The sequence below is a fragment of the Pseudomonas sp. NFPP02 genome, assembly GCF_900119355.1.
In the GTDB taxonomy this organism is placed as follows: Bacteria; Pseudomonadota; Gammaproteobacteria; order Pseudomonadales; family Pseudomonadaceae; genus Aquipseudomonas; species Aquipseudomonas paracarnis.
On sequence record NZ_FPJI01000002.1, the window covers coordinates 534369 to 623986 of the forward strand.

The window sequence follows — 89618 nt, forward strand, 5'->3', positions numbered from 1 at the left end:
ATCGGCGCGAAGGTCAGTTCACCCTTGGCCGGTACGGCGACGCTGGGCACTTGTTGCATCTTCATCAAATCGCCTTGCATCACGTGCTCATGCAGCTCGGCTTTTTCGGCAACGCTGGTTTCAACGCTGAGCAGGCGATCCGGGGCCGCCCCGGTGTTATGAATTACAAAGTAGGCGGCGACGGTAGGCGCATTCGGTGGCAACTCCTGAGACCAGGGGTCGCTCACCAGCAAATCGCCGGCCTTGTAGTCTTCGGCATTGGCAGCACTGAACACCGGCAGCAGCAACGCAGCCAGAAGCAGGGAAGATTTAAGCATGGCAGTTCTCCAGAACGGTTCTAAACGCAGTTCACTTGCGAAGAAGATCAGACCGTTGGAGAAGCGCGGGGGTTAAGGCTCGGCCATTGCTGGCGCGGGGTTGGATTGCGCAATAAGCGCGGCGGCAAGTTCTGCACCGCCTCGAAGCGCGTCACATACAACTGCGGCACATGCCCCGGCAACGCCACCAACGGCGCAGAACCCGAGCAACACCAGCAATGCTGCATGGCGGAGTGATCGTCCGGCGGTGCGGGAATTTCCAGCTTGCCCAGGGCAATCGCCTTGAGGCTCGCGCCATTGGACGAACAGAACCCGCCCCACATCAGACGCTTGACCGGGTCATCGGTCTGCTGCATTGCACTGGCCAACGGCATGGCAAACGCATTGAACAGCACTGCAAGGCAGGCGATCCAGGCAATTGCAAAGCGTTGACGGGCCATGGCGGATAATCCGTAGGGTTAAACGATCAGGCGGGTATTTAGCCTGATCGGGGGGGATAAGTAAAAAGGGCGGGTGTGGTTTGGTGTCGCAGTGTTGGGTTTGAGGATAGACGAGAACGGCCGCTTGCCAATTTTGCAGAAAGGACGCGGCGCACCAGGCGGGCTGATCGTTCCCACGCTCTGCGTGGGAATGCCGCGTTGGACGCTCTGCGTCCGCTTTTAAAGCCGTGACGCGGAGCGTCACAGGATGCATTCCCACGCGGAGCGTGGGAACGATCAAGTCAGGTATAGGGCTTTTTCCAGCCAATGGTTGCGCAGTTGATTGAGCTAGCGCCTTGGCTGGCTGATCTACTACCGTCATTTGATAACGCAATTCCAAAGTGTGGGAGCGAGCAAGCACGCTCCCACATTGGATAGGTGGTGTTTAGAAAAGAGTGATTGCTTGTAGCAACGCCGGCACTGCTGTGAACTCTCGATCTACGGCAGCCAACACCGGCCGCTTCAACACCAACACCGGCACCCCACGCTCACGCGCCACTTCCAGCTTCGGCTCGGTGGCGGTGCTGCCGCTGTTCTTGCTGATCAGCACATCAATCCGCCGTTCTTCGAATAACGTCCGTTCATCCTCGATCAAAAACGGCCCGCGTGCGCCGATCACCTCACAGCGCTCGTTGCCGGGATACACATCCAGCGCGCGCAAGGTCCAGAACTGATCGGCGGGGATTTCGTCGAGGTGCTGCAAGGGTTCGCGACCCAAGGTGAACAGCGGGCGTTTGAAGGGTTTGAGCGCTTCGACCAGTTCGGCCCAGTCGGCGACCTCTCGCCAATCATCCCCCGGCTGCGGCTGCCAGGCTGGGCGTCGCAATGCCCAGCAAGGCACATCGCTCAATTGCGCCGCTTGGGCCGCGTTTTGGCTGATCTGCGCTGCATACGGATGGGTGGCGTCAATGATCAGGCTGATACGTTCGTCACGAATAAACTGCGCTAACCCTTCAGCGCCTCCGTAACCCCCGACACGAACCTTGCAGTTCAGGTCGGTTGGTACGCGGCCCACGCCGGCCAGGCTGTAGATATGCTGCGGCCCCAGGGTACGGGCGATGGCCAGCGCTTCCGTGACCCCGCCCAGTAATAGCATCCTTTTCATAGCGGCTTGATCACTTCCAGCAACGTGATCGGCAGCGCCTGGCGCCAGGTATCGAACTCGCCCAGGGGCTGCGCCTGGGCCACGTGGATGCGGGTCAGTTCACCGCCATGCTCGGCGCGCCAGTTCATCAAGGTCATTTCGCTTTGCAGGGTCACGGCATTGGCAACCAGGCGGCCACCGGGGCGCAGGTGTTGCCAGCAGGTGTCGAGCACGCCGTCGCGGGTGACGCCGCCGCCGATAAAGATGGCGTCCGGCGTTTCCAGGCCGCTTAACGCCTCCGGCGCCTTGCCGCGAATCAGTTGCAGGCCGGGCACGCCGAGGGCGTCGCGGTTGTGTTCGAACAGGCTTTGTCGGCCTGCGTCGGCTTCGATCGCGAAGGCGCGACAGCTGGGATGGGTGCGCATCCATTCAATACCGATGGAGCCACTGCCCGCGCCTACGTCCCATAACAGTTCGCCCGGCATGGGCGCGAGGCGGGCGAGGGTCATGGCGCGCACATCGCGTTTGGTCAGTTGGCCGTCGTGCTTGAAAGCTGCGTCGGGCAAGCCTGCAAGGCGCGACAGACGCGGTGCGTTCGCATCCGCCAGGCAGTCGATGGCGATCAGGTTCAAATCGGCAACCGCCGTGGGCTCCCACGCTTGCGCATGCCCGTCGATACGCCGCTCAGCCGGGCCGCCCAAGTGTTCAAACACAGTTACCCGACTGGGGCCAAAGCCGCGCTCGGCCAACAACGCCGCAATCAACGCGGGGCTGTTGCCGTCATTGCTCAACACCAACAAGCGCACGCCACTGGCCAGATGCGCATTAAGTGCCGCCACCGGACGGGCCACCACGGATAACGTCACCACCTCCTGCAACGGCCAGCCCAGGCGCGCCGCCGCCAGGGATACCGACGATGGCGCGGGCAAAATCAACAACTCTTCAGCTGGCACTTGCCGCGCCAGGCTGGCGCCGACGCCATAGAACATCGGATCGCCACTGGCCAGAACGCACACGGGCTCCCCGCGCCGCGACAACACTGGCTCCAGGGAAAACGGGCTCGGCCACACTTGGCGTTCGCCACGAATACACACCGGCAACAGGTCCAACTGGCGTTGGCCGCCTATAATCCGCGTGGCGCGCAACAGGGCATGCCGGGCATTTCTGCCCAGGCCTTTGAAGCCGTCTTCACCGATGCCTACAACCGTCAGCCAGGGCGACATATCAATTCCTTGAACGACATCCGACGGGCAGGCTTTTCATGCCGCCGGACAAAGCAGGCATAATACCGCGCCTTTACCCGTCAACCGGTAGCCCCGTGAACCCAACGCCCGCTGTGAATACCTTGCGCCCCTCGGCTTGTCCGGGGTTGCTGCGTATTGTCCAGGCGTTGGACGGTGGCATTTGCCGAGTCAAATTGGCGGGCGGCGCGATCACTGCCGCCCAGGCCCACGCCTTGGCGGACGCGGCCCAGGCGTATGCGGGCGGGGTGATTGAGGCGACCAACCGCGCCAACCTGCAGATCCGCGGCATCGGCGCCGAGCAGGAGGCGTTGATCGCCCGACTACTGGCGGCGGGCCTGGGCCCCAGCAACGCGGGCGGTGACGACGTGCGCAACCTGATGCTCAGCCCCAGCGCTGGCATTGACCCGCAGATGCTGTTCGACACCCGCCCGCTGGCCGCGCAGATCCTCGCCACCCTGGAGAACCATCCGCGTTTCCATGAACTGTCGGCCAAGTTCGCGGTGCAACTCGATGGCGGCGAAGACCTGGCGATGCTCGAGCATCACCACGACCTGTGGTTGTCGGCCTTCGTACGCCATGGCGAAACCCTGCTCGCGTTCGGCCTGGCCGGCTGTCCGGGCCTGGATGCGCCCCAGGCCGCCGTGCCTTTGAACCAGGGGCATGGGTTGGTCGTGGCCGTGCTGGAAGCGTTTCTGGACCTCGCCACCCCAGAACAAACGCGCATGCGCCATTTGCCTGTGGATAACGTGCTGAACCATTTGCGCTTGCCGTTGCTGCCAGCCGACGGCTTCATACGCCCGCCCAGCGACGCGTCGCTCCAGGTGGGCACTTATCCACAAGTGCAAAAGAATCAGTTCTACGTCGCCGCCCTCGCGCCATTGGGCCGCCTGAACCCGGCGATGCTCAAGGGCGCCGCACAACTGGCCAGTGACTATGGGGACGGCACCTTGCGCTTCACCCCTTGGCAAGGCGTGCTGGTGCCCAACGTCGAAAAGCCTCACGCCGTGACCGAGCGCCTGGCGCAACTGGGCTTTATCTGCTCGCTCGGCCACCCGCTGGCGCGCATGATTGCCTGCACCGGTTCCAGCGGCTGCGCAAAAGGCTTGGCCGACACCAAGGCCGACGCCGTGCAACTGGCCGCTCTGCAACCGGGCGTTGAGGTGCATCTGTCCGGCTGCCTGCGCTCCTGCGCTGCCGCGCACACCGCGCCAGTCACCTTGCTGGCGGTGAGCCCCGGCCACTACGACCTCTATTTTTGCGATGCAACCCAGCCTGGTTTTGGCCGGCTTCACGCGCGCACTCTTTCCATTGAAGCGGCGGGCGCCCTGTTGCGCGCTCGTCCACGGAGCAACACCGATGATTGATTACATCCGCGACGGTCAGGAGATCTATCGCAACTCCTTCGCCATTATTCGCGCGGAAGCCAAGTTGGACCGCATCCCGGCCGATTTGGAAAAACTCGCGGTGCGGGTGATCCATGCGTGCGGCATGGTCGAGGCCATCGACGGTCTGCAATTCTCCGAAGGTGCGGGCAAGGCCGGGCGCGATGCGCTGGCCGCTGGCGCGCCGATTCTGTGCGATGCGCGGATGGTCTCCGAAGGCGTGACCCGCGCGCGCCTGCCAGCCAATAACCCAGTGATCTGCACCCTGCGCGACGACAGCGTGCCGGAGCTGGCGCGGGAACTGGGCAATACCCGTTCCGCCGCCGCCCTTGAACTGTGGCGCCCGCATCTGGAAGGCAGTGTGGTGGTGATCGGCAACGCGCCGACCGCGTTGTTCTATCTGTTGGAAATGCTCGATGCCGGTGCGCCGAAGCCGGCGTTGATCCTGGGTTTTCCGGTGGGCTTTGTCGGCGCCGCCGAATCCAAGGCCATGCTCGCTGCTGATAGTCGTGGGGTGCCGTTCGTGATCATGCAAGGTCGCCTGGGCGGCAGCGCCATGGCTGCCGCCGCCGTCAATGCCCTGGCCACGGAGGTCGAATAATGCAGGTGCGCGGACGTTTGATCGGCCTGGGCGTCGGCCCCGGTGATCCGGAACTGATTACCCTCAAAGCCCTGCGCCTGCTGCGTGAATCGCCGGTGGTGGCGTACTTCGTGGCCAAAGGCAAGAAGGGCAACGCCTTCGGCATCATCGAGGACCACCTGGTGCCGCAACAGACCCTGATGCCGCTGGTGTACCCGGTGACCACCGAAGTGCTGCCGGCGCCGCTGTCCTACGAGCAGGTGATCAGCGACTTCTACGACAATGCCAGCCTCGACGTGGCCGCGCACCTGGACGCGGGCCGCGACGTGGCGGTGATCTGCGAAGGTGACCCGTTTTTCTACGGCTCCTACATGTACCTGCATGACCGCCTGGCCGAGCGCTACGAGGCCCAGGTGATTCCAGGTGTGTGCTCGATGCTCGGTGGTGCCTCGGTACTCGGCGCGCCGTTGGTGTATCGCAACCAGAGCTTGTCGGTGCTCTCGGGCGTATTGCCCCATGAGGATCTCAAGCGCCGCCTGGCGGATGCCGATGCCGCAGTGATCATGAAGCTGGGGCGCAACTTTCCGAAAGTGCGCCAGGTGTTGGAAGAGTTGGGTCTGGCCGAGCGGGCGTTGTACGTGGAACGCGCGACCATGGCCAACCAGAAGATCGTGCCGCTGGATCAGGTGGAGCCGATGTCGTCGCCGTATTTCTCACTGATCATCGTGCCCGGTGAACGGTGGCAAGGTTGATGACCCCGGCGATTGTGATTCTGGGCCAAGGCAGCCTGGCGACTGCGCGCAGGCTCCAGCAGGTTTACCCCGGCGCGTTGATCCACGGCCTGGCCACACGGGTTGAGGGAGCAGACCGCAGCTACAGCGAGTTCGGCGCGACCTTGCGTCAGCTTTATCAGCAGGGCACGCCACTGATTGCCCTGTGCGCCGCGGGCATTGTGATTCGCACCCTTGCACCGTTGCTGCTGGAAAAGGGCGAAGAACCCGCCGTGCTGGCCGTGGCTGAAGACGGCAGCGCCGTGGTGCCGTTGCTCGGTGGCCTGGGGGGCGTGAACCTCATGGCGCGCGACATTGCCGCAGCGCTCGGCGTGTCCGCCGCCATCACCACCAGCGGCGAGTTGCGTTTTGGCACCTGCCTGCTCAACCCGCCGGCGGGCTATCAACTGGCCGACATCGAGCTGGGCAAACGCTTTGTCTGCGACCTTCTGGCCGGCGAAAGCGTGCGCATTGAAGGCGCGGCGCCATGGCTGGAGGACGCTAACCTGCCTCAGGATCAACAGGCGCGCCTGGCGATTCATGTGGGCAGTGCCGAGCGCACACCGGCAGCCAATGAGTTGCTGATTTACCCGCAGAATGTCTACGTCACCTGTCGGCCGGGTGTGCAGTTGGCCGAGCGTGTGCGCTCGGCGTTGCAGGAGGCGGGCGTGGCCGTGCAATCCCTGGCCTGCCTGCTGGCCAGCGACCTGCAGATGGCTGACGCGTCCTTGCATGAAGCCGCGTCGGCGTTGGGCGTACCGCTGCGTTTTGCCGTACTGGAACCCGTTGCGGACATCAGTATCACCGTGGCCGAGCAGCCCTTGGATCTGTCACAGGTTGGGCGCCCCCGCGGGCGTCTGGCGGTGATTGGCCTGGGCCCCGGCGCTGCTGAATTGATGGTGCCGGCGGTGAAGGCGGAACTGGCGCGTTGCACCGATGTGCTGGGGTATGAAACCTACGTGCGCATGGCCGGGCCGTTCCGGGACGACCAAGTGCAACACTGCACTGACAACCGCGAAGAAATGCAGCGCGCCCGCCACGCCTTCGAGCTAGCCGCGCAAGGCCGCTCGGTGGTGGTGGTGTCCTCTGGTGACCCGGGTGTATTCGCCATGGCCGCGGCGGTGATCGAGGCGCTGCACGAGTCCAGCGAGCCGGCCTGGCATCAGGTCGACCTGGAAATCCTGCCGGGGGTTTCCGCTTCGCTGGCCACCGCTGCCCAGGCGGGCGCGCCGCTGGGGCATGACTTCTGTGTGATGTCGCTGTCGGATAATCTCAAGCCCTGGGCGATCATCGAAAAACGCCTGGACCTGGCTTCCCAGGCCGACCTGGCCTTGGCGTTCTACAACCCGATCTCCAGGTCGCGGCCTTGGCAACTGGGACGCGCCCTGGAGATCGTCGCGCTGCATCGCACGCCGCAGACGCCGGTGGTGCTGGGCCGTGACATCGGTCGTCCAGGCCAGACGCTGCGCGTCACTACCTTGGGGCAACTGACGCCCGAGCAGGTGGACATGCGCACCATGGTGCTGATCGGTTCATCCACCACCTGTGTGTTCCCGCGCGCGGGTGGCGGCGAGTGGGTGTACACACCACGTTGGTATGGCGACAAACCCAACTCCTGAAAACAGCCCGGTTGGCTGCCGGAAAGCTCCGAATAACCCAGGGATTCCCCTGGCGTTGTTCGGGGCTTTTTCTTTTTTATGCGATGAAAACCGCACGCCTGCCCGCCGCGCCTTGTCATTGCTGGACGCTGGTTTTGGGCGGGGCAGTCCAAGGGATGTTTATCGCATGGAAACCCCGCTGCTCCCTGGACTAGGGTGGAAGCAAGCCCCATGTGGGGTGCTTGTGGAGAACAGAAAATGGAGCGACGTCACAGAAGGATCAACAGTAAAAAAAGGCGCAAGTTGATTGCCGCCTACAAATTGCCGGGCGCACCTGCCAGGCAGGCCGCTTGCGCGCTGGATAGCGACGATGATTGCAATGCGGCCGTGGTCAACAACGGGGTGATTTCATTTGCCGAAGGCTTGTCGGCGTTGAATCGCGAATACGTACGCAAAAGCTATCTGCTGGCCAGCAGTTATGTGAGCGATGTGCTGAAGGTCCAGCGGGGCAGCGAGGCGTGGTACGAGGAATTTATCAAGGTGATGGTCAGCCTGGGGTGGCTGCCGCTGCGCAGTCGCTTTGAACGGGTCTCGCGTGCGGGCAATGGCCTGACGGTGCAACTGGCGGCGCTGAATATCATCGCCTCGATGCTGACGTCGACGGCGCTGTTCGGGCCACTGCTTAGCGCCTTGCCCAAGCTGGCCGCCGATGCGCTGGATGCATTGAAGCGTCAGCCAGCGTCTTTCGAGCTGTTCAAGCGCAATTGCGCGGTGCATGAGGGCGGCGATTTCGGCCTGGCCTCCTGCGCTGAAACAGACGGCGAGTTGATCATGGTGCTGGTGACCTACAGCACCCATGGTGTGGATAAACAGGTGGGCCTGCCCTTCCTGGAGTGGGATAGCTCCTCGTTCGAGGCCTTCAGCGGGCAGACTTGCCTGGTGCTCAATACCTCTATGGTCAACGAGAAAACCATCCAACTGATGCGCGAAAGCGCCGGTGACAAAGTGGAAATGGCTATCGCCAAATACCGGATCTAGGGCACCAGGTAGCCGCGTACCCCGGTAAAAATGATTTGCGCGGCCAGGGCGCAGACGAACAGGCCCATCAACCGGCTGACAATCTGCAAGCCCTGGTCGCCGAGAATGCGTTCGATACGGTTGGACAGGTACAGCACCACGCCTACCGTCAGGCTGGCCAGGGCAATACTGAGGATGGCGGTAAGCTTGTCGTCCCAGTGTGGTTGGCTGACGCCCATCACCAGCAAGGCGCCGATGGTGCCGGGGCCGACGGTGAGAGGGATGGTCAGCGGCACGATGGTCACGTCCTGCTGCACGTTGTCGGTCTGCACCGCCGACTTGCCCTGGGCCATGCCCAGGGCGGAGATAAACAACACACTGCCGGCGCCGATACGGAACGCGTCGACGGTAATGCCGAACACACTGAAAATCACCCGGCCAAACAGGTAGAGCAGCACGCTCGATACCAGGGTGGCCAGTGCAACTTTCCACGCCAGGCGCCGACGCTCCTTGCTGGAGTAGCCACGGGTCAGGCTGATAAAGCAGGACAGCACAAAGAACGGGCTGTAGAGCACCAGCATCTTCAGGTAAACGCTGAATAACACATGGAGCATGAGGGCGGCTCGCGGGCGGGGAAAGTGTGGAGGAGTCTATCCGACACAGATCAAATGTGGGAGCTGGCTTGCCTGCGATAGCGGTGGGTGTGATCGTTCCCACGCTCTGCCTGGGAATACATCCAGTGACGCTCTGCGTCGCGTTCAAGCAGGACGCGGAGCGTCCCGGGCAGCGTTCCCACGCGGAGCGTGGGAACGATCATCCGGAAAGGGTGCTGTGCTCAGGGCGCTGTTGGCGCTGCGCCACCCAGTAGTCCACCAGCTCGCGCATCTGCGACAGTTCCGCCGGCTTGGCCATGTGATCGTTCCCACGCTCTGCGTGGGAATACATCCAGTGACGCCCTGCGTCGCGTTCAAGCAGGACGCGGAGCGTCCCGGGCGGCATTCCCACGCGGAGCGTGGGAACGATCATCACGGGCTGTAGAGCACCAGTATCTTCAGGTAAACGCTGAATAACACATGGAGCATGGGGGCGGCTCGCGGGCGGGGAAAGTGTGGAGGAGTCTATCCGACACAGATCAAATGTGAGAGCTGGCTTGCCTGCGATAGTGGTGGGTGTGATCGTTCCCACGCTCTGCGTGGGAATGCATCCAGTGACGCTCTGCGTCGCGTTCAAGCAGGACGCGGAGCGTCCCGGGTGGCATTCCCACGCGGAGCGTGGGAACGATCATCAGGAAAGGGTGCTGTGCTCAGGGCGCTGTTGGCGCTGCGCCACCCAGTAGTCCACCAGCTCGCGCAACTGCGACAGTTCCACCGGCTTGGCCATATGCCCGTCCATGCCTGCCTGGCGTGCGCGTTCTTTGTGTTCCGACAGGATATGCGCGGTGAGCGCCACCACTGGCGTGCGCACGCGTTGGTGGCTGACTTCCCATGCCCGCAGTTGCTGTGTGGCGGAGAAGCCATCGAGAATCGGCATTTCGCAGTCCATCAATACCAGGTCATAGCGCTGGGCTTTCATCGCTTGCAGCGCTTCTTCGCCGTTGCTGGCGGTGTCCGGGTCGAGATTGAGCTTGCCGAGCATGCCGCGAATCACTTTGGTGGAAATGCTGTTGTCTTCGGCTACCAGGATGCGGAAATCGCTGGGCACGGTCATGGCTGCCGGTGCGCTGGGGGCCGGGCGTGCTACGGGGGCGCCTTTGCTGCGCTGGGCCAGTTCATCGGCCAGGGTGGTCTTGAGGGTGTAGCCAGCCACCGGTTTGGCGAGGATGCGCTTGATCCCGCAGTTGCGCGCAATGATCTTGCTCGGTGCGTTACTGATTCCGGTGAGCATGATCAGCAGGATGTCGTGGTTCAGGCTCGGGTCTTCCTTGATTTTCGCCGCCAGTTGCATGCCGGTCATGCCTGGCATGTTCTGGTCCAGCAGTACCACGTCGAAATAATCACGCAGGTGCGCCTTGGTGCGCAGCAGCGCCAGGGCCTCCTTGCCCGAAGGCACGGCGCTGACGTTCAGGCCCCAGGCCGTGCATTGTTGCACCAGGACTTTGCGGCAGGTGTCGTTGTCGTCCACCACCAGCACGCGGGCGTCCTTGAGCGGGCCGTCGAGGTCGCTGGTCGGGTGTTCCAGGCGTTCCGGGTCCAGCGGCAGGGTCAGCCACAGGGTACTGCCCTGGTGGCTCCCACTCTTGACGCCGAACTCGCCGTTCATCAACAAGATCAGCTGGCGTGCGATGACCAAGCCCAAGTGGCCGCTCAAGCGCGTCGCCGAAAGGAAGTTCTTGCTGTGCAGTTCGCTGTGCAACAGGGCGTCGCGTTCGGCAGCTTCCATGGGCACGCCGCTGTCTTGCACGGCAATGCGCAGGCGTGGCTTGGTGCTGCGCTCATCCAGGGCGACAACGATCAGCACTTCGCCTTCATCGGTTTTGTGCAGGGCGTTTTCCAGAAGGCTCAGTAAAGCCTGGCGCAGTCGCGTCGGGTCACCGCTGATCACTCGTGGTACCTGGGGTTGGATGAAGCTGATCAGCTCGACATTCTGTTGCTCGGCCTTGGCGCGGAAGATGCTCAGGCAGTCGTCGATCAATGCATTGAGATCGAACTGCACATCATCGAGTTCGATCTGCCCGGATTCGAGCTTGGAAATGTCGAGAATCTCGTTGATCAGGGTGAGCAACTCATTACCGGCGCTGTGGATGGTCTGCACATAGTCGCGTTGCTTCACCGACAACGGCGTGCCCAGCAGCAACTCGGTCATGCCCAGCACACCGTTCATGGGCGTGCGGATTTCGTGGCTGATCTTCGCCAGGAACTCGGCTTTGGCGGCGATTTCGGCATTGCTGGCCGCCAGGTCGCGGCTCAGGCTGAAACGGGTTTCGACAATGGCGCGCTGGCGCTCGCCGAGGGCCAGGCTCATCAGCAGGCCACTGAGGCAGATAAAGCTCAACAGGGTGACGATCAGCCCCTGTGGCGCCACCAGGGTAAGGCCGAGCAGTGCGGGCAGAATGATCAGCGTGCCGATGTTGAATACCACCATGGCCGCCACGAACAAGCGCGCCGGGCGGTAGCCTTTTTGCCAGTGATAGGCCGAGACAAACAGCATGCTCAGGCCCGCCAGCGCGACCAGGGCATAGGTGATGATGTTCAGCGGCAAGGTGTTGACGAACAACAGGAGCAGGCCGCACAGGATGATCAGCAGGATGTCGGCCATCAACACTTTGTTCAGCGGGTGCGGGCCCAGGGGCATGAAGAAGCGGTAGGCGAACATCAGCCCACAGGGTGCGGTCAGCAGCAGGGCCAGGTAGGCACCGGGGGTCTGGATTGCGTGCCAGTTCGGCAGCCATGGCCCCACCAGGTTGAGCAACAGCGCCAGGCTGAGCATCAACAGGAACTCGCACGCGGCCAGCCACAGGCTGCTGCGCGAGCGGTGGTAGGCGAAGCGCGTGAGGTTGTGCAGGATCAGCATCGACAGCACGCCGAACAGCAGGCCGTAGATCAGCGTCTGGTTCTGGTTGGCGGCGGCCAGCACCGCTGGTTCCAGGGTGATGTAAGGGCGCAGCTCGTGTTCCGAGACCAGGCGCAGGTATACCTCCAGTGGCCGTTGGCTCTGAGGCATCGGCAGCATGAAGTCACTGCTGGGCAACGAGCGCTCAGCCTGGGGTTGGCGTGTGCCGGTGGTTTGTTGCTCCACCAGGGTGTCGCCGTCCAGCACATACAGGCTCAGGCTGGAGAGGTCCGGGGCGAACACCCGCAGCACTTGTTCGTGCTTGCCGGGCTGCAACCTGAAACGCACCCACAACGCACCGTCCGGCTGCGCGGCGGTGATCCGGTCCAGTTCGATGGGGCTGAATTGATTGGTATAGCGGGCGGAACGGATATCGCTCAGTTGCAGGTCGGCCTGTTCATCAAGCAATACTGCCCAGCCACTGCCTTGCGCAGCGGCCTGGGCCGGTAGCAAGCAGAGCAGGGTCAGCAGACTGATTGTGAAACCTATGGCGATCCTGAGCCAGCGCACGGCGAAATCCCTTCGGTAGGTGGATGCACGGGTTAACTATGCGCGGGGCAACAGGGTACGGCAAGGGCCAAAGGCCCTTACCTAACCGAACGGATAGCTACTGCAAGTGTAGCTGCTCAGTTGTTCTCACCGCGTTCGCGGGCAATGGCACGGTAGCCAATGTCGGTGCGGTAGAAGCAGCCCTTCCAGTCGATTTTCGCCGCCAGTTTGTATGCCTGTTGTTGCGCGGCATCGACACTGGCACCCATCGCGGTGGCGCACAACACGCGGCCACCGGCGGTTACAACTTTGCCGTCCTTGAGCGCGGTGCCTGCATGGAACACCTTGCCTTCCAGCGCAGCGGCGGCGTCGAGGCCTTCGATCACATCGCCCTTGGCGTAGTCGGCGGGGTAGCCACCGGCCGCCAGCACAATCCCAACGCTAGGACGTGGGTCCCACTGCGCTTCGACCTTGTCCAGGGCCTGGGCGAGGGCGGCTTCCACCAGCAGCACCAGGCTCGATTGCAGGCGCAGCATCACCGGTTGGGTTTCCGGATCGCCGAAGCGGCAGTTGAACTCGATGACTTTGGGGTTACCGGCTTTGTCGATCATCAGGCCGGCATAGAGGAAACCGGTGTACACGTTGCCTTCATCCGCCATGCCGCGCACGGTTGGCCAGATTACCAGGTCCATGACGCGCTGGTGGACGTCGGCGGTGACAACGGGTGCCGGGGAGTAGGCACCCATGCCGCCGGTGTTCGGGCCACTGTCGCCGTTGCCGACGCGCTTGTGGTCCTGGCTGGTGGCCATCGGCAATACGTTCTTGCCGTCGACCATCACGATAAAACTGGCTTCCTCGCCGTCGAGGAACTCCTCGATGACTACGCGTGAACCGGCGTCACCAAAGGCATTGCCGGCGAGCATGTCGCGCACGGCGTCTTCGGCTTCCTGCAGGGTCATGGCGACGATCACGCCTTTGCCGGCAGCCAGGCCATCGGCCTTGATCACGATCGGTGCGCCTTTCTCACGCAGGTAAGCCAGGGCCGGTTCGATCTCGGTGAAGTTCTGGTAGTCGGCCGTCGGGATCTTGTGGCGAGCCAGGAAGTCCTTGGTAAAGGCTTTCGAGCCTTCCAGCTGGGCGGCGCCAGCGGTAGGGCCAAAGCAATCCAGGCCACGGCTGCGGAACAGATCGACGACGCCTGCTACCAGTGGCACTTCCGGGCCGACGATGGTCAGGGAAACATTCTTTTCGGCAAAATCCGCCAACTGCTCCAGGGCCAGCACGTCGATGGCGACGTTTTCACACTTGGCTTCGATGGCGGTGCCGGCGTTGCCGGGAGCAACGAAGACTTTCTGCACGCGTGGGTCCTGGGCTACTTTCCAGGCCAGGGCGTGTTCACGGCCACCGCTGCCAATGATCAAAACATTCATTTCAAAAACCTCGTTAGGATGATCGTTCCCACGCTCTGCGTGGGAATGCCTCTACGGACGCTCTGCGTCCGAGGGACGCGGAGCGTCCCTGGCTGCGTTCCCACGCGGAGCGTGGGAACGATCAATCAGTGGCGGAAGTGGCGCATGCCGGTGAAGACCATCGCAATGCCAGCTTCATCAGCAGCGGCGATGACTTCTGCATCACGCATCGAACCGCCTGGTTGGATCACGGCGGTCACGCCTCCTTTCGCGGCGTTGTCCAGGCCGTCACGGAACGGGAAGAACGCATCGGAAGCCATCACCGAACCCACCACCTGCAAACCAGCGTGCTCAGCCTTGATCGCGGCGATACGTGCCGAGTTCACGCGGCTCATCTGGCCGGCGCCGACACCGATGGTCTGGCGGTTCTTGGCGTAGACGATGGCGTTGGACTTGACGTATTTGGCCACTTTCCAGGCGAAGATCAGGTCGTTGATCTCTTGCTCGGTCGGCGCGCGCTTGGTCACGACTTTCAGGTCATCGCTGCCGATCATGCCGATGTCGCGGCTCTGTACCAGCAGGCCGCCATTGACGCGCTTGTAGTCCCAGGCCGCGGCGCGGTCTGCCGACCACTCGCCACAGGCCAGCAGGCGCACGTTGGTTTTGGCGGCGACGATGGCGCGGGCTTCTTCGCTGACGCTTGGGGCGATGATCACTTCGACGAACTGACGCTCGACGATGGCCTTGGCGGTCTCGGCATCCAGTTCGCGGTTGAAGGCAATGATGCCGCCGAATGCGGATTCGGTGTCGGTGGCGTAGGCCAGTTCGTACGCCTGGCGGATACCGCCTTCAGCGTCCGGGCTGACTGCCACGCCGCACGGGTTGGCGTGCTTGACGATCACGCAGGCCGGCTTGACGAAGCTCTTTACGCATTCCAGCGCGGCGTCAGTGTCGGCCACGTTGTTGTAGGAGAGTTCTTTGCCTTGCAGTTGAGTGGCGGTGGCGATGCCCACTTCGGCCGGCTTGGCTTCCACGTAGAACGCCGCACTCTGGTGCGGGTTCTCGCCGTAGCGCATTTCCTGGGCCTTGATGAACTGGCTGTTGAAGGTGCGCGGGAACTGGCTGCGACCTTCTGTGCTCAGGGTGTCAGCCGCTTGGTTCACGGTGCCCATGTAGTTGGCGATCATGCCGTCATAGGCGGCGGTGTGTTCGAACGCCTTGAGCATCAGGTCGAAGCGCTGGGCGTAGGTCAGGCCACCGGCCTTGAGGTTTTCCAGGACGTTGGCGTAGTCGCCGGCATTGACCACGATGGCCACGTCCTTATGGTTCTTGGCCGCCGAGCGCACCATGGTCGGGCCGCCGATATCGATGTTTTCGATGGCGGTCGGCAGGTCGCAACCTGGCTTGTTGATGGTGGCTTCGAACGGGTAGAGGTTAACGGCCACCAGGTCGATCGGCTTGATGCCGTGCTCGGTCATGATGGCGTCGTCGATGCCGCGACGGCCAAGGATGCCGCCGTGAATTTTCGGGTGCAGGGTCTTGACGCGACCGTCCATCATCTCTGCGAAACCGGTGTAGTCCGCGACTTCCACTGCGGCCACGCCGTTGTCCTGCAGCAGTTTGAAGGTCCCGCCCGTGGAGAGGATTTCCACACCCAGGGCTTCCAGCTCCCGGGCAAATTCAAGGATCCCGGTCTTGTCGGAAACACTGATCAAGGCACGGCGGATCGGCAGGCGGGTGGTCTGGTCGGTCATCTCAATTTCCATCAAAAGCAAAGGAAGTCAGCAAAAAAGGCGACCGGTTTTACGCGGGCGCCTTTCTGGTTTGATTGAATGCTTACAGCAAATCGTACTGCTTGAGCTTTTTGCGCAACGTGCCACGGTTGAGGCCCAGCAGCTCACTGGCTTTGGTCTGGTTGCCCTTGACGTAGTTCATCACGCTTTCGAGCAAGGGCGCCTCTACTTCGGAGAGCACCAGGTTGTACACATCCGTGACGGAAGCGCCCTCAAGGTGGGCGAAATAATTGTGCAGCGCCTTCTCGACACTCCCGCGAAGGGTCTGGCCTTCTTCGCTCGGCGTGTTGAGGTGCTGTTTCAAATTGACATTGTCGCTCACGGGTGTTGTTCCACTCACTAAAGTCTCGGTCATCATCGTCATGCGGCCACCCCTTCTCCATCCCCTGTTCCCAGGCTCTTGTCGCGTCCGGCGAAGAACTCACGAACGGTGGCGACCTGTGCCTGCGTTTCATCCAAACGATTGAACTGAGCGCGGAATTCCTTGGCGCCCGGCAAGGTGGCGAGATACCAGCCGACATGCTTGCGAGCAATGCGTACTCCCATCACGTCCCCATAAAAGGCGTGCAGGGCGGCCAGATGCTCTAGCAGAATACGTTCCACCTCGACCAACTCTGGTGCCGGCAAGACTTCACCGGTACGCAGGAAATGCTCGATTTCACGAAAAATCCACGGCCGCCCCTGGGCGGCCCGGCCAATCAACAAGCCATCGGCACCGGTCGCGTGCAGCACGCGCCGGGCTTTCTCGGCACTGTCGATGTCGCCATTGGCAAAGACGGGCATCGACACGGCCTGCTTGATCGCGGCAATGGTGTCGTACTCGGCTTCACCGGTATAAAGGTCGGCGCGGGTACGGCCATGCACCGCCAGCGCTGTAATGCCTGCCTGTTCAGCGATCTTCGCCACCGTCAGGCCATTCTTGTTGTCCCGGTCCCAACCGGTACGAATCTTAAGGGTCACCGGTACATCCACTGCGCCAACAACGGCCTGCAGGATCTCGGCGACCAACTGCTCATCTTTCAACAGTGCGGAACCGGCGGCCTTGTTGCAAACCTTCTTGGCCGGGCAGCCCATGTTGATGTCGATGATCTGTGCACCCAGCTCCACATTGGCCCGTGCGGCATCCGCCAGCATCTGCGCATCGCCCCCGGCGATCTGCACCGAGCGTGGCTCGGGATCACCTTCGTGGATCATGCGCATCCGCGACTTGCGGGTGTTCCACAGACTCATGTCGCTGGTAACCATTTCAGAGACTACTAGACCCGCGCCCAGACGCTTGCACAGCTGACGAAAGGGCTGGTCGGTGACACCCGCCATCGGGGCGAGGATCAAGCCGTTTTGCAATGTGTATGGGCCGATGCGTACCGCCGACATAGGACTTCCCTGTTGTGGGGCCGGATCATTAGAGTTCGAAAAAGGGTTGGCATGATACCCGCTCTCGATGACTGGTTAAAGGCTGAATTGGATAAAATCTGAACAGTTACTTTTTTATCGCCATCGGTTTGGTTGACGGCGGTCAAGTCAATAATCCGCCGTCAAACCTCGGTGGGCACGCCGTTTTACTCGGGCGAGTGGAAGCTCAGGCTGTAGTTCACGGCTCTATTGCCCGGATCAAGAATGTCCAGGGAGATGTGGATAGGCGTCTGCGAGGGCATTTCGCTGACGCCAGCCAACTCGCCGCTGAGGTATTCGGCGGGCTTGAAGCGACGACTGGCAATCAGGCTGCCGTTCAAGTCCGCAAAGCGCAACTCCAGCAGCGGGAAGGGCTGGGAGAAGGTCGCACGGTTATAGAGGATGGCATCGACCACCAGCGCCCCGGCGAATTCGGGGTGGCTGCGCACCACCAGATTGCTGCTCTTTATGTGAGTAATGTCGACCCGCGATGGCACGGTGCACCCCAGTTTCGGGCATAACGCCTGGAACCAGGGACGGTAGGCGTCCTGGCGGGCCAGGTCGTCGAATTGGTAGGCGATGTACTGGCCGGCCAGACCGGCAGCGGCGAGTACCACCAACAATATCCAGACCAGACGGCGACCCCAGCTTGACGGACGCTTCTGCGCATACAGGTGCAGGGGGTCGTCTTCCAGGTCCTGGAGTAACTCGTCGTGTACACCAGCCTCCGTTCGCGCGCGCTTGCGGCGCGGCTGTGCGCGGTCTTCGGGTTCAGGCTCATCGTGCTCGTCGCGGGTGGGTGTCAGCGGCGGGTCGAGGTCGTCATCCACGGTAGTGGCGTGCAGAGCTGGTTCGTCATCGAGTTCGTCGACGTGGGCCGACATGGACGGTTCGGTGCGCTGTTTGGACGCAGGTGCCTTAACCGGCTCGGGCTCTTCTTCTGGTGCCTGGGCGCGCTCTTCGGGTGGCTCACTGAACAGGCTGGCCGCCCACTTTTCTTCCTCGGCCTTGACCGTATCGCGGCTGGCGCTGAAGGACTCTTCCTTTTGCCGGCGGTCGGCACCTGGCTGGCGTCGTTCCGCACCCAAGGCCTGGGTATGTTGGATCTCGCGACGTTCCAGCTTGGCCAGTTCCTTGTCCAGGTTATCCAGGTCCAGCTCTTCGGCCGTCCACTGTTTCTGGCTGATGGCCCGTGGTGGCTCGGGAGGTGCTTCGCCAATCGGTTCGGGGGTTGTCGGCGCTTCAGGTTCCGGCGCAGACGCCTGGGCACGTTGCTCCAGCAACTGGCGAGCGGCGTTGAACACTTGCAGGCACGAGCCGCAACGCACCACGCCGCGGGCCACGCTCAATTGAGCGTGGTTGACGCGAAAGCGCGATTGGCAATGTGGGCACTGGGTGACGAAACTGTCGGTCATGCGGCCATCCGATTCAGGCAAGCGCTCATTCTAGCGCCGACGACCGCTGATGCGTACCCAGCCATCACGGTTGGCGATCGGGTCCAGCTCGAAGTCTTTGGCGTAGGCCGCAGCCACGTCTTCACCTTGCTCGGCGAGGATGCCCGACAGCGCCAGGCGCCCGCCCGGCTTGACCAGGCTCGACAGTTGCGGCGCCAGCGACACCAGTGGCCCGGCGAGGATATTGGCCACCAGCACATCGGCCTGAACCTGGGGCAGGTCCTCAGGCAGGTAGAGTGGGAATTTGCCTTCGGCAATGTTGTTGCGCCCGGCGTTATCGCGGGAGGCTTCCAGGGCCTGCACGTCGATATCGGTGCCCACGGCCTCCTTGGCGCCCAGCAGCAGGGCGGCGATGGCCAGGATCCCCGAGCCGCAGCCGAAGTCCAGTACGTTGCTGTCGGTCAGGTCCTGGCCGTCCAGCCATTCCAGGCACAGGGCGGTGGTCGGGTGCGTGCCGGTACCGAATGCAAGGCCCGGGTCCAGCAGCAGGTTGACGGCGTCTGGCTCGGGCGCGGCGTGCCAGCTTGGCACGATCCACAGGCGCTGGCCGAAACGCATGGGCTGGAAGTTGTCCATCCAGCTGCGTTCCCAGTCCTGGTCTTCGATGACTTCGCTGTGATGCTCGGGCAGCGGGCCGCCGGTGAGCAGTTCCATATGGGCCAGCACGGCGGCGGCGTCGGTGCCGTCCTCGAACAGGGCCAGCAAGTGGGTGTGGGACCACAGCGGCGTGGTGTTGAGTTCCGGCTCGAAAATCGGCTGGTCTTCGGCGTCCATGAAGGTCACCGACACGGCGCCCACTTCGAGGAACGCGTCTTCGTAGGTTTCGGCTTGTTCTGGGCTGATGGCGAGACGGACTTGCAGCCAAGGCATGGCGGGCACCTTTGAAAAAAATGAATGTGCGGCGGGCAGGCCGCGAAAGCGCGCAAGTTTACGCGAGAGCAAGCCAGAAGACGACTGCGCCGACGATCGCTCCCACGCTCGGCGTGGGAATGCCGCCTCGGACGCTCCGCGTCCCGTTGTTAAGGCGTGGTGCGGAGCGCCACAAGAGGCGTTCCCACGCGGAGCGTGGGAACGATCAGGGGGCGGTGGCCCATAAACAACAAAACCGCCCGAAGGCGGTTTTGTTGGGTGGAGCACTTACTGGTTGGCCAGCTTGTGTTCCAGGTAGTGAATGTTCACACCACCTTCGCAGAAGCCTTCATCACGAACCAGATCCCGATGCAGCGGGATGTTGGTCTTGATGCCGTCGACCACGATTTCGTCCAGGGCGTTGCGCATACGGGCCATGGCCTCGTCGCGAGTGGCGCCCCAGGTGATCAGCTTGCCGATCAGCGAGTCGTAGTTGGACGGAACCTTGTAGCCGCTGTACAGGTGCGAATCCACACGTACGCCGTTGCCGCCGGGCGCGTGGAAATGCTTGACCAGGCCAGGGCTTGGGATAAAGGTTTTCGGGTCTTCGGCGTTGATGCGGCACTCCAGGGAGTGGCCGTGCATCTTCACGTCGTCCTGGGTGAAGGACAGCACGTTACCGGCTGCGATGCTCAGCATCTCCTTGACGATGTCGATACCGGTGACCATCTCCGATACCGGGTGCTCTACCTGCACACGAGTGTTCATCTCGATGAAGTAGAAGCGGCCGTTTTCGTAGAGGAACTCGAAGGTACCGGCGCCACGGTAGTTGATGTCGATGCACGCCTTGACGCAACGCGCCAGTACTTCCTGGCGGGCTTTCTCGTCCAGGCCCGGTGCCGGGGCTTCTTCCAGTACCTTCTGGTGGCGACGTTGCAGCGAGCAATCGCGATCACCCAGGTGGATGGCGTGGCCCTGGCCGTCGGACAGTACCTGGACCTCCACGTGGCGTGGGTTGGTCAGGTACTTCTCCAGGTAGACCATCGGGTTGCCGAACCAGGCGCCCGCTTCGGAGCGGGTCTGCTTGGCGGCTTCGATCAGGTCTTCTTCCTTGTGCACCACGCGCATGCCGCGACCACCACCGCCACCGGCGGCCTTGATGATCACCGGGTAGCCGACTTCGCGACCAATGCGCAGAGCGGTTTCCTCGTCTTCAGGCAGTGGGCCGTCGGAGCCTGGAACGGTGGGCACACCGGCCGCGATCATGGCGTCCTTGGCCGAGACCTTGTCGCCCATCAGGCGAATGGTTTCGGCTTTCGGGCCGATGAAGGCAAACCCGGATTTTTCCACTTGTTCGGCGAAGTCGGCGTTTTCCGCGAGGAAGCCGTAGCCCGGGTGGATGCCATCGGCGCCGGTCACTTCTGCCGCGGCGATGATATTCGAGACTTTCAGGTACGAGTTCGTGGCCAGTGGCGGGCCGATGCAGATGCTTTCGTCCGCCAGTTTCACGTGCATCAATTCGGTATCGGCCGTCGAGTAAACAGCGACGGTCTTGATGCCCTCTTCCTTACAGGCGCGCAGGATACGCAGCGCGATCTCGCCGCGGTTGGCGATCAGGACTTTTTGCAGTTTCTTCGCAGGTTTCAACATCGAAGGCGCTCCGCGGTTCAAACGATGGTGAACAGCGGCTGGTCGTACTCAACCGGCTGACCGTTTTCTACCAGGATGGATTCAATGACGCCGGCTTTTTCCGCGGTGATGTGGTTCATCATTTTCATCGCTTCAACGATGCAGATGGTGTCGCCCACTTTCACGGCCTTGCCCACTTCAACGAAGGCTGGCGAGGTCGGTGCCGGGGTGCGGTAGAAAGTACCGACCATTGGCGACTTGACCACGAAGCCGTTCAGCGCAGGAGCGGCTGGGGCGGCAGGTGCAGCGGCGGCGGCAGGTGCGGCAGCCGGAGCTGCGGCGGCTGGAGCCGGTGCTTGCATCTGTGGCGCGTAGAACTGTTGGGCCGGGGTCTTGCTGTGACGGCTGATCCGTACGGACTCTTCGCCTTCCTTGATTTCCAGCTCGTCGATACCGGATTCTTCCAGCAGTTCGATCAGTTTCTTAACTTTACGGATATCCATGAATCATCAACTCCCAAGGGTCGGTCAGGGGCGTTTAGCCTGTTCTTCAATGTGTTCCAGGGCGGCCTCCAGGGCCAGTCGGTAACCGCTGGCGCCAAGGCCGCAGATCACTCCTACCGCTACGTCGGAGAAGTAAGAGTGATGGCGGAAAGCTTCGCGTTTGTGCACGTTCGATAAATGCACTTCGATGAATGGGATGCTCACCGCCAGCAGCGCGTCACGTAATGCAACGCTTGTGTGCGTAAAAGCGGCGGGATTGATCAGAATAAAGTCCACGCCTTCGCCGCGCGCGGCATGGATGCGATCAATCAATTCATACTCGGCATTGCTTTGCAGGTAGAGCAAATGGTGGCCGGCTTCACGGGCCCGCTTTTCCAGGTCGAGGTTGATCTGGTCCAGGGTCACTGCCCCGTAGACGCCCGGTTCGCGGGTGCCAAGCAGGTTCAGGTTGGGTCCGTGAAGAACCAGTAAGGTCGCCATTGGCTGTTCCTTGTTATTGGTGTGGGTGCGTCAGAACCCGGCGACTATGCCGCAAAGCCTTTGTGACTGTCCAGTTCTATGCAGTAGCCGGCACGATTAGCGAGGATTGCGCAAAATTTGTGACTGGGAGACGGCATTTGGTCAGTGTGGGAGCTGATCGCACCCACGCTCCGCGTGGGCACGCATCCAGTGACGCTCTGCGTCACGGCTTTAAAGCGGGACGCGGAGCGTCTGGGGCGACATTCCCACGCGGAGCGTGGGAACGATCAGCCACATTGCGGTCTTCATAGAGGGCCGGATCGGGTTAGACGCGGAAGGCTTGCACGGCGGTAGTCAGTTGCCCACCCAGTACCAGCAGGTGCTCGCCCTGGCTACGGCCCTGGCCAATACGCAGCAAATTATCCTCACCCAATTGATGAATCCGCTCACTGTTGTCGCGTATCTCGCTCACGGCGCCACTCTGCTGCGCGGTCACATCGGCAATGCGTACGGCGGTATCCGAGATGGTCTGGATCGCCCCGACGATTTCATCCAGCGCGCCATCCGCCGCCTGGGCCTGCTGGGCGGTGGCTTCGGCGTGTTCGACCTGGGCGCGCATGCCTTCTACCGACTGGTGCGCGGCGCTTTGCAGGCCGGCGATCAGGCCCTGGATTTCGGCGGTGGCGCCGGCAGTACGCTGGGCCAGGGAGCGCACTTCGTCGGCTACCACGGCGAAACCACGTCCGGCTTCACCGGCGCGGGCGGCTTCGATAGCGGCGTTGAGCGCCAGCAGGTTGGTCTGGTCGGCAATCGAGCGAATCACCGTGAGCACGCCGCCGATGGTGGCGGACTCTTCGGCAAGTTTCTCGATCATCTGCGCGTTTTGCTGCACTTCGCCTACCAGCGCATGCAGCCCGGTGAGGCTCAGGCCGATAACGCGCTGGCCTTGCTCCACGGCTTGGCCTGCACTGCGACTGGCCCCGGCGGCCTGGCTGGCATCCCCGGCGACTTGCTGGATGGTGGCTTCCAGCTCGCCCAGGGAATCACGGATTTGCGCGGTGTCGCCGGCCTGGCGCTCGGCTCCGTCGTGCAGGCCGCTGCTCAGTTCGGCCAGGGCGCGGCTGCTGCCTGCCACTTCTTCGGCATTGCCACGGATGGTGCCGACCAGATCCACCAGGTAGGCGCGCAGGCGGTTAAGGGAGGCCTCGATATCGTGCAGTTCACGGTTGGTCTTGCCCAGGGCAATCGGTTGGCTGAAGTCGCCTTCGGCCCAGGTCGACAAGGCGGGTGCCAGGTTGGTCAGCACGCGCGCCAGGCGGCGTTGCAGGGTATCGATCAGCAATGCGATCAGCAGGATCAGACCAATCATCACCCCCTGCATCACACGCACTTCACCCTGAATCTTCGCGTGTTGCGCGCGCACCACGGGTTCCAGGCCGGCGATGGCCTGTTGTACGTTGGTGATTTTAAGGTGGGTGCTGGCGGCGAGATCGGCGCGTTGCTGGATCTGTTCACGGGTGCGTTGGAGTTCGGCGGGGTAGCGGGTCAACAGGCTGTTGAGTTCGCGCTTGAGGTCGATGCCGGTGTCCTGGGCTTCGGTTTTTTCGGTATTTTCCAGGCCCATCAACGCGGAAAAATCATCGGTGTGGGATTCAGCGCTGGCCTTTATTCCCAATAAGGGCAGCTGCGCAAGCAGGTCGGCCTGAGTGCGCAGGTTGGTCACTTCCCGCTCGACATCCGCGGCCAACTCGGCGCGCCCGCTGCTGACTAGCTTGTCGCGGGCCAGGGACAGTTTGCCCAGGTGCTGTGAGGCTGCGAGCAATGGCGACATATAATGCGCAGCCTCCGCGGAATTGACACCGCTGGCGTACTGGCTCAATTGTTCCAGGTTCGCGCCCAGTTCACGCTCGGCTTGCAGCAACAGGGCTTGCGGGTCGCCAGCCAATTTACCGGCGGCCAACAGGTCGGTCTTGCTGAAAGTCTCCAGGTCCATGAGGCTGGGGCGCAGGTTTTGCGCCAAGTCGGGCGGCAGTTCGCCCAGCTGAAGCTGCAGGCTTTCCAGGCTCTGGGTTGCACTGCTCAGGCGCAGGGCATCGCCGCTGGCTAAGTAGTCCTCGATGTTACGGGCAGCCTGGTTTTGAAAGACCTGGGACAACCCGAGGTAGCGCTCCATCAACAAGTACGGACGCTCCAGCGCCCGTTGCGACCACCACAGTGTCGCCCCGAGGGCCAGGCACACAGCCACCAGCAGAAGGGTATTGAGATTGGTCAGCAGCTTCAGGCGCATGCGGGGTTTCAACCGACGGCAAGAGATAAGCGCCTGAATTTATTGCGTTTGTATTACAGCGTTATGACCGAATCGGTGGATTCTGGTGAAAAGATGGCACTTTGCTTTGATGTGCGAGCGGCTTGCACGCGATTACGTCCGGCGTCCTTGGCGCTGTACAGCGCTTCGTCAGCCTGGGCGGCCATCATCAAGCTGTCGGAACCGTCGCACAGCTCCACCAGGCCGGCGCTGAAGGTGCACCACAAATCCTGCGGTTGGGCGGGGTAGTGGATTTCTGCAAAGCGCCGACGAATGTCGTCCAGCACCTTGCAGGCCGATTCCAGGTCGGTGTCGGGCATCACGATGGCGAACTCTTCACCGCCGTAGCGGCCGATGTAATCGGTCTTGCGCAAACGCTGCTTGAGAAACAGTGCCAGGCTCTTGATCACCCGGTCGCCCATGGGGTGGCCGTGGCTGTCATTGACGCGCTTGAAGTGGTCGATATCGAGCATGGCAAAGCTCAACGGCTTGTTCTCGCGGCGTGCGCGGAAGCTGCAATCTTCGAGCAGTTGCAGGATATGCGTGTGGTTGTACAGCCCGGTCAGGCTGTCGCGCACCATCCGTGCCTTCAAGTTGCGCGCACGTGACGCACGGTTGCGCACAGTGGTGATCAGGTGACGCGGCTTGATCGGTTTGGTGAGGAAATCGTCACCGCCCTCGCTCATCGCATCCAGCTGTTTATCCAGGTCGTCCTCGGCCGACAGGTAAATGATCGGCACACTGACGTAGCGGTCGTTGTGGCGAATCACCTTGGCCAGTTCGGTGCCGGTACAGGCAGGCATGTACATGTCGAGGATGATCAGGTCGGGCTGGAAATCCGCCAGCTCGGCCATGGCCTGGATCGGTTCGGTCAATGTGCGGGTGACAATGCCGGCACTGTTGAGCAGGCGTTCGGTGTGCAGCGCCTGGGCCCGCGAGTCGTCGATGATCAGCACTTTGTACGGTTCGTACTGGGCCGCGCAGGTTAGCACTTCGATCTTTTCCAGCAGGCTTGAGGCCTCCAGGGTGCCGGTCAGGAACTCTTCGCCGCCGGCGCGTACGGCGGCCAGGCGTGTCGGGGTGTCGGTTTCGTGCAGGCTGAAAAACAACAGCGGCAGCTTTTGCTCCAGGCCCTCCTGGGCCTCTGCCGCGAGCTTCAGGCCCAGGCCGGTGCCGCAGAAGTCCACGTCCATCACGATCGCCGACGGCAAACGCTCGGCCATGGACGCGCGAAAGGCGGCGACGCTGTCCAGGGCGTGGGCGCCCATGCCGAAGAACTCCAACTGCTTGGCCAGGCGTTCGGCGCGGTCATGGTCGGCCAGCATCACATAGATCGGCTTGCGCATCGGCGGCAGGAAGGTTTGCTCAAGCTGATCGCCCTGGCGCAGGCCGGTGCGGGACAGGCGTTGCATCAAGCGGTTGAGCTCGGTGATCAGTTGGCTGCTCAGACGGCCACGGTTCTCGTCCACAGCCTGCAAGGATTGACTGATATGCCGTGCCAGTTGTGTGTGTTCGGGCTGTTCGAAGCGTTCGGCGAAGCGTTGCAGGCGCAGGTTGGCTTCGCTGAGTTCGGAAAAGTCGGCGTTCGACCACTCGCTGCGTTGCAGGCGCTGCCAGATCTCAAGAATTTGACGTGCCTGATGAATTACCCGCTGGGCAAAGTGCTGCTTGAGACGCTCGCGGCTGGGGTCTTCTGACTCGGTCATATCCTGACTACTGTGAGGGTGCATGCTGAGGTCGACTGATGGCTCTATGCTAGCACCTCTTTTCTGATAGATGAGTGTCATACGTCAATTAAGTCTGCGTGCCTGCCATTCAGTTATTGACCAATGGGTCGCGCAGCGTAAATCGCGTGCATCCTTTATAGTCCAAGCGCGCTGGTGCGCCAGTTTCGTGTAAAAGCCCCGCACCGATGGGCACGATGGGGTAGGGTTGTGGTCGGAATGTCTGAACGCACCCGGACAATTGACGTGCATGAACTCAAGTGATTGAAAGGATATCGCCATGCTGGACTGGAAAAACCGCGAAGGCAGTGCCAAAGGCCCCGCCCCTGAGCCCAAGTCGGCCAACCGCAGCTATTTTCGCAACCTGCTGATGAGCCGGGCGTTGCTCAGCATCATCGGCTTGTACCTGCTGGTCACCGGTGGCCTGGGTTGGTACTGGAGCCAAGAGCCGGCGCTGTTTCCGGTGCAGCAAAATGCCCAGCTTGCCGCCGAGAAGGAAGGCAAGCAGATGGTGGTGGGTTACACCACCGTCGAAACCCTCAAGACCGTGGTTGGCACCTTGCTGAACAAGCCAGGCGGCTACATCTCCAACGATCGTTTCCCGCCGGGCTTGTGGATGGACAACATGCCGAGCTGGGAATACGGCGTGCTGGTGCAGGTGCGTGACCTTACCCGCGCCCTGCGTAAAGACTTCGCCCGCTCCCAGTCGCAGTCGGCTGAAGACGCTGACTTGGCCAAGGCCGAGCCGCGCTTCAACTTCGACAACAAGAGTTGGGTGCTGCCATCCAGTGAGTCGGAATACCAGGAAGGCATCAATTCCTTGAGCCGCTACGAAGCGCGCCTGTCTGACCCGAACCAGCGCGGCGCGCTGTTTTATGCGCGTGCCGACAACCTCAACAACTGGCTGGGCGATGTGGCCACACGTTTGGGCTCGCTGTCCCAGCGTCTGTCCGCCAGCGTGGGCCGGGTCAAGTTGAACACTGCGCTGAAAACCGAGGCGCTGGCGCCGGGTGAAGTGCCGCAGGTCGATGAAGAAGTGGTGGAAACCCCATGGATGCAGATCGACAACGTGTTCTACGAAGCGCGCGGCCAGGCATGGGCCCTGTCCCATCTGCTGCGTGCCATCGAAGTCGATTTTGCCGACGTACTGGCCAAGAAAAACGCCACGGTCAGCGTGCGCCAGATCATTCGTGAGCTGGAGGCCTCGCAAGAACCGGTATGGAGTCCTATGATTCTTAACGGCAGTGGCTTCGGCGTACTGGCGAACCATTCGCTGGTGATGGCCAACTATATTTCCCGGGCAAACGCTGCAGTGATCGACTTGCGTCAGCTCCTCAACCAGGGTTGATGATGGACGCTACTCAAAAGGAGGCCGCACACCGAGCGGCCTCCGACGCTGAACTGATCTGCTGGGTCGACGAGCAGGACCACCTGCTCGGTCACCTGGTCAGGTCCGACCTGCGCCAGCGCGGCTTGATCGGCCGTTGCACATTTATCTTCCTGTTCAATTCCAAAGGCGAGCTGTGTGTGCACCGGCGCACGCTGAGCAAGGCGCTGTATCCAGGGTATTGGGATACGGCGGCGGGTGGGATGGTGGCGGCGGGAGAAAGCTATGCCCTGTCGGCACAGCGGGAATTGGCGGAAGAGCTGGGCGTGAGTGGCGTGGAGTTGGTCGAGCACGATCATTTTTACTTTGAAGATGGCGACAGCCGCCTGTGGTGTACGTCCTACTCTGCTGTATGGGACGGCCCGCTGTGTTTGCAGCCTGAAGAGGTCATGGAAGCGCGTTTTCTATCCATTGAAACGGTGCTTGCAGAGGCCGAGCAAAAGTCTTATTGCCCGGACGCCCAAGAGGGCTTGCGGCGCTATCTCGCCTCACGTCGCTAAAGTTGTATAAATTGGCGCCATTTGGCTCTTAGCAACTTGGCTTTTTGCCGTTACACTGCGCGCCTTTTCACCCGAACCGCTATTGTTTCACCCTGTAGGAGCGAGCTTGCTCGCGAAAAACGCCAAGACACCGCGTGCTGGCTGAATGCCCGCGTTATCGTTGACGATCTTCGCGAGCAAGCTCGCTCCTACAGTGGTGGTGGCCTTGACGGTTCGGTAGCGCTGCCCCTGCCTGAGTGGGGCTTCGCGGTCGGTCACCGCCTTGTGCGGCGCCGATCAGTCTTCATCCTCCCAAGAGGATTGCCGGTGGCCAAAAAAGCCGCATCCTTCGCCGCCCTTGGTGGCCTGGTATTTTCCACCGACGCAGGTCGACACTGCCCGGACTGTCGTCAGCCCGTGGATTCGTGCACCTGCAAACAGACCCTGATCCCCGAAGGCGACGGTATTGCCCGCGTGCGTCGCGAGAGCAAAGGCCGTGGCGGCAAGACGGTGACCACTATCACCGGCGTGCCCCTGGCTGAAGAAGCCCTGAAGGAATTGGCCACCTCGCTGAAAAAGCGCTGTGGCACCGGTGGCGCGTTGAAAGACGGGGTTATCGAGATTCAGGGCGATCACGTCGAGTTGCTGTTGGCCGAGCTGATCAAGCTCGGGTACAAGGCCAAGAAGTCCGGCGGCTGAAAGCCTCTTCCCAACCTGTGGCTAAACTCTGTCCTGCCAGTGGGGTCTACTTCCCTTGCAGGCAAATCGTCATTTTCATTCTTTAGACTGCGCCAGCCTCCGCGAGAGGTGGCGCCTTCGCCTTCATTTATAGGGGACTTCGATGTCCGTACGACGCACACGCAAAGACGATGGCAGCCAATGGACAGTTGCGGACAGCCGCAGTGTTTACGGGATTCGCCATTGGGGGGCCGGGTATTTCGCGATCAATGAAGCCGGTCGCGTAGAAGTCCGTCCGAACGGCCCGAACAGCACGCCCGTCGATCTGTACGAGCAAGTCGATGAGTTGCGCAAAAGCGGCCTGTCGTTGCCGCTGCTGGTGCGCTTCCCCGATATCCTGCAAGACCGCGTGCGCCAATTGACCGGTGCCTTCGATGCCAACATCGAGCGCCTGGAATACCAGAGCAAGTACACCGCGCTGTACCCGATCAAGGTGAACCAGCAGGAAGCGGTGATCGAGAACATCATTGCCACCCAGAACGTTTCCATCGGCCTGGAAGCCGGCTCCAAGCCTGAGCTGCTGGCCGTGCTGGCCCTGGCGCCGAAGGGCGGCACCATCGTCTGCAACGGTTACAAAGACCGTGAGTTCATCCGCCTGGCGCTGATGGGCCAGAAGCTCGGCCACAACGTGTTCATCGTGATCGAGAAAGAGTCCGAGGTGGGGCTGGTGATCGAAGAGGCAGCGAGCCTCAAGGTCAAGCCGCAGGTGGGCCTGCGTGTGCGCCTGTCGTCCCTGGCATCGAGCAAGTGGGCGGACACCGGTGGCGAGAAATCCAAATTCGGTCTGTCGGCAGCCCAGTTGCTGTCAGTGGTCGAGCGCTTCCGCGCAGCCGGCCTGGACCAGGGCATCCGCCTGCTGCACTTCCATATGGGCTCGCAGATTGCCAACCTGGCCGACTACCAGCACGGGTTCAAGGAAGCCATTCGTTACTACGGCGAACTGCGCAACCTCGGCCTGCCGGTGGACCACATCGACGTCGGCGGTGGCCTGGGCGTGGACTACGACGGCACGCACTCGCGCAACGCCAGTTCGATCAACTACGACATGGACGACTACGCCGGCGTGGTAGTGGGCATGCTCAAGGAATTCTGCGACGCGCAGAGCCTGCCGCACCCGAACATCTTTTCCGAAAGCGGCCGCTCCCTGACCGCTCACCACGCCATGCTGGTGGTGCAGGTGACGGACGTCGAGAAGCACAACGACGAAATCCCGACCATCGAAAACAAGGAAAGCCTGCCGGAAACCGTGCAATGGCTGGTGGACCTGCTGGGCCCGACCGACATCGAGATGGTCACCGAAACCTACTGGCGCGCCACCCACTACATGAGCGACGTGGCCACCCAGTACGCCGACGGCAAGCTGACCCTGGCCGAAAAAGCCCTGGCCGAACAGTGCTACTTCGCGGTGTGCCGTCGCCTGCACAACTCGTTGAAAGCCCGCCAGCGCTCGCACCGCCAGGTGTTGGACGAACTCAACGACAAGCTGGCCGACAAATACATCTGCAACTTCTCGGTATTCCAGAGCTTGCCGGATACGTGGGCCATCGGCCAGGTCTTGCCGATCCTGCCGCTGCACCGCCTCGACGAAGAGCCGCTGCGCCGCGCCGTGCTGCAAGACCTGACCTGCGACTCCGACGGCAAGATCAAGCAATACGTCGACGAGCAGAGCATCGAAACCAGCCTGCCGGTTCACGGCTTGAACGAAGGCGAGGACTACCTGCTGGGTATCTTCCTGGTCGGCGCCTATCAGGAAATCCTGGGCGACATGCACAACCTGTTCGGTGACACCGACTCGGTGAACATCTACCAGCGTGAAGACGGTTCGGTGTACAGCGCCGGGATCGAGACTCACGACACCATCGAAGACATGCTGCGCTATGTGCACTTGTCGCCGGAAGAGTTGATGACGCACTACCGCGACAAGTGCGCGAGCGCGAAGATCTCGGCGTCCGAGCGTACCCAGTTCCTGGATGCGTTGCGTCTTGGGTTGACTCGTTCTTCTTACTTGTCTTCTTGAGTCGTGCGGCCTCACCGGAACTGAGCGAGTGTTCGTTTAGTTCCTGTGAGGCCGGCCGCATTGGCACGACGTTGATCAAGTCACCTTACGAGCAAGCATTGCGTCACTGGGCATTTGCTCTCTGAGTGAACGTTGAGGGCTATCTGCGTTATTGTGCCCTGACTGTTGAGGCGCGACAGGAGCACCTCTTTTCCATCGATTGTCAGGTCCTTTGATTCGCCTTTGGTGATTCTGTGCTGTTCAGTCCCATGTATCACCACGAGTGTGTACTCACCGGCCATTTGGTTCTCCACCCGCAGTGTCCCGGCCGGCTGCGCTGTTGAGTTCGATGGCGCCGTGCAGCCTGCGGTAGTCAGCGTGGCGATTACCCAAAGGGTGACGATGCCTGTTTGTCGTTTGATATTCATAGCGATTTTCCTTGGCGTAAGCAGGGGAGGTTGCCCACCGCTATTCAACGCTTGAAAAATCGGCTTGTAACCTGTCAGAAGTAACAGGTAGGGGCTCGTGTCAGCGGGTATCGCTCAGCCAGCGATTCTGCGTGCTCAGCCACCAGGCAATCGCCCCCAGGATCAAGCTGCGTACCGCCATGAATAGCAAAAAAGTTATCCACAGTCCGTGGTTGCCCAAGCCCTGCAAGGCCCAGGCAATCGGCAGTACCAGCATCACCGTCAGCAACATCCCATCGCGCATTTCCCGCGCCCGCGTTGCACCGATAAACAGCCCATCGAGCAAATAACTCCACACCGCAATCAACGGCAATACCGCGAGGTAGGGCAGGTAGATATCGGCGGTTTCGCGCACGCTGGGGATATCGGTTTGCATGGCGATGAACAGATGGCCGCCGAAGGTGAACAGCAGGGCGAAACCCACGCTGGCGATCAGCGACCAACCACAGGCAACCACCAATGACTGCCGTAACGCTTGCCGGTCACGTGCGCCGATGGCGTGGCCGCACAGAGCCTCGACCGCGTGAGCCAGGCCATCCAGGGCATGTGCCGTCAGTAACAGCCCATTGAGCAGCAAGGCATTGGCTGCAACTGTGGCATCTCCCAGCCTTGCGCCTTGCACCGTGATCATGAAAAACACCGACTGCAACGCCAGGCTGCGGATAAAAATGTCGCGGTTGACCGCCAGCAACGGGCGCCAGCTTTGCCACAATTTCAAGGCGGCCCAAGCGATATGCCCAGGATAGGCGCGCAGGGCTTTTTGCGTAAGCGCCAGGCCGAGCAGGGCGCCGGTCCACTCTGCGATCACCGAGGCTCGGGCGGAGCCGACCACGCCCCAGTCCAGCCCGAGGACGAACCATAGGTTAAGCGCGATGTTGACCAGGTTGGTGGTCAGCAAAATCGCCAATGGCGCTCGTGCATTCTGGGTGCCGAGGAACCAGCCGACCAGTGCATAACTGGCGAGGGCGGCGGGCAGGCCGAACAGGCGGGTGTGGAAAAACTCGCGGGTCAGTTGGTTCAGTTCGGGCGAGGGCTGCATCCATTCCAGGGCCAGATGGCTCAGGGGAATGCCCACGGTACCCAGCAGCATCGCCAGCCCCAGCGCCAACAGCAAGCCTTGCAACAGGATTTGCCGCAACGCTGCACCATCGTTACGCCCGGCGGCCTGGGCGGCGAACCCGGTGGAGCCCATGCGCAGGAAACCCATGGCCCAGGCGAGGAAGGTATACAGGCTGGCGCCGACAGCCACGGCACCCAGTTGGTGGGCGTGGGGCAGGTGACCGATGACCATGCTGTCCACCAGAGCCACCAAGGGCACCGAGATATTCGACAGGATCATCGGCGCGGCCAGGGCCCAGACGCGGCGATGGGTAGGGCGGTGGCGCCAGTCGGTCAGCAGGGCGGTCATGAAGGCTCCTTGGTAGAGCGGCATTGTAACCGTCAACCCGCCACACAGCAGAACCAATGTGGGAGCTGGCTTGCCTGCGATAGCAGTGGGTCAGCCAGTGAAGATATCGGCTGAAAGACCGCTATCGCAGGCAAGCCAGCTCCCACCGTTTGATCTCCAGTGGCTGTGGGATTTGGCTTGGCTTCATGCCCACCTAGAACCAACCGCCCCTCCTTCGGTCAATGTGACCGGCGCCGCAGCAGCTTGGTCGGCGCTGATATATAGTTCACCCCTCGGTTCCCTCTGACTATGAGTGCCCCATGCTTAACAAAGGACTGTTCCTGGCCTGCGCGCTGGCCCTGCTGAGCGCTTGCGATTCTTCCGATAAACCCGCTGCACCGCCTGCGCCCACCGTGGCGGCAGCGCCGAAGCCGGTGAAAGCGGCGGTGGACGTGGCAGCGTTGAAGCAACGCTATGCCGGGCGTGAGCTGAGCGTGGTGGATGTGTCCGAGGTGCAGTTGGATGGGGCCAGCACGCTGTCGGTGAGTTTTTCCATTCCGCTGGACCCCGATCAGAAATTCGCCGACAAGCTGCACCTGGTAGACAGCAAGTCCGGCAAGGTCGATGGCGCCTGGGAACTGTCCGATAACCTGATGGAATTGCGCCTGCGCCACCTTGAACCGCAGCGCAAACTGGTGCTGACCGTGGACGCAGGGGTGAAGGCGGTCAACGGCAACACCCTCGCCGCCGAATATAGCGCCCGCCTGGAAACCCGCGACCTGCAAGCCACCGTCGGCTTCGCCAGCCGTGGCACCCTGTTGCCGACGCGCCTGGCCGAGGGCCTGCCGGTGATCGCGTTGAATGTCGACAAGATCGACGTGGAATTCTTTCGGATCAAACCCGAATCCCTGCCGTCGTTCCTGGCGCAGTGGGGGCGTAATACCAGCCTGCAAAGCTATGAGTCCCGTGAACTGCTGCCAATGGCCGAACTGGTGTACGGCGGGCGTTTCGACCTGAACCCGGCGCGCAATACCCGCGAAACCCTGTTGCTACCGATTGCCGGCCTCAAGCAGTTGCAGCAGCCGGGCGTGTACCTCGCGGTGATGCGCGCTTCGGGCACCTACAACTATTCGCAACCGGCCACCCTGTTCACCTTGAGTGATATCGGCCTGTCGGTGCACCGCTACGCCAATCGCCTGGATGTGTTTACCCAGGCCCTGGAAGGCGGCAAGGCACTCAACGGCGTCGAACTGGAAATCCTCGATGCCGAAGGCCGCGTGCTCGGCCAGGGCAAGACCGAAGACGGTGGCCACGCCGAGTTGCCGCTGCCGAAAAAAGCCCAGGTGTTACTGGCCAAGCAGGGCGAGCAAACCAGCCTGCTGCGCCTGGACAGCGCCGCGCTGGATTTGGCGGAGTTCGATATCGGCGGGCAACCGTCCCACCCGTTGCAGTTCTTTGTGTTCGGCCCGCGTGATTTGTATCGCCCCGGCGAAACCGTGCTGCTCAACGCGCTGTTGCGTGACAAGGATGGCAAGGCGGTGAAGCCTCAGCCGGTGAGCGTCGAAGTGCGGCGCCCGGATGAACAGGTGAGTCGCAAGTTCGTGTGGGAGGCCGACGCGTCGGGCCTGTATCAATACCCGTTGCAGCTGGCTGGCGAGGCGCCGACCGGGCGCTGGCAGTTGGTGTTCGACCTCGGTGACGGCAAGCCGCAACTCTATGAATTTCTCGTCGAAGACTTCCTGCCCGAACGCCTGGCGCTGGAACTCAAGGGCAGTGACACGGCGTTGAGCCCGGCGGATAACCCGGTCATCCAGGTCAACGGTCGTTACCTCTACGGCGCGCCCGCCTCCGGTAACCGCGTCAGTGGCCAGGTGTACGTGCGGCCACTGCGCGAGGCGGTCAAATCCCTGCCGGGCTACCAGTTCGGTTCCGTCACTGAAGAAGAGCTGAGCCAGGATTTCGAACTGGACGAAAGCGTACTCGACGCCAATGGCGAGCAAGCGCTGACCCTGGAAAGCAAGTGGGCCGAGGCCAAGTCGCCGTTGCAACTGATTGTGCAAGCCAGCCTGCAGGAGTCCGGCGGTCGGCCGATCACCCGGCGCCTGGTGCAGCCGATCTGGCCGGCCGAGCAATTGCCGGGCCTGCGTGGCCTGTTTGACGGCAAGGAAACCAACGGCGATGGCCCGGTGGAATTCGAAGTGCTGGTGGCCAACCAGGACGGTCAGAAACTGGCCGCGCAAGACCTCAAGGTGCGCCTGGTGCGTGAGCGCCGCGACTACTACTGGAACTACTCGGAGAATGACGGCTGGAGCTACCACTTCAACGAGAAATTCCTCAACCTCGATGAGCAGAGCCTGAACATCAAGGCGGGTGACACCGCCAAGGTCAGCTTCCAGGTGGAGTGGGGCCCTTACCGTGTGGAGGTTGAAGACCCGCACACCGGGTTGGTCAGCAGCCTGCGTTTCTGGGCCGGCTACCAGGCCCAGGACAACACCGAAGGCGGCGCCGTGCGCCCCGACCAGGTCAAGCTGGCGTTGGACAAACCCGCCTATGGCGATGGCGACACCGCCAACGTCACCGTCACGCCACCGGCTGCCGGTAAAGGCTACCTGTTGGTGGAGTCTGCCGAAGGCCCGCTATGGTGGCAGGAAATCGACGTGCCGGCCGAAGGCAAAAGCTTTGCGGTGAAGCTCGACCCTAAATGGTCGAGCCACGATCTGTATGTGAGCGCCCTGGTGATTCGTCCCGGCGAGCGCAAAGCCAATATCACGCCTAAACGCGCCGTGGGCTTGCTGCACCTGCCGCTGGATCGCACCCAGCGCAAACTCGGCCTGACCCTCACTGCACCTGAAAAAATGCGCCCCAAACAACCGCTGACGGTAAAGATCGCCGCCAAAAACGCCGATGGCAGTGTGCCTCAAAAGGTGCACGTACTGCTTGCGGCAGTGGACGTGGGCATCCTCAATATCACCGAATTTCCAACGCCCGATCCGTACGCCAGCCTGTTTGGCCGCAAAGCCTATGGCGTCGACCAATTCGACATCTACGGCCAGTTGATTGAAGCCGGCCAAGGGCGCCTGGCCAGCCTGGCATTTGGTGGCGACGCGGCGTTGGCCAAAGGCGGCAAACGCCCGGACACCAGCGTAACCATCGTCGCCCTGCAAAGCGCCCCGGTGACGCTGAACGACAAAGGCGAGGGCGAAGTCAGCGTCAATATCCCCGACTTCAACGGCGAACTGCGCCTGATGGCCCAAGCCTGGAGCGATGATCGCTACGGCATGGCCGAAGGCAAGACGGTGATCGCCGCCCCGCTGATTGCCGAGTTGTCGGCGCCGCGCTTCCTGGCCGGGGGCGACCAGACCACCCTGGCCCTGGACCTCTCAAACCTGTCGGGCAAGGCGCAGAAACTCGATGTGCAATTAACGACGCAAGGGCCGTTGGAACTGGTCAACAGCGACACGCAATCGGTTGAACTCAAGCAAGGCCAGCGCACCACCCTGCGCATTCCGGTAAAAGCCTGGGGCGGTTTCGGTCAGGGCAGGGTCAAGGTTACGGTCAATGGCCTGGACCTGCCGGGGGAAAACCTGCCGCCGTTCAGCCGTGAGTGGACCCTGGGCGTACGCCCGGCGTACCCGGCCTTGCTCAAGCATTACCGCGCCGTGATCAAGGATCAGCCGTGGAGCTTGCCGGCGGGTGCGCTGGATCAGTTCGATGCCTCGGGGCGTGAGGCGCTGTTGAGCCTGTCGAGCCGGCCGCCGTTGAACCTGGGCGCACAGATCAGTGCGCTCAAGGCGTACCCCTATGGCTGCCTGGAACAAACCGCCAGTGGCTTGTACCCGTCGCTGTACGCCGACGACGCGCTGCTCAAGCGCCTGAGCATCAAGGGCGAGCCGGATGCCGAGCGCAAGCGCAAGATCGAGTTGGGCATCGAGCGCCTGCTGGGCATGCAGCGCTACAACGGCAGCTTCGGTTTGTGGGGTGCTGATGGCGAGGAAGAATATTGGCTGACTGCGTATGTCACCGACTTCCTGCTGCGCGCCCGCGACCAGGGTTTTGCAGTACCGCCTGAAGCCTTGAAGAAGGCCAACGAGCGCCTGCTGCGGTATGTGCAGGAACGTAACCTGATCGAGGTGGATTACAGCGACAACGCCGAGCACACGCGTTTCGCCGTACAGGCCTACGCCGGTATGGTGTTGGCGCGCAGTCAGCAGGCGCCGTTGGGTGCGTTGCGCAGTCTGTTCGAACGGCGCAGCGACGCACGCTCCGGCTTGCCGTTGGTGCAGTTGGCCATCGCCCTGCAGAAAATGGGCGACCAGCCGCGTGCCGATCAAGCCTTGCTCGCCGGTTTGGCGGCGCAGCGCAGTGCCAAGGAGTGGCTGGCCGACTACGGCAGCCCGTTGCGCGATCAGGCGATGATTCTGGCGTTGCTGGAGGAGAACGACTTGGCCAAGGGCAAGCGTGAAGAGCGCCTGTTTACCTTGTCGGACCAGTTGGCGGCCAGCCCCTATCTGTCGACCCAGGAGCGCAACTCGTTGTTCCTGGCCGGGCGGCTGGGTTTCGCGCAGCCCGAATCGGCGTGGAAGGTGCTGTTGGATGGCAGCGACGGGGAGCATGAGCTGAACAACCAACAGTCGACGCTCAACCTGGAAGGCAAGCTGCTTTCCGGCAATTTGAGCCTGACCAATCAAAGCGGTGTGCCGGTCTACCAGCAACTGACAATCTCGGGTTACCCACAAGTGCCGCCTGCCCCGGGTGGCGAGAACCTGAGTATTCGCCGCGAATACCTGGGCATGAATGGCCAGCCGTTGAATTTGCGCAGCCTCAACAGCGGCGACCTGGTGCTGGTGCACCTGGCCGTCAGTGCCAAGCAACGCGTGCCGGATGCCTTGGTGGTGGACTTGCTGCCCGCCGGCCTGGAACTGGAAAACCAGAACCTGGCACAAAGCGCAGCGAGCCTGGAGAACGCCAGCAGCCAGGTGAAGGAGTGGCGCGAGTCGATGCAGAACGCATCGCTCAAGCATCAGGAGTTCCGGGACGACCGCTATGTGGCGGCGATGAATCTGGATGGCTATGGCACCACGCACTTGTTGTACCTGGCGCGTGCGGTGACACCGGGAACCTACCGCGTGCCGCCGCCGCAAGTGGAGTCGATGTATCGGCCGAACTGGCAGGCGGTGGGCGAGACGCCAGTGGATATGGTGATCAAGGGCCGCTGAAAGACACTGTAGGAGCGAGCTTGCTCGCGAAAAACGTCAACGAGAACGCGTGTTTCCTGAATCAACGCGGCGCCTTTGAGTTTTTCGCGAGCAAGCTCGCTCCTACAGGGGGAATCGAGTGGTTGCACCGTCAGTGCACGACCCAACTGAGTAGCCAAAGCCCCAGCATCAGCCAGATGATTCCCACGATAATCGAGGCCCGCATAAAGGCGCGTACCGCCGAGTACAGGAAGAGCAACCCGACGATCAGAGTGATGATGCTGATGATCGAGGTGTCCATGCCCAAGGTGCGTGACAGGCCGTCGATAAAGTTGCCGCCGGCGTGGGTCAAGGCCCCGAACAAACCGCTGAGCCCGTCGACGATAAAACGGATGACGGAACCGAGCGCCTGGCCCAACCATTCGAAAAAACTTTCTACCTGCATGTGCGTGTCCTGATGAGAAGGTGGGCGTAACTGTGCCTTTGGTTGTCGATAACGCAGGCGAGTTCCCTGCAAGCATAGAGGTTTGCCCGTTTGAGTTTTAGTTTAATCACCTGCAGATGTACGCGGCCCAATGTGGGAGCTGGCTTGCTCGCGAAGGCGGCGTGCCTGTGACATCTCTGCCAACTGACCCACCGCTTTCGCGAGCAAGTCCGCTCCCACAGTTATTGCGCTGGGCTTTGGGTTGTGTGGCGTTAGTAATAGCGCTGCTGTGGGGCGCCGATCGCATCTGGCCCTTGCCCCTGCCCCAGGACGACCTGGCGCGGGTGGTGCTGGCCGAAGATGGCACGCCGCTGTGGCGATTTGCCGATGCCAATGGCGTATGGCGCTACCCGGTACAGACCCGCGAAGTGTCGCCGTATTATCTCGACGCGCTGCTCACCTATGAAGACCGTTGGTTCTACCAACACCCCGGCGTAAACCCGTTGGCGCTGGTGCGTGCGACCTGGCAAAACCTGAGCGGCGCGCGAGTGGTGTCCGGCGGCAGCACCTTGTCGATGCAGGTTGCGCGCCTGCTCGACCCACACTCACGCACCCTGCACGGCAAGTTACGCCAGCTGTGGCGTACCGCGCAGTTGGAGTGGCACCTGTCCAAGGACGAAATCCTCAACCTGTACCTGAATCGCGCGCCCTTCGGCGGTACGCTGCAGGGCGTGGCGGCAGCGAGTTGGGCGTACCTGGGCAAGTCGCCATCACAATTGACTCACGCCGAAGCCGCGTTGCTCGCGGTATTGCCCCAGGCGCCGAGCCGTTTGCGCCCGGACCGTCATCCGCAGCGCGCCCAGCAGGCCCGGGACAAAGTGCTGCGCCGCCTGGCCGAGTTTCAGGTATGGCCGCAATCGGCGGTCGACGAAGCCCTGGAAGAACCGCTGCTGCTCGCCCCGCGCCTGGAGCCGAGCCTGGCGCCCTTGCTCGCACGTCGCCTGAATCGCCCCGACAGCCCGCCACTGATTCGCACCACGCTGGATGCCACCTTGCAACGCCGTCTCGAAGACCTGCTGTTGGGCTGGCGCGCACGCCTGCCGGAGCACACCTCCGCGGCCATCCTGGTGGTGGAAGAAGAAAGCATGGCGGTGCGCGCCTACCTGGGGTCGGTGGATATCAATGACACCAAGCGCTTTGGCCATGTGGATATGATCAGCGCGCTGCGTTCGCCCGGTTCCACCTTGAAGCCTTTTCTCTACGGGATGGCGTTGGATGACGGCCTGATTCACTCCGAATCGCTGTTGCAGGACGTGCCTCGGCGCTATGGCGATTACCGTCCAGGCAACTTTTCCATGGGTTTTACTGGCGCGGTGCCGGCGAGCACCGCGTTGTCCAGTTCGTTGAACCTGCCTGCGGTGCAACTGCTGGAAGCCTACGGGCCCAAGCGCTTTGCCGCACAGATGCGCATCGGTGGCATGCCGTTGGCGTTGCCGGCATTGGCCGAGCCGAACCTGGCGCTGATCCTCGGCGGTGCGGGCAGTCGTCTGGAAGATCTGGTGAGTGGTTACAGCGCCCTGGCCCGCGATGGCAAGAGCGCCAGCCTGCGGTTGCAGCCGGACGATACGCTCAGGGAGCGGCCGTTGCTGTCGCCCGGCGCCGCATGGATTGTGCGACGCATCCTCAGCGGCCAGGCGCGGCCCGACCGTGACCCGCGTGCCGAGCTGGTCCAACGGCCGGTGCTGGCGTGGAAAACCGGCACCAGTTATGGCTTTCGCGATGCCTGGGCGATTGGCGTGGGCCCGCGTTACCTGATTGGCGTATGGATCGGCCGGCCCGATGGCACGCCGGTACCGGGGCAGTTCGGCCTGGCGTCGGCAGCACCATTGATGTTGCAGGTGCATGACGTGCTGACCAACCGCGACAGCCAGCGCGGCATCAGTGCGCCAGTCAAATCGGTGCCTGCCAATATCGGCGTGGCAGCGATCTGTTGGCCGTTGGGCCAGCCCATGAGCCGCAGCGACCCCAATTGCCGCCGCCAGCGTTTTGCCTGGACCCTGGACAACACCACGCCGCCGACCTTGCAGGCATTGGATCAACCCTTGAGCGTGGGCTTGATGGAAAGCATCTGGGTTAACCCCAAGGGCTTGAGGGTCGATGCCCATTGCCCTGGCGCAACCCCCAAAAACATTGCGCTGTGGCCGGCGCCGCTGGAGCCCTGGTTGCCAAGGATTGAACGCCGGGAAGCGCGCATTCCTGCGCCTGACCCGGATTGCCCTCCGCCGGCGCTGGCCGCTTCATCGCCGTTGTCCATCGTGGGCGTACGCGAAGGCGACCAACTGCGCCTGCCCGCTGCCAGTCAACAAGCCTTGCGCCTGAACATCTCCGCCCTGGGCGGCAGTGGCCGGCGTTGGTGGTTCCTCAATGGGGCGCCGTTGGGTGACAGCGCCAATCAGGACAGCATCAATGCCAGTTTTGAACGGCTGGGCCGCTATCAGCTCAGCGTATTGGATGAAGCCGGTCAAACCGCCAGGCTCGAGTTCAGCGTTGTCGACTGATCGCTGATCGTTCCCACGCTCTGCGTGGGAACGCCGCCTGGGACGCTCCGCGTCCCGTCATGGGGTAAGCTATACCCATTCAGGAGCCCCCGCATGAACCTCGAACACCTCACCGAACGCCTGCACCGCATCCGCGATACCAACGACTGGAAGCAGTTCCACAGCCCGAAAAACCTGGCCATGGCTGCCAGCGTGGAAATGGCCGAGCTGGTGGAAATCTTCCAATGGCTCACCGAAGACCAATCCCGCCAACTGCCCGCCGATAAACTCGCCCATGCGGGCCAGGAGGTCGGCGATATTGTCCTGTACCTGCTGTTGCTGTGCAGTGAGCTGGGGCTGGATATGAACGAAGTGGTGCGCGCCAAACTGGCCGATAGCGAACGGCGGTTTGCCCATGAGTGATCGTCATTTCGACCAGTTGGCCACGCGCTTTGCCGAAAAAATCTACGGCGGTGCCAAGGGCGCGATTCGCCTGGCGGTGCTCCAGGCCGACCTGGTGCAAGCCTTGCCGCAGCGGCCGTTGCGCGTATTGGATATCGGCGCAGGCCTGGGGCACATGTCGCTGTGGCTGGCCGAGCAGGGCCACGAGGTAACCTTGGCCGAACCCGCTGCGCCGATGCTTGAAGGTGCGCGCCAGCGCTTCGCCGACGCGGGCCAAAGCGCGACCTTTATTCATGCACCGTGGCAGGACTTGCTCGGCCAACTCACCGAGCCTTACGATCTGGTGCTGTGTCATGCCGTGCTGGAGTGGTTGGCCGAGCCCCACGCTATCCTGCCGGTACTGCACCAACTGACGCTGCCGGGTGGCTGGTTGTCCCTGGCGTTCTACAACCGTGATGCGTTGATCTACCGCAATCTGCTCAAAGGCCACTTCCGCAAAATGCGCAAGAACGACATGGCCGGCGAAAAGCAGAGCCTGACGCCGCAACAACCCCTGGACCCACGGGAGTTGGCGGCGCAACTCGAAGGGCTGTGGCAGGTCGAAAGCCAAAGTGGCGTGCGGGTGTTCCACGACTATATGCCGGTGGAATTCCAGGCTCGCGCCAACCTGCAGGACTTGTTGGAGATGGAGCTCGCTCACCGTCGTCACCCAAGCTTTGCCGGGCTTGGGCGATATTTGCACTGGATCTGCCGCCCGGTTTAAGCGGCCCAGCGTGGGAGGTCGACATGCGTCGTCTCGGTTTAATCCTGTTGTCTCTAGGCCTTGGGGCCTGCTCGAGCCCCAATCCTTACGTGGCCAGTTCGGCACCGATGCCGCCGGCGCCCGCCCAGGCGGCCACTACCTTTGATGCCAGCGCCTACCCCGCGCCGGTGCGCGACTATGGTGCCTACCGCAGCTGGGGTTGGCTCAACGGTCAGTTGCCGGCGGGCACGGCCTGGGCCGATTCGGCGCAGATTGCCGAGGCGGTCAGCGGCGCCCTCGATCAGCGCGGCTTGCGCCCCTTGCATGACAAGCGTGCGCCCGACCTGCTTGTGAGCGCCGATGTACGCCTGGAAAAACGCCTGCGCCAGGTCCAGGACGATTATGGTTACGGCTACGGCTACGGCGGCTATAACCGCTATGGCAACGGTTACGGCATGTACAACAGCGTGCCCGTGGTGCGCACCTATGAAGTGACAGTGGCCGTGGCGCGTATCAGCCTGTTCGATGCGCGCACCCGCCAGCCGGTGTGGAGCACCAGTGCCGAAACCACCAGCCAGGGCAGCCTGAGCGAACGCGCCGATAGCTTGCGCAAGGCGATGCAGAAGGCAATGGCTGCCTATCCGCCCAGTTAGCAGCTATTCTCATTACATGCCCACGTTGTTTTTGGAGAACACCATGCTTCGTCGCATCGCTGCGCTTGCTGTTGTCATGTTGCTGGGCGGTTGCCAGAGCAACCAGGTCAACCACGATTTCGACGCCAGCCGAGACTTCGGCGCCTACCGTAATTGGGCCTGGAAAGACCCAGCGTTGCAGTACCGTCCCGATGACCCGAGGATCAAGAGCGACCTCACCGAGCAACGCATCCGCCAGGCCGTGGGCGAACAGCTGGATCAGCGCGGTTTGCGTCCTGCGGCGGCGGGCACCAAGGCTGACCTGAATGTACAGGCCTACCTGATCGTCGAAGACCGCCAGCAGCAAGTCACCACCAACTATGGCGGTGCCTGGGGCGGCCCGTGGAATGGTTACTGGGGCGCGCCGATGTACAACGAAACGCGCAACATTACCTACAAAGTGGCGACCATCCAGATCGACCTGCTCGACGGCAAGGACGGCAAGCTGGTGTGGCGCGGCAGCGACGAACAGATGATGGCCAGCACGCCGAACCCCGAGGAACGCAACAAAGCCATCCGCAGCACCGTGACCAAGATCCTTTCCAACTACCCGCCGCGCTGATCGCTCACTGTAGGAGCGAGCTTGCTCGCGAAAAACGTCAACGATAACGCGTACTTCCTGAATCAACGCGGCGTCTGTAGGTTTTTCGCGAGCAAGCTCGCTCCTACAGTATCAGGGCGTATCAGGGCATCTCCGCCAGTCGCCAATGTGGCGAGTTGCCAGCAACCTGCCGAAGCCTTGTCTACACTCCAGTGCAACGGAGAGTTAGCGCAGGAGTGCTTCGATGTCTCCCCGATTCGGCTCCAGACAGCGTGGTGCAATTGGCTTGATGGCGGCAGGCACTTTGGCCTTGGCCTTGGTGTTTACGTTGCTGGCGGTCGACAGCGGGCGCTTGTATTTGGAAAAGCGCAAGCTGCAATCCGTCGCCGATACCTCGGCGTTGGAGGCAGCCAGTCTCGGTGGCCAATGCGGTACCAACACCACCGCAAACGCCTATGCCACGCAAAATGCGGCGCGCAACGGTTTTGTGGTCGGTAATGGCAGCACCCTGGCGGTGACATGCGGCACCCTGGCGACCAATGCTCTGAACACCCGTGTGTTTACCGCTGATGCCACCAAGAGCGACGCTATCCGCGTGGTGGCTTCCCGCACTGTGATGACCAGCGTTGCCAATGGGCTGTGGAACCTGTTCAGTGGTGCGCCGATTACCCCGCAAATCAACTTGAGCGCCACCGCCGTCGCAGCGACACCGCCGCCCGTGGCGCAGCTGTCGATCCGCAGCAGCCTGGCCAGCGTCGACTCAGGCAAATCCCCACTGCTCAACCTGGTCATCGGCAACCTGCTCGGCGGCAACCTTTCGCTCACGGCGGCGGGTTGGAACGGCTTGCTGCAGACCAACGTCAACCTGCTCAGTTATTTGGACCAACTGGCGATTAACCTGAACGTGAAGGCCGGTGACTACGATGCCTTGCTCAGTACCGCAGTCTCGGCTACTCAACTGATCGACGCTGCTGTGAAGGTTTTGCAGAAAAACGGTGCGGCAGTCACAGCGGTCGTCAATGACGTGGTTTCGATTCAAGCCATTGCGCCCAACAGCAAGCTGTTGACCGTGGGTGACCTGATTGACATCGCCACCGGCACGCCGACGGCGGCGCTGAATAGCAACGTGCAATTGTTTCAACTGTTGGAAGCGGTGGCGCAGTTGTCCAGCAGCAAGAATGCGGTGAGTGCGGCGGCGCAGGTCGCGATTCCGCTGGTGGGCAATGTGTCGATCCAGACCAAGGTCATCGAACCGCCGCAGCTTTCAGCGATTGGCAATCCTGTGTTGGCCAAGAAGGGCTTGCAAAATACCCCGCCGACCGATCAGATTTTTGTACGCACCGCGCAAGTGCGCACGTTGGTGACCGTGCAGGCGCCGATCATCAAGGCGGTCTCTGGCGTGGCGTCCATATTGACGGGCCTGGGCACGCCGGTGTCCCAGGTGGTCAAGGGCTTGTTGAACCTCAACCTGCCGGCGGTGGTTGGCGGTGTGTTGTGCCTGGTGGCCTGCAATGTGGCTGACGTCGATGTCACCACATCGCTGGCCATTTACATCGAAGCCGGCAGTGCGCAAACCCATGTCACGGATTTCAATTGCGACTCGCCGGCCTCCAAATCCTTGACGGTGAAAACCACTACGTCCCTGGCGACCCTGGCGGTCGGTACAGTGGATCCGGTGGCGGCTTTTTCTTCCTCCGCAGCAGTCAATGTACAGCCTGTGAGGTTGATTGATTTTGGCGAGCGCTACTGTGTGGTCCTGACGCTGCTGTGCAGCCCCAACCGTACACCCAATGTGGGGGGTGGTTTGCTGTTGAAAGCCAACTCCACCATTGCTGCGCAAACCAGCACGATGGTGTTTGCCCCGGTGGCCGAGATGAATGCGCCGCCCACCTACAAGTTCGCGCCGGGCACCGCCAATATCGTCGGCAGCCTGGCGGCGACCCTTAATGGCTTGCAGGTGACTTACGCACCGCCCAGCGGCAGTGTCTCCAGTGGCGCGTTGGCTGGGGTTGCCGGGCTGTTGGCGACCATTACCACGGCGGTGGTGGGGCTGATCCAGAATGTGCTGTCACCGATTCTCGACCCTGTCGTCAACACCTTGCTCAGCGCCTTGGGCATCAACCTGGGCAATGCCGAAGTCGGTGCCAATCTCTCTTGCCATATGGGCCGGGCTTATCTGGTGATTTAGCTGACTCCCCGAGTTCCAAATGTGGGAGCTGGCGTGCCTGCGATGGCGGCCTGCCAGCCGACGCCTATCTACCTGACCCCCCGCGATCCAACTGTGGGAGCGGGCTTGCTCGCGAAGGCGGCCTGGCAGTCAACACAGTTGGAACGTGTACATATCCATTCCTGCGGTAACGGCCACTTAGGGTTCCGCTTTTACAGCGGCTCACTTTTGAAAAGAGCCCAAAAGTAAGCAAAAGGCTCTTGCCCCACCACTCGGCACCTCGCCTAGGCTCGGTGTGCCCGCAATCCGCCAGTGATTTGGGGGGCCGCCGCCACGCGCCATCCATGGCGCGGGGCGGCTAAACCGGCATCCCTGCCGGTTTACCCCCCAAATCCCTGTCGAATTCCGGCCAGCGTGGTTTGACGGGGCGCCTAAGATCAAAAGCAGAGCAAGAGCAAGAGCAAGAGCGGCTCGCTTCGCATCGTGGTTAGCTGATTGAGTTTTGCGCGATGGGTAACTCGACGCAGAATTTCGCGCCGGCCTCGCCGTTGGTGACGCTCAGGCGCCCACCCATGTTTTCCACAATCCCATAGCTCACCGAGAGCCCCAATCCGGTGCCGACGCCTATCGGCTTGGTGGTAAAGAACGGTTCGAAAATCCGCTCCAACAGGCGCGGGTCGATCCCGCCGGCGTTGTCTTCGACCCAGATACGCACATGGCGGCTGTCGTGCTCGCTGTGCAGGGCAATCCAGGGGCGCAGGGCGGGGTCTTTTTCTCGCCGGCTGAGTAATGCGTCGCGGGCATTGACCATCAGGTTGATCAGCACCTGTTCCAGCTGGTCGACATAGCCTTTGACCTGCACCGAGAAGTCCGCAGGGCTGATGCGCACCTCTACACCTTTGCCACGCAGGCCTTCGCTGAGCAGGGACAGGGTGCCCTCCAGCGCCTGCGCGGGGTCGAACGGTTGCTGCTCGATTTCCGAGCGGCGGCCGAACACGCGCATATGGTCGACCACCCGTGCCGCGCGTTGCACCTGGGCGTCGATACGCTGCAGTTTTTCCGTGAGGTAGTCGATTTGCACATCGCCATTGCCCAGGCGCTTGAGCACATTGGTGATGGCCATGTGCATCACGTTCAGCGGCTGGTTGATCTCATGGGCCAGGCCGGTGGCCATTTCGCCGAGGGTGGCCATTTTCGCGCTTTGGGTCAGTTGCTGCTGGGAGCGGCGTACTTCGGTGTTGTCGCGGCCCACGGCCTGCACTTCGATCAGAGCGCCTTGTTCATCGAAGACGCCACGGTCCGACCACACCCACCAGGCATGTTCGCGCCCCGGCAGTTGCAGGCTGATTTCCGCGGTGCTCACCGGGAATTCCGGGGTCAGTTGCTGAATGCGTTGCATAAAGGCGGCGCGCTGTTCATCCGACAGCCACTGGCCCAAGTCGATGCCTGGCAATTGGTCGGGCCGGGATTCCAGGTAATTGGCCAGCGGCGTGTTGCCGAAGGTGAGGATCAGGTCGGGACGGTAGCGACAGATCATCGCTGGCGAGTCTTCCACCAGGATGCGGTAGCGCTCTTCACTTTGGCGCACCTGCTCGGCGGCCAGGGTCGCCTCGGTGACGTCCAGCCAAAGGCCCACGGCTTCCACCGGCAAGCCGAGGTCGTCGCGCAAAAGCTTGGCTTCGTCGAGCAGCCAGTGGTAGTTGCCTTGCTTGTCGCGCAGGCGGTAGCGGCTGCGCACGTTGCCTTCGCGCAGCAGTTGGCGGGTGCGTTCGAAGTAGCGTTCTCGGTCGTCGGGGTGGATCAGCGCCGCCAGGGTGTCGTGGTTGCAATCGGCCAAGGTCCAGCCCAGCAGCGGCAACAGGCTGGCGCTGAAAAACGCTGGGTGCAGCGCGCCGTTGACGTAGCGCTGCACATAGATGACGGCCGGTGAGCTGGCGATCAGGTTGTCCAGGCGCGCATGGGCGGCGGCAGCTTGCAGTTGCTGGTTCTGAATGTCGCTGATGTCGAGCATGAAGCCGACCCAGCGCCGTTCATTGCCGGCTCCCAGCACTTGGCCTTGTATGCGGTACCACAGGGGCGACTGCTCGGACTCGGTGCGTTGCAGGCGCACGTTGGTCAGCAGTGGCTTGCCCAGGGCTTGCAGGTCTTGCAGGCGGCTGTCGAGGGCCTGACGGTCGGCGGGGTGGATGAGCTCGAGCCAGGTACCGAGGGGTTGGCGGGTGGGGCCGTCGTCCAGGCTCAGGTTGCGCAGCAATTGTGGCGCCAGTTGGATTTCCTGGGTAGCGGGCAACAGTTCCCACCAGCCAGTGCCGAGCAGGCCTTGCAGGGCTTCTACCCGTTCCAGTTGCTGGTGGTGACGCTGTTCGCGCAGACGGCCCAGCAGCGGCGCGGCGAGTGCTGCGCACAGGTTCAGCCAGTCACGCTCGCCGGTGTGGTGTGCCTGGCCGTTATAGAAGCCACACAGCAGCCACGCGGCGGCGCCATGGCTGTCGCGGTACGGCACCAGGAAGCCGTCGGCATTGCCAAATACACTGTGCAGGCGCGGGTTGTCGCTGCGCCCCTGGGCAATGTCCAGGCTAAGTGGTGTGTTGCCGTTGATGCTGTCCAGGCTGGTGCCCAGGTGTTGCCCGGTCTGCCACAAGGCCGGGGCGTCGTGAGCGGCGTAGTGACTGTAGATGCGCCAGCCTTGATCATCTTCGTCGAGCAGTGCCATGGCGACGCAGGGGATGCGCCAACGCTGGGCCACGCTGCGCAGGTGTTCGCTGAACACCTCGGGCAGGCGGTTGGGGCTGCACACGCGCAGCTGTTCGCTCATCAGGGCGGCGAGTTGGTGGTTCTGTTCGCGTTGCTGCACCCGTACTCGGTCGGCCAGCAGGTCAGTGATGTCCAGCAGGTGCAGGGCCCAGCCGTCGCCCTCCGGCTCGATCCAGCCGCGGGTATGCAGGACCTGGCCAGCAGCGCCCTGGAAGTCGAGGTCCAGGCCGTGTCGTTGCCACTCCTGCGGCGTGCCCTCGACACTCCGCGCGCTGTCGGCACACAGCAAGGTCTGCAAGGGGGGGTTGGGCGCGTTGGCAAGATGCTGGGCAAGTAAAGGCTTCAAGGTGCCCGAGATGTTCAGCACCCCACCCAGGTTGTCCAGTTGCACTTGCAGGCCCGACGCGGGTGCTGCTGGCGCGTCCAAGGCCAGGGCGCTGGTGCGCCCGCGCAGGCGTGCGAACAATTTATCCCCCGTCGTCAAAACTGAAGGCTCGAGGTAGCAGTGAGGTTGGTGGGCAGGTTGGGTACGGTGCCCACCCCGGGCAATACCAGGGCCGGCAAGACCGCTTTGATATTGGCCGAGGGGTAGGTGATCTTCACTGTCAGCAAATTATTGGTGTAGGTGGCGGTGATATAGCCGGGCAAGAATTTCAATGAGCCGGGGATCCAGTTCAATTGGGCCTGGGCGGCATCCTTGGCGCGTTGCACCACCAGGGCCGAATAGCCTGCGGTGCTGGGGTCCAGGGACACACTGCGGCGTACCCCTTCGGCTGCCGCTTGGTGAAATGACTGCATCAACAGCAGCGGCAAGCTGTAGCTGAGCATGCCGTAGAACACTGCAAAGAAAATCACGAAGACCAAGGCAAACTCGATCGCCGCAGCGCCTTTTTGCTTTCTCGGGAGGCTCGATTTCATGACTGCGTCTACCCTGAGTCGAGTACTTGATATCAGCATAGAATCATTCAGCCAAAAGGGATGTTTTTTACGTGATCCAGACGCTAGTGATTGTGCTGTGGTTGGGCGTATGTGCTGTGCAGGATATTCGCCAGCGCCAAATTGCCAATACGCTGACCCTGGGCGTCGGGCTGTTGGCGCTGATTTACCTGCTATGGGCGGGCTCGACCTGGCTGGGTGCGCCCCGCAGCGAGGGTGGCCTGGCCTTGGCTTTGGCGCTGGTGCTGACCCTGCCCGGCTACGCGTTGGGCCGCTTTGGCGCGGGGGATGTGAAGTTGCTAGCCGCCTTGGGGCTGGCCTCCAATATCGAGTACCTGTTGGGGGCGTTGATCGGCGCTGGCATCGTAATGGTGGCCTGGACACTTATGCATCAATGGCTTAGCTCAAATCGCGTTGAGCGGGCAGGGCAAGCGTCAACAAAACAGCCCTTTGCGCCCTTCGTTTTGACAGGTTTTGCCGGCAGCTGGTTTTGGATCCATCAGTCGCACGAGTTGATTAATGCTATGTACATAGTCGGAAAGTACGTCTACGTTTAATGAGTAGTTGTGTAGGAGTTTTCGTCAGAAAGGATAGGTCATCATTTGGCTTGCCAGGCATGGAGTAGCGCGTGAACAAGCTTACGTCTGCAGTAAAAGTGCTCGTTGTCGACGATCAACCATTGATCGTGGAGGAACTCTGTGAATTTCTTGAAAGCAGCGGGTACCGTTGTGTCCCGTGCGAGTCCAGCCAGCAAGCGGTCCAGCGTTTTGGCGAAGACCTTCAGATTGGTTTAGTGCTGTGTGACCTGCATATGCCGGACATGGACGGCATCGAACTGGTCCAGGCGCTGCAACGGATCGCCGGCAAACATCGTGCGTTCGAAGCGATCATGCTCACCGGTCGTGCCGACAAACAGGATGTGATCAAAGCCCTGCGTGCGGGCATCGCCGATTACTACCAGAAGCCGATCAACCTCGATGAATTGCTCGAAGGCCTCAAGCGCCAGGAAGCGGCGTTGGAGGAACGGCAAAAAGACCTGCAGCTGGGCACGCTCAACCAGAAGTTGCAGTACCTGTCCGAGTCGATCAATGACTTGTATATGGACTTGGACAAAGTGCGTCGCAACCCGACGCTCCAGGACCATGACGGGGACCCATCGGCCGATGAAGCCGGGCCGTTGGAGATCCCGGCGATTTTCAATCAGCTGTCACCGCGCCAGCTGGATGTGGCTCGCCTGGTGGGCAAGGGCCAGACCAACTACCAGATTGCCTGTGAATTGGGGATTACCGAGAACACGGTGAAGCTGTACGTGTCCCAGGTGCTGCGCCTGACCCATATGCACAACCGCACGCAGTTGGCGCTGGCGTTGTCACCGAGCAACTCGGCGATGCGCCAGCGGGTGACTGCGCACTAAAGGCCCAAGCAAACCTTGCAGGAGCCATCTTTCTGTGGCGAGGGAGCTTGCTCCCGCTCGACAGCGCAGCTGGAGTCGGCTTTTCTTGGGGGCGCTTCGCTCCCCAGCGCAAGCAAGCTTGCTCGCCACAGTAGCTTTACTTGCTTCCACTTTGCGCAGTGCCGCCTATTTTCTGATCAAAGAACTCCGGAATCGGGTGCTTGTTGCTGTCCAGCCAGCGCTTGAGCGCCTGTTCGCGTTCTGCCGGCGTGGTTTTCTGGGGGTTGGCCGAGGCTGCGCGCCCGCTCAGTTGCAGTGCCATCCAGTTTTCCGTTTCGGCCTGCCGGGGTGAAGACGGCCCCGCTTCGATGGCCGAAGCGAGGAGGGGCAGGGCCAGGCATGCAAGGCCGGCGAGGTATTGGAATTTCATCATCGACTCCTTATTTCACAGAGGCCGGCAGCGTATCGCTGACCGCCGCTACCTGATCTTTGACTGGGCGCTGCGGTGCCGTGCCAGCGTCCTTGAGGTGTTGCGCCCGTGCCTGGGCTCGGGTCACCTGATCAGGGCTCAACCCGAGTTGGCCGACCACTTTCGCGGCTTGCTCCCAGTTGTCCTGATAGATCAGCAAGGTCACCAGGTTGACCGCCGCCAATTGATCGCTCTGCTTGAGTTCGATGGCGGTCATGAATTCAAAGCGCGCGTCTTCAAGGCGCCGTTGATCGAGGTACACCACGCCCAGGTCGTTGCGGATTTTTTCGTCGGTGGGCGCCAGCCGTGCTGCGCGTTGCAGGTGAGCCATGGCCTGGCCGTTGTCGCCCTTGGCCGACGCCAGTTGCCCTAGGCCGTGCTCACCGTCGGCGGCCAGGCAGGTGCCCAGCAGGCTGCGGTACAACGGCTCGGCGTCAGGACGGCCTAGCAAGCGATAGGCACGGGCCTGGCGCTGACGAACCTGGGGCAGGGCGCTGGGCAGGTTCTGCAGGTTGGCAAGGCTGGCGTGCAGCTTGCCTTCGTTGGCCATGTCATCGGCCAGGTTCAGCGACAGCTCCTGGTCCGAGCTGGGCTTGGGGCAACTGCCCGGCGCCAGCAACCCGGCCCACGGAACCTGGCCGTTGCTGGCACAACCGCCCAGCATCAGCAGGCTCAAGGCGACGATCAGTGGTTTCATGGCAGGCTCCTCAAAAGTTATTCAAGGCTCGGGAGATGGCGATCATGGCCGGCCCCCCCAGCACGATCAGCAAGGCGGGAAACAGGAACACCATCATCACCACGGACATCTTCGCGGACATCTTCGAGATGTATTCCTGCAGGCGGGTCAGGCGGCGGTCGTCAAGCAACTGCTTGAGGGCCAGCAAGGATTTCATCGCGCCGCCGCCCTGGTGGATCAACTGCTGAAGGATGATGCAGGTGTCGGTGAACTCATCCACGGCCAACAGGCGTGCGGTCTTGCCCAGCTCTTCGGACAGTTCCAGGCCCGAGTCGACCCTTGCCAGGATCAGGCGCAGTTCATGGGTCAGGTCTGGCAGCAAGCGCTGGGCTTCGGTGCTCAACACCCGCAGCGATTGCTCAACTGCCATGCCGGATTCGAACAGGATGCGCAGTAACGGAATGAAGGTGGAGATTTCCCGAGCGATACGCTCCTGGCGGTATTTCGCACTGAGGGCGAGGATGCGTTTGGGCAGCAAGTAACCGATGCCCAGGGCAATCGCCGGGGCAATCCAGGGTGAGCCGGCATGGGGAAACAGCAGCTGTTGGCCGAGCAGGGTCAAGCCCAGCAACACGATGGGCACGCCGATCTGGAAAGCGGCAAACATGGAGCGCTGGTTGGTTTTACGCCAACCGACTCGGTTGAGCAGGGTCTGGGTTTCGTTGTCCAGGCTGACCGAGCGCTGGGCCACGGTGCTGGCGCCCAACTGGCGCATCAGGCTGCCGAGTTTGTCCTCGCGGGTCAGTTGGCCTTGCAGGCGTTGGCTGACCAGGCGTTGTCGGCGCCTTTGCTCTAGCAGGTTGCCGACGATCAAGGCGACGGCGGCGAGCGACAACAGGATGCAAATCAGGATGGCCATCTCAAATACTCCGCAACATGCGCCACATGACGAAGGTGCCCGTGATGTCGAGCGCCACCGCGGCCAGCAGCAGGTGGCGCCCGGTTCCGTCATTCCACATGCTCATCAGGTAGCCCGGGTTGACCATCAGGAAGTAGCCGACCATGACGATAGGCAAACCCGCCAGCACATAGGCGGTCATGCGTGTTTCGCCAGTCATGGCCTTGAGTTGGCGCGCACCCTGTTCGCGCTCGCGGATCATCTTGATCAGGTTTTCCAGCAGCTCGCTGGCGTTGCCGCCGTAGCGGTGGTTGACCTTCAGGCCAAGAGCAAACAGGCGGAATTCATCGCGCTCGTAAAACTCGGCAAAGTCGCTGACCGACTCCGGCAGGCTCACGCCCATTTGCACGTTGCGCTGGATGCGGCTCATGGCCTGCTTGAGCGGCGCTTCGGTGCTGTCGATCGCGCCCAGCACAGCGTCCGCCAGGGTGCGCCCAGACTTGAGGCTGCGCACGCTGTGGTCCAGCAGCTGCGGTAATTGTTCGACCATGCGCTGCACTCGCCGTTGGTAGCGCCAGGCGATATACACCCGCAGCAGCAGCAGCGGCAGGATCAGCATGGCCAACAGTCCCAGCCCGCCGGCCAGCAGATAGCCCAGCAACATGCCCAGCGCCCAGCCGCTCAGCCACAAACCCAGGCGGTCGGTGGGCTTGCCCAGGCCGGCGCGCTGGAACATGCGCTCCAGCGCGACCCAGCTGCCGTTCGGCTCCTGGGGCACCGGCTGGCCGTCGCTGAGCCGCTCCAGCACCCGGTCGGTACCGGCCTGGCGCAACCCTCGCTGGAACAGCCAGACGGACAGGCTGATCAGCAGGATGCAAATGAGCAGCAAGACAAGTCCGGTCATGAGCCCTCTCTACAACGGCAATGCCGATTCGCGCCGCAGCTTGTCGCCGGCCGGGTTGAGCGCTTCGCGCAGAAAGCCGAAACCGGTACGGCGGTCGAGGCGGAACAGGGTGTTGGTGACATACACGTCGTCGCGCACCCCCACCACTTCCACCACCTCGCTGACGCAACGGCGCCCATCGGGCAGGCGCGTCAGTTGCACCACCACATCCAGTGCGGCACAGATCATCTGCCGCAGGGTTTTCTCCGCCACCACCCGACCGGTCAGGCCCACCAGGGTTTCCAGGCGCAGCAACGCGTCCTGGGCATTGTTGGCGTGCACGGTGCTCATGGAACCGTCATGGCCGGTGTTCATGGCCGTCATCACGTCGAGCACTTCGACGCCACGGATCTCGCCAAGGATGATGCGGTCCGGGCGCATCCGCAGGGCGTTGCGAATCAGGTCGCTGGCCTTGACCTCGCCATGCCCCTCGGCATTGGGCGGGCGGGTTTCCAGGCGCACCACGTGGGGGTGGCCCAGTTGCAGCTCGGCGACGTCTTCGATGGTGACCAGGCGTTCGTGGGGGTTGATCAATTGGCTGAGGATATTGAGTAGCGTGGTCTTGCCGGTGCCGGTGCCGCCACTGATGAGGATATTGCAGCGCTTGCCCACCGCCTCCTGGAAGAACTCGAAGATGTTGTGGTCGATGGTTTGCATCGCCACCAGGTCGCTGCTCTTGAGCATGTCCTTGCGAAATTTACGGATCGACAGGCACGGGCCGTCCAAGGCAATCGGCGGGATGATCGCATTGACCCGGCTGCCATCCGGCAAGCGCGCATCGACCATCGGCGACGACTCATCCAGGCGCCTTCCAAGGGGCGCGAGAATGCGCTGCATCACGCGTTCTACATGGTGCGCGTCGATAAAGCGCAGGTCGCTCTGGTGGAGTACTCCGTCACGCTCGATAAACACCCTGTGCGGGCCGTTGACCAGTATCTCGGTGATCGACACATCGCGCAGCAGTACTTCCAGCGGGCCGAAGCCGGTCAGCTCATCGACGATTTCCTCGGCCAAGCGCTCCATCTCATAGCGCGAAATCGCCAGGTGCATGCGCGTGATGTATTCGGCCACTTTGTCGATGACAAATTGCGCCAGGGATTGGCGCGAGCCTTCCAGCAGGTTCTGGCCCGATTCTTCGATGGCATCGATGATGTAGCGATGCAGCACCAGTTTCAGGCCGTCGTGATCGTTGTGCGCGGCACTTCCACGGGCCGGTGCGCCGAAGAGTTTTTCGCCGTTCATCGACTCGCTCCCAGCAGGCGTTCGAACCAGCGCGTCGAAGGTTTATCCAGTCCTTCGGTGCGTTTGGCCAGGCGCTCGCCCAGGTGGCGCAGGGCTTGGGTCAAGGCTTCGCGGGGGGCCAGGGTGAACAGGCTTTGCCCTTGGTTCTTGGCGTTCAGGCGCACTTCGGGGCTCAGGGGCAGCACGGCGATGCACTCCAGGCCAAAGCTTTTTTCCAGGGCTTCGGTGCCGGGGGCGCAGCCTTTGACGTAGCGATCGACGAGCAGCTTGGCATGGTCGAGCTTCATGCCTTTTTCGCGCCACAGGTTCAGCATCGCCAGGTTGCGCCGACAGTCGAGTACGCACTGGTCGGTGCACCACAGCAGCTTGTCGCAGTGGCTGACAAAGGTGCGCAGGGCTTCGCTGTCCGCTTGCCCGGTGAGGTTGACCACGATGTGCTGGAAGTGCTGGCGCAAGGCGCTGAGCAACATGTACAGCTCGGCGGCGCTGGTCATTTCCAAGGGGTCATCGCTGGCGGCGTAGGCGAGGATCCGCAGGCCGTCGTCGGTGCTGGTGAACGCGCTGTTGATCAGGGTGGCGTCCAGGCGTCGCAGGTGGCGCAAGGCGTCGCCGAAATTGAAGGTGCTGTCCAGGCCCAGCAGTGCCAGGCTGTCGCCCCTGGGCAAGCCGAGGTCGAGCATCAGCGTCTGCTGGCCGCTCTTTTGCACCACCATCGCCAGGTGGCTCGCCAGCAGGGCGCCATCGGTATTGCCCTGGGCACCGTAGAGCACGGTGAGGCCGCCCAGATGGGCGTTCGGCGCGCTGGGCGGCAAGCGCTTGCTCAGGCGCCGCACCAGCCCGGCCACTTCGCTGGAGCGTGAACCATAGGCGACAAAATCCCGAGCGCCGGCACGCATGGCGTTGAGTACCAACTGGTTGTCCATGCCGTCGCCCAAGGCCACCACCGCCAACATCGGCTTGGCTTCCAGGGCGCCTTCGATCAAGGCGCTCTGGGCTACCAGGTGCTCGCGGTCCAGGCCCACGAACACCAGGTTGGCGAAGGTCACGTCCACCAGTGCCAGCAATTCATCCAGGCTGCCGCCGCCCACGTTGATCACTTGGCCAAGAGGGGCCAGGGCACCCTGGAGCCATTCCAGGTCGGTGCTGTTACGGGTGATTGCCAGGAAGGTCTGGCTCAGGCTATCGCTCATTGGGAAAGTCCACTGCGACGGTCGAAGTTGCCGTTTTCCAGGAAGAACAGGCGGAACCAGTTCGGATCATAGGTGCGCAGTTTTTCGCCGGGCAGCGACGGCAACTGCGCATTGGCAGCCAGTGGCTGGACCAGATGCGGCGTGACAATCATCAGCAGTTCTTTCTCTTCGCTCTGGATATTGGAGTCGCGGAAAAACGCACCAAGGATCGGGATATCGCCCAGGCCCGGGAGCTTGGCGATGGTGGAGCGGTTGGTGCTGCTGATCAGGCCGCTGATCACAAAGCTTTCACCGTCGGCCAGTGACACACTGGTGTCGGTGCGCCGGACGGTCAGGGCCGGCACCTGGATATTCTGGATTCGGATCGCGTTGCTGTAATCCAGCTCGCTGACTTCCGGGGCGACTTTCAGGGCGATGCGGTTGTGGTCGATGACCGTGGGCGTGAGGGTCAGGCGAATACCGAACTCCTTGTATTCGATGGTGATGGTATCGCTGCCGGCACTGGGCACCGGAATCGGCACTTCGCCGCCGGCCAGGAAGGTCGCGCTCTGGCCGCTCATGGCCACCAGGCTCGGGCGCGCCAGGGTATAGGCGAAACCGCTGCTTTCCAGGGCGTTGATCAGTGCCTTGACCCGGCCACCGCCAAACCCGATGTTGAAGTTGTCGGCACTCACCGGCAATTTGAAAATGCCCTCTGACGGGGACAGCAAGTCGGGGCTGCCGAGGAAGAAGTTTTTACCCATGCCCAGGATCTTGGTGCTGGCTTCCTTGAGCTTGGTGCGGCTGACCTCGACAAAACGAATATCGGTCTGCACCTGGCTGGGCAGCGTCGGGTCTTCGGAGGGCGACAGCGATTGGCTGGTCAGCGCCGAAGTAGCCTTGCCCTTGACGAACACCATGCTCTGGCGCGGCGTGGTCGAGCAGCCGGTCCACACCATCAGGCTGGTAGCGCCGCTGCCGACGCCAGTGAGCAGGAAATGGCGGTCGCCGTTGACCCGCACATCGGCAATTTTCGGGTCGCCGATAGCCAGGCGCGTAATCGCTACCGGCGACTGCAGCTCGGTCTGCAAGCCTTCGCCTACCTCGATCACGGCGGGCAATTGGCCCAGGGCGTTGCAGCTGCCCGATGCGCCCATCGCCATGCCCAGGGGCAGGCACGGCAGCATCAAGGCCAAGGCCAATTGAGCGTAGCGTTGGCTCATTCAAGGCATCCTTGTTCAATCAGGGGGTAGGTTGTGCTGCCGCCGCGCCGCGAATCACTTCGATACCCCGACGCTGGCCGGTGACGGCCACCGCAGGGGTGATTTTTTTCGGCGGGCCGCTGAGGGCCAATTGGGTGAATTGGTAGAGGTCGCGGTTGGCGCTTTGCACCTTGTCCGGGGTGTCGCTTTCACCGGCCCAGTAGCGGCTGAGCAATTGTTCGTCGGCACTGCGCACGGCCAGGCGCAGCGTGCCGGCTTGGGAAGCGAGCATCAACCGACTCAGCAATTGTTCGGGCACCGCCAGCACCACACTGCGCGCGGCGGTGCGACGTTGAGCGGCCTGGGCGCGTTCTTCGGCGGTGGCGGGTGGCGGTACTGCCGGGGTGCCGTCGTTGGCCAAACCCAGTTGGTCGCCGACGCTGAGCAGGCGAATCGCCGGGATGACCACCTGCGCCGATTGCTCGGCATTGGCATTGTCCTGGCGCAAGAACAACAAGACATCCACGTAGTCGCCGGGGCTCAACTGGCCACCGGCACCGATGACCTCGTCGACGGCGACGGCGAGCGCGCGTTCATCCGCACGAATCATGCGGGCCAGGGGGCCGCCGGCGGTGAAGCTTTCATCATTGAGCCAGGTGCCGGCACCCAGGACCCGCAAAGGCGTACGACCGATGGCCTGGTCAACGCTGGTCAGGCTGCCTGCCGGCACGGTGCGCAGTTTTTCCACGGCTACATCGGCAGCGGTGAGGGGCACAAAAGGCGCAACCGCGTGCACCAGTACCACGACGGGCTGGCGGGTCTGGTCTTCCACGACCGCAACGGTTTTTTCCACGGAAATGACAGGTTGTGGCGAGGGTGCTACGGCAGGTGCCGGTGGACGGCTGAGCACCAGGCCCCAATACCCTGCCACTAGGGCTCCGATAAGCAGCAAGCCAGCCAGGACCATGCTGATGCGACTGTTCATGACGGCGCTCCCTATCCTGTTGCACTACTTTTATTCCCGTTAATCCAAACGAGTTAAATTCGCAACTGGGCTGTGATGAACAACTAACGATTTGGCTATTTGAAGGTAGCTCAGCTAGGACGAAATGCCATTACCGAACGAAAAATTTATTGATGTTTTTAGCATCGGGCCTTTAAACAACGGACTTGCAGGGCGCATGAAGCCACTAATACTTTATGATTAATTCATTCTTACAGTTGTGAGTGTTAAATTTGTTGACAATGCTCTAGTGGCACACGGCAATCATTGTGCGGGCCAGCTGTATCGGCGCTTTGTGGCGCATGAAGGAGATCTCAACATGATCCTTGACCTGTTCTTGAAATTTTATGTTCACGCTCAGTTATTCCTGCGCCGCAGAGATGGGGCGTCGGCTATTGAATATGTGATTATCGTCGCGATAGTTGCGTTGGTGATCGTCGGTATTGGTACTGGGCTTGGCGATAAGATAAAAGGCATCTTCGAGCAAGTGTCCGATGCGCTGCCAGCGGCGACTTAGCCGTCATTGCGGTATTCTTTCGTTCCGGTGATTCTTTTTATCAGGTACCGCCCATGACCCACCCTTCGTCATCCCGCCAACAAATCCTATTGGTGGACGACGAGGAGGATGCGCTGGTGGAGTTGGCCGAATCCCTCGAAAACGAGGGGTTCGTCTGTTTCACCGCGACCTCCGTCACCTTCGCCTTGCAAGAATTGACACTTCACCCTGATATCGCCCTGGTCATCACCGATCTGCGCATGCCCGAGGAAAGTGGTATCTCCTTGATCAAGCGCCTGCGCGAACATACCTCACGCTCGCATTTGCCTGTGATCGTGATGTCTGGCCATGCAGAAATGGACGATGTCAGCGATATGCTGCGCTTGCAGGTGCTGGACTTGTTTCGCAAGCCGATCTACCTGGTGCGCTTGCTCGATACCCTCAACAGCCTGTTTCCCCTCTCTACACCTGGTCGGTAACGGGCCTGCACCGCTTATTAAATGTGGGAGCTGGCTTGCCTGCGATGATGGCCGAACAGTCAACGACTAACTGCCTGACACTCCGAAACCCAACTGTGGGAGCGGGGTTGCTCGCGAAGGCGGTATGGCAGGTAACCGAGATATGTACTCATTCCAACCCAATTGTAGGGTCGACCCGAAGAGTGCCATCGCAGGCAAGCCCGCTCCCACATTGATTACAGGTGCCCTCGTCACAGTTGATAACTGAAGCTCAGCGTATACCGAGGCCTGCGATTGAAGCTGTCCAGGGCGATATCCGACATTGGCTTGGCCGCTTCCAGCGCGATGTTGTAATACTTGTTGTCGCCAAAGCGTAAACCTACCGCCGCCGACGACATGTCGTTGGCCTTGACCGGCAGGTCGTTGAACCAGGATTTGGCGCGATCGACCACTACGTAGGGTTGCAGGATTTTCACCCAGTTGCCGGCGCGGTTGAAGCTGTAGTTGACCTCGTACGCCACCCCCCAGCCCTTGTCGCCCGAGCCTTGGTCGTCCGGGTAGCCGCGGCCGAAATTTTGCCCCCCGAAGGTGGCGCGTTCGCTGTCGGGCAGGGTGTTGTTGCTCCAGTACAGCGCGCCGGAAAGTACGCCTTGCCAGTTGTCGAAGAACTTGTCACTTTGCACGCCGGAGAGGCGCAGGCGGAAGAAGTCGAGGTCGGGTTTAGCCACGTCCAGGTCACTGCGGGCCTTGGCGCCCAGACCATCGATGCCCTGGTACAGGCCACCGCTGATGATGCGTAGGCGTCGCGCGTCGGCTTTGCGCCAATCACCTTCGAAGGCCAGGGCGCGCAGGTTGGATTCGATGTCGAAACGCAGCGGGTAACCCACCAGTTTATAGCGCGTAGTCTGGTCGACCGCGTACAGGCGTGTGCCCAGGGTGAAGGACTCGGTCGGGGAGGCAATGAACGGGTGGCTCAGGCCGATGGAGTAGCGGTCGATGGACTGGTGCGGCTTGAGTTCGAAACCGCCGTCCAGTTGCACGCTGCTGCTGGGGTCGGCGCGATAGCGCTCGGCGGCGAGCGCCAGTTGGGTGCCTTCGGCATTGATGAATTGGTTGTAGTCCACGCGGTAGTAATGCTCTTTGTCCTCGCCGGGTGGGAACAGGCCGCTGATGCTGAGCTGCTCGCCCATGGACGTCTGGGAATTGCTGGTGGCGCTCAGCAACGCTTGCGTGCCGCCACGGCTTTTCTGCACCAGGCTCATGCTGGTGGTGAAAGGTTTGCGGCTGGCCTGGATCTGCATGTGCGTGGCGCCATCGGTGGTGCCTGGCGGCGGTACTTGCGCTTGTACGCTGAGGCCGGGGATGCGGCTCATCAGCGTGGTATAGCGCTCGAAGGTCTTGCGAGTCAGTGGGCGTTCGGCCAGGAGCTTTTGCGCGAGTTTATCGACGTAGGCCGACACCGAACCAATGTCGCCGGTTTGTTGATAGTCCTTGATGTAGCCTTCCACCAGTACCACGCGGACCAGGCCATTTTCGAAGTTCTGTTGCGGCAGGAAGGCGTAGGACAGCAGGTAGCCATCCTCCTGATAACGGCGGGTGATGCCACGGGTCGCTTCAATCAGTTGCGCAAGGTTGGTTTCACGTCCAATCAACGGCGCATACACCTGCGCCGTCTCGGCGAGCGGGTAGACCGTTCCGCCTTCGATCTGCAACTTTCGAATAGTGACCTTGGTGTCCATCAACAGCGGCTGGCCTGCAGTCGGCGGCGCCTCGGGTACTTGGGTTTTCGACGTGGGTGGTCGGTAGGCGTCCGCGGGCAGGTTGGGTACCGGCAGGGTGCGGACAGTGTCGTTGCTGTTAAGAAAGCTGGGAAGGGTCTCGGCCTGGGCGTAAGCACTGAGGGTGAGCAATAACAACGGGGTCAACACGCGCATAGGACACTCCATGGTCAACTGCAGCAGCGCTTCGGGCCCGCCGGGTTCTGGGACTCGGTTCGGGAGGGCGGCGACTGATCACAGGTGTCGCTGCCCATAAAAAAGACGAGAGACTTATTAAAGGTCTCTCGTCTCAACCAAGCGTAGGCGCTGTAGGGGAGGCCGTCTAATCGGCCAGGTGCATTTCTATTTGCCGGTCAGGCCATTCAACAAACCGCCCAGACCGCCTGTGGCCGTAGTGCCGCCCGTGGTGGTGGCAGTGCCGGTTGCTGTGGCGGTGGTGCCGATATTCAGGCCGCCGAGCAAACCACCGCTGGTGCCGCCAGTCGCGCCGCCGGTTACCAGGCCACCCACCGAGGCGACGGTGCCGCCGACCGCTGTGACGGTGGTGCCTACCGCGTTGGTGATCGGGTTGGCATTGGCTGCCGTCAAGTTAGTGCCCACGCTGCTCACAGCGCCGCCGACTTGAGTGACCAAACCATTGACCGGAACACCCACACCGGTCGTGGTGCCGATGGTTTGGGTCAGGTTGGTGACGCCGCTGGTCACAGGGTTGAGCGCTGCGCCGACATTGGCCGCTACGGTGGCGACCGGTGCGGTGGCTGCGGTGTTTGCTACACCTGTGCCACCCAGCACAGTGCCCAGCGACGCAACGGTGCCGCCTACTGCACCACCGGTCACACCCGCTGCACTGACTGTGCCGTTGGTATTGCCCACGTTCAGGCCGGTACCCACGTTAGCCACCAGGCCACCCACCAGTTCCGGAATGCCGGGAGCCGAGGTGCCACCGGTTGGGGCGACATAACCACCTGATTTATCCAGGGTGCCACCGACGCCAGTGAGCACGGTGCCGACAACGCTGGTGACCGGGTTGCCCGTGCCGCCCGTGCTGGCGACTTGAGTACCCAAGCTGGTGACGGTCGAGCCGACCTTATCCAGTACGCCATTGAGTGGAGTGCCCAGGCCGGTTGCGTTACCCAGGTTGCCGGTGGTGTTTTCCACCAGCGACACCACAGGCACCACGACTTTGCTGCCCAAGGTGTTGGTCAACGAACCCAGCGGGCCGGTGGTGCTGGCCGTACTTAGGGTATCGCCGAGCATGGTGACGGTGGTGCCGACCTTATCCACGACGCCACCTACCGCAGTACCCACTCCGCCTGTCGCGCCGCCGACCACAGGTATTCCGCCGAGAGTGGTTGACAGTGTTTGGCCGGTGGTCGAGAGGCCGCCGCCCAGGTCGGCCACGCCATTACCTACGCCTGCCACCGTAGTGCCCAGGGAGTTGGTGTTGGTGCCCAGTGAGCCCAAGCCGGTGGTCACACCTGTGCCGATGCTGTTAACAGCGGTGCCTGCCGAGGTGACCAGGCCGCCAGCGGTTGCGCCGACGATGGGTACGCCATTCAACGTCGAACCCAGGTTACCGACCGCTGTACCGACATTGCCCACAGTGGTGCCAAGGGTGCCGGCAATCTGGCCGGTGACCAGTGGGGTGGTTGTCGAACCGGTGCCGCCGCCAGTACCGCCGCCGGTGCCGCCGCCAGTACCGCCGCCGGTGCCGCCGCCAGTCCCGCCGCCGGTGCCGCCGCCAGTGCCGCCGCCGGTGCCGCCGCCAGTGCCGCCGTCACCGCCGCCTGTGCCACCACCGGTACCACCGCCTGTACCGCCATCACCGCCACCAGTACCGCCTCCGGCACCTGCACCTGCACCTGCACCTGCATCCGGCGATGACGCCGCCACGCTGGATTTATGCCCGCCACCACCGCTGCTGCAGCCGCCCAGGCTCATTGCCAGAATCAGGGCCAGCGCGGTACTTGCTTTCCAAAACACGACTTGAGTTTTCATGATTGAGTTCCTTGCACCTGGTACAACCTTGGTTGTTTCAAACCTTCGTTACTTCTTCGGATAACGATAGGTTTGTCCGTGTGGCTATCTCAGGCGAGGGCACTCTTTCACGCAACGCTCAACTTGGTATTAACGATTTATATACATCCGGCCATCGTCGGCTTAATGACTAATGCCAAAGGTGTAATGGAAGGGTGTTTCAGGATTTTTATATTAGTAAAATCAAAGTGTTGTAAATAAAGACGGACCTCGTAAGGTCCGCTATAACTTAGGGTGTATATATACAATTAATCAGGGTTTTCAGGCAGTCGGCTGCCACTGCCCCAACATATGTTGTATATCCCCAGCGCCTTTGAGTTCCAACGTCCCGCTGGAACCGGCCGCGCTGCTCATCAATATCACTTCACTGGGCAGGCGCACCGGCTTCATGAACGCGACGTCGATTTCAATATTGGCGGCCGGTAAGTGTTCTGCCAGCGCCGCGAGAGTGCGCGCCTTGTTCCATAACCCGTGGGCGATGGCCTGGGGAAAACCGAACAACTTCGCGGTCGGGGTACTGAGGTGGATGGGGTTGTAGTCGCCAGACACTCGGGCGTAGCGTCGGCCAATATCAGGGGGGGCTTTCCAGCGCGTCAGTTCGGTAAGCGTTCCTGGAGTCTGCGATCCGCTGTCCGCCGCTTCGCCTTCAACCTTTACGCCCCGACATAGCATTTGGCTTTCGCCCTCCCACAAGAGCCCAAGGGCATCCTCGACAACCGTCACGATGTCAAAGGTGGCCCCCTTGGGATGGGGGCTGAGATTACGTGCGTAGACACCGACACTCACGTCACCCACGCCACCCAACGGGCGATGAATACGGATGCGATTGCGCAGGTGGATCAACCCCAGCAACGGAAACGGAAAGCTCTTGTCCGTCAGCAGTTGCAGTTGCAGGCCGAACGCGAGGATATGCGGATAAGTCGCCGGCAGCATCGGGCTGTCAGCAAAACCGCACACCTTGCGGTACGCGGCAACGGCGCTGGGGTTGATATTCATCCGGCAGCGCAACCCACGTTCGGGCAGTGAGCTGCCGGTGATCTTGCGCTTGAGCGCCGCACGCCAATACAGCGGCAGTAGAGGTGGGGTGCTGTCCAACGTTTGCCATTGCATGCTTACGCTCCCAGAAGACTTTGCCCACACACCCGCAGCGCTTGGCCGCTGACCGCACCGGAACCCGGCTGGCTCAGCCAGGCGACGGCTTCGGCCACGTCCTGGGGCAAGCCACCTTGGCCCAGGGAACTCATGCGGCGCCCGGCCTCGCGCAGGGCGAAGGGAATATGCGCGGTCATCTGGGTTTCGATAAACCCTGGCGCGACGGCGTTGATGCTGATCCCACGCTCCTTCAACAGCGGCGCCCAGGCTTGAGCCAGGCCGATCAACCCGGCCTTGCTTGCGGCATAGTTGGTTTGCCCACGATTGCCGGCGATGCCACTGATGGAAGCCAGCAACACCACCCGTGCATTGTCCTGCAGGGTGCCGCTGTCGAGCAGGGCCTTGGTCAGCACTTGCGCAGCCTTGAGGTTGACCGCCAGCACTGCGTCCCAGTATTCCGGGGTCATGTTGGCCAGGGTTTTGTCGCGGGTGATGCCGGCGTTGTGCACCAGGATGTCGAGCCCGTCTGGCAGGTGCTCGATCAGTTGGCGTGCGGCATCTTCGGCGCAGATATCCAGGGCCACCGTGCGTGCATTCAGGCGTGCGGCCAGGGCTTCAAGGTCGGCCTTGGCCTGGGGCACATCGAGCAGAATGACCTCGGCGCCGTCGCGGGCCAGGGTTTCGGCGATGGAGGCACCGATGCCTCGAGCGGCGCCGGTAACCAACGCCTTGCGCCCGGCCAAGGGGCGCGTCCAGTCTTGCACCGGTGTGTCGCAAGCTGACAGGCGAATCACCTGGCCCGATATATAAGCGCTTTTGGGCGAGAGAAAAAACCGCAGCGCGCCCTCCAACTGGCCTTCGGCACCGTCGCCCACGTACAGCAACTGCAGCACGCCACCGCTGCGCAACTCCTTGGCCAAAGAGCGGCTGAACCCTTCCAGGGCGCGCTGGGCGCTGGCGGCGAACGGATCGCTGAGGCTTTCCGGCGCCCGGCCAAGGATCACCAAGTGGGCACTGTGGTCGAGGTTTTTAAGCAGTGGTTGGAAGAATTCGCGCAGTTGCTTGAGCTGGTCGGTGTGCTGCAAACCGCTGGCATCGAACACCACCGCCTTGAGCTTGGGGCCGTGTCCTGGAATCCACGCGGGTGCTGTCGAGGCTTCGGCGCCGTAGCTGTAGACGGCGTCGGTGAGTCGGTTGGCAAATGCCAGCACCTGGGTAGCCAATGCGCCACCGCCCAGCAGCAGCGCACCTTCGACCGGGCGCAGGCGCCCGGCTTGCCAGCGTTCCAGGCGTACCGGTGACGGCAGGCCAATGGCGGCGACCAGGCGATGGCCGAGGCTTGAGTTGGCGAAGTCGATATAACGGTCAGACATGGAACGCTCTCCGAAGGCTGGGGTTCAAAGGTTGACCACCCTGGGGTGGCAGTCGTTCGATTGAGCCTAGGCTAGGCTTGATGATTCCACCCACCACCACAAGGGAGCTTTCCATGACTCAATTGCGCCGTGTAGCGATCATTGGCGGTAATCGCATTCCTTACGCCCGATCCAATGGCCCCTACGCCACGGCGAGCAACCAGGCGATGCTGACTGCCGCACTGGAGGGTCTGATCGAGCGCTACAACCTGCACGGCCTGCGCATGGGCGAAGTGGCTGCCGGCGCGGTGCTCAAGCATTCCCGTGATTTCAACCTGACGCGTGAATGCGTGCTCGGTTCGCGCCTGTCACCGCAAACCCCTGCGTACGACATTCAGCAAGCCTGCGGCACGGGGCTTGAGGCGGCGCTGCTGGTGGCCAATAAAATTGCCCTGGGCCAGATCGAATGCGGCATTGCCGGCGGGGTGGACACCACCTCGGATGCACCGATTGGTGTGAATGAAGGGCTGCGCAAGATCCTGCTGCAAGCCAACCGCAGCAAATCCCTGGCAGATAAATTAAAACTCCTGTTACAACTTCGTCCTCATCACCTCAAGCCGGAACTGCCGCGCAACGGCGAACCGCGTACCGGTCTGTCCATGGGCCAGCACTGCGAACTGATGGCCCAGACTTGGCAGATCCCTCGTGCCGAGCAGGACCAGCTTGCGCTGGAGAGCCACCAGAAGATGGCGGCGGCCTACGCCGAAGGCTGGCACAACGATTTGCTCACGCCCTTTCTCGGCCTCACCCGCGACAACAACCTGCGCCCCGACCTGACCCTGGAAAAACTCGCCAGCCTCAAGCCGGCCTTCGAGCGCAGCGAAAAGGGCACGCTCACCGCCGGTAACTCCACGCCGCTGACCGATGGTGCCTCTCTGGTGCTGCTGGGCAGCGAGGCGTGGGCCAAGGAGCGCGGCCTGCCGATCCTGGCTTACCTGCGCGATGGCGAAGCAGCGGCGGTGGATTTCGTCCACGGCGCCGAGGGCCTGTTGATGGCGCCGGTGTATGCGGTGCCACGCTTGCTGGCGCGCAACGGCCTGACCTTGCAGGACTTTGATTACTACGAGATCCACGAGGCCTTCGCCGCCCAAGTGCTGTGCACGCTCAAGGCCTGGGAAGACGCCGACTATTGCAAGACCCGCCTGGGCCTGGACGCACCGCTGGGGTCGATCGACCGCAGCCGGCTCAACGTCAAGGGCAGTTCCCTGGCGGCGGGCCATCCGTTTGCCGCCACCGGTGGGCGGATCGTCGCCAACTTGGCTAAATTGTTGGATGCGGCGGGCAAGGGCCGTGGGCTGATTTCCATTTGTGCCGCCGGTGGCCAAGGCGTGACGGCGATTATCGAACGCTGATTGCCGACAAAATTGGCCCATTGAATGCATTCTCAAGGGGTCAGAGGTCAGTAGCCTCTCCCCCCGGCGAGCCGATTGCCGTATAACGAGTGCCACACGCGTGTTTGGTAATACAGGACCCACAATAAAAGCTGATGAAGACTCCTAAACGCATTGAACCCCTGATCGAAGACGGTCTGGTCGACGAAGTGCTGCGCCCTCTGATGAGTGGTAAAGAAGCAGCTGTTTATGTGGTGCGCTGCGGCAATGAATTGCGTTGCGCCAAGGTTTACAAGGAGGCGAATAAACGAAGTTTTCGTCAGGCATCCGAATACCAGGAAGGCCGTAAGGTCCGTAACAGCCGCCAGGCACGAGCCATGGCCAAGGGCTCCAAGTTCGGCAAGAAAGAAACCGAAGATGCCTGGCAGAACGCGGAAGTGGCGGCGCTGTTTCGCCTGGCCGGTGCGGGCGTTCGTGTGCCCCAGCCGTTCGACTTTCTCGAAGGCGTACTGTTGATGGAACTGGTGGCCGACGAATACGGCGATGCGGCGCCGCGTCTGAATGACGTAGTGCTGGAGCCGGACCAGGCGCGCGAATACCACGCTTTCCTGATCTCCCAGATCGTGCTGATGCTGTGCACCGGCCTGGTGCACGGTGACCTTTCCGAGTTCAACGTACTGCTCACGCCTACGGGCCCGGTGATCATCGACCTGCCCCAGGCGGTGGATGCGGCGGGTAACAACCACGCGTTCAGCATGCTGGAGCGCGACGTTGGCAACATGGCTTCCTACTTCGGGCGTTTTGCCCCGGAGTTGAAGAAAACCAAGTACGCCAAGGAAATGTGGGCGCTGTATGAAGCCGGCACCTTGCACCCGGCCAGTGTATTGACCGGTGAGTTCGACGAACCGGAAGAACTGGCGGATGTGGGCGGTGTGATCCGCGAAATCGAAGCGGCGCGGCTGGATGAAGAGCGTCGCCAGGCGATTCGCGCGGCGGATGATGCGCCACCAAGCAAAGTGCCGGACGAGCCACCGCCGCCGCCTTGGATGCAGTAACTTACAGCGACGCTGATCGTTCCCACGCTCTGCGTGGGAATGCATCCCTGGACGCTCTGCGTCCTAAAGCGTGACGCGGAGCGTCGAAAGCGGCATTCCCACGCGGAGCGTGGGAACGATCATTGCGTGCTGTCTGTCAGGCGCAGCAGTTGCCCGCTGCCAACTCCTTGAGGATCGGGCAATCGGGCCGGTGATCGCCCTGGCAGTGCTCCATCAGGTCCTGCAAGGTATCGCGCAGTTGCCCCAGCTCGCGAATCTTGTGGTTCAGCTCGTCGATGTGCTGGCGCGCCAGGGCTTTTACGTCGGCGCTGGCCCGCTGGCGGTCCTCCCACAGGGTCAGCAACTTGCCGACTTCTTCCAGTGAAAACCCCAGGTCTCGCGAGCGCTTGATGAACGTCAGGGTGTGCAGGTCGTCGTGGCCGTACACCCGGTAGCCGCTGTCGGTGCGGTGGGCGGTTTTCAGCAGGCCAATGGATTCGTAGTAGCGAATCATCTTCGCGCTTAGCCCGCTGGTGCGGGCGGCTTGGCCGATGTTCATGGGCGTTGATCCTCCAATTCCTTGGGTTTCCAGGTTTTCAACAACAGGGCGTTACTCACCACGCTGACGCTGGACAAGGCCATGGCGGCGCCAGCCAGTACCGGGTTGAGCAGGCCGAAGGCGGCCAGGGGAATGCCGATCAAGTTATACACAAAGGCCCAGAACAGATTCTGTCGAATTTTCGCGTAGGTCTTGCGGCTGATCTCCAGGGCGGCCGGCACCAGGCGCGGGTCGCCACGCATCAAGGTGATACCGGCGGCGTGCATGGCCACGTCGGTGCCGCCGCCCATGGCGATGCCGATATCGGCAGCGGCCAGGGCTGGTGCATCGTTGATACCGTCGCCGACCATGGCCACCACGCCGGTTTTTTTCAGCTCGGCCACGGCAGCGGCTTTATAGGCGGGCAGTACTTCGGCATGCACATCGTCGATGCCCAAGGCCTCGGCCACCACCCGTGCACTGCCGTGGTTATCGCCGGTGATCAGGTGGCTGCTGATGTGCTGCGCCTTGAGTTGTTGCACGGCTTGCAACGCGCCGGGCTTGAGCGTGTCGCCAAAGGCAAACAGCCCCAGCACACGGGGTTGCGCGCCTTGTTCGATCAGCCAGGACAAGGTGCGGCCTTCGGCTTCCCATTCCTTGGCTCGCGGGCCTAAATCGCCTGCGTCCAGGCCGGTCTCTTCCAGCAAGCGGCGATTACCCAGCGCCAATGGCCGACCGTCGAGCGTACCGGCAATGCCGCGCCCGGTCAGGGATTGGCTGGCGCTCACATCGGCCACGTCCAAGCCTCTGTCGCGACAAGCATCCAGCACGGCCTTGGCCAGTGGGTGCTCACTGCCGCGCTGCAGGGCGCCGGCCTGTTGCAATAACAGGGCTTCATCGCCATCCACGGCCGCCAAATGCGCAATGTTGGGCGCGCCGGAGGTGAGGGTGCCGGTCTTGTCGAACACTACGGCGCTCACGGCATGGGCGCGCTCCAGGGCTTCGGCGTCCTTGATCAGGATGCCGTGGCGTGCGGCGACGCCAGTGCCGGCCATGATCGCGGTCGGTGTGGCCAGGCCCAGGGCACAAGGGCAGGCGATCACCAATACGGCCACCGCATTGATGATGGCGGTTTCCAGGGATGCGCCATACAGCCACCAGCCCACTACGGTAATCAGCGCCAATACCAGCACGGCCGGCACGAACACCTGGCTGACTTTATCCACCAGTTTCTGGATCGGTGCCTTGGCGGCCTGGGCGTCTTCGACCAGGCGGATGATGCGCGCAAGCACACTTTCCGCGCCCAGGGCCAGGGTGCGCACGAGCAGGCGGCCTTCACCGTTGATGGCGCCACCGGTGACCGCGTCGCCGGGTTGTTTGGGCACCGGCAGGCTTTCGCCGCTGATCAACGCCTCATCGGCATGGCTCTGGCCTTCCACCACCTCACCGTCCACCGGGAAGCGTTCGCCGGGTTTGACCAGCACTAGGTCGCCGTGCTTCAACGCACTGATGGCGACGTCTTCTTCACGGCCGTCCTGCACGCGAATCGCCCGTTCCGGACGCAAGGCTTCAAGGGCGCGGATGGCGCTGGCGGTCTGGCGCTTGGCGCGGCTTTCCAGGTATTTGCCCAGCAGCACCAGGGCGATCACCACCGCCGAGGCTTCGAAGTACAGGTGCGGCGTCACGCCTGGGGCGGCGGTGAGCCATTCATAGATACTCAAGCCGTAGCCGGCACTGGTACCGATCGCCACCAGCAGGTCCATATTGCCGGCGCCGGCGCGCACGGCTTTCCACGCGGCGACATAGAAGCGCGCACCCAGGATGAATTGCACCGGCGTGGCCAGGGCAAACTGTATCCAGGCGGGGAGCATCCAGTGCAGGCCGAAGGGTTCTACCAGCATCGGCAGCACCAAGGGCAGCGCCAGCAGAACGCCCGCCACCAGCGACCAGCGCTCGCGGCGCAGGCGCCGGGCCTGATCGGCGTCGGTAGCGGTTTCGCTTTGGGGCAGGCTGGCGGTGTAGCCGGCTTTGTCGACGGCGGCGATCAACACGCTGGGGTCCATCTGGCCCTGTACTTCGATGTGCGCGCGCTCATTGGCCAGGTTGACGCTGACACGTTGCACGCCAGGCACTTTGCCCAGCGCGCGTTCGACCCGCCCGGCACAGCTGGCACAGGTCATGCCGCCGATGGGCAGGTCAAAGGTGGTGGATCCATTCATGGGGCAGTCCTCCAGAAGAAGTTGCCACTAGGATCAACCTTAACCTGTGGGGAAGGTCAAGCCCGATCGTTCCCACGCTCTGCGCCGATCGTTCCCACGCTCTGCGTGGGAATACAGCCCGTGACGCTCCGCGTCACCCTGGCGTTGAAGTAGTGCCTTGTACCCGGGACGCAGCGCGTCCGATGAGGCGTTCTCACGCAGAGCGTGGGAACGATCGTGGGGTTACTCAGTATTCCAGTTTCGCCGCTTTGAGGTACATACCGTCCGGGCCCAGTGCAATGCGTAATTTGCGTACATCACCGGCTTTCAAGGTGATGTTCTGCGCGGGAGGCGCGAGCATGCCTGGCAGACAGCCGGGGGCCTGACTCGGCAACACTTTCAGGCGCAGCGACACATCGCCGGGGGGAAGGTTGAAGGAGGTGGCCTGTTCCTGGAACAGACGCCCGGCCAGTTGGTCCTGGATATACAGGCCGATCTCGCAGTGGGTCGGCACTTCCAGGCGTTCGCGGGAAATAATCAGCACCGCATAATCTTCAGCTGCCAGGGCTTGGGGCGCAGCGGCAGGCAAGCTCATCAGGCCGGCAAGGGCAAAAAACGACCAGCGCATGGCGAATGCTCCATGGTTCACAGCTAGGGAGGTTGAAGCTTGGACGACGCCGCCGCCGAATACCAGCCCGGCAGAAATACTGAGAACTTGACCTTGCCATCATGGCAAGCTCGACACTGGGCTCAACCTCATCAAAGGAGTCATGTCATGCAAATATTCAGCGTTGAAGGAATGACCTGTGGCCATTGCGTTAAAGCGGTGACCCAGGCGGTACAGAGCCAGGATTCGGCAGCAAGTGTGGAGGTCGACTTGAAGGCTAAAGAAGTGCGGGTGGCAAGCAGTCTGTCCTCTGACCAAGTGATCGATCTGATTGCCGAGGAAGGCTACAGCGTCAAGTTGGCGTGATTTTCTGATCGTTAGCCACCTAACGTAATGTTCATGGCACCCAAGCGCGGCTAGACTGTCGAGCTGCCGACTCACTTGGGTGTCTGATGAACCTTCGCATAATCCTGATTCTGGGCGCCTTGAGCGCCTTCGCGCCGTTGGCGATCGACTTTTACCTGCCGGGATTTCCGGCAATGGCCTCGGCCTTCGCCACTGACGAAAAACATATCCAGCTGACCCTGGCGGTGTATTTCGCGGGCCTGGCTATTGGCCAATTGATCTACGGGCCGCTGGCCGACCGCTTTGGCCGGCGCGTGCCGTTGCTCAGCGGCGTCACCCTGTTTACCCTCGCGTCTTTCGCTTGTGCGTATGCGCCGTCCCTGGAATGGCTGATCGGTGCACGCTTCGTGCAGGCCCTTGGCGGGTGTGCGGGCATGGTGATTTCCCGGGCGGTGGTCAGTGACAAATGCGATGCCGTGGGTTCGGCCAAGGTGTATTCGCAACTGATGCTGGTGACCGGCCTGGCCCCGATCCTGGCGCCGTTGGCCGGTGGCCTGATGGTCGGCGTGTGGGGCTGGCAGTCGATTTTCCTGGCGTTGTCGTTGTTCAGCGTGATGGCGGCCATCGCCGTGGCGGTCGGGTTGCCGGAAACCTTCCCGGCCAATCAGCCGCGCCAGCCGTTGTCGGGCTCGTTGCGCCGCTACGGCTCGCTACTGTCAGACCGGGTGTACCTGGGCTATGCCTTGACCGGCGGCATCTCGATTGCCGGGATGTTTGCCTACATCGCCGGTTCCCCCTTCGTGTTTATCAAGCTCTATGGCGTACCGGCCGAGCATTACGGCTGGTTGTTTGGCTCCAACGCCGCGGGCTTTATCCTGGTGGCGCAACTGAACGCAAGATTGCTCGCCAAGCGCGGCCCGGCGTTTTTGTTGTCGCGTACCGTGTGGGTGTACGTGGCGGCGGCGTTGACGCTGTTGGGAATTGCCGCGTTGCGCACTGAGGCACTATGGCCGTTATTGGTGCCGCTGTTTATCTGTATCGCCAGCCTGGGCTGCATTTTGCCGAATACCTCGGCCTGTGCCATGAGCGGGCAGGGGGCTCGGGCCGGCAGCGCATCGGCGTTGCTCGGTTGCATTCAGTTCGGTGTGGCTGCAGGGGCGGCGTCGTTGGTCGGTGTGTTGCACGACGGCACGGCGATGCCGATGGCCATGGTCATCAGCCTCTGCGGGGTGCTGGCGGTGACCATTGCCATGGCGACCCAGCGCCTGCAAAGGGCAAGGGCCGTACAGGCGCAGGTCTGAAGTTGGGCTCAGCCAGCGGAACGTTGCTGGTTGAGAGGGAAGCGATGGGGCGCCTGGATCCGGGCCTGCAGCGTGTCGGCGAAGGCGCGGGCCTCGGCTTCACTGCGAAAGGTGATGGCCTCGCCGTCGAGACGAACTTGCCATTGGCTGCCGGGGGATTTTGCTAACGCTTTTATCAGGATTTTCATTGCTGACTTCCTCACGTAAAAGAATCGTGGCAAAGGCGGCCAATATAAACCTGAACGGGCGCATAAATATGACAAGGATCAACTCTCTGACTAATGGTGTCGTCCGTTACCTACGTGGATAACAGACGACACTGACAGCCGTTTTCAGAACCCTTCCAGCACGATCTTGCCCTTGGCCTTGCCGCTTTCCAGCAGGGCGTGGGCGCGGCGCAGGTTCGCCGCATTGATCACGCCGAAGTGCTCGCCCACCGTGGTTTTCAGGGTGCCGGCGTCGATCAGTTCGGCCACGCGGTTGAGCAGGTTGTGCTGCTCGATCATGTCTGGCGTTTCGAACATCGAACGGGTGTACATGAACTCCCAGTGCAGCGACAGGCTCTTGCGCTTGAGCTTGCTCACATCCAGGGCCTTGGGATCGTCGATCAACGCCAGCTTGCCTTGGGGTTGCAGTGCTTCGACCAGTTGGTCCAGGTGTTGCTCGGTCTGGGTCAGGCTGGCGACGTGGGTCACTTGCCCGTGCCCGGCCTGTTTCAACACTTCGCTCAGCGGCTGGCTGTGGTCGATCACCACGTGTGCTCCCAGGGCCTTGGCCCATGCGTGAGTCTCGGGGCGCGAGGCGGTGCCGATGACCTTCAACGCGGTGAGCTGGTTGGCCAACTGAGTCAGGATCGACCCCACACCACCGGCAGCGCCGACGATCAGCAGGCTCTGGCCTTGATCGTCTTTGCCTTCAGTCACCTGCAAACGTTCGAACAACAGCTCCCACGCAGTGATAGCGGTCAATGGCAATGCGGCCGCTTCGGCAAACCCCAGGCTTTGGGGCATATGGCCGACGATGCGCTCATCAACTGTGTGCAATTCGCTGTTGCCGCCAGGGCGTACCAGGGAACCGGCGTAGTACACCTTGTCGCCGGCCTTGAACAACGTCACGTCACTGCCGACCGCCTTGACCACACCCGCCACGTCCCAACCCAGCACCTTGGCGGCGCCATTTTCCGGGGCGACGTTCTGGCGCACCTTGGTGTCCACCGGGTTGACCGAGATGGCTTTGACTTCCACCAACAGGTCACGGGGGCCGGCCACGGGGGCTGGTAGTTCGATGTCTTGCAGGGATTCTGGATCGGTGATCGGCAGTGAGGCGTAGTAGGCGATGGCTTTCATGATGACTCCAAGTGAATACGGTCAAGGTAGGAGCGAGCTTGCTCGCGAAGATCGTTAACGATGACGCGGTGTTTCTGGTTTCGCGCCTCGTCGTTGGGGTTTTCGCGAGCACGCTCGTTCCTACAAAAAAGGCGGGATCAGGCGAGAAATTTCAGGCGCTTGAGTTCGAAGTGTTCGATCACATCGGCGGCCTTGGCGCGAAAGCTCTGGATATGCGCGCTCTGGTCGTGGTCGGCCAGTGCAGCGTCGTCGCTCCAGCGCTCGAGCATGTAGAAGGTCTCGGGGTGCTGCAGGTCCTGGTGCAGGTCGTACTGCTCGCAACCGGCTTCCAGGCGGGTCGGTTCCAGCAGGCCGCGCAGCAGGGTTTCCAGGGTGGCGTGCTGGCCGGGTTTGGCGATCAGCGTGGCGATGACATTAAAAGCGGTGGACATAGTCGACTCCGGGCACGGGCTAACGGGATGGGCAGATGATTGGCTATTTCCCACGCCGATAAAAGCGGCTAAAACAGCAGGCTGTTTCAACCAAATATTGATAATGAACGGAAATGCATGCTGCGTTTTGATGATTTGCAGTTGTTTGTGCGGGCCGCCGACTTGGGTAGCCTGTCGGCTGCGGCGCGGGTCATGGACCTGTCACCGGCGGTGGCCAGTGCCGCGCTCAAGCGTATCGAACAGCAACTGGGTACGCGCTTGCTGGCGCGCTCCACCCGCAGCCTGCGCCTGACAGCCGAAGGCGAGGGCTTCCTTGCGTACGCGCGGGCGTCACTGAGCGCGCTGGATGAAGGGCGGCGCCTATTGGCCAGTGGCCAGGATCATGTCAGTGGTGTGCTGCAATTGTCGGCGCCCTCGGATTTCGGTCGCAACCAGCTGTTGCCGTGGCTGGATGCGTTCCAGCAGGAGCATCCGCAACTGAACGTGCGCCTGTTGCTCGGTGATCGCATCGCCGACCTGTTCCGCCAGCCCGTGGACATTGCCCTGCGTTACGGCGAACCCGAAGACTCCAGCCTGATTGCGCTGCCCATTGCTCCGGACAATATTCGCGTACTCTGCGCCGCCCCCAGTTACCTCGCCCGGCATGGCGAGCCGCGCCATCTGGAGCAATTGGCCCAGCACAATTGCCTGCTGTACATGCTCGGCAGCCGCGTCCACGACCACTGGGGTTTTTACGATGGCAAGCGCCATGTGGGCCTGACGGTCAGCGGCGATCGCTTCAGCGATGACGCCGATGTGGTGCGCCGCTGGGCGGTGGCGGGCATGGGCATCGCCTACAAGTCCTGGCTGGATGTGAGCACCGATGTGCTGGCCGGGCGCTTGCGTCTGATCCTGCCGGAACTGCAGGGCGAGCGCACCCCGCTCAACCTGCTGTGCGCCCACCGTGCGCAATTGAGTAAACCCATCAATCTGCTGCGGGACATGCTCGTGTCCCGTTGTGCGACATTGACGGCCCAGCGACCGGGACGAATGGCTTCTCGTCAATAGCCTGCGCCACGCTCGGAAGTTTCACTCATATCTTGTCCTGATTTGCACCGTCAGACACCGGGGAACCTCCTGCCTGCGCACCTATACTTGGGCGTCAACCGCAGCAGAAAAATGGTTTAACAGGGAGTGAATACATGGGAGCAGCACCTTGCATCAGTCAGATCGCCAGCTTGCTCGCCGAGCCTAAACGCACGGCCATGCTCTGGGCCTTGATGGACGGTTCGGCGAAGACTTCCGAAGAACTGGCGACGCTGGCCGGGCTGTCGCCGGCGTCAGCCAATGCACATTTGGCGCGGCTGTCCGGCAGCGGCCTGTTGCGGATCGAGGCGCGGCGGGGCCAGCGCCTGTTTCGTGTAGCGGCGGCCGATGTCAGTGCCGCCATTGATGCGCTGGCCAGCACCACTATGGCCAGCGCGGCCCGCAGCACACCTGATGTTTTGCCAACGGCGCTGCGCGCACCGCCATTGCTGCGCCGTGCCCGCTGGTGCCATGGCCACCTCGGCGGCGAGCTGGCGGCGCAGTTGTATCAACGGATGCTTGAGGCCGGGTGGATCGAGCGCCATGAGCCGCGTACAGAGGTGACGCCCAATGGCGTGCAGGCATTGGCGCAGCTGGGCATTTTTACCCAGGCATTGGCATCGCCGCTGGCCTGCGACTGTTTCGACTGGAGCCAGCAACAACCCCACCTGGGCGGTGCGTTGGGGGCGGGCTTGATGCAACTGTTTCTGCAGGCGAACTGGATCAGCGTGATCAACGAGTCACGGGCCTTGTCGGTCAATGACCTGGGGCTTGAGCACATAGCTCGCATTGCCAAGCTGTAGGCGTCGTTCTCAGCTGTCGTCAGGTCGCATCCAGCAATAGCCGGCGCAAACGATGCCGCACACTCGCAAGGGGGATTTTTCATACGAGGGGTGTGGCATGGATAGGCAGGGTTATAGCGCGGCGGAACGCCTGGAACGGTTGCCCATCAGCGGTTACCACCGAATCATTTTCATCATCATCGCCCTGGCGTTTTTCTTTGACTCCATGGACCTGGCGATGATGACCTTCCTGTTGGGCTCGATCAAAACCGAGTTTGGCCTGAGCACGGCCCAGGCCGGGTTGCTGGCCAGTTCGAGTTTTTTCGGCATGGTGGTGGGCGCTTCGCTGTCCGGGATGCTTGCTGATCGATTCGGTCGCAAACCGGTGTTTCAGTGGAGCATCGTCCTCTGGGGGTTGGCGAGCTATTTGTGTTCCACGGCCCAGACGGTGGAGACGCTGACGTTGTTTCGGATCCTGCTGGGCATTGGCATGGGCATGGAGTTTCCCATTGCCCAGTCGATGCTGTCGGAGCTGATCCCCGCCAAAAGACGCGGGCGCTATATCGCCTTGATGGATGGTTTCTGGCCGTTGGGCTTTGTGGCTGCGGGCGTACTGTCTTACTTCTTGTTGCCGGTGATTGGCTGGCGCGACATCTTCCTGGTGCTGGCGGTACCGGCGGTGTTCGTGCTGGCCATCCGTTTCTTTATCCCGGAGTCGCCGCGTTGGCTGGAACAGGCTGGGCGCCATGAGGCGGCGGACAAGGTCTTGCTTGGCATCGAGCAGAAGGTGCGCGATTCCCTGGGCGGCGCCGACTTGCCGGAGCCAGTTGCTTTGCCACGGGTAGAGAGTACGCCGGGGACGTTTTTCTCCGCGTTCCAGCAGCTGTGGTCGGCGCAGTACCGCCAACGCACGATGATGATCTGGAGTGTGTGGTTCTTCGCCCTGCTTGGGTTCTACGGGCTGACGTCGTGGTTGAGTGCGTTGTTGCAGCAATCGGGTTTTGCCGTGACTCAGTCGGTGTATTACACGGTGATCATTTCCCTGGGCGGAATCCCAGGTTTTTTGATGGCCGCGTGGTTGGTGGAGCGCTGGGGACGCAAGCCTGTGTGCGTGGTGACCCTGCTGGGCGGCGGGGTGATGGCGTTTCTGTATGGGCAGAGCGCAGTGTTTGGCGGCAACGTGGGCCTGCTGATCACCTCGGGGTTGTTGATGCAGTTCTTCCTGTTTGGCATGTGGGCGGTGCTGTACACCTACACGCCGGAGTTGTATCCCACCTCGGCACGTGCAACCGGCTCGGGGTTTGCGTCGGCGATTGGGCGGGTTGGTTCGTTGCTGGGGCCGTTGGTGACCGGGTTGGTGTTCCCGATAACCGGGCAGGGCGGGGTATTTGCCTTGGGCGCGCTGTGCTTTGCGGTGGCGGCGCTGGTGGTGTGGCTGTTCGGGATGGAGACCAAGGGCAAGACCCTGGAAGAACTCACCCAGGCTTGAAGCTGATGGGGCCATATGGGAGCCGGGCTTGCCCGCGATAGCGGTAGGTCAGGCAATAAGAGGCTGGCTGATACACCGCTATCGCAGGCAAGCCAGCTCCCACAGGTTGAGTCCAAGTCTATTCAGTTACGGTTTCACGAGCCGCGCATCCAGACTGTTCTGCGCCAGGCGTTTGGCCTGGTCCTGGGTCATGCCCAGGGAGGTGTGCAGCGCGTGGAAGTTCTCGGTGACATAACCGCCGAAGTAGGCAGGGTCGTCCGAGTTCACGGTGACTTTTACACCACGCTCGAGCATGTCGAGGATGTTGTGCTGGGCCATGTCGTCGAACACGCAGAGCTTGGTGTTGGACAGCGGGCATACCGTCAGCGGGATCTGTTCGTCGATGATGCGCTGCATCAAGCGCTCGTCTTCAATGGCTCGCACGCCGTGGTCGATGCGCTGGATTTTCAGCAGGTCGATGGCTTCCCAGATGTACTCGGGCGGGCCTTCTTCACCGGCGTGGGCCACGGTCAGGAAGCCTTCGTGACGGGCACGGTCGAACACGCGCTGGAACTTGCTCGGTGGGTGGCCCATTTCCGAGCTGTCCAGGCCCACGGCCACGAACGCGTCACGGAACGGCAGCGCCTGGTCGAGGGTTTTCTGCGCTTCGTCTTCGCTCAGGTGGCGCAGGAAGCTGAGGATCAAACCGCTGGTGATGCCCAGTTGCTGCTCGCCGTCTTTAAGCGCAGCGGCGATGCCGTTGAGCACCACTTCGAACGGCACGCCACGGTCGGTGTGGGTTTGCGGGTCGAAGAAGGGTTCGGTGTGGATCACGTTCTGGGCCTTGCAGCGCAGCAGGTAAGCCCAGGTCAGGTCGTAGAAGTCCTGGGACGTGCGCAGCACATCGGCACCCTTGTAATACAGGTCGAGAAACTCTTGCAGGTTGTTGAAGGCGTAGGCTTTGCGCAGGGTTTCGACGTCGTTCCATGGCAGCGCAATCTTGTTGCGCTCGGCCAGGGCGAACAGCAACTCAGGCTCCAGCGAGCCTTCCAGGTGCAGGTGCAATTCAGCCTTGGGCAGGGCGTTGAGCCAATCGTACATTTTTAAAATCTCATCAGGTGCAATGGCGGCATTCTACAGGCCATGGCTGAAATAATCGGCAAAACCTGACCAGCAGGAGAGTATTTCTGTCACTCACGCAAGGGCGGCCTGAACTAAGGTGTAACGAAACGTTAGCGGCTCGGCGCAGTCTGTACCCCATCAATGACTGATTCGCTGTACGAAAAGGCCCGGAATGCTCACATCCCTCAAGCAAGAAAAATTCATGCTGCTGGCGCTGATTGCCGCCATCGCCGCCTACCCGCTGGAGCACTGGATGCTCCACAGCGGCCAACTGGTTGCGTTGCTGGCCGGCTTTGCGCTGATCGCGTTTATCGTGATGGCGTCGATGCGCGTGGCCCATCACGCCGAACAGTTGGCGGAAAAAGTCGGCGACCCCTACGGCACCATGATCCTGACCCTCGCCGCGGTATTGGTGGAAGTGGTGATCCTGGCGATCATGATGAGTAACGAGCCATCGCCCACCCTGGTGCGCGACACCATCTACTCAGCGGTGATGCTCGATATCAACGGTATCCTCGGCCTGGCCGCGCTGATGGGCGGCATCAAGCATGGCGAACAGTCCTACAACGATGACTCAGCGCGCACCTACAGTGTGATGATTCTTACCGCCATGGGGGTGTCGATGGTGGTACCGGAATTTATCCCCGAAGCGGACTGGAAAATTTACTCGGCCTTCACCATTGGCGCGATGGTGGTGCTTTACACCTTATTCCTGCGCATGCAGGTGGGGCCGCACAGTTATTTCTTCAGCTACAGCTACCCGGAGAAACGCCGTAAGAAACAGCCGGAAGACGAGCACGCGCCGTCTGTCAGCCTGACGTTTTCCATTGCGACCCTGGTGTTTGGGGTGATCGTGATTGGCGCGCTGGCCGAGGTGATGTCCAAGACCCTCGACCTGGGCCTGGAAGGCACAGGCGCACCACCAGTGATTACCGCGATTGTGGTGGCGGCTATCTCGGCCGCTCCGGAAATCCTCACGGCATTGCGCGCCGCGTTGGCCAACCGCATGCAATCGGTGGTCAACATCGCGCTGGGGGCTTCGTTGTCCACGGTGATCCTGACGGTGCCGGTGATGGAAGCCATGGCGCTCTACACCGGGCAGCCGTTCCAGATGGCGATGACGCCGGTGCAAACGGTTATGGTGTTTATCACGCTGATCGTCAGCGCGATCAACCTCAACGATGGTGAAACCAATGCGATAGAAGGGATGACGCATTTTGTGTTGTTTGCGACCTTTATCATGCTGTCGCTGTTGGGGCTGTAACCCGATTTGAAAGGCGCCGCAGACCCAATGTGGGAGCGGGCTTGCTCGCGAATGCGGTGGTTCAGTCACAGATGTACTGACTGACACACCGCATTCGCGAGCAAGCCCGCTCTCACATTTTGATTGGCGCCTGGCTTAGGTGCCCGCGATCAAATGGCGCGCGGCCTGGCTGTGATCGGCGATCAAGCCCTTGAGGTCCAGGCCTTCGACTTGACCATCAATCACCCGCCATTGACCCGCGATCATCACTCGGTCTGCCCGGTCCGCGCCGCACAGCAGCAGTGCGGAAATGGGGTCATGGCTGCCGGAGAAGCGCAGCTCATCGAGCTTGAACAGTGCCAGGTCCGCCTGCTTGCCGACGGCCAACTCGCCAATGTCTGTGCGCCCCAGCAACTGCGCCGAGCCCTTGGTGGCCCAGCCCAATACGCCTTCGGGGGTGATCTTTTCCGCGCCGTAGCGCAGGCGCTGGATGTACAGGGCCTGGCGGGCTTCAAGGATCATGTTCGAAGCGTCGTTGGAGGCCGAGCCGTCCACGCCCAAGCCGATCGGGGCGCCGGCGGCGAGCAGGTCCAGAGTGGGGCAGATGCCGGAGGCCAGGCGCATATTCGAGCTTGGGCAATGGCAGATGCCGGTGCCGGCTGCGCCCAGGCGCTCGATTTCGTCCGGGTTGAAGTGAATGCCGTGAGCCAGCCAGGTGCGTGGGCCGAGCCAGCCGACGCTGTCGAGGTAATCCACGGTACGCAGCCCGAAGCGTTGCAGGCAGAAATCTTCCTCATCGAGGGTTTCCGCCAAATGGGTGTGCAGGCGCACGTCCAGCTGGTTGGCCAGCTCGGCGCTGGCTTGCATGATTTCGGGGGTGACGGAAAACGGCGAGCACGGCGCCAGGGCGATCTGGATCTGCGCACCGTCACCGCGCTGGTGATATTCGCGGATCAGGCGCTGGCTGTCTTCGAGAATCACCTGGCCTTGCTGCACGGTTTGCTGCGGTGGCAGGCCGCCATCGGCTTCGCCCAGGCTCATGGAACCGCGGGTGAGCATGGCGCGCATCCCCAGTTCACGCACGCTGCCTACCTGCACATCAATGGCGTTTTCCAAACCATCGGGGAACAGGTAGTGGTGATCGGCCGCAGTGGTGCAGCCCGAGAGCAGCAATTCGGCCAGGGCGACTTTGCTGGCCAGGGCGAGCTTTTCCGGGGTGAGCCGCGCCCATACCGGGTACAGGGTTTTCAGCCAGGGAAACAGCGGCTGGTTGACCACCGGGCCCCAGGCGCGGGTCAGGGTTTGATAGAAGTGGTGGTGGGTATTGATCAGCCCTGGCAGCACCACATGCTCGCGGGCATCGAACACCTGCGCGCAGGGTTGTGCAGGCGCTTGCCCTTGGGCCAGCACTTCGGTGATGACACCGTCTTGCAGCACCAGGCCGCCACGGGCATCGAGGCCATTGGCAGTGAAAATCGCGAGGGGGTTTTTTAACCAGATACGGGTCGCAGGCATTGGCCGGCTCCTCTGAATGATGGGTTCAGGTTTGCCAGCTCAGTGTTGCCCTGTCTGCTGATCCAGGGTCGCCGGGGAGGGCGAGGTGGGCAGTTTACCTCTGTGGGAGCGAGCTTGCTCGCGAAAATCGTCAATGATGACGCGGGCAGTCTGGTTTAACGCAGTGCTTGGGCGTTCTTCGCGAGCAAGCTCGCTCCTACAGTTGGGGGGGTTACCAGGTGATGGTGTCGCCCTTGTAGTCGACGAAGTGATGGCCGCCTTTGCCGGTGTAGGCATTTACCTGGTCCACCAGGCCGCGCACGCTGGTCTCGACGTCGATGTGGGCATTTTCGCCGCCCATGTCGGTCTTCACCCAACCTGGATGCAGCGACAGCACCGTCGGCTTGGGCTCGCCCAGTTGCGTGATAAAGCTATTGGTCATCGAATTGAGGGCGGCCTTGCTGGCCTTGTACAGCGCCAGGTCCGAGCCGTCGGGAATGGTCACGCTGCCCAGTACCGAACTCATGAAGGCCAGCACGCCGGTGTCTTTGCGGATCTGCCCGACAAAGCGCTGGGCCAGGTTGATTGGCGCCACGGCGTTGGTGAAGAACAACTGGCCGACTTCCGCCAGGGTCGCGTGGCCGGGCTCCTGGTTGGCCGGGCCCTTGACGCCGGCGTTGACGAACAGCAGGTCGAAGGTGCGGTCTTTCAGGCGTTGGGCCAGGGCGATCACGGCTTGCTGGTCGTCCATATCCAACTTCTCGATCTGCACCGGCCCCGCGGCTTTCAGGGCATCTGCCTTGTTCGGATCGCGCACGGTAGCGGTCACGCCCCAGCCGTCCTGGAGCAGTTGCTTGACCAGGCCAAGGCCCAGCCCGCGCGAGGCGCCGATGATCAGTGCGGTTTTTGGCGTAGACATGAAAGGCTTCCTTTGAAATCGCGGTTCAGGGAGTTCAGCGCATAACAGTAGCAGTTTCAGCGTTCGAGCAGGATGCGCCCACGGCTCAGGTCGGCGAGCTGGGTTTGCAGGGTGTCGATGTGCGCCTCCCCCAGGGCGAGTTGCAGCTCTACGCCGTTGGCGGTGAAGGTTTCTTCCACCACAAGCCCGCCGAGTTCAGCGACACGCAGCTTCACCAGGTTCAGCTCGGAGAAGCCACAGGCGCAGCTCAGAGGTACGCGGCTGATCAGCTCGATGCGCTCGGCATTTTGCAGGCATTTATTGGCCCCGCCGCCATAGGCACGGGCCAAGCCACCCGTGCCCAGTTGAATGCCGCCGTACCAGCGGATCACCAATACGGCCACCTGATCAAAGCCCTGGGCCTCGATGGCCGCGAGGATCGGGCGCCCGGCGGTGCCACCGGGTTCGCCGTCATCGCTGCTGCGGTATTGATCGCCCAGCTTCCAGGCCCAGCAGTTGTGCGTGGCGTTCAGGTCGCTGTGTCGCTCGAAAAACGCTTGGGCGTCCTGCGGGCTGGTAATCGGCGCCGCCAAGGTGATAAAGCGGCTTTTGCGTATTTCTTCACGAAACTCGCAAAAACCGGTGAGCGTAAAAGACATAAATCGCTTCGTTTATAGGGCTGGCTTGATGCCGCAGCCTTTGAGAATGATATGGATCAGATTGGTGCCGGCATCTTCCATGTCCTGCTTGGTCAGCTTGGTGCGACCGGTGACGCGGCAGATCTGGGTGGCGAAGTCAGCGTAGTGCTGGGTGCTGCCCCACAGCAGGAAGATCAGATGCACGGGGTCGACGGGGTCCATTTTGCCGGCGTCGATCCACGCCTGGAACACTGCGGCACGGCCACTGAACCAGGCCCGATAGTCCTGGCCGAAATATTCCGTGAGGCATTCGCCACCGCTGATGATCTCCATGGCGAAGATCCGCGAGGCTTGGGGTTGGCGGCGCGAGAATTCCATCTTGGTGCGGATGTAACGAGCGAGCGCCACGGCCGGGTCATCCTCGGCGGTCAGCGCGTTGAAGGTGCTGTCCCAGAGTTCGAGGATGTTGCTCAGCACTGCGATGTACAGGCCCAGCTTGTTGGTGAAGTAATAGTGCAAGTTGGCCTTGGGCAGCCCGGCGCTGGCAGCGATGGTGTTCATGCTGGTGCCTTTGTAGCCATGGCGCGCGAATTCATCTTCAGCAGCCTGGAGAATCGCTTGTTCATTCTTTTGCCGAATGCGGCTGGCGGGTTTACCGCCGTGGTTGCTGTGGGCAGGAACTTCGAGGCTCATGGAGGTTTCCGTGCTGATCGATAGAGACGACGTGTGCACAGATAACCCACCCTCAAGCCTCAGACAAGTCCTGATGCAATAAAACCGTCAAAGCGGTTCCAGGCTGTCGCGTTCCGGGGTGTGGTTTGCGGCGGTGGTACTTGCCTTGGCCTCCGGCAGTAACAGGCACAGGAGGATGGCGGTGATACCGCCGCTGGTGATGGCGGAGTCGAACAGGTTCTGCACCAGTGTCGGCATCAGGTGCAGCAGGTTAGGTTGCGCGGCGATACCCAGGCCAACACCGAACGAGGTGGCGATAATCAGCATGCTGCGTCGATCCAGCGGTGCCTGGGCGAGAATGCGCACGCCGGCTGCGGCCACACTGCCGAACATCACCAGGGTCGCGCCGCCCAGCACCGGCTTGGGGATTTGCTGCAGCACGGCGCCAATCAGCGGAAACAGGCCCAGGCAGAACAGCAACACGCCGATGTATAAACCGACGTAACGGCTGGCCACGCCGGTGAGCTGGATCACACCATTGTTCTGCGCAAACGTGGTGTTGGGGAAAGCGCTGAAAGTGGCGGCGATCATGCAGCTCACCCCATCGCCGAGGACGCCGCCCTTGAGCCGGCTTATATAAGAAGGGCCGCTGATAGGCTGGCGGGCAATCATGCAATTGGCGGTGAGGTCGCCGACGGTTTCGATGCTGCTGATCAGATAAATCAGCGCAATCGGCAGGAAGGCGCTCCAGTCGAAGTTGAAACCAAAGCGGAATGGTGTAGGCAGGCTGACCAATGGCAGGTCAGGCAAAGCCTGGGGAACAAGTTTACCGCTGAACCACGCCGCGAGGCTGCCCAGGGCCAGGCCGATGATGATGGCCGACAGGCGTACCCAGGGCGTGTTCGAGCGGTTGAGCAGGATGATCGTCAAAACCACGAACAGGCCCAGCGCCAAGTTGGCGGGGGCGCCGAAGTCCGGTGCATTGAAACCGCCGCCGAGGTCGGTGATACCCACTTTGATCAGGCTGATGCCGATCAGCGTAATCACAATGCCGGTCACCAGCGGTGTGATCACGCGGCGCAGCTGGCCGATAAAGCGGCTCAATACAATCTGTACCGCCGCGCCGAAGAAGCACACGCCGAAAATCATCGCCAGAATGTCTTCCGGGCTGCCGCCGCGTTGTTTCACCAGAAAGCCTGCAGACAACACCGCGCCGAGAAACGCAAAGCTGGTGCCTTGCAGGCAGATCATGCCGGCACCGATACCAAACGGCCTGCGTGCCTGGATGAAGGTGCCTACGCCGGAAACCATCAACGCCATACTGATCAGGTAGGGCAAGTGGGCGGTGAGGCCGAGGGTGGAGCCAATAATCAGAGGCGGCGTGATAATGCCGACGAACGCCGCCAGCACATGTTGCAGCGCCGCGAGCAGAGCCGGCAGTGGTTTCGGCCGGTCGTTGAGGCCGTAGATGAGGTCGCTGGGGCTGGAGGATTCTGGGGGCATGGCGGGTCAACTCAAGGCGGACGGTTCAAGGTCCTTGAGTCCTTGCAAAAAGCTGTCCAAGTGCTCAGCTTTTTGTGCGACGCCCGAATCAGCGGGTGGCGGCCAGGCTTTCCAGGAAACTTTCCAGCACCAAATGAGGGCGACGGCCCTTGCGCGTGACCGATGCCAGGCTCAAATCGTAAAAACGTGTAGCCGGTTTCAGCGCACGCAGTCGGCCTTGTTGTACCCATAGGCTGGCGTAGTGATCGGGCAAGTAGCCGATATAACGCCCGGTGAGAATCAGGAACGCCATGCCTTCACGGTCTGAGGCACTGGCGGTGCAGTTGAGCGCCTGGTAATGGGCCTGGATTTCCGCGGGTAAGCGGAAGGTGGGGGCGATGGCGTCCTGGCTGTCGACGCGCTCGTCGTCGAGTTGCTTGTTGTCGGCGTAAAACAGCGGGTGGCCGACCGCGCAATAGAGCAAGGAACGTTCGCTGTACAACGGCTGGTATTCCAGGCCCGACAGTGCGCTGGCCTGGGGCACCACACCGACGTGCAGGCGACCGTCGAGTACGCCTTGCTCCACTTCATTGGGGGCGATCATGCGGATCTGGATCTGCACGTCCGGGCCGCGTTCTTTCAACTGCGCCAATGCGTGGGTGATGCGCATATGGGGCAGAGTGACAAGGTTATCGGTGAGGCCAATGATCAACTCGCCGCGCAAATGTTGGTGCAGGCCGTTGACCTCGGTGCGAAAACTTTCCAGGGCACTCAGCAGTTGCAGGGCAGATTGATAGACCTCGCGGCCTTCTTCCGTCAGGGAAAAACCGGCGCGGCCGCGTTGGCAGAGTCGTAGCCCGAGTCGTTGCTCAAGGTCGCTCATCTGCTGGCTGATGGCCGAGCGCCCGATGCCGAGAACGGTTTCCGCTGCCGAGAAGCCGCCGCACTCCACTACGCTGCGAAAGATGCGCAGCAGGCGAATATCGAAGTCACTGACTTGGGCCAAAGGGTCGGGACGACGGCTGCTCATAGTTTAGTGAAGTCCTGACTGAAGGTTAGAAGAGTTGGATTTCACCGACTTTATCCCCGTGGCAATTTAGCTGCAACAACGCTTTTTTCAATCCCGACGCTGCCTTTTGCCCTGCGAGGTTTTGCTGATGAACATGCCCGAAAACGCCCCATCGTCCCTGGCCAGCCAATTGAAGCTGGATGCGCACTGGATGCCTTACACCGCCAACCGCAACTTCCAGCGCGATCCACGCCTGATCGTGGCCGCCGAAGGTAGCTGGTTGACCGATGACAAGGGGCGCAAGGTCTATGATTCGTTGTCGGGCCTTTGGACCTGTGGCGCCGGGCATACGCGCAAGGAAATCCAGGAAGCGGTCGCCAAGCAATTGGGCACCTTGGACTACTCTCCAGGCTTCCAGTACGGTCATCCGTTGTCCTTCCAGTTGGCGGAAAAAATCACCGAGCTGACCCCAGGCAACCTGAATCATGTGTTCTTCACCGATTCGGGCTCTGAATGTGCCGATACGGCGGTGAAGATGGTGCGGGCCTACTGGCGCCTGAAAGGTCAGGCCACGAAGACCAAGATGATTGGTCGCGCCCGTGGTTACCACGGCGTGAACATTGCCGGTACCAGCCTGGGCGGTGTGAACGGTAACCGTAAGCTGTTTGGCCAGGCGATGATGGATGTTGACCATCTGCCTCACACCTTGCTGGCCAGCAACGCTTTCTCCCGGGGCATGCCGGAGCAGGGCGGTATTGCCTTGGCCGATGAGTTGCTCAAGCTGATCGAGCTGCATGACGCGTCGAACATTGCGGCCGTATTTGTCGAGCCTATGGCCGGTTCCGCTGGGGTATTGGTGCCACCGCAGGGGTATCTCAAGCGTCTGCGCGAAATTTGCGACCAGCACAATATCCTGTTGGTGTTCGACGAAGTGATCACGGGCTTTGGCCGCACCGGCTCGATGTTCGGTGCCGACAGCTTCGGCGTGACCCCGGACCTGATGTGCATTGCCAAGCAAGTCACCAACGGCGCGATTCCGATGGGCGCGGTGATTGCCAGCAGCGAGATCTACCAGACCTTCATGAACCAGGCGACGCCGGAATACGCAGTGGAATTCCCCCACGGCTACACCTACTCGGCGCACCCGGTAGCTTGCGCGGCGGGCTTGGCGGCATTGGACCTGTTGCAGAAAGAAAACCTGGTGCAGAGCGTAGCCGAAGTCGCGCCGCACTTTGAGAATGCGCTGCACGGTTTGAAGGGCAGCAAGAATGTGATCGACATTCGCAACTACGGCCTGGCCGGTGCGATTCAGATTTCCCCACGTGATGGAGATGCCATCGTGCGTCCATTCGAGGCCGGCATGGCGTTGTGGAAGGCCGGTTTCTATGTGCGTTTTGGCGGCGACACCCTGCAGTTCGGGCCAACCTTCAACAGCAAGCCGCAGGACCTGGACCGTCTGTTTGACGCGGTCGGCGAAGTGCTGAACAAGATCGACTGATTTCTCCTTCTATATAGAACAATTTTTCAGGAGCCCTGCATGAGCCTTATCCAGCATTTGATCAACGGTGAACTGGTCAACGACAGCGGTCGTAGTGCCGACGTCTATAACCCGTCTACCGGGCAGGTGATTCACCAGGTGCCTTTGGCCAGTCGTGAAACCATTCAACAGGCGATTGACTCAGCCAAGGCGGCGTTTCCGGCTTGGCGCAATACGCCGCCGGCCAAGCGTGCCCAAGTGATGTTTCGTTTCAAGCAACTGCTGGAGCAGAACGAAGCACGGATCTCGCAGTTGATCAGCGAAGAACATGGCAAGACCCTGGAAGACGCCGCGGGTGAACTCAAGCGTGGGATCGAGAACGTGGAGTACGCGTGCTCGGCGCCGGAGATTCTCAAGGGTGAATACAGCCGCAACGTAGGGCCGAACATTGATGCGTGGTCGGACTTCCAGCCGTTGGGCGTAGTGGCGGGTATCACCCCGTTCAACTTCCCGGCGATGGTGCCGTTGTGGATGTACCCGCTGGCGATTGTCTGCGGTAACTGTTTCATCCTTAAACCTTCAGAGCGCGACCCGAGTTCGACGCTGTTGATCGCGCAGCTGTTGCAGGAAGCCGGATTGCCCAAAGGCGTGCTCAGCGTGGTGCATGGCGACAAGGGCGCGGTGGACGCATTGATCGAAGCGCCGGAAGTCAAAGCCTTGAGCTTTGTAGGTTCGACGCCGATTGCCGAGTACATCTATTCCGAAGCGACCAAACGCGGCAAGCGCGTGCAGGCGCTGGGTGGGGCGAAGAATCACGCGGTGCTGATGCCGGATGCAGACCTGGATAACGCTGTGAGTGCCCTGATGGGCGCGGCTTATGGTTCCTGCGGTGAGCGTTGCATGGCGATCTCGGTGGCTGTGTGCGTGGGCGACCAGGTAGCGGATGCGTTGATCGCCAAGCTGGCGCCTCAGGTCAAGGCGTTGAAGATTGGTGCGGGCACTTCTTGCGGGCTGGATATGGGCCCGTTGGTGACGGGGCAGGCGCGAGATAAAGTCAGTGGCTATATAGAGGACGGTGTGTCGGCGGGGGCTGAGCTGGTCGTTGACGGCCGTGGCTTGAGTGTTGCAGGGCATGAGCAAGGTTTTTTCCTCGGTGGCAGCTTGTTTGACCGCGTCACCCCTGAGATGCGTATCTATAAAGAAGAGATCTTTGGGCCGGTGCTGTGCGTAGTGCGGGTGGATAGCCTGGAAGCGGCGATGCAGCTGATCAACGATCATGAATACGGCAACGGTACTTGTATCTTCACCCGTGACGGTGAAGCGGCGCGCCTGTTCTGTGATGAGATTGAAGTCGGCATGGTGGGGGTGAACGTGCCGCTGCCGGTGCCGGTTGCGTATCACAGCTTTGGTGGCTGGAAGCGTTCGCTGTTTGGCGACTTGCATGCCTATGGGCCGGACGGGGTGCGTTTCTATACCCGTCGCAAGGCAATCACCCAGCGTTGGCCGCAACGGGCCAGCCATGAAGCGTCGCAATTCGCCTTCCCTAGCCTGTAAGGCTCGGTAGGTAAAAGGCCGGCCCCTTGGGGCCGGCCTTTGCATTATTGGGGCTTTTTTGACTTATATGACAGAAATGTGAAAAAGAAGGTTGACGGCAGATTCTGGAAGCCTATAATTCGCCCCACTTCCGGCGCAGTCGAAACGGAAAACTCCTTGGTAAACAATGAGTTACGCAGTTTTCGGCAGCAAGTTGCTTCAGTTCATCGAAGCCAAAAGGAAGTTGAAAAAGAGGTGTTGACAGCAGCGTGTAACGCTGTAGAATTCGCCTCCCGCTTACGAGAGATCGCAAGCGCAAGTGGTTGAAGTTGTTGAAGAAATCTTCGAAAACTTCTGAAAATAACCACTTGACAGCAAATGAGGCTGCTGTAGAATGCGCGCCTCGGTTGAGACGAAAGATCTTAACCAACCGCTCTTTAACAACTGAATCAAGCAATTCGTGTGG

Annotated in this window: 79 protein-coding genes (1 of these 79 only partly in view); 30 read left to right on the forward strand and 49 right to left on the reverse strand. The window is 61.7% G+C overall.

What is annotated here, in order from left to right; genetic code table 11:
- The 4 genes from BT204_RS05745 to cbiE all read right to left on the reverse strand — a co-directional run.
- Positions 1 to 317, reverse strand: the 5' portion of a protein-coding gene (locus BT204_RS05745) for a copper chaperone PCu(A)C (protein WP_054918811.1). It extends 166 nt beyond the left edge of the window; the window shows 317 of its 483 coding nt (coding positions 1-317); it begins with the start codon at positions 315 to 317; its stop codon lies beyond the left edge, outside the window.
- A 47-nt stretch (positions 318 to 364) separates the two neighbouring features.
- Positions 365 to 757, reverse strand: coding sequence for a DUF2946 domain-containing protein (locus BT204_RS05750; protein WP_034126406.1), 393 nt, complete (start codon positions 755 to 757; stop codon positions 365 to 367).
- 424 nt (positions 758 to 1181) lie between these two features.
- On the reverse strand, positions 1182 to 1901 hold the full coding sequence (locus BT204_RS05755) for a cobalt-precorrin-6A reductase (protein WP_072445928.1): 720 nt from the start codon (positions 1899 to 1901) through the stop codon (positions 1182 to 1184).
- A complete protein-coding gene (gene cbiE, locus BT204_RS05760; protein WP_072445931.1) occupies positions 1898 to 3103 on the reverse strand; it encodes a precorrin-6y C5,15-methyltransferase (decarboxylating) subunit CbiE in 1206 nt (401 codons plus the stop codon). Before cbiE ends, BT204_RS05755 begins: the two co-directional genes overlap by 4 nt.
- A gap of 38 nt (positions 3104 to 3141) precedes the next feature.
- Between cbiE and cobG the strand changes: the two genes are divergently transcribed.
- The 5 genes from cobG (at position 3142) to BT204_RS05785 (ending at position 8492) form a co-directional block, all read left to right on the forward strand.
- Positions 3142 to 4488: a precorrin-3B synthase gene (cobG, locus tag BT204_RS05765; protein WP_072445933.1), complete on the forward strand. Its 1347-nt coding sequence runs from the start codon at positions 3142 to 3144 to the stop codon at positions 4486 to 4488.
- A complete protein-coding gene (locus tag BT204_RS05770; RefSeq protein WP_034126410.1) occupies positions 4481 to 5107 on the forward strand; it encodes a precorrin-8X methylmutase in 627 nt (208 codons plus the stop codon). The genes cobG and BT204_RS05770 overlap by 8 nt, the downstream gene beginning before the upstream one ends.
- Positions 5107 to 5838 (forward strand): precorrin-2 C(20)-methyltransferase, encoded by a 732-nt coding sequence (locus tag BT204_RS05775; RefSeq protein ID WP_003188163.1) that lies wholly within the window; start codon positions 5107 to 5109, stop codon positions 5836 to 5838. Before BT204_RS05770 ends, BT204_RS05775 begins: the two co-directional genes overlap by 1 nt.
- Positions 5838 to 7475, forward strand: a complete 1638-nt coding sequence (gene cobJ, locus BT204_RS05780; protein WP_072445935.1) for a precorrin-3B C(17)-methyltransferase — start codon at positions 5838 to 5840, stop codon at positions 7473 to 7475. Before BT204_RS05775 ends, cobJ begins: the two co-directional genes overlap by 1 nt.
- A gap of 237 nt (positions 7476 to 7712) precedes the next feature.
- Positions 7713 to 8492: a hypothetical protein gene (locus tag BT204_RS05785; RefSeq protein ID WP_054896395.1), complete on the forward strand. Its 780-nt coding sequence runs from the start codon at positions 7713 to 7715 to the stop codon at positions 8490 to 8492.
- Here BT204_RS05785 and BT204_RS05790 read toward each other — a convergent pair.
- From BT204_RS05790 to BT204_RS05855, 14 genes are all read right to left on the reverse strand, one after another.
- Positions 8489 to 9085: a MarC family protein gene (locus tag BT204_RS05790; RefSeq protein ID WP_003171467.1), complete on the reverse strand. Its 597-nt coding sequence runs from the start codon at positions 9083 to 9085 to the stop codon at positions 8489 to 8491. The genes BT204_RS05785 and BT204_RS05790 overlap by 4 nt on opposite strands.
- A 199-nt stretch (positions 9086 to 9284) precedes the next feature.
- Positions 9285 to 9416 (reverse strand): hypothetical protein, encoded by a 132-nt coding sequence (locus tag BT204_RS28255; protein WP_267910800.1) that lies wholly within the window; start codon positions 9414 to 9416, stop codon positions 9285 to 9287.
- Positions 9417 to 9755: 339 nt separating this feature from the next.
- Positions 9756 to 12530 carry a hybrid sensor histidine kinase/response regulator gene (locus BT204_RS05800; RefSeq protein WP_034126413.1) on the reverse strand — a complete coding sequence of 925 codons (2775 nt, stop codon included), beginning with the start codon at positions 12528 to 12530 and terminating at the stop codon, positions 9756 to 9758.
- A 116-nt stretch (positions 12531 to 12646) separates the two neighbouring features.
- Positions 12647 to 13939, reverse strand: coding sequence for a phosphoribosylamine--glycine ligase (gene purD, locus BT204_RS05805; protein ID WP_014716727.1), 1293 nt, complete (start codon positions 13937 to 13939; stop codon positions 12647 to 12649).
- 125 nt (positions 13940 to 14064) lie between these two features.
- On the reverse strand, positions 14065 to 15672 hold the full coding sequence (gene purH, locus BT204_RS05810) for a bifunctional phosphoribosylaminoimidazolecarboxamide formyltransferase/IMP cyclohydrolase (protein WP_072445939.1): 1608 nt from the start codon (positions 15670 to 15672) through the stop codon (positions 14065 to 14067).
- An 82-nt stretch (positions 15673 to 15754) separates the two neighbouring features.
- Positions 15755 to 16075 (reverse strand): DNA-binding transcriptional regulator Fis, encoded by a 321-nt coding sequence (gene fis, locus BT204_RS05815; RefSeq protein ID WP_002555375.1) that lies wholly within the window; start codon positions 16073 to 16075, stop codon positions 15755 to 15757.
- A complete protein-coding gene (gene dusB / locus BT204_RS05820; RefSeq protein ID WP_034126416.1) occupies positions 16072 to 17085 on the reverse strand; it encodes a tRNA dihydrouridine synthase DusB in 1014 nt (337 codons plus the stop codon). Before dusB ends, fis begins: the two co-directional genes overlap by 4 nt.
- A gap of 185 nt (positions 17086 to 17270) precedes the next feature.
- Positions 17271 to 18518: a DUF3426 domain-containing protein gene (locus BT204_RS05825; protein WP_072445941.1), complete on the reverse strand. Its 1248-nt coding sequence runs from the start codon at positions 18516 to 18518 to the stop codon at positions 17271 to 17273.
- A 30-nt stretch (positions 18519 to 18548) separates the two neighbouring features.
- Positions 18549 to 19427, reverse strand: coding sequence for a 50S ribosomal protein L11 methyltransferase (prmA, locus tag BT204_RS05830; RefSeq protein ID WP_034134793.1), 879 nt, complete (start codon positions 19425 to 19427; stop codon positions 18549 to 18551).
- A 267-nt stretch (positions 19428 to 19694) separates the two neighbouring features.
- Positions 19695 to 21056 (reverse strand): acetyl-CoA carboxylase biotin carboxylase subunit, encoded by a 1362-nt coding sequence (gene accC / locus BT204_RS05835; RefSeq protein ID WP_003188188.1) that lies wholly within the window; start codon positions 21054 to 21056, stop codon positions 19695 to 19697.
- Between the two features lie 17 nt (positions 21057 to 21073).
- Positions 21074 to 21538, reverse strand: a complete 465-nt coding sequence (gene accB / locus BT204_RS05840) for an acetyl-CoA carboxylase biotin carboxyl carrier protein (RefSeq protein WP_054918788.1) — start codon at positions 21536 to 21538, stop codon at positions 21074 to 21076.
- 24 nt (positions 21539 to 21562) lie between these two features.
- Positions 21563 to 22018 (reverse strand): type II 3-dehydroquinate dehydratase, encoded by a 456-nt coding sequence (gene aroQ / locus BT204_RS05845; RefSeq protein ID WP_003188192.1) that lies wholly within the window; start codon positions 22016 to 22018, stop codon positions 21563 to 21565.
- A 304-nt stretch (positions 22019 to 22322) separates the two neighbouring features.
- Positions 22323 to 24284 carry a methyl-accepting chemotaxis protein gene (locus tag BT204_RS05850; protein WP_072445943.1) on the reverse strand — a complete coding sequence of 654 codons (1962 nt, stop codon included), beginning with the start codon at positions 24282 to 24284 and terminating at the stop codon, positions 22323 to 22325.
- A gap of 53 nt (positions 24285 to 24337) precedes the next feature.
- Positions 24338 to 26008 carry a response regulator gene (locus BT204_RS05855; RefSeq protein WP_072445945.1) on the reverse strand — a complete coding sequence of 557 codons (1671 nt, stop codon included), beginning with the start codon at positions 26006 to 26008 and terminating at the stop codon, positions 24338 to 24340.
- 298 nt (positions 26009 to 26306) lie between these two features.
- On the opposite strand from BT204_RS05855, the gene BT204_RS05860 reads away from it, so the two are divergent.
- The 4 genes from BT204_RS05860 to speA all read left to right on the forward strand — a co-directional run bounded on the left by BT204_RS05860 (position 26307) and on the right by speA (position 30647).
- The gene (locus BT204_RS05860; protein WP_003188197.1) at positions 26307 to 27374 is read left to right on the forward strand and encodes a DUF2333 family protein; all 1068 of its coding nucleotides are present in this window, start codon (positions 26307 to 26309) and stop codon (positions 27372 to 27374) included.
- Positions 27375 to 27376: 2 nt separating this feature from the next.
- Positions 27377 to 27913: an NUDIX hydrolase gene (locus BT204_RS05865; RefSeq protein ID WP_054918781.1), complete on the forward strand. Its 537-nt coding sequence runs from the start codon at positions 27377 to 27379 to the stop codon at positions 27911 to 27913.
- A gap of 306 nt (positions 27914 to 28219) precedes the next feature.
- Positions 28220 to 28591, forward strand: a complete 372-nt coding sequence (locus BT204_RS05870) for a translation initiation factor Sui1 (RefSeq protein WP_003188201.1) — start codon at positions 28220 to 28222, stop codon at positions 28589 to 28591.
- A gap of 142 nt (positions 28592 to 28733) precedes the next feature.
- Entirely contained in the window at positions 28734 to 30647 is a 1914-nt protein-coding gene (speA, locus tag BT204_RS05875) for an arginine decarboxylase (protein ID WP_034126423.1), read from the forward strand.
- A gap of 80 nt (positions 30648 to 30727) precedes the next feature.
- Here the strand turns inward: speA and BT204_RS05880 are convergent, their stop codons facing one another.
- Positions 30728 to 31054, reverse strand: coding sequence for a hypothetical protein (locus BT204_RS05880; protein ID WP_054896399.1), 327 nt, complete (start codon positions 31052 to 31054; stop codon positions 30728 to 30730).
- Between the two features lie 100 nt (positions 31055 to 31154).
- Entirely contained in the window at positions 31155 to 32501 is a 1347-nt protein-coding gene (locus BT204_RS05885) for an MATE family efflux transporter (protein WP_072445947.1), read from the reverse strand.
- A gap of 299 nt (positions 32502 to 32800) precedes the next feature.
- On the opposite strand from BT204_RS05885, the gene BT204_RS05890 reads away from it, so the two are divergent.
- The gene (locus BT204_RS05890) at positions 32801 to 37696 is read left to right on the forward strand and encodes an alpha-2-macroglobulin family protein (protein ID WP_072445949.1); all 4896 of its coding nucleotides are present in this window, start codon (positions 32801 to 32803) and stop codon (positions 37694 to 37696) included.
- A gap of 130 nt (positions 37697 to 37826) precedes the next feature.
- Here BT204_RS05890 and BT204_RS05895 read toward each other — a convergent pair whose 3' ends face one another.
- Positions 37827 to 38120: a hypothetical protein gene (locus BT204_RS05895; protein WP_003188208.1), complete on the reverse strand. Its 294-nt coding sequence runs from the start codon at positions 38118 to 38120 to the stop codon at positions 37827 to 37829.
- A 224-nt stretch (positions 38121 to 38344) separates the two neighbouring features.
- Here BT204_RS05895 and pbpC point away from each other — a divergent pair, with 224 nt between their 5' ends.
- The 6 genes from pbpC (at position 38345) to BT204_RS05925 (ending at position 45201) form a co-directional block, all read left to right on the forward strand.
- A complete protein-coding gene (pbpC, locus tag BT204_RS05900) occupies positions 38345 to 40657 on the forward strand; it encodes a peptidoglycan glycosyltransferase PbpC (RefSeq protein WP_072445951.1) in 2313 nt (770 codons plus the stop codon).
- A gap of 93 nt (positions 40658 to 40750) precedes the next feature.
- Positions 40751 to 41059, forward strand: a complete 309-nt coding sequence (locus BT204_RS05905) for a MazG-like family protein (RefSeq protein WP_003188211.1) — start codon at positions 40751 to 40753, stop codon at positions 41057 to 41059.
- Positions 41052 to 41801 (forward strand): methyltransferase, encoded by a 750-nt coding sequence (locus BT204_RS05910; RefSeq protein WP_047712475.1) that lies wholly within the window; start codon positions 41052 to 41054, stop codon positions 41799 to 41801. The genes BT204_RS05905 and BT204_RS05910 overlap by 8 nt, the downstream gene beginning before the upstream one ends.
- Positions 41802 to 41824: 23 nt before the next feature.
- Positions 41825 to 42433 (forward strand): DUF4136 domain-containing protein, encoded by a 609-nt coding sequence (locus BT204_RS05915; RefSeq protein WP_060764612.1) that lies wholly within the window; start codon positions 41825 to 41827, stop codon positions 42431 to 42433.
- 43 nt (positions 42434 to 42476) lie between these two features.
- Positions 42477 to 43034, forward strand: a complete 558-nt coding sequence (locus BT204_RS05920) for a DUF4136 domain-containing protein (protein ID WP_034126431.1) — start codon at positions 42477 to 42479, stop codon at positions 43032 to 43034.
- A gap of 223 nt (positions 43035 to 43257) precedes the next feature.
- On the forward strand, positions 43258 to 45201 hold the full coding sequence (locus tag BT204_RS05925; protein ID WP_072445953.1) for a pilus assembly protein TadG-related protein: 1944 nt from the start codon (positions 43258 to 43260) through the stop codon (positions 45199 to 45201).
- 466 nt (positions 45202 to 45667) lie between these two features.
- On the opposite strand, the gene BT204_RS05935 is transcribed toward BT204_RS05925, so the two are convergent.
- Both BT204_RS05935 and BT204_RS05940 read right to left on the reverse strand, forming a co-directional pair.
- Positions 45668 to 48418 (reverse strand): PAS domain-containing sensor histidine kinase, encoded by a 2751-nt coding sequence (locus BT204_RS05935; RefSeq protein WP_072445957.1) that lies wholly within the window; start codon positions 48416 to 48418, stop codon positions 45668 to 45670.
- Positions 48415 to 48852: a TadE/TadG family type IV pilus assembly protein gene (locus BT204_RS05940; RefSeq protein ID WP_003188217.1), complete on the reverse strand. Its 438-nt coding sequence runs from the start codon at positions 48850 to 48852 to the stop codon at positions 48415 to 48417. Before BT204_RS05940 ends, BT204_RS05935 begins: the two co-directional genes overlap by 4 nt.
- 71 nt (positions 48853 to 48923) lie before the next feature.
- Here BT204_RS05940 and BT204_RS05945 point away from each other — a divergent pair, with 71 nt between their 5' ends.
- Both BT204_RS05945 and BT204_RS05950 read left to right on the forward strand, forming a co-directional pair.
- Positions 48924 to 49427, forward strand: coding sequence for a prepilin peptidase (locus BT204_RS05945; RefSeq protein WP_072445959.1), 504 nt, complete (start codon positions 48924 to 48926; stop codon positions 49425 to 49427).
- Positions 49428 to 49498: 71 nt separating this feature from the next.
- Entirely contained in the window at positions 49499 to 50284 is a 786-nt protein-coding gene (locus BT204_RS05950) for a response regulator transcription factor (protein ID WP_034125881.1), read from the forward strand.
- A 136-nt stretch (positions 50285 to 50420) separates the two neighbouring features.
- On the opposite strand, the gene BT204_RS05960 is transcribed toward BT204_RS05950, so the two are convergent.
- Genes BT204_RS05960 through cpaB form a run of 8 tightly spaced genes read right to left on the reverse strand, consistent with a single transcriptional unit; the run spans position 50421 to position 57847 of the window.
- Positions 50421 to 50693: a DUF3613 domain-containing protein gene (locus tag BT204_RS05960; protein WP_034125882.1), complete on the reverse strand. Its 273-nt coding sequence runs from the start codon at positions 50691 to 50693 to the stop codon at positions 50421 to 50423.
- Positions 50694 to 50703: 10 nt separating this feature from the next.
- Positions 50704 to 51429, reverse strand: a complete 726-nt coding sequence (locus BT204_RS05965; RefSeq protein WP_034125883.1) for a tetratricopeptide repeat protein — start codon at positions 51427 to 51429, stop codon at positions 50704 to 50706.
- A 10-nt stretch (positions 51430 to 51439) separates the two neighbouring features.
- A complete protein-coding gene (locus BT204_RS05970; RefSeq protein ID WP_072445963.1) occupies positions 51440 to 52327 on the reverse strand; it encodes a type II secretion system F family protein in 888 nt (295 codons plus the stop codon).
- A gap of 1 nt (position 52328) precedes the next feature.
- Positions 52329 to 53210 (reverse strand): type II secretion system F family protein, encoded by an 882-nt coding sequence (locus BT204_RS05975; RefSeq protein ID WP_054896409.1) that lies wholly within the window; start codon positions 53208 to 53210, stop codon positions 52329 to 52331.
- Positions 53211 to 53219: 9 nt separating this feature from the next.
- Complete coding sequence (locus BT204_RS05980; RefSeq protein ID WP_054896410.1) at positions 53220 to 54491, reverse strand: TadA family conjugal transfer-associated ATPase; 1272 nt, start codon at positions 54489 to 54491, stop codon at positions 53220 to 53222.
- On the reverse strand, positions 54488 to 55681 hold the full coding sequence (locus tag BT204_RS05985) for a CpaE/TadZ family protein (protein WP_034125887.1): 1194 nt from the start codon (positions 55679 to 55681) through the stop codon (positions 54488 to 54490). The genes BT204_RS05980 and BT204_RS05985 overlap by 4 nt, the downstream gene beginning before the upstream one ends.
- Positions 55678 to 56883 carry a type II and III secretion system protein family protein gene (locus BT204_RS05990; protein WP_034125888.1) on the reverse strand — a complete coding sequence of 402 codons (1206 nt, stop codon included), beginning with the start codon at positions 56881 to 56883 and terminating at the stop codon, positions 55678 to 55680. Before BT204_RS05990 ends, BT204_RS05985 begins: the two co-directional genes overlap by 4 nt.
- Before the next feature lie 19 nt (positions 56884 to 56902).
- A complete protein-coding gene (cpaB, locus tag BT204_RS05995; protein WP_072445965.1) occupies positions 56903 to 57847 on the reverse strand; it encodes a Flp pilus assembly protein CpaB in 945 nt (314 codons plus the stop codon).
- A 337-nt stretch (positions 57848 to 58184) separates the two neighbouring features.
- Here cpaB and BT204_RS06000 point away from each other — a divergent pair, with 337 nt between their 5' ends.
- Positions 58185 to 58382, forward strand: coding sequence for a Flp family type IVb pilin (locus BT204_RS06000; protein WP_034125890.1), 198 nt, complete (start codon positions 58185 to 58187; stop codon positions 58380 to 58382).
- A 53-nt stretch (positions 58383 to 58435) separates the two neighbouring features.
- Positions 58436 to 58840, forward strand: a complete 405-nt coding sequence (locus BT204_RS06005) for a response regulator (RefSeq protein ID WP_034125891.1) — start codon at positions 58436 to 58438, stop codon at positions 58838 to 58840.
- 230 nt (positions 58841 to 59070) lie between these two features.
- Here BT204_RS06005 and BT204_RS06010 read toward each other — a convergent pair whose 3' ends face one another.
- From BT204_RS06010 to BT204_RS06025, 4 genes are all read right to left on the reverse strand, one after another.
- Entirely contained in the window at positions 59071 to 60753 is a 1683-nt protein-coding gene (locus tag BT204_RS06010; RefSeq protein WP_072445967.1) for a ShlB/FhaC/HecB family hemolysin secretion/activation protein, read from the reverse strand.
- Between the two features lie 186 nt (positions 60754 to 60939).
- The gene (locus BT204_RS06015) at positions 60940 to 62595 is read right to left on the reverse strand and encodes a collagen-like triple helix repeat-containing protein (protein ID WP_083544051.1); all 1656 of its coding nucleotides are present in this window, start codon (positions 62593 to 62595) and stop codon (positions 60940 to 60942) included.
- A gap of 300 nt (positions 62596 to 62895) precedes the next feature.
- Positions 62896 to 63744: a MaoC family dehydratase gene (locus BT204_RS06020; protein ID WP_072445969.1), complete on the reverse strand. Its 849-nt coding sequence runs from the start codon at positions 63742 to 63744 to the stop codon at positions 62896 to 62898.
- A 2-nt stretch (positions 63745 to 63746) separates the two neighbouring features.
- Positions 63747 to 65099, reverse strand: coding sequence for a 3-oxoacyl-ACP reductase (locus BT204_RS06025; RefSeq protein ID WP_054896414.1), 1353 nt, complete (start codon positions 65097 to 65099; stop codon positions 63747 to 63749).
- Positions 65100 to 65212: 113 nt separating this feature from the next.
- On the opposite strand from BT204_RS06025, the gene BT204_RS06030 reads away from it, so the two are divergent.
- Together BT204_RS06030 and BT204_RS06035 are read left to right on the forward strand one after the other, a co-directional pair.
- The gene (locus tag BT204_RS06030) at positions 65213 to 66490 is read left to right on the forward strand and encodes an acetyl-CoA C-acetyltransferase (RefSeq protein ID WP_072445971.1); all 1278 of its coding nucleotides are present in this window, start codon (positions 65213 to 65215) and stop codon (positions 66488 to 66490) included.
- Positions 66491 to 66624: 134 nt separating this feature from the next.
- Positions 66625 to 67524, forward strand: coding sequence for a PA4780 family RIO1-like protein kinase (locus BT204_RS06035; protein ID WP_014716761.1), 900 nt, complete (start codon positions 66625 to 66627; stop codon positions 67522 to 67524).
- A 136-nt stretch (positions 67525 to 67660) separates the two neighbouring features.
- On the opposite strand, the gene cueR is transcribed toward BT204_RS06035, so the two are convergent.
- The 3 genes from cueR to BT204_RS06050 all read right to left on the reverse strand — a co-directional run bounded on the left by cueR (position 67661) and on the right by BT204_RS06050 (position 70867).
- A complete protein-coding gene (gene cueR / locus BT204_RS06040) occupies positions 67661 to 68062 on the reverse strand; it encodes a Cu(I)-responsive transcriptional regulator (protein ID WP_003188242.1) in 402 nt (133 codons plus the stop codon).
- The gene (locus BT204_RS06045) at positions 68059 to 70260 is read right to left on the reverse strand and encodes a heavy metal translocating P-type ATPase (protein WP_072445973.1); all 2202 of its coding nucleotides are present in this window, start codon (positions 70258 to 70260) and stop codon (positions 68059 to 68061) included. Before BT204_RS06045 ends, cueR begins: the two co-directional genes overlap by 4 nt.
- A 226-nt stretch (positions 70261 to 70486) precedes the next feature.
- Entirely contained in the window at positions 70487 to 70867 is a 381-nt protein-coding gene (locus BT204_RS06050) for a hypothetical protein (RefSeq protein ID WP_034125899.1), read from the reverse strand.
- Between the two features lie 147 nt (positions 70868 to 71014).
- Between BT204_RS06050 and BT204_RS06055 the strand changes: the two genes are divergently transcribed.
- Together BT204_RS06055 and BT204_RS06060 are read left to right on the forward strand one after the other, a co-directional pair.
- A complete protein-coding gene (locus BT204_RS06055; protein WP_072445975.1) occupies positions 71015 to 71212 on the forward strand; it encodes a heavy-metal-associated domain-containing protein in 198 nt (65 codons plus the stop codon).
- Between the two features lie 86 nt (positions 71213 to 71298).
- Entirely contained in the window at positions 71299 to 72492 is a 1194-nt protein-coding gene (locus BT204_RS06060; RefSeq protein ID WP_057977734.1) for a multidrug effflux MFS transporter, read from the forward strand.
- Positions 72493 to 72500: 8 nt separating this feature from the next.
- Here the strand turns inward: BT204_RS06060 and BT204_RS06065 are convergent, their stop codons facing one another.
- The 3 genes from BT204_RS06065 to BT204_RS06075 form a co-directional block, all read right to left on the reverse strand.
- Entirely contained in the window at positions 72501 to 72680 is a 180-nt protein-coding gene (locus tag BT204_RS06065; RefSeq protein ID WP_014716767.1) for a hypothetical protein, read from the reverse strand.
- Between the two features lie 144 nt (positions 72681 to 72824).
- Positions 72825 to 73838 carry a zinc-binding alcohol dehydrogenase family protein gene (locus tag BT204_RS06070; protein ID WP_034125902.1) on the reverse strand — a complete coding sequence of 338 codons (1014 nt, stop codon included), beginning with the start codon at positions 73836 to 73838 and terminating at the stop codon, positions 72825 to 72827.
- Positions 73839 to 73975: 137 nt separating this feature from the next.
- Positions 73976 to 74269, reverse strand: a complete 294-nt coding sequence (locus tag BT204_RS06075) for a putative quinol monooxygenase (RefSeq protein WP_003188253.1) — start codon at positions 74267 to 74269, stop codon at positions 73976 to 73978.
- 117 nt (positions 74270 to 74386) lie between these two features.
- Between BT204_RS06075 and BT204_RS06080 the strand changes: the two genes are divergently transcribed.
- The 3 genes from BT204_RS06080 (at position 74387) to BT204_RS06090 (ending at position 77605) form a co-directional block, all read left to right on the forward strand.
- Entirely contained in the window at positions 74387 to 75316 is a 930-nt protein-coding gene (locus BT204_RS06080; RefSeq protein WP_034125904.1) for a LysR family transcriptional regulator, read from the forward strand.
- A gap of 134 nt (positions 75317 to 75450) precedes the next feature.
- On the forward strand, positions 75451 to 76137 hold the full coding sequence (locus tag BT204_RS06085) for an ArsR/SmtB family transcription factor (RefSeq protein WP_054918749.1): 687 nt from the start codon (positions 75451 to 75453) through the stop codon (positions 76135 to 76137).
- Positions 76138 to 76234: 97 nt separating this feature from the next.
- The gene (locus tag BT204_RS06090; RefSeq protein ID WP_054918747.1) at positions 76235 to 77605 is read left to right on the forward strand and encodes an MFS transporter; all 1371 of its coding nucleotides are present in this window, start codon (positions 76235 to 76237) and stop codon (positions 77603 to 77605) included.
- A 126-nt stretch (positions 77606 to 77731) separates the two neighbouring features.
- On the opposite strand, the gene BT204_RS06095 is transcribed toward BT204_RS06090, so the two are convergent.
- A complete protein-coding gene (locus BT204_RS06095) occupies positions 77732 to 78685 on the reverse strand; it encodes an adenosine deaminase (protein ID WP_014716772.1) in 954 nt (317 codons plus the stop codon).
- Between the two features lie 193 nt (positions 78686 to 78878).
- Here BT204_RS06095 and BT204_RS06100 point away from each other — a divergent pair, with 193 nt between their 5' ends.
- Positions 78879 to 79970, forward strand: a complete 1092-nt coding sequence (locus tag BT204_RS06100) for a calcium:cation antiporter (protein WP_003188263.1) — start codon at positions 78879 to 78881, stop codon at positions 79968 to 79970.
- 135 nt (positions 79971 to 80105) lie between these two features.
- Here the strand turns inward: BT204_RS06100 and BT204_RS06105 are convergent, their stop codons facing one another.
- The 6 genes from BT204_RS06105 to BT204_RS06130 form a co-directional block, all read right to left on the reverse strand.
- On the reverse strand, positions 80106 to 81464 hold the full coding sequence (locus tag BT204_RS06105) for an 8-oxoguanine deaminase (RefSeq protein ID WP_060764621.1): 1359 nt from the start codon (positions 81462 to 81464) through the stop codon (positions 80106 to 80108).
- A gap of 211 nt (positions 81465 to 81675) precedes the next feature.
- Positions 81676 to 82362 (reverse strand): SDR family oxidoreductase, encoded by a 687-nt coding sequence (locus BT204_RS06110; RefSeq protein ID WP_054918743.1) that lies wholly within the window; start codon positions 82360 to 82362, stop codon positions 81676 to 81678.
- Positions 82363 to 82418: 56 nt separating this feature from the next.
- Positions 82419 to 83000 carry an IMPACT family protein gene (locus tag BT204_RS06115; RefSeq protein WP_054918742.1) on the reverse strand — a complete coding sequence of 194 codons (582 nt, stop codon included), beginning with the start codon at positions 82998 to 83000 and terminating at the stop codon, positions 82419 to 82421.
- Positions 83001 to 83012: 12 nt separating this feature from the next.
- Positions 83013 to 83672: a TetR/AcrR family transcriptional regulator gene (locus BT204_RS06120; RefSeq protein ID WP_034125910.1), complete on the reverse strand. Its 660-nt coding sequence runs from the start codon at positions 83670 to 83672 to the stop codon at positions 83013 to 83015.
- Positions 83673 to 83759: 87 nt separating this feature from the next.
- On the reverse strand, positions 83760 to 85154 hold the full coding sequence (locus BT204_RS06125; protein WP_054896424.1) for a uracil-xanthine permease family protein: 1395 nt from the start codon (positions 85152 to 85154) through the stop codon (positions 83760 to 83762).
- Between the two features lie 88 nt (positions 85155 to 85242).
- Entirely contained in the window at positions 85243 to 86163 is a 921-nt protein-coding gene (locus tag BT204_RS06130; protein ID WP_034125912.1) for a LysR family transcriptional regulator, read from the reverse strand.
- Positions 86164 to 86290: 127 nt separating this feature from the next.
- Between BT204_RS06130 and BT204_RS06135 the strand changes: the two genes are divergently transcribed.
- Both BT204_RS06135 and BT204_RS06140 read left to right on the forward strand, forming a co-directional pair.
- Positions 86291 to 87640, forward strand: a complete 1350-nt coding sequence (locus BT204_RS06135; RefSeq protein ID WP_054896425.1) for an omega-aminotransferase AptA — start codon at positions 86291 to 86293, stop codon at positions 87638 to 87640.
- A gap of 39 nt (positions 87641 to 87679) precedes the next feature.
- A complete protein-coding gene (locus BT204_RS06140; RefSeq protein ID WP_034125914.1) occupies positions 87680 to 89173 on the forward strand; it encodes a CoA-acylating methylmalonate-semialdehyde dehydrogenase in 1494 nt (497 codons plus the stop codon).
- A gap of 112 nt (positions 89174 to 89285) precedes the next feature.
- Here the strand turns inward: BT204_RS06140 and BT204_RS27995 are convergent.
- Positions 89286 to 89618 (reverse strand): hypothetical protein (locus BT204_RS27995; protein ID WP_204840106.1); only part of this gene is annotated, 333 nt, incomplete at its 5' end.

Bases quoted from the DNA above. Each gene is read 5' to 3' on its own strand.
- BT204_RS05750 (WP_034126406.1), bottom strand. From the start codon at position 757: ATGGCCCGTCAACGCTTTGCAATTGCCTGGATCGCCTGCCTTGCAGTG.
- BT204_RS05755 (WP_072445928.1), bottom strand. From the start codon at position 1,901: ATGAAAAGGATGCTATTACTGGGCGGGGTCACGGAAGCGCTGGCCATC.
- cbiE (WP_072445931.1), bottom strand. From the start codon at position 3,103: ATGTCGCCCTGGCTGACGGTTGTAGGCATCGGTGAAGACGGCTTCAAA.
- cobG (WP_072445933.1), top strand. From the start codon at position 3,142: ATGCCGCCGGACAAAGCAGGCATAATACCGCGCCTTTACCCGTCAACC.
- BT204_RS05770 (WP_034126410.1), top strand. From the start codon at position 4,481: ATGATTGATTACATCCGCGACGGTCAGGAGATCTATCGCAACTCCTTC.
- BT204_RS05775 (WP_003188163.1), top strand. From the start codon at position 5,107: ATGCAGGTGCGCGGACGTTTGATCGGCCTGGGCGTCGGCCCCGGTGAT.
- cobJ (WP_072445935.1), top strand. From the start codon at position 5,838: ATGACCCCGGCGATTGTGATTCTGGGCCAAGGCAGCCTGGCGACTGCG.
- BT204_RS05785 (WP_054896395.1), top strand. From the start codon at position 7,713: ATGGAGCGACGTCACAGAAGGATCAACAGTAAAAAAAGGCGCAAGTTG.
- BT204_RS05790 (WP_003171467.1), bottom strand. From the start codon at position 9,085: ATGCTCCATGTGTTATTCAGCGTTTACCTGAAGATGCTGGTGCTCTAC.
- BT204_RS28255 (WP_267910800.1), bottom strand. From the start codon at position 9,416: ATGTATTCCCACGCAGAGCGTGGGAACGATCACATGGCCAAGCCGGCG.
- purD (WP_014716727.1), bottom strand. From the start codon at position 13,939: ATGAATGTTTTGATCATTGGCAGCGGTGGCCGTGAACACGCCCTGGCC.
- purH (WP_072445939.1), bottom strand. From the start codon at position 15,672: ATGACCGACCAGACCACCCGCCTGCCGATCCGCCGTGCCTTGATCAGT.
- fis (WP_002555375.1), bottom strand. From the start codon at position 16,075: ATGACGATGATGACCGAGACTTTAGTGAGTGGAACAACACCCGTGAGC.
- dusB (WP_034126416.1), bottom strand. From the start codon at position 17,085: ATGTCGGCGGTACGCATCGGCCCATACACATTGCAAAACGGCTTGATC.
- BT204_RS05825 (WP_072445941.1), bottom strand. From the start codon at position 18,518: ATGACCGACAGTTTCGTCACCCAGTGCCCACATTGCCAATCGCGCTTT.
- prmA (WP_034134793.1), bottom strand. From the start codon at position 19,427: ATGCCTTGGCTGCAAGTCCGTCTCGCCATCAGCCCAGAACAAGCCGAA.
- accC (WP_003188188.1), bottom strand. From the start codon at position 21,056: ATGTTGAAACCTGCGAAGAAACTGCAAAAAGTCCTGATCGCCAACCGC.
- accB (WP_054918788.1), bottom strand. From the start codon at position 21,538: ATGGATATCCGTAAAGTTAAGAAACTGATCGAACTGCTGGAAGAATCC.
- aroQ (WP_003188192.1), bottom strand. From the start codon at position 22,018: ATGGCGACCTTACTGGTTCTTCACGGACCCAACCTGAACCTGCTTGGC.
- BT204_RS05850 (WP_072445943.1), bottom strand. From the start codon at position 24,284: ATGCGCCTGAAGCTGCTGACCAATCTCAATACCCTTCTGCTGGTGGCT.
- BT204_RS05855 (WP_072445945.1), bottom strand. From the start codon at position 26,008: ATGACCGAGTCAGAAGACCCCAGCCGCGAGCGTCTCAAGCAGCACTTT.
- BT204_RS05860 (WP_003188197.1), top strand. From the start codon at position 26,307: ATGCTGGACTGGAAAAACCGCGAAGGCAGTGCCAAAGGCCCCGCCCCT.
- BT204_RS05865 (WP_054918781.1), top strand. From the start codon at position 27,377: ATGGACGCTACTCAAAAGGAGGCCGCACACCGAGCGGCCTCCGACGCT.
- speA (WP_034126423.1), top strand. From the start codon at position 28,734: ATGTCCGTACGACGCACACGCAAAGACGATGGCAGCCAATGGACAGTT.
- BT204_RS05880 (WP_054896399.1), bottom strand. From the start codon at position 31,054: ATGAATATCAAACGACAAACAGGCATCGTCACCCTTTGGGTAATCGCC.
- BT204_RS05885 (WP_072445947.1), bottom strand. From the start codon at position 32,501: ATGACCGCCCTGCTGACCGACTGGCGCCACCGCCCTACCCATCGCCGC.
- BT204_RS05890 (WP_072445949.1), top strand. From the start codon at position 32,801: ATGCTTAACAAAGGACTGTTCCTGGCCTGCGCGCTGGCCCTGCTGAGC.
- BT204_RS05895 (WP_003188208.1), bottom strand. From the start codon at position 38,120: ATGCAGGTAGAAAGTTTTTTCGAATGGTTGGGCCAGGCGCTCGGTTCC.
- BT204_RS05905 (WP_003188211.1), top strand. From the start codon at position 40,751: ATGAACCTCGAACACCTCACCGAACGCCTGCACCGCATCCGCGATACC.
- BT204_RS05910 (WP_047712475.1), top strand. From the start codon at position 41,052: ATGAGTGATCGTCATTTCGACCAGTTGGCCACGCGCTTTGCCGAAAAA.
- BT204_RS05915 (WP_060764612.1), top strand. From the start codon at position 41,825: ATGCGTCGTCTCGGTTTAATCCTGTTGTCTCTAGGCCTTGGGGCCTGC.
- BT204_RS05920 (WP_034126431.1), top strand. From the start codon at position 42,477: ATGCTTCGTCGCATCGCTGCGCTTGCTGTTGTCATGTTGCTGGGCGGT.
- BT204_RS05925 (WP_072445953.1), top strand. From the start codon at position 43,258: ATGTCTCCCCGATTCGGCTCCAGACAGCGTGGTGCAATTGGCTTGATG.
- BT204_RS05940 (WP_003188217.1), bottom strand. From the start codon at position 48,852: ATGAAATCGAGCCTCCCGAGAAAGCAAAAAGGCGCTGCGGCGATCGAG.
- BT204_RS05960 (WP_034125882.1), bottom strand. From the start codon at position 50,693: ATGAAATTCCAATACCTCGCCGGCCTTGCATGCCTGGCCCTGCCCCTC.
- BT204_RS05965 (WP_034125883.1), bottom strand. From the start codon at position 51,429: ATGAAACCACTGATCGTCGCCTTGAGCCTGCTGATGCTGGGCGGTTGT.
- BT204_RS05970 (WP_072445963.1), bottom strand. From the start codon at position 52,327: ATGGCCATCCTGATTTGCATCCTGTTGTCGCTCGCCGCCGTCGCCTTG.
- BT204_RS05975 (WP_054896409.1), bottom strand. From the start codon at position 53,210: ATGACCGGACTTGTCTTGCTGCTCATTTGCATCCTGCTGATCAGCCTG.
- BT204_RS05980 (WP_054896410.1), bottom strand. From the start codon at position 54,491: ATGAACGGCGAAAAACTCTTCGGCGCACCGGCCCGTGGAAGTGCCGCG.
- BT204_RS05985 (WP_034125887.1), bottom strand. From the start codon at position 55,681: ATGAGCGATAGCCTGAGCCAGACCTTCCTGGCAATCACCCGTAACAGC.
- BT204_RS05990 (WP_034125888.1), bottom strand. From the start codon at position 56,883: ATGAGCCAACGCTACGCTCAATTGGCCTTGGCCTTGATGCTGCCGTGC.
- cpaB (WP_072445965.1), bottom strand. From the start codon at position 57,847: ATGAACAGTCGCATCAGCATGGTCCTGGCTGGCTTGCTGCTTATCGGA.
- BT204_RS06000 (WP_034125890.1), top strand. From the start codon at position 58,185: ATGATCCTTGACCTGTTCTTGAAATTTTATGTTCACGCTCAGTTATTC.
- BT204_RS06005 (WP_034125891.1), top strand. From the start codon at position 58,436: ATGACCCACCCTTCGTCATCCCGCCAACAAATCCTATTGGTGGACGAC.
- BT204_RS06010 (WP_072445967.1), bottom strand. From the start codon at position 60,753: ATGCGCGTGTTGACCCCGTTGTTATTGCTCACCCTCAGTGCTTACGCC.
- BT204_RS06015 (WP_083544051.1), bottom strand. From the start codon at position 62,595: ATGAAAACTCAAGTCGTGTTTTGGAAAGCAAGTACCGCGCTGGCCCTG.
- BT204_RS06020 (WP_072445969.1), bottom strand. From the start codon at position 63,744: ATGCAATGGCAAACGTTGGACAGCACCCCACCTCTACTGCCGCTGTAT.
- BT204_RS06025 (WP_054896414.1), bottom strand. From the start codon at position 65,099: ATGTCTGACCGTTATATCGACTTCGCCAACTCAAGCCTCGGCCATCGC.
- BT204_RS06030 (WP_072445971.1), top strand. From the start codon at position 65,213: ATGACTCAATTGCGCCGTGTAGCGATCATTGGCGGTAATCGCATTCCT.
- BT204_RS06035 (WP_014716761.1), top strand. From the start codon at position 66,625: ATGAAGACTCCTAAACGCATTGAACCCCTGATCGAAGACGGTCTGGTC.
- cueR (WP_003188242.1), bottom strand. From the start codon at position 68,062: ATGAACATCGGCCAAGCCGCCCGCACCAGCGGGCTAAGCGCGAAGATG.
- BT204_RS06045 (WP_072445973.1), bottom strand. From the start codon at position 70,260: ATGAATGGATCCACCACCTTTGACCTGCCCATCGGCGGCATGACCTGT.
- BT204_RS06050 (WP_034125899.1), bottom strand. From the start codon at position 70,867: ATGCGCTGGTCGTTTTTTGCCCTTGCCGGCCTGATGAGCTTGCCTGCC.
- BT204_RS06055 (WP_072445975.1), top strand. From the start codon at position 71,015: ATGCAAATATTCAGCGTTGAAGGAATGACCTGTGGCCATTGCGTTAAA.
- BT204_RS06060 (WP_057977734.1), top strand. From the start codon at position 71,299: ATGAACCTTCGCATAATCCTGATTCTGGGCGCCTTGAGCGCCTTCGCG.
- BT204_RS06065 (WP_014716767.1), bottom strand. From the start codon at position 72,680: ATGAAAATCCTGATAAAAGCGTTAGCAAAATCCCCCGGCAGCCAATGG.
- BT204_RS06070 (WP_034125902.1), bottom strand. From the start codon at position 73,838: ATGAAAGCCATCGCCTACTACGCCTCACTGCCGATCACCGATCCAGAA.
- BT204_RS06075 (WP_003188253.1), bottom strand. From the start codon at position 74,269: ATGTCCACCGCTTTTAATGTCATCGCCACGCTGATCGCCAAACCCGGC.
- BT204_RS06080 (WP_034125904.1), top strand. From the start codon at position 74,387: ATGCTGCGTTTTGATGATTTGCAGTTGTTTGTGCGGGCCGCCGACTTG.
- BT204_RS06085 (WP_054918749.1), top strand. From the start codon at position 75,451: ATGGGAGCAGCACCTTGCATCAGTCAGATCGCCAGCTTGCTCGCCGAG.
- BT204_RS06090 (WP_054918747.1), top strand. From the start codon at position 76,235: ATGGATAGGCAGGGTTATAGCGCGGCGGAACGCCTGGAACGGTTGCCC.
- BT204_RS06095 (WP_014716772.1), bottom strand. From the start codon at position 78,685: ATGTACGATTGGCTCAACGCCCTGCCCAAGGCTGAATTGCACCTGCAC.
- BT204_RS06100 (WP_003188263.1), top strand. From the start codon at position 78,879: ATGCTCACATCCCTCAAGCAAGAAAAATTCATGCTGCTGGCGCTGATT.
- BT204_RS06105 (WP_060764621.1), bottom strand. From the start codon at position 81,464: ATGCCTGCGACCCGTATCTGGTTAAAAAACCCCCTCGCGATTTTCACT.
- BT204_RS06110 (WP_054918743.1), bottom strand. From the start codon at position 82,362: ATGTCTACGCCAAAAACCGCACTGATCATCGGCGCCTCGCGCGGGCTG.
- BT204_RS06115 (WP_054918742.1), bottom strand. From the start codon at position 83,000: ATGTCTTTTACGCTCACCGGTTTTTGCGAGTTTCGTGAAGAAATACGC.
- BT204_RS06120 (WP_034125910.1), bottom strand. From the start codon at position 83,672: ATGAGCCTCGAAGTTCCTGCCCACAGCAACCACGGCGGTAAACCCGCC.
- BT204_RS06125 (WP_054896424.1), bottom strand. From the start codon at position 85,154: ATGCCCCCAGAATCCTCCAGCCCCAGCGACCTCATCTACGGCCTCAAC.
- BT204_RS06130 (WP_034125912.1), bottom strand. From the start codon at position 86,163: ATGAGCAGCCGTCGTCCCGACCCTTTGGCCCAAGTCAGTGACTTCGAT.
- BT204_RS06135 (WP_054896425.1), top strand. From the start codon at position 86,291: ATGAACATGCCCGAAAACGCCCCATCGTCCCTGGCCAGCCAATTGAAG.
- BT204_RS06140 (WP_034125914.1), top strand. From the start codon at position 87,680: ATGAGCCTTATCCAGCATTTGATCAACGGTGAACTGGTCAACGACAGC.